This is a genomic window from Agrobacterium sp. fls2-241-TYG-188a (genome assembly GCF_030209845.1).
Window position 1 is genome coordinate 1,255,942 of sequence record NZ_JARVRD010000002.1, and the last position, 113,671, is coordinate 1,369,612.

The window sequence follows — 113,671 nt, forward strand, 5'->3', positions numbered from 1 at the left end:
AAATGGCAGACGATGGAAACGAAGAATGCGTTTCTGGCGGAAACGAAGGTGATATCCGGAAAGAGGATACCCACGAACACGAGCGCACTCAAAAATGCAGCAAACGCAATCGTGCCTGCCAACGCCTTTCTGACGGGAAGCGGCTCGATCAGCCTGTCGGTATAAACCGTGTAGGCAGCGGCAAAAAGCAGGGATGCAGCGGTAATCTGGAAGACGCAGGTTCTCACCTGCATGGATACATAGAGACCCGAGAAGAACAATCCCGCACACACCGAGACCGGTAGCAGCAGCACCAGCCACTCCCTGCGTTTGCGCGCCTGTGTGCTGATCCTGCACATGCCGATCCAGAATAGTGAATAGCCCACAAGCCCGGCGAAATTGCCGGCAAGCGCTAACACATATTCGAATCCCTGGAATGCCTTGCCCACGCTGACCAAGGTCGATGACATCGCAACGAGAAAGAAGCCGATGGCCAGAAAACCGAGGCCGACGCTTTCTCGCGATTGAGACCGAACATAGAGAAAGCACAGCGCAGCCACGAAAAAGGAAAGCTTGTGCAGGAGCAAAACTGTCGGCAAATCAAGGGGGTGCAGCATGTACGTCGGCTCATGAGAATTCGATCACATTATCACACGCCGACGATTACGGAACCCTAACAAGAAAGGGACAATTGATTGCATCTAACGCATAACTGATATGCAATAAAATGACACGAGGAGTGGCCTCACCTATAGCGCGGGTCTATAACCGTGCATATCAACGGCCCTCAAGGGCGCTACCGTTCCCAGTCCTCAACATCCGGCTTCTGATTCTTGCCAAGTCGCTGCTCGAGCTCAAGCGTCTGCGCTTCGGAAAGCCGCACATCAAGCGTGACGGACCCATCCTCATTGTCTTCGCGGGCGTCGACAACGGCGTTGTTGTAGACCCATGGCAGGAATTGCAGCTGATCGGCGGTCAGGACCACTGTCGTTTCCGTCAGCACACCTGAAAGCCTGCGCGAAATCTCCTCCATCAACGCATCGACGCCCTCGCCCGTGATGGCGGAGACGGCGCGCACGTTGGCGCGGCCCTCTGCCTTGTGCATGATGGCGTCATGGGTTTCAGCATCCAGCCTGTCGACCTTGTTCCACACTTCGACGATGCGCTCATCTGCCACTTTCTCGTCAATGCCGAGATCGCTGAGAATCCGCATGACATCGGCAGACTGTGCGCCGTTGTCAGGGTCGGCCATATCGCGGACATGGAGAATGAGATCGGCTTCCAGCACCTCTTCCAGCGTGGCACGGAACGCGGCAACAAGATGGGTCGGCAAATCAGAAATGAAGCCCACCGTATCCGACAGGATGACTGTGCGGCCATGTGGCAGCTTCATGCGTCGCAAGGTCGGGTCCAGCGTGGCAAACAGCATGTCTTCTGCCAATACGCCTGCACCGGTGATGCGGTTGAACAGCGTGGATTTGCCAGCGTTCGTATATCCTACCAGTGCCACGATGGGGTGCGGAACCTTACGGCGCTTGGCACGGTGAAGCTGGCGTGTCCGCACGACCTGCTCCAGCTCTCGTTCAAGCCGAACGATACGCTCCTGCAACAGCCGACGGTCGGCCTCGATCTGGGTTTCACCAGGACCACCCATGAAGCCCGCGCCACCGCGCTGACGCTCAAGGTGGGTCCAGCTTCTGACGAGGCGGCCCTTCTGGTAATTGAGGTGGGCGAGGTCCACCTGCAGCGTGCCTTCCTTGGTGGAAGCACGGCGACCGAATATCTCAAGGATGAGACCGGTGCGGTCGATAACCTTCGAGTTCCACTGCTTTTCGAGATTGCGCTGCTGGACCGGGGTCAGCGGGTGATCGATGATGACAAGGCCGGAATTGGTCTCTTCAAGAAGATGGCCGATTTCCTCGATCTTGCCCGTACCGAAAAGCGTTGCTGGCCGCGGCTGATTGACAGGCACGATCAAGCCTTCGGAAATATGCAGATCGATGGCAAGCGCCAGACCCTTGGCTTCCTCGAGCTTTGCCTCCATGGAGCGCGGCGGCGTGGTGGCGGAGGCATCTTTCGGGTTACGTCCCTGTTTCAAAACCGGGATGATGACCACCGCGCGCATATCGTCCCGGCGCTTTTCGAGCTCAGGAATAATGGATTCATTCGATGTGTCGCGCGTAGAAATGTGCCCGCACCTTTCCGATATTTGAGAAATTCATAGGCCGAACGGATGCCGCTACGATGAAAGCCTATTACGCAAAACAACGGACCCTCGCTAAGGTTCCGTTGCTCGCAAGTTCAATACTGTGCTGAACGACCTGTGGTTGAACGCGCTGTTACGCCGCGCCCTCTTCCGATTCGAACATCTGCATTGGCTGGCCCGGCATGATCGTGGAAATCGCGTGCTTGTAAACAAGCTGCGAGTGCCCGTCCCGGCGCAGCAGAACACAGAAGTTGTCGAAAGATGTAACAACACCGGTGAGCTTGACGCCGTTGATCAAGAAAATAGTCAACGAAATCTTCTGCTTGCGTACAGTGTTGAGAAAAAGATCTTGCAGGTTTTGAGAACGTTCCGCCATGGCGCCGATTCTTTCTTTTTTGCCCGGATGGGAGACCGGGAAATAAACAATCAATAATAGGACCGGTTGAACCTTGCCCCCCGTCAGCCGATCTGAAACTCTGGTATCAAATCACGATCTGTTCCGCAATGTCGAAAAACTTACCCGGATTTAGTGGGATAGGCTTTTTCCCTTTCAAACCCAATGTATTAGAAATATTGAATAGATACACGGAATAGCTGTTCCACTTCCCGCACGACATGGGCCGAGGCAAAAAGGATGACACGGTCTTTCGCCTTGATTTTCGTGTTTCCATCCGGACGAATGACTTTCTTGTCGCGGTAGATGACGCCGATGCGGATTCCCTCTGGCAGATCCAGATCACGCAGGGCCTGGCCCACGAGTGGTGACGTTTCTAAGGCTTCTGCCTCTATGATCTCGCCATTGCCCCGCTGCACCGCATAGACGGACCGGATGCGCCCTTTTCTGACGTGTTGTAGCACCCGCGAGATCGTCACGGCCCTGGGATTGATATAGGCATCGAGCGAAAGCGATTTTGCCACATCATGAAATGATGGTCCGTTGAGCAGCGCAAGGTTGGATTTGCAGCCCATCTGTTTTGCCATGACGGCACCCAGAATGTTGGTCTGATCATTGTTCGTCAACGTCACGATCAGATCGGCATCCTGGATATCGGCCTGATGAAGGATTTTCTGGTCGAGCACAGAGCCGTTCAGCACGATGGTCGTGTTCAACTTCTCGGATGCGGCGATTGCCCGCTCGCGGTCCGACTCAATGATCTTGACGCGCGTCTTTGGCTGGAGGCTTTCAATGGAACGGGCGACATATTGTCCGATGTTGCCACCGCCGGCGATAACGATGCGGCTCGCTTCCTTTTCCTCATGACCGAAGAGGCCAAGCGTTCTGCGCGCATGTTGCTGCTGGCAGATGACATAGGCGAGATCGCCGGTCCGCAACTGCTCCGATGAGTCGATCGCCTTCAGATGGCCGTTGCGATAGACGCCGACGACTGTCGCCACGAGGTCTGGAAACAGATGGCTGAGCTGCTGCAGCGGCGTGTTGACGACCGGGCAATCCTCCATGCATTCGATTGCCAGCATATAGACGTTGTCATCGGCAAAACGAACGACATCCGTTGCGCCAGGAAAGGCGATGCGCCGCAAGACCATCTTGCCGACCTCGATTTCTGGCGAAATCGTCACGTCGATGGACATGTTTTCACGGCTGAACAGGTCGCCATATTCAGGCGCCAGATAACTCTGGTCCCTGATACGCGCGACCTTCGTCGGCACGCTGAACAAGGCGTGAGCCACCTCGCAGGCAACGATGTTGATCTCGTCATAGAGCGTGACGGCGATGATCATGTCGGCCTGATCGGCCCCGGCCTTGGCCAGCATGTCGGGATGCGCGCCATGGCCGACATAGCCGCGCACATCGAGGGTTTCGGTGATCGCCGAAATCAACGCCGCCGAAGTATCGATGACCGACACGTCATTGTCTTCGCGCGACAATTGCTCCGCAATGCCGTAACCCACCTGGCCTGCGCCGCAAATGATGACTTTCATACGCTCTCTCTAGACCGTGAATCGCAACTGCGGATCGTTATACGCCGAGCGATTTCAATTTGCGATGCAGGGCCGAGCGTTCCATGCCGACAAATTCCGCCGTTCGCGAGATATTGCCGCCAAACCGGTTGATCTGCGCAACGAGATAGTCCCGCTCGAACATTTCCCGCGCTTCGCGCAGAGGAAGAGTCATGATGTGCTGGTCACCCTGCGCGGCAATCTTGGGCAACATGTCGCCGATATCGGCGGGCAACATATCGGCGGAAATCGGCGCATCGCCGCCTTCCGGACGTGCCAGAATCATCAGGCGCTCGATGTTGTTGCGCAGCTGTCTGATGTTGCCCGGCCAGTCATGGGTCTGCAGCACGGCCATGGCATCATCGCCAATCTTGCGCGGACGGATGCCCGCCTGCTCCGAGATCTGCCGCATGAACATATCCACGAGAAAGGGAATGTCCTCACGGCGCTCGGACAGGGCCGGCACCTTGACTGGAACGACGGCCAGCCGGTGATACAGATCTTCGCGAAACAGGCCGTCAGCGATCAGCCCTTCAAGGTTATGCGCGGTCGATGAGATGATGCGCACATCGACCTTCACGCGCTTGCCGCCGCCGACACGCTCGAATTGCTGGTCAACGAGCACCCGCAGGATCTTGTTTTGCGTCTCGCGCGGCATTTCACCGACCTCATCGAGGTAAAGAACACCCCGATGCGCCTCCTCGAGTGCACCAACCTTACGCGGCTGTCCCGGCAAGCCTTCGGTGCCGAAAAGGGCAATCTCCATGCGATCAGGCGTGATGGTTGCGGCGTTGAGTGCAACGAATGGTCCCGTCGCGCGCGAAGACTTCTTGTGGATCATCCGCGCCACAAGTTCCTTGCCAGAACCGGATGGACCCAAAATCATGATGCGGCTGTTGGTGGGCGAAACGCGGTCGATGGTCTGGCGCAGCTGAGATACAGCCAGCGATGCACCGATCAGCTCAACGGCGTCGCCGGTGCGTTTCTTCAACTCGGAAACCTCGCGTTTCAGCTTGGAATTTTCGAGTGCACGCTCTGCAATCAGAATGAGGCGGTCAGCCTTGAACGGCTTTTCGATGAAGTCGAAAGCGCCTCTTTTGATGGCATTGACCGCAGTTTCGATATTGCCGTGACCGGAAATCATCACCACAGGCAGTTCAGGGTGACGGCTCTTGATCTCGTCGAGCAGAGCCAGACCGTCCAGCTTGCTGCCCTGCATCCAGATGTCGAGAAATATCAGGCGCGGAACGCGCTCCGAAATGGCCGCAAGCGCACTGTCGCTATCGAACGCCATGCGTGTCTCATGGCCCTCGTCGGACAAGATGCCTGCGACGATCTCGCGAATATCCGCTTCGTCATCCACGACCAGAATATCAGACGCCATATGCAACTTCCTTGTCTAGTTCGCTGCTCGCCACTTCAATGCGCGGCAACAGCACTCTGATCATGGCGCCGTGGCCATGATCGAAATCGGCGGGTGCATCATGCAGCTCCAGATGACCGCCGTGTTCTTCAATAATCTTCTTGACGATGGCGAGACCGAGACCCGTGCCCTTTTCCCGCATCGTCATGTATGGTTCCAGAATGCGGTGACGGTTCTCGACGGGCAGGCCGCGACCATTATCGATCACCTCGGCCACGAAGCGGTTGTTCTCTTCGTCAAAGAACGCCTTCACAAGGATCTTGCCCGCGCGCGGGTCGTCGCCCGTTTCGACGGAATCGATGGCCTCGGTCGCATTCTTGATGAGGTTGCCGAAGGCCTGCCCCAGCATACGCGCATCGAACATGCCTTCCAGCGGCTCATCCCCAAGCTCGGTGCTGAAGCTGACATGCGCTGCACCCATTTCCCGCAGGAATGTGGCGTCCTTGAGAATGACGCGCAGATCGGACATTTCCTTCGTCGGCTTCGGCATTCGTGCGAAAGCCGAGAACTCGTCGACCATACGTCCGATATCGCCCACCTGCCGCACGATGGTATCCGTACATTGATCAAAGACGGTACGATCCGCTTCGTCAGTAATCTGCTTGCCGAAGCGGCGCTTGATGCGCTCTGCGGACAGCTGGATAGGCGTTAGCGGATTCTTGATTTCATGCGCGATGCGTCGCGCAACCTCAGACCATGCAGTCGAGCGCTGGGCGATCACGAGGTCGGTGATATCGTCAAGCGTGATGACGTAGGATTCGTGGCCATCACGCGCATCTTCGCGCGTTACCTGCACATTGAGCGTACGCTCCTTGCCACGCCTGATGATATTGATCTGGTGGCGGAAATCCATGCGCGCAGACGCAGCCGCTTCGGTCACGACATGTTCGATTTCCGGCGCGACCTCCACCAGCGGAGACCCTACCAGCCTCTCTGAAGACACGGCCAGGAACTCCTCGGCAGACGGGTTGGCAATGGTGATGTTTCGATGCTCGTCAACGCCGATGACGGCAGCCGTGACACCCGACAGCACCGCTTCGATGAAGCGGCGGCGATTGTCGATGTCATCCTTTGCCTCGATGATTTCGTCCTGCTGACTGCGGATTTCGGAGATCATCTTGTTGAATGTCCGGGCCAGACGACCAACGTCACCGTCCACGGCGCGCACGGGAACCAGCACGTGCATATTGCCCATGGCAACACTGTCTGCGGCGCTGATCAGCAGCCGGATCGGGCGCACGATGCGGTCGGCCACGGCAATCGCCGTCCAGATTGCGGCCAAAAGCACGATCAGTGCAAAGCCAAGGTAGAGAATGGCGAAGGCAATCTGCAGCGGCGCGCGCCCGGCTTCCATGGCGTTGTATTCGGCGCGGTTTTCCTCCATCAGCCGCATGGCAGACATGACCTTGGGGTCAACAGCGCGCACGGTATACAGAAACGTGCCGCCAATGCCCTCAAGCTTGATGATGGCCCCCACGAGATTGGTCACACCGGGAGGAATAAGGGTTGGCTGGCCTGCGCCCGCCTTTTCCAATGCATCCTGCGGGATAGCGGGAAGCGGCCGCTCGGTCTTGATATCGGCCTGCACCACGGCATCGCCATCTTCCTGCACGAGGAATGCACCCAGAAGCCCGCGCCCCTTGGCCTGCCGGGTCATCAACTCAACGAAGCCGGTGCGATCCAGATAGAAAAGCGCCCGATTGCGGTCGAGGTCGGTTGCCATGGAAAGCGTCTGCCCCTGCAGATAGCCCGCATTCTCAAGCATGTAGGCTTGCGCAATGTTGCTGGAGGAATCCACGATTGCCTGTGTGCGAAGCGCAAACCAGCGATCCAGCCCCACATTCAGCGTGATACTCGCAAAGATAGCCACCAGAACGGCTGGCGTGATGGCGACGATGGAGAAAAGAGCAACGATGCGAACGTGCAGTCTGGCCGCCGCCCTGCCCCGGCGTCTTGCCTTCATCAACCGGCTGATCTCACGCCCGATCAGATACATCAGGCCGATGACGAAGAGAGAGTTGATGACAACGGAGGCGATGACGACATTTGTCGTCGGCGCAATCGGGGTCAGGCCAAGCAGCACAAAAAGCGTGAGCATGGCGCAAACCAGCGCAACACCGGCAAGCACGAGCCCTGGGAAAGCAAACGACATGCGTCGGTCAGCAATGACTATATCGGCCGCCGCACGGTCCGAAACCCTATCGGTGACAGGTTTGCGCATCGATCATTTTCCCATGCCACTTTGTGCGGCATCATTTTCTTGAAGAGAGAGAACGCGATCCGCACCCTGACGAATCTACGCTCCCGTGATTTTCAAGCAACACTTTGTGGCGAAAATGCAACGACACCTATAACTTGTCAACACGCTCAGGCAGTTCTTGAACTGCGATACACAGATACGCCCAGCTCCCGGATCTTCTTGCGAAGCGTGTTGCGGTTCAGGCCAAGCAGATCAGCTGCCTTGATCTGATTCCCGCGTGTGGCCGTCAATGCAGCGAGAATGAGCGGATACTCCATTTCGCGCAAGACGCGATCATAGAGGCCCGGGGGCGGCAGGCTTTCCCCGAAACCGGAGAAATAATCCCGCATATTTTCTTCGACAGCCTGGGATATCGTCATCGATCCATTGCGCACGGCGGTGCGGTCAATCGGACTGTCAGGCACGTCCGACTGCAACTCCTGCTCGATGATTTCGCGGGTGATGACTTCCTGTGGATAAAGCGCCATCAGACGACGGATGAGGTTTTCCAGCTCGCGCACGTTGCCCGGCCAGGCATAGGCCTTCATCAGCTCCAGGGCTTCGGTCTCGAAACGCTTGCCCTCCAGCCCCTCCTTCTCGCCAGTCTGGATGAAATGGCGAACGAGGTCCGGAATGTCTTCCGCACGATCCCGCAAGGGCGGCAGACGAAGCGGTACCACATTGAGGCGGTAATAGAGATCTTCACGGAAGAGACCCTGATTGATGGATGTCTTCAGGTCCTTGTTGGTCGCGGCGACAATGCGGACATCGGTGCGGATCGGCGTGCGCCCGCCAACCGTCGTATATTCGCCCTGCTGCAGAACACGTAAGAGCCGCGTCTGCGCATCCATTGGCATGTCACCGATTTCATCGAGAAACAGCGTTCCGCCCTCAGCCTGCTCGAAGCGGCCCGTGGAACGGTTCTGTGCGCCTGTAAACGCGCCTTTCTCATGGCCGAAAAGTTCCGACTCGATCAGGTCACGCGGGATAGCGGCCATGTTGATCGCCACGAAGGGACCGTTGCGACGCTTGCCATAATCATGCAGCGCCCGAGCCACCAGTTCCTTACCGGTGCCGGACTCGCCGGTAATCATCAGCGTCAGGTCCGTCTGCATCAAGCGCGCCAGCACGCGGTAGATTTCCTGCATTGCGGCGGAACGGCCTACAAGCGGCATTCCGTCCTGCATGTCATCGTCAAGCTTGGCCGGTTTGCGCTTCGGCTCGGACAGGGCTCGACCAATGATGGCGATGAGCTCGGTCAGGTCAAAGGGCTTTGGCAGATAGTCATAGGCACCCTTTTCAGAGGCCTTGATGGCCGTCATGAACGTGTTTTGCGCACTCATGACAAGAACAGGCAGATCCGGGCGCGCTTTCTTGATGCGCGGCAGAAGATCGAACGCGTTTTCGTCCGGCATGACGACATCGGTAACAACCAGATCGCCCTCACCGGCAGACACCCAGCGCCACAGCGTTGCGGCGTTGGAGGTGATGCGCACGTCGTACCCGGCACGGCTGAGCGCCTGATTGAGGACGGTGCGGATTGCCGCATCATCATCGGCCACAAGAATCGTTGCTGTCATCGATTTGGTCCTGTCGGGTTCGGCAAAATGCTGTCGTCTGCCACGACCTCGGTCGAGACGGGCATCAATACGCGGAAGGTCGTGCGGTGGTTCTGGCTGTCGCATTCCACGATGCCGCCATGGGCACCGATGAGTTTGGCGACAAGTGCCAGGCCAAGGCCGGAGCCGTTGGTCTTTGTTGTAATGAACGGATCGAACAGATGTGGCAGCAGGTCTGCAGGCACACCTGGGCCATTATCGTGAACGCAGAATTCCAGCGGCAGCGAAATGCGCTCCCGCGTTCCCGCCACGGAAAGCCTTATTCCCGGACGGTAGGCCGTCGTCAGCATGACTTCGCCGTCTGGCTGATTACCCACGGCTTCGGCAGCATTCTTCACGAGGTTGAGGAAGACCTGCACCAACTGGTCCCTGTTGGCATAGACCGGCGGCAGGGACGGATCGTAATTCTCGCTGATCTTGATGTTGCGAGCAAAGCCGGCCTTCGCCACGGCTTTCACGTGATCAAGAACAGAGTGGATGTTGATGGGCATTCGGTCGACCGGTCGCTCGTCGGAGAATATCTCCATACGGTCAACCAGAGAGACGATGCGGTCTGTCTCGTCGCAGATCAGCCGGGTCAGTGCACGGTCTTCGTCCGGCACCGAGGTTTCCAGCAACTGGGCAGCACCGCGTATGCCGGAGAGCGGGTTCTTGATCTCATGCGCCAGCATCGAGGCAAGGCCGGTCACCGAACGGGCTGCCGCGCGATGCGTCAGCTGCCGGTCGATCTTGTCTGCCATGGAACGTTCCTGAAACACCACCACGACCGAACCCGGCTCGCTGACGACAGGCGCGACATAAAGATCCACCAGCTTGTCCTGCCCCAGACGTGGCGATGAAAGATCGACCCGGTATTCGTTGACGGGCGCGCGACGCTCCCGTACCTGATCGATCAGCGCCAGCAAAGGACTGCCAAAGGGAATGAAGGTGGAGATGCGGTAGCGGGCCAGATGCGTCGCGCTTGCACCGAAAAAAGCTTCCGCTTCCCAGTTGGCAAAGGCCACAAAACCTTCGCCATCCACGAGGATGACGGGGTTCTGAACCGCATTGAGAACGGCCATGGCAAGTGCGTTGCCGCCGGGCGCTGTGGGTTCGGCGCTCATGCGGCCTTCCTTGCGGACAGACGTTCCGCGCCCTGCTGCAGGGCGCTTCGCAGCAACGCGACAACCTGCCCCGTGTTTTTCGATGTCATGATAGCAACCTTGTCATCTGTCTTCATGTCCGGCGCAAAGCGATCCAGGTACCAGCCTAGGTGTTTGCGCGCGTGACGAAGCCCGGCTTCGATGCCGTAAAACTCCAGCATCATTTCGTAGTGTTCCACCGCGATGTCAGCGATCTCTCCGGGAGCAGGTGGCGCGTGACCGGCAAGTACGGCGGGCAACCAGGGCTGACCCTGCGCCCCTCGCCCCACCATCACGGCATCCGCACCGGAGCGGCGCAATATTTCCGATGCATCCGCCGATGTCTCGACGTCGCCATTGGCGATCAGCGGAACGGAAATGACGTCACGAACGGCCTTGATGGCGTCCCAGTCCGCACGCCCTTCGTAAAACTGCATTCGCGTGCGTCCGTGGATGGTGATGAGCTTTACGCCAGCCGCCTGCGCGCGCGCTGCAATTTCCGGAGCGTTGATAGAATCGCTATCCCAACCAAGCCGCATTTTCAGCGTAACCGGCACATCCACGGCCTTTACCGTCGCCTCGATGAGGCTGAGCGCGTGATCCGGCTCGCGCATCAGCGCCGATCCGGAATATCCGCCTGTCACCTTCTTTGCCGGACAACCCATATTGATATCGATGATGCCTGCGCCATTATCCGCCGAAATCTTGGCGGCTTCCGCCATCCAGTAGGCTTCTCGCCCGGCAAGCTGGACCATATGCGGAACCATGCCCGCGTTCTTCAGCCGCGCCCAGGACTCACCACGGTTGGCAACCAGCTCGCGGCTGGCAACCATTTCGGTTACCACCAGCCCTGCCCCAAACCGCCATGCCAGCCGGCGAAACGGCAGATCCGTCACCCCGGACATAGGCGCAAGCACAGACCGGTTACGAATGGTAACGGAACCAATATCGAAGGGATCTGAGAGCGCGGGCAAAGTCAAATGGTGATCTTTCATGCATTTTTGAATATTGCATTATTTTTAGACAGCGTTTGCGTCGTTGCCAAGCACTTTCGCACAGAATTTCCGTGTTTTTCGCAACTGCGTTTTACGGCGTCCAGAGCGTGAAAAAGGGCTGCATCAAAGCGGTGGGGAGCCTTTGGAATAGCGCATTCACGCTGGCTATTCGTTTTTTAAAGCGCTAGAGCAAAGCTGTAAACCTTTGAAGAAATGCATAGATAGCATGGGTCCAATGCAGGAAGTGGCTATGAAGATCGGTATTGTCATTGTTGCCGCCGGGCGTGGTGAACGCGCTGGCGCACCCGAAGAAGGGCCAAAACAATACCGGTCGATTGGCGGCAGAGCCGTCATTGAACACACGCTTGCCCGCTTTCTCGATTGGCCACATGCAGGCCTGATCACGGTCGTCATCCACGCGGATGACAAGGCGCTGTTCCAGCCTATCATCGAGCGCATGGGCGCAAAGGACCGCATACAGGTGGTCGAGGGTGGCGCAACGCGCCAGATTTCGGTTCTTACCGGCCTTGAAGATCTGGAAGATCAGGGTGTCACCCATGTCATGATCCATGATGCCGTACGCCCGTTCTTCGACTCAAGCCTGCTTGACCGCATTGCCCATTGCCTGCGCGAGGGTGAGAATGCTGTTCTGCCGGTGATGCCGGTGGCCGATACGTTGAAACGAGGCGCGCAGGGCTTCGTGACAGAAACGGTATCGCGCAGTGACCTCTATGCGGCACAGACACCGCAATCCTTCCACTACCCGTCCATTCTGAAGGCCCATCGTCAGGCCGCCTCCACGGGCCGCAGTGACTTCACCGACGATGCTTCGATTGCAGAGTGGGCAGGCTTGGCCGTAAAGCTTGTGGAAGGCATGGCCGACAACATGAAGCTGACCTTGAAGAGAGATATTGCCATGGCTGACGAAAAACTATCCTCCGCATTGCCGGACGTTCGCACCGGCAATGGTTATGACGTGCACCAGTTGGGTGAAGGCGACGGCGTAACACTGTGCGGCATCTTCATTCCCCACGACCAGAAGCTTATGGGCCATTCGGATGCGGATGTGGCGCTTCATGCCTTGACGGATGCTCTTCTGGCCACCTGCGGAGCGGGCGACATCGGTGACCATTTCCCGCCATCCGACCCGCAGTGGAAGGGTGCCGCATCGCGCATCTTTCTGGAACACGCAGCCAAACTCGTGCGCGACAATGGCGGCACGATCATGAATGCCGATGTCTCGCTGATAGCCGAAGCCCCACGTGTGGGCCCGCATCGGCAGGCCATGCGCGAAAATCTTGCAGCCATCCTCGATATCACGCTTGACCGTTGCTCGGTGAAGGCAACGACAAACGAAACGATTGGCTTCGTCGGGCGTCGCGAAGGCATCGCCGCCATCGCAACGGCAACAGTCGTCTATCGAAAGAGACCGCTGTGAGCGTCTTTCCCGCAGAGACAGCCCTTCTGGCGCAAAAGATCGTCACGGACTTCACGCAAAGGGGGCACATGCTCTCGACGGCGGAAAGCTGCACCGGTGGCTTGATCGCCGGAGCACTCACCGACATCTCCGGCTCGTCCGCCGTGGTCGACCGAGGTTTCGTGACCTATACGAATGACGCGAAGATGGAGATGCTCGGCGTCACGGCTGCAACGCTTGATGCTTATGGCGCGGTGTCACGGCAGACAGCGTTGCAGATGGCGCATGGGGCGCTGTTTCGCTCGAAGGCAGAGTTTTCCGTGGCTGTCACGGGCATTGCGGGGCCAGGCGGCGGCACGTCTGAAAAGCCGGTCGGCCTCGTGCACCTCGCGGCACAACGGCGCTCCGGTCGTATCATCCATCGTCAGATGCTTTATGGCGATATTGGTCGTGACAATGTCAGACTTGCCACTGTCAGAACGGCGCTGGAAATGCTGCTGGAACTGTCTCAGGCCGTGTAGATCTTGTCTGCCCGCGCCTCGAAGGCTTCGGCAAACATGCGGAATGCGCGGTCAAACATCGAGCCCATGACCGCACCGAGAATGCGGCTCTTGAATTCGTAATCGATGAAGAAATAGACCGAGCATCCGCCGTTGTCGGTCGGCTCGAAGCGCCAGCGATTATCGAGATATTTGAACGGCCCATCGAGATATTTGACGTCTATGGCGTGCTCTTCCGGCTTCAGCAGAACCTGGGTGGTGAAGGTCTCGCGGAAAGCCTTGTAGCCAACTGTCATGTCTGCCACCAGAAGCGTCTTGGTGTCACGCTCCTTGCGGGAACGGATGCTCAGCCCTTCGCAGAGCGGCAAAAATTCGGGATACTTCTCCACATCGGCAACGAGATTGAACATCTGTTCTGGAGAATGTCTGACGGGACGGCGGGTTTCAAATTGCGGCATGACGCGCAGTTAATGTGCTGCGCCAATAAGATCAAGAAGCGCACTGGCCTGCGCTCTGGATTTCACCTGAAATATCGGCACTTCGGGGCCGTAAAGATCAAAATTGCGGATGAAGACAGGGGCGTGGCGCTTCTCGAAATGCCAGATGTAGCCAAGGAACTCCATATCGGGAAGTTTTTCCCGGCAGCCATCGGCCATTTCAGGTCGCACCGTTCCGTAATGTCTGGCAACCCGCTTCGCGACACCCATCATGCAAGAAATGCGCGGAAGACGCATCCAGATGACCAGCTGCGTGCGTGGAAGCCGCATCTCGAAGGTAGATGGGTTGGATCCATCCAGCACCCAGCGATCACGAGACACAATATCTTGGAGAATGCGGCGCTGTTCATCCCTACCTCTTTGCGCCCAGCCTGAAATCCAGCGCACATCACGGTCGATTGAGAAGTAGTCGAGATCTCGGTGTGCTGCGATGTAACGCGAAAGTGTCGATTTCCCCGCGCCGGACGAGCCGACAACCATGATGCGCGATGCGCTTGCAACACGGGCCGCAGCTTCTTCGATGGTGTCGATTTCCAGCATCCCGCCTCCGTTGCATAGCAGTTTCTAGAAATTGACTATTGCAACCTTATTGGGGCGGTTGCTATCTAGACGCAAGATTGATTGCAGCCGCGCGATGCAACCGAACAACCAGGCCACAGCGCCATGCAGAGTGACAAGATGGACGACTTTTCCAATATCATCAACCTTCTCGAATCCGCAAAGCAGCTCGCATCCATGAACAGTATGCCGGTATTGGCATACCTCATAGACGTAGCAAAATGCGAGGCGCGTGAGAACAAGCCAGTTTTGCGCAAACGCAAGCGCGGCGAGTCGACGGTAAAGCAGGAAGCAGAAGCCTGAGATTTCGGCTGGCGCTTTTGGCGACGGCATGAAATCATTAAGGAAAGCGTGGCCGCATCGCGGCCATCTTTCATTCGGGCCTGGGAGGAATATCGAATGCACGATGCGTCCGTCCACCTGCGCTCCTATCGCGGCAATCCGCCGGATGAAAGCCACCCCTTTGTGCAGATCGTCCTGCCCGTTGCCGGCACATTCGAAATAGACGTCGGCGGCCGCCAGAGCGCCCTTTCGCGCTCCATTGGCACTCTCATTTACAGGCAGACATCACATGAGCTGAGTTCGAGCGGCTTCAACCGTTCGCTCATTCTCGATATCGATGAACGGACCATCTCAGCACAGCTTCTGGACAAATTCTCTTCAAGCCCTTTTTTCGAGATCGGGCAGCGCACTGCCATGCTTTCACGGCATATGGCTGATGTCCTTCAAAAAGGTGAGCAGGACAAGACATCCGGCAACGCCTGGGCGCCAATCCTTATCGAAAGCCTGGCGGACGGCAAAGTCGACACGCTCACGCGGCTTCGCTCGCTGAGGGCGATGATCGAAATCGATCCCTTCATGCCGTGGAGCATCGAACGCATGGCAGATCATGTCGGCGTCAGCCTTAGCCGCTTGCAGGCAGTTTTCCGCGAGCAATTCGATGAAACGCCGCATCTTTGGCTCGCCAATCTACGTATGGAAAATATCTGCCGACTTCTGTCCAACTCGCCTTTGCCCATCGCAGAGATTGCAGACAGGGCAGGCTTTTCCGATCAGACCGCGCTGACCCGTGCCATGAAAAATGCCATTGGCACCACGCCCGCCGCCTATCGTCGCGCGTTTTCGCAACGACCGCAGTAGTTTATGTCAAGACAGCCCATCGCCGCCATGGCAGATAACGCCGGGCAACGAATGGACATGACATGAACAAGACAGGACTGGGCGTATTTTACGGAATGCTGGCGGGCGCGCTCTGGGGCGGGATTTTTCTGGCTCCAAAGCTGATCCCAGACGGTTTTACGCCCTTGCAGCTCTCAACCGCGCGGTACCTGACTTACGGCCTCTTCGCGCTGATCCTGATCGGCCCGAAGATCCGGCGTGTCGCATCGCGTTTTGGCAAAGCCGAATGGATCGCTCTGGGGTGGCTTAGTCTCATCGGCAATCTCGTTTATTACGTCCTGATTTCGACAGCGGTGCAACTGAGCGGCGTCGCCTTCACCTCCATCATCATCGGATTTCTGCCCGTGGCCGTTACCATTATCGGCAGCCGCGACCATGGCGCAGTCTCGCTCAAACGGCTTTGGCCCTCTCTTCTATTCGGAGCCATCGGCATTTTTGGCATTTCCTGGCAGTCGCTCTCGCAGGGCCAAGGCGCGTTCGATCTGACGCGCATTGTCGGCCTCGCCTGCGCGCTTGGAGCGCTCGCCTCCTGGACAGCCTTTGCAGTCGGCAATGCCCGCTGGTTGACGCGGCTGCATGATGTAAGCGCCGACGAATGGAACCTGATGACCGGCGTCGTGACCGGTGGCCTCGCCCTGCTGCTCGCCATCCCCGCCTTCGGCTTCAGCACAGATACTCACAGCGGCGCGGACTGGCTGCAATTCACCTCTGTCGCCATCGGCCTCGGCATCACCGCATCCATCCTCGGCAATGCGCTCTGGAACCGCATGAGCCGTCTGCTGCCGTTGACCATGGTCGGGCAGATGATCCTGTTCGAAACGCTGTTCGCCCTGCTCTACGGTTTCATCTGGGAGCAGCGCGGGCCGACACTGATCGAGAGTGCAGCGATTGTATCTGTTGTGGTGAGTGTGTTGCTATGTATGCGGGCGCACCGGCCGGCGAAGGCAAATGGGTGATTTGCTTGGCTACGTCACCCCGCACTTGATGCGGGGTCCAGTGACCTGACGCCTGTCAGGTCAAAAGACTTACTCGCGCCGCAGACGTGGCGCGACTGGATACCGGCTCAAGGCCGGTATGACGGAGGAAAAAACCTTACTCAGCCGCAGCCAGAAGCTTTCTCTCGCGGTTGGCACGCAGCCGTTCGAAGTCATCGCCGGCATGGTGCGAAGAACGCGTCAGCGGGCTGGACGAAACCATCAGGAAGCCCTTGGTATAGGCAATCGTCTCGTAGGATTTGAATTCCTCAGGCGTGACGAATTTTTCGACCTTGTGGTGCTTGCGCGTCGGCTGCAGATACTGGCCGATGGTCAGGAAGTCGACATCTGCTGTGCGCAGGTCATCCATCAACTGCAACACTTCATTGCGCTCTTCACCGAGGCCAACCATGATGCCCGACTTGGTGAACATTGTCGGGTCCAGTTCCTTCACGCGCTGCAGCAGACGCACGGAATGGAAGTAGCGGGCGCCGGGGCGAACGGTCAGATAGTTGCCTGGAACGGTTTCCATATTGTGGTTGAACACGTCAGGCTTTGCAGCAACGACACGCTCCAGTGCGCCGGGCTTCTTCAGGAAATCAGGCGTCAGAATTTCAATCGTGGTGTTGGGTGAAGCGGCACGAATAGCCCAGATCACCTTCTCGAAATGCTCCGCACCGCCGTCTTCCAGGTCGTCGCGGTCAACCGAGGTAATAACAACATGGCTCAGGCCCATCTGCTTGACGGCCTTGGCGACGTTTTCAGGCTCCAGCATATCGAGCGCATTCGGCTTGCCGGTCGAGACATTGCAGAAGGCGCAGGCACGGGTGCAGATTTCGCCCATGATCATGAAGGTGGCGTGCTTCTTTTCCCAGCATTCGCCGATATTTGGACAGCCCGCTTCCTCGCACACCGTGACCAGCTTGTGGGAACGAACGAGCTCGCGCGTTTCATGGTAGCCCTTGGACGTCGGCGCCTTCACGCGAATCCATTCCGGCTTGCGCATGACTTCCGTGTCTGGACGATGCGCCTTCTCCGGGTGACGGATACGCTTTTCGTCCAGTGCTGTCCTGTCGAGAATAGTGACCATAGAAACCTGCTTCCACCGTAACGATACGGTCTAACGCCTTACCAGCTTTGCCAGAAATAACAGAAGGCTTGCGCCCAGGAAAGATGTGACGAAATAGCCGAGGCGGCTATCCTGAACGAACACGTCGAACGTCCGCAACACGGCAACTGCAACGACCGAACCGACGATACCCAGTACGATATTCATGAAAATGCCAAAGCGCATATCCATGAGCTTGCCTGCAAGCCAACCGGCCAGACCGCCGATGAATATTGCCGCTATCCAGCCTACACTTTCCATCTTCAAACTCCGTCAACCGACATTGGACGACATATGGTGTACCCGGCCTCGCAAGGCAATGCCGGGTACGGCCAGGCTGTTATGCGTTCAGCACGCGTCCATAGGCGTCCAGCACGCTTTCCTTCATCATTTCAGACAACGTCGGATGCGGGAAGATCGTGTGCATCAGCTCTTCTTCGGTCGTCTCAAGGTTCATGGCAACCACGAATCCCTGAATGAGTTCAGTGACTTCCGCACCCACCATATGCGCGCCGATCAGCTCGCCAGTCTTCTTGTCGAAGATGGTCTTGACCATGCCCTGATCTTCACCGAGCGCGATCGCCTTGCCGTTGGCCGCGAAGGAATAACGGCCAACGCGGATTTCGCGGCCCTGCTCCTTCGCCTTGGCTTCCGTCAGGCCGACCGAAGCGACCTGCGGGTTGCAGTAGGTGCAGCCGGGAATCTTCAGCTTGTCCATGGGGTGAACCTTCGGCAGACCGGCAATCTTTTCGATGCAGATCACGCCTTCATGCTCAGCCTTGTGCGCCAGCATCGGTGGGCCGGCGACATCGCCGATGGCGTAGAGGCCGGGAACATTGGTCTTGCCGTAGCCATCAATGACCACGCAGCCGCGGTCCGTTTTGACGCCCAGCGCTTCCAGACCGAGATTTTCGATGTTGCCCTGTACGCCGACAGCCGAGATCAGGCGATCTGCGGTAATCTTTTGAACCTTGCCGTCCTTGGTCTCGACATGGGCCGTGATCGAGTCCGAACCCTTCTCAACCTTGGAAACCTTGGCTTCGGTGATGATCTTCAGTCCACGCTTTTCCAGCTGCTTGCGGGCGAAGGCCGAGATTTCGGCATCTTCGACAGGCATGACATTGGCCATGAGTTCAACGACCGTCACATCCACGCCCATGGAGCGGTAGAAGGACGCGAATTCGATGCCGATTGCGCCAGAGCCCATGACGACGATGGACTTCGGCATGAAATCAGGCTTCATCGCTTCAAAGTAGGTCCAGATCAGTTTGCCATCCGGCTCGATGCCGGGCAGAGCACGTGGACGTGCGCCGGTCGCAACGATGATGTGCTTGGCCGTATAGGTGCCCTCGCCCAGAACGCCCTTCGGAACAGGGTTCTGCGGCTGAACGATTGGCTTGGAAATCTTGCCGACGACGATTTCGTTCGGCTTTGTCAGCTTGGCTTCGCCCCAGATGACGTCGATCTTGTTCTTCTTCATCAGGAAGGCGACGCCGCCATTGAGGCGCGCGGAAACGCCACGCGAACGGGCAACGACTTCCTTCACGTCAGGCGTGATGGTGCCTTCCAGCTTCAAGCCGTAATTCTTGGCATGATGAGCATTATCAAGCACTTCGGCAGAACGCAGCAGCGCCTTGGTGGGAATGCAGCCCCAGTTCAGGCAGATGCCGCCCAGATGCTCGCGCTCCACGATTGCCGTCTTGAGGCCCAGTTGGGCGGCGCGGATGGCAGTGACGTAACCGCCAGGACCCGAACCGATGATGATGACGTCATAAGACTGAGCCATGTCTGTTTCCTGCCTTTGTCTTCTTGAGGGCGAAACCATGCCGCCGCTTCAGTCGATTTGTCTTAATATCGTGACGCGTCGTGCTGTCCAGAAACCGCTTCCGGTTTCCGTGCCGACGCACTAAATTCCAAGCATCATGCGAACGACGGGCTCCAGCCCACGACCAATCGCACGTGTATTTTCGGCATCCAGATGGACGCCGTCGACGGGCGTCGTTACCGCAACGGAAGCGGCGTCGAAAAAGCCGCAACCCTTTTCATCCGCCAGATCGCGGTAAAGCGAACCCATCATCTGCGATTGCTCGATGGCGCCTGCGAACATGGCCGCAAACATCTCATTGCCGGTTTCGCAAATATGCGGTGCGGAGACGATCAGAATTTCCGGCTGTTCGCAGTCGAACGACCAGACGTGGCTGCGCACCAGATTGATGAGCCGCTCGACACCCTTCACCGCACCAATGGCATTGCCGCTGCCGATGCCGCGTTTCAGATCATTCGTGCCCAGCATGATGATGACGAGATCAAGAGGGCCGTGACTGTGCAGCAATGTTGGCAGAATGCGCGCACCATTGCGGTCGCTATCGGAAAGATGGTCGTCGTAAGCCGTGGTTCTACCGTTCAGCCCTTCGGCAATGACATTGACGTCAGCACCGAGCGCCTTTTGCAAAACGCTGGGCCAGCGATCTTCAAAGGCATGACGCCCAAGATTTTCGGCGTCGAAACCCCATGTCAGACTGTCACCATAGCACAGAACGGTTTTCGTCACGTCCAACTCCTCGATTGGAGCGAGCCGAAAACCGTCATCCGGCTTTCGGCTCCCCGGTTTTTAGACCAACATGCCCATCGGGTTTTCGATGTAGCGCTTGAAGGCAGACGCAAGTTCTGCACCCAGCGCACCGTCGATGACGCGGTGGTCGAAGGCGAAGGTCGCTGTCATGACCGTGCCCACTTCAATCTTGCCGCCACGGACAACCGGCTTCTCGACGCCAGCGCCGATGGAGACGATGGATGCCTGTGGCAGGTTGACGATGGAGGTGAAGGAAGAAACGCCGAACATGCCGAGGTTGGACACCGATGTCGTGCCGCCCTGATATTCTTCCGGCTTCAGCTTCTTGTCACGCGCACGCTTGGCAAGATCCTTGACCTCGTTGGAGATGGCGGAAAGCGTCTTCGTCTCGGCGTTGCGGACAATCGGCGTGATCAGACCGTCCGGGATCGACACGGCAACACCGACATCGGCGTGCTTGTGCAGAACACGGGCCGTAGATGTCCAGGAGGCGTTCGCCATTGGAACATCACGCAGCGCAAGCGCCATTGCCTTGATGATGAAGTCGTTGACGGAAAGTTTGAAGGCTGGAACCTCGCCCTTTTCGGTCTTCTTCACCGGCGCAGACGCATTGATCTCGGCGCGCAGCTTCAGCATCGCATCGAGTTCGCATTCCATCGAGACCGTGTAGGACGGAACGGTCTGGGTGGACTCCGTCAGGCGCGACGCGATCGTCTTGCGCATACCGTCATGCGGCAGAAGCTCGTAGGAACCTTCTGCAAACAGCTTGAGGATGTTTTCGTCGGATGCACCCTTGGCAGGAGCCGGAGCGGCAGCACCAGCGGACTGCGCAGCTGCAGGAGCAGCCTTTGCACCGCCGGAAGCAGCCGCCTTTTCGACGTCGGTCTTGACGATACGGCCATGCGGGCCGGAGCCAGACACGGCGGACAGATCAAGGCCGGCATCCTTTGCCAGACGGCGCGCCAGCGGAGACGCAAAGATGCGCTCGCCGGATTTAGAGACAGGCGCTGGCGTCGAAGGTGCTGGACCCTGGTCGGCGATGGGCTTGTCAGCCTTTGCCGGCGCAGCTTCCGCCTTGTCTTCCTTCGGCGCTTCGGCCTTGGCAGCTTCCTGCTTCGGAGCCTCTGCCTTGGCTTCTGCCTTTGCAGGCGCAGCATCGCCGCCCTTGGCGGCGTCAGCTACGTCTTCGCCTTCAGCGGCCAGAATGGCGATCAGGGCATTGACCTTGACCGCTTCCGTACCGGCTGGAACGACGAGCTTTGCGACAGTGCCTTCGTCCACGGCTTCCACTTCCATGGTCGCCTTGTCGGTCTCGATCTCGGCAATCACATCGCCGGGAGCAACCTTATCGCCTTCCTTGACCAGCCACTTGGCCAGATTGCCCTCTTCCATCGTCGGCGAAAGGGCAGGCATGGTAATGTTGATAGGCATCGAAACGCCCTCCCCTTATTTGTAGCAGACGGTTTTGACCGCCTGAACGACTTCGTCGACGTTCGGCAAAGCCAGCTTTTCGAGGTTCGCAGCATAGGGCATCGGAACGTCCTTGCCAGCAATCGTCAGGATCGGCGCATCGAGATAATCGAATGCAGCGCGCTGAACGCTGTTGGAAATGAAGTCACCGACCGATGACTGCGGGAAGCCTTCTTCCACGGTCACCAGACGACCGGTCTTCTTGACGGATTCGATAACCGTCGGAAGATCCATCGGACGGATGGTGCGCAGATCGATCAGTTCGACATCGATGCCGAGCTTTTCGAGTTCTGCAACAGCCTTGACGGCGTAGGTCATGCCGATACCGAAGGAAACGATTGTCGCATCCTTGCCCTTGCGGTGAATGCGCGCCTTGCCGATCGGCAGAACGAAATCGTCCATCTTCGGAACTTCGAAGCTCTGACCATACAGAATTTCGTTTTCGAGGAAGATGATCGGGTTCGGATCGCGGATGGCAGCCTTCAAGAGACCCTTCGCATCAGCAGCCGTGTACGGCATGATGACCTTGAGGCCCGGAATGTGGCTGTACCATGCGGCGTAGCACTGCGAGTGCTGGGCGGCCACGCGGGCAGCAGCGCCCGAAGGACCACGGAACACCATCGGCGCGCCCATCTGACCACCAGACATGTAGAGCGTCTTGGCAGCAGAGTTGACGATCTGGTCGATCGCCTGCATGGCGAAGTTGAATGTCATGAATTCAACAATCGGGCGCAGACCCGTCATCGCCGCACCGACGCCGATACCGGCAAAGCCATGTTCGGTGATAGGCGTATCGATAACGCGCTTGGCGCCGAATTCCTGCAGCAGGCCCTGAGTGATCTTGTAGGCGCCCTGGTATTCAGCAACTTCTTCACCCATGACGAAGACGTTTTCGTCAGAGCGCATTTCTTCGGCCATCGCATCGCGCAGCGCTTCACGCACTGTCTGCGTCACGAACTCGGTGCCCTCAGGAATATCAGGATCGGCAGCAACTTCGATCTTCGGCGCAGCCGGAACCTTGGCTGCTTCCTTGGAAGCGGAAGGTTCTTCGCTGGCTTCGCGGGTCTTGCCGCCAGCAGCGTCAGAACCGGAATTGGCAGCGTCCGCCTTCGGCGCTTCCTTGCTTGCGGAAGAGGACGACATGTCGTCAGCGCTTTCGCCTTCCTGAAGCAGCACGGCAATGGCAGTGTTGACCTTGACGCCTTCGGTGCCGGCTTCGATCAGCAGCTTGCCAATCGTGCCTTCATCGACGGCTTCGACTTCCATCGTTGCCTTGTCAGTTTCGATTTCAGCGATCACGTCGCCGGAGGTAACCTTGTCACCCTCTTTCTTCAGCCATTTGGAAAGCTTGCCTTCCTCCATGGTCGGGGAAAGGGCGGGCATGAGAATTTCTATAGGCATGATATCTCCCTTCCCAAATCAGAGCAGAATGTCGGTGTAGAGCTCGGATACATCCGGCTCCGGATCGTTCTGGGCGAACTCGGCGCTATCGGCCACGATGTCACGAACATCCTTGTCGATTGCCTTCAGCTCATCCTCAGTGGCCCAACCCTTTTCAAGGAGTCGTGCCTTCACCTGCTCGATTGGGTCATGTTCCGCGCGCATCTTCTGCACTTCGTCCTTGGAACGGTACTTGGCCGGGTCGGACATGGAGTGACCGCGGTAGCGATAGGTCAGCATTTCCAGAATGATCGGACCCTTGCCGGAACGGCAATGTTCCAGCGCCTCGTCGGCCGCAGCCTTGACGGCGCGAACGTCCATGCCATCCACCTGCATACCGGGAATGCCGAAGCCAGAACCGCGCAGCGAGTAGTTGGACTGCGCCGTGGCGCGGGCTGTCGACGTACCCATCGCATAATGGTTGTTTTCGACGATATAAACGATCGGAAGCTTCCAGAGAGCAGCCATGTTGAAGCTCTCATAAACCTGGCCCTGGTTGGCCGCACCGTCACCGAAGTAGGCGACGGACACATTGTCATTGCCGCGATACTTGTTGGCGAAGGCAAGACCGGTTCCGAGCGAAACCTGTGCGCCAACGATGCCATGGCCGCCGTAGAAATGCTTTTCCTTGGAGAACATGTGCATGGAGCCACCCTTGCCCTTGGACAAGCCGCCCTGGCGTCCGGTCAGCTCGGCCATGACGCCACGCGCGCTCATGCCAGCAGCCAGCATGTGGCCGTGGTCACGGTAAGCGGTGATGACCTGATCGCCTTCCTTCTGCGACATCTGCATGCCGACAACAACAGCTTCCTGGCCGATGTAGAGGTGACAGAAGCCGCCGATGAAGCCCATGCCGTAAAGCTGGCCGGCCTTTTCTTCGAATCGACGGATCAGCAGCATCTCGCGATATGCGTGCAGCTCCTCATCCTGGCCGAAGTCCGGCGTATTCTTGCCGGTAAATTCCTTGCCGGCAGTCTTTGCCGTGGTCTTGCGGCCGGATACGGTCGCGGTTTTTCGCGGCGCCATTCATCCCTCCCTGAGTTGCCATTAGAATGGTTGGATTGGGGGGCACCATATGCAAGAAAAGTGAAAGCAGCAATGCCATAAACGCATGGCTCGTATTCTGCCTAAGTTGCTGTGAATAAATTATAAAACTCGATTAACCAGAATCCGGTTAATCAGAAATAGGTGTTCATGATGACGATTTCATCGGCACGAGACATGTTCAGCTGGTAGCGGGATATCTCATCGATCATGTCACGCTCGAGCGATCCATCACTCATCAACTCGACCTGCCGCTCCAAGGCGACGCGGCCCTTTGTAAGCTTCGCAAGCTCGGCAGTTCTGGCAATGCGCTGGCGCTCCAGCCGCTCCGTGGCCTGAAGCCCGAAATCGCCATGGATGCAATGATAACCGAAATAGGAAAGAAAAGCGACGGTGATTGCCGGTACGACAAGACGGCCAAAACGTCTCTTCTTGTGATGCTTGGTCCACATACTCTTAAAACAGCCTTCAAACGCGTTACTGGGAATCACATTAGCCGCATTTGTTTAACCATCCGTTGACCTTAACCGCGCCTGTCGCCAAAGGCGCAGCTTTCGGAAAAGAAAAAGCCCCCGATGTCTTGCGGCATCGAGGGCTTCTTGTTTTCAGGTGACTTTCACTCAGGACTGGAAGATATCCAGACCACTGCCCCATGGGCCGTGCGGCTTGTCTACGCCGTCGGTCCGCTCGAAACCATGCGCGCCAAAGAAGTCACGCTGTGCCTGGATCAGGTTTGCGCTGCCACGTGCACGGCGATAGGCGTCGAAATAGCCGAGAGCCGATGCCAGCGCCGGAACCGGCAGACCCGATAGCACGGCGTGTGAAACAACGCGGCGCAGAGGCGCATCTGTATCCTTTACCATCTGCGCAAAGGCAGGCGTGACGATCAGGTTTGCGACATGCGGGTCCTTGGTAAAGGCGGAGGTGATTTCATCCAGGAACTGCGAACGGATGATGCAGCCTGCGCGCCAGATGCGCGCAATGGTCGGCATGGGAAGATCCCAGCCAAACTCCTTGGAAGCAGCCGACATAACGGCAAAGCCCTGCGCATAGGCGCCGATCTTTGCGGCCAGAAGCGCGTTTTCAAGATCGGCAATGAATGCCTTCTTGTCGGCAGGCGCGGGCAGCGTAGCAGGCAGACCCAGAATGGTCTCAGCGGAAACACGCTCTTCTTTCTGCGAGGACAGAATGCGGGCAGCGACAGCCGCTTCGATGGCCGTTGCGGCGACACCCATGTTCTGTGCTTCGATGACAGACCACTTACCGGTGCCCTTCTGGCCAGCCTTGTCCAGAATGAGATCCACCATCGGCTTGCCGGTGATGGGGTCTGCGGCGCGAAGAACCTTCTCGGTGATTTCGATGAGATAGGAGTTCAGACGACCCTTGTTCCACTCACCGAAGACATCGGCAATTTCTGCGGCGCTAAGCTTCAGACCGTCGCGCAGGATGCCGTAGATTTCGGCAATCATCTGCATGTCGGCATATTCGATGCCGTTGTGGATGGTCTTGACGAAGTGACCGGCACCGTCATTGCCCAGCCATGCAACGCAGGGCTCATTGTCGTACTTGGCCGAAATGGAGGTCAGCACCTTTTCAACGCGCTTCCAGCTCTCTTCGGTACCGCCGACCATGATGGATGGTCCGTGGCGCGCACCCTCTTCACCGCCGGATACGCCCATGCCGATGAAGGTCAGGTCGGTATCTTCAAGGGTTTCGAAGCGGCGAATCGTGTCACGGAAATTGGCATTGCCCGCATCGATCATGATGTCGCCGTTTTCGAGATGCGGCTTGAGCATTTCCATCTGCTGATCGACCGGATCGCCAGCCTTGATCATGATGATGATCGGGCGCGGAGGGCGAATGGCAGCAATGAATTCCTCGATGGTTTCGCAAGGAATGATCTGCCCCTGCAACGCGCCGGCATCGGCGTAGAATTTTTTCGTGACTTCCGGGGTTCGGTTGAAAACAGCAATTTTGTTGCCTTTTTCCGCGATGTTGAGCGCGAGGTTCGACCCCATTACGCCAAGACCGATCAAACCGATTTCTGCCTGTTCCACGGATGTGCCTCCATATTTCATATAACGGCGGATGTTGTGGCACTCTAATGTGAAAACGGCAAGGCTACAGCGATCTCAAACGATTAAATTTTGATGACGCAGGTCAGCTTTGCAATAAGACGTTCTCTCACAGTGCTGGCCTGTCATCTCCATCATCCAGTGCCCGCCAGGCAGAGCCATCCATGTCGTCATACTGGCCGCTCTTGAGTGACCACAGAAACGCGAACAACCCCAGCCCGCCAAGGAAAAGCGCAACGGGAATGAGATAGACCAGCATGTTCATGCGTAACGCGCCTCCGCATTTTGGCTTCCAGCGGCGTTGGTGGCCACCGCCTCTTCCGGAGCCGTCAGGTTTCTTGCACTGTTGAGGCGCAGCGCGTTGGCAACCACGATGATTGAAGACGTGGACATGGCAATGGCCGCGATCATGGGCGTGGCAAAGCCGGCAAGCGCGATCGGCACGGCCAGCACGTTGTAGCCGATGGCGAGCGCGAAGTTCTGACGGATGAGCTGTCCCGCTTTCTTAGACGTATCGATCGCCAGCGCCACAGCCCGCAAATCGTCGCGCATGAACACGAAATCCGCCGCCTGTCGGCCAATATCTGCGGCTGTCGCGGGCGCCATCGACACATGCGCAGCGGCAAGGGCCGGAGCGTCATTGATGCCATCTCCTACCATCAAGACCTTGCGCCCTGCTCTTGCTAGCTCGGCGCAGCGATTGGCCTTGTCTGCGGGCGACAGCGCGCCCTGCCCGGCATCGACCCCGACGCGCGACGCAAGTGCCGCGACGGCTGCGGGCCTGTCTCCAGATACGATCTGCGTTGCGAACCCGTCCTGATGGAGTTGCGCGATGGCCGCTGCCGCACCCGGCCTGATACTGTCTTCAAACAGGAATTGCGCCATCTCCTGCCCGTCGCGTGACAGCACCACCTCTGATGTCGAAGCCCGGTCATCTTCCTTCACGGGAACGTCGGGACATGCAAAGCGGCGATTGCCAAGGCGGTAGAGGCCGGATGGCGTCTTTACTTCGACGCCCGACCCCGGAATTTCGCTGACATCGTCAAACACTGCATAGGTGCCGGTGACTTCACGGCAAAGGCTCTGCGAAAGCGGATGGCGCGAATGAATGGCAATGCCAGCAGCAAGCCGCATCGTCTCCGGAGAAATCCGGCCACCATTCACCAGTTGTGGTTGGCCAAGCGTCAACGTGCCGGTCTTGTCAAACAGAACGGTATCGGCCTCGGCCAGTCGCTCCATGGCGGAACCGTCCTTCACCATGATGCCATTCTTGAACAGGTGCCCGGCGGCAACCACCTGCACCACGGGCACCGCAATACCAAGCGCGCAGGGGCAGGTAATGATCAGCACCGAAATCGCAATCAGCATTGCCTGCTTCCAGTCTCCACCGAGAACGCCCCAGGCGATGAAGGAAACGATGGCCAGCAGATGCACCACCGGTGAATAATATTGCGCGGCCCGGTCCGCCAGACGGCGATATCGCGCGCGTCCACCCTCTGCCGCTTCCATGAGGCCGATGATTTCGGAAAGAAACGAATCGCGGGCAAGCGCCGTCGCTTCCATGATGAGCGGTCCGGTCAGGTTCATCGTTCCAGCCTGAACGATATCCCCCGGCCGCACGATGCGCGGTGCGCTCTCACCATTGGCGATGGACACATCGAGATCGCTGCTGCCGCTGACAATCTTCCCGTCAACCGGTATCCGGTCACCGACGGAGATTGCGACCCGGTCACCCGGCATAATATCGCTGACGGGGCGGTATTCCCTGCTGTCATCGGGCAGAAGCACCGTGGCACCACGCGGCGACAACCTCGCCAGCCCGGCAATGGCCGAGCGCGCCCTGTCTCTCATGACGTGGTCCAGCGTGCGCCCGATCAGGAGGAAAAACAACAGGGATACCGTCGCATCAAACCAGGCATGGGCACCGCTGTGCATCGTTTCCCAGATCGAAACGCTGTAGGACAGCGTAATCGCCAGCGCAATCGGCACATCCATGTTGGTGCGACCGTGTTTCAAGGCATTATAGGCGGAGCTGTAAAAGAAACGGCCACCGTAAATCAGGGCGGGCGCAGCAATAAGTGCCGATATCCAGTGAAACATGTCCCGCGTTGCCGCATCCGCGCCGGACCAGACAGAGATCGACAGAAGCATGATGTTGACGGCAGCAAAGCCGGTAAGTCCGACAGCGCGGATCAACTGATTGCGCAATTCATCCGAGGCTTCCTCAGCGGAACTGAAAAGATGCGTCTCATATCCCGTCGATGCAACGGCGCGGGCAATATCGGCGGGGTCGGTACTGAGACCGTCCACCTTTTCCTTCCAGACCACGGAAACCCGCTTTGACGAAAGATTGACCCTGGCGCGCTCCACCTGCGGCAAGCGGACAAGCGCGCTCTCAAGCGTGGTGATACAGGCACCGCAATAGACCGCCGGGACGGAAAGATCAGTCTGTCGCAACCCCTGCCCCAGATCGCGGCTTGCCAGCATCAGTTCTTCTGAGGAAGGCAGGGCCCGCTTCAGTCCCGCCTGTTCGAGAGCCATCTCTGTGCCGGGCGCGCAGCAGCTCATCTCACACCTCCGGCAATGTCGATGCGCGTTCCTTCGTGGACGATGATGGCGCCGTTCTTGACGGCTGTCGCCTCGACAATCCAGTCCCCGGCGGCAAGCTCATGTTGCGCAATGAAAGTGTTGGAGGATTTCTTTTCCATGTTGAGCGAAAAATCCTGCCTTTCACCCACAGGCCGCCGAAAGTTCAATGTCACGGCGTCCGTATCGATTGCCCCGCGCTGCGGATGCGAAACGATGTATTGGATTGTTGTTCCGTCTATCTGCAATTTTCCGACGATGCCGCTTGCAGCACGCGCTTTTGCGGCTTCTGCCTTGCCGTTGAATTGCTGGCTGGCGACATAGGTGTTCTGCACCACAAGGCCGCTCCAGCTTGTCACCGCATTCCAGGCCATGGTTACATTCACAGAAATCACGGTGCCGAAGAACAGCAGCATGATGATCAGCATGTGCCAGCCGGTGAAAACGAAATGTTGCTTTTCGCTTGGCTTAGCGCTCATTTCTTTGCTCCCGGACCGTTGAATACGGCCTTGTAATGGGCGGTTTCGGAGTATTCCCCGTCAACCGCTATGAAGTTGAAATCCTCTGTCGGCTTCACGGAAGCACCGCTCGGCAGCGTCACGAAAACCCGCAGATTGGTGACTTCGTCTGGCTTGACGTCGATCGTGAAGGACCGCGAAGGCGTGTTGGAAAGCCCGTTGATCTTCATCACAGCCTCCGGCAATCCATCCAGCGAAAACGTGATGGTGCGTGGCTGGGCAATCATGTTCAGCAGCCGAACGGTATAGCCGTTGCGGATAGAGCCATCGGATTCCATGACATATTGCGGATTGCGATCATGCAGAACGTTGACGGACAGGCGTTCGCGCGTTGCCAATGTCACCAGCATGACAACGCCGACCAGACACCACACGGTCATGTAAAATACCGTGCGTGGGCGGAAGATGATGCGCCAGTCGAAATGCCTGATGGTATCGACAAAGCTGCCATCGGCGTTGCGCACATTGGAAGGGCGGATTTCGTGGGCGCCGCCACCGGTCGCCAGCGCCATGTTCGATTCGTATTCGTTGAGCGTCGCATAGGCGATAAGCCCGCGCGGCTTGGAAAGCTTGTCCATCACACCGTCACAGGCATCGATACACAAGGCGCAGGTGATGCATTCCAGCTGCTGCCCGTCCCTGATGTCGATGCCCATGGGACAGACCGCAACACAGGCGTTACAGTCCACGCAATCGCCCACCGGTTCGCCAGCGGCAATCGCCTTTTTCGCATGGCGCGAGCGATTTTCGCCACGCCAGTCATTGTAGGTCACGACAAGCGAATGCTCATCCAGCATCGCCGCCTGGATACGCGGCCAGGGGCACATATAGGTGCATACCTGTTCCCGCATCAGCCCACCGAGCACATAGGTCGAAGCGGTCAGCGTGGCGACGGTGTAATAGGCGATCATAGCCGCCTGCCCCGTCATGAACTGCATGGCAAGCGTCGGTGCATCCGCAAAATAGAAAATCCACGCGCCGCCAGTCAAAACGCCGATGACGAGCCATATCGAATGCTTGAGCACGCGCTTCTTGATCTTGTCGAATGTCCACGGCCCGGCATCCAGCTTCATGCGGGCGTTTCTGTCACCCTCCACCGCGCGCTCGACCACCAGAAACAGATCGACCCACACCGTCTGCGGACAGGTGTAGCCGCACCATGCGCGCCCGACGGCCGATGTCAGCAGAAACAGCCCGAACCCCGCCATCACAAGCAATCCGGCGACGTAATAGAATTCCTGAGGCCAAATTTCGATGAAGAAGAAATAGAACCGGCGGTTGGCAATATCGACAAGCACTGCCTGGTCCGGCGCGTAAGGTCCACGATCCCAGCGGATCCAGGGCGTCAGATAGTAGATGCCGAGCGTGATCAGCATCACGATCCATTTGAACCGCCGGAACCGGCCTTCCGCCCGCTTCGGAAATATCTTTCGCCGCGCCTCGTAAAGCGGTTGCCTGATCTTTGCAGAGTTCACAGGCTGGGCATTCAATCTTTCGACTGTGCCTGCGGTGATTTCGTCCTGTCCGGCGCTATATATATTCATTGTCTCGGGGGTCCGGTTTTGTACCCTTGCGTTCTGACACTTCGCCGGGCAACCATCCTTGACTTAGGTCAAATCGAGACAAAGTAGCGCAGGCCGCCAGGTCGCCGGAGGAACAGGCATGTCCGTCATGGAATCGAAAATCATTCACCTCTCGATAGAGCGTCCGTGGAAGGAGGTTTACGCCTTCGCATCCGACCCTGTCAGGATGCCGGAATGGGCAGGCGGTCTTGCCAATGGCTTGAGAAAGGACGGCGAGGAATGGATAGCGACGGGTCCGCTCGGTGCGGCGCGCATCGCCTTTGCGCCACTTAATGATTACGGCGTGATCGACCACATCGTCACGCTGCCGAATGGATCGAAGGTCTTCAATGCACTGCGTGTCATGCCGAATGGGGATGGTGCGGAGATCGCCTTCACGCTGCTGAGGCAACCCCAGATGACGCAGGCCGATTTCGAGCAGGATGCGGCGGCAGTACTGGCGGACCTCAACACGTTAAAGGCAATGCTTGAGCGCCCATAAGAGCAAATATGGAAAGGGCCGCACGTGGCGGCCCTTTCTGTTCCGGGTGGTCCTCGTTATTCTCCACCACCCAGAGAATGTACGAACAATGTCAACTGCTTGACTGTCGTATCGCCAAGTCTTGCGCCCCAGGCGGGCATCACGCCGTGCTTTGGCAAGCGCACCTGTGCAGCAACGCCATCTTCACCATGAGATTTCAGCCAGATCGAGTCCGCAAGATTGGGCGCACCCATGTCGCGGTTACCCTTGGCATCTTCACCATGGCAGGACGCACAGTTGTCAGCGAAAATCTGGGCACCAGGCGCAACCAGAGAAGCATCGTGCGGCGTTCCGTTCAGGCTCACCACATAGGCTGCAACCTCACGGATTTCGTCATTTTTCAGCATTTCTCCAAAGGCCGGCATTTCAGAAAGCCGCGTATCGCTATCCTCGGTAAAACGAATGCCGTGGGTGATGGTGGTCTGGATGTCGCCAACCTTTCCGCCCCAGAGCCAATCATCGTCGTTGAGGTTGGGATAACCGTTGCCACCTTCAGCACCAGAGCCATGGCACTGGATGCAGTTGATCTTGAAGGCAGCGGCACCGCCCGCAACGGCAAACTGCATGAGTTCGCTGTTGGCCTGGATTTCTTCGAGCGAAGACGACGCGATCTTGTCCAGATAGACATTCTGCGCAGCTTTCGCATCGGCGCTTTCCGCAACGAACTCCGCCCGGCTGTGCCAGCCAAGAAGCCCTTGGGTGCTGCCGCTGATCAAAGGCCATGCCGGAAAGGCGATGGTATAGGCAATACCCCACAGGATCGTGGCGTAGAAGGTCCACACCCACCAGCGTGGCATGGGATTGTTGAGCTCGCGGATGCCATCCCACTCGTGACCGGTGGTTTCGACGCCGCTGATATCGTCAATGTGTTTTTCGGACATGATCAGTCCTCCTTGAGCGGGATGCTGGCGGCATCGTCAGCGAATTTTTTCGATCCGGGTCGCAGCGTGAAGACCACGACACCGGCAAAGAACAGGGTCATGACGAGCAGGCCCCAGCTATCGGCGAAGTGCCGCATGGCGGTATAGGTTTCCATGATGCTTCCCCTTACCGATAACCGGCGGCATCGTCATAGGTCGAGAAATCGACCAGCGTGCCGAGCATTTGCAGATAGGCCACCAGCGCATCCATCTCCGTGACCTTTGACGGGTCGCCATCGAAGTCACCGACTTTCGCCTTGGGGTATCGCGCCTCAAGTCCCGATGCATCGGCGTTGGGATCAGCCTGCGCCTTAAGGTCGGCAGATGCGTTTTCAATCATCTCGTCGCTGTAGGGCACGCCGACGGCACGGTTGGATTTCAACTCCATCGCAACATCGGTGATCTGCAGCGGTGTCGACTTCAGGAACGAATAGCTTGGCATGACCGACTCAGGCACGACGGCCCGAGGCTCCACCAGATGCTGAACATGCCACTCGTTCGAATAGCGACCGCCAACGCGCGCAAGGTCTGGCCCCGTGCGCTTGGAACCCCACTGGAACGGGTGGTCGTACATGCTTTCCGCTGCAAGGCTGTAGTGACCATAGCGTTCGACCTCGTCACGGAAGGGACGGATCATCTGGCTATGGCAGACATAACAGCCTTCGCGGATGTAAATGTTGCGACCGGCCAGTTCCAGCGGTGCGTAAGGACGCATCCCTTCCACTTTCTCGATGGTGTTTTCGAGGTAGAAGAGTGGAGCGATTTCCACGATACCGCCGATGGCAACCACAGCCAGTGAACCAACAAGCAGCAAGGTCGCGTTTCGTTCGATGACACCGTGTTTTTCAAGAATAGACATCGTTGAAACTCCTTATTCCGCAGGCTGCAGCTTGGGCGTTGCCGCCTTGAAGCCCGCTTCGTCGCGCTGGTAGCCGAGAATTGTCATCGTGACGTTGTAGGCCATGATCAGTGCGCCAGAGAGGAACAGGGCACCGCCCACCGCACGCAACACGTAGTATGGGAAGAGTGCAGCCACGGTTTCGGCGAACGAGTAGACCAGGAAGCCCTGAGCATCATATTCGCGCCACATCAGCCCCTGCTGGATGCCGGCAACCCACATGACGGCGGCGTAGACGACGATGCCGAGTGTCGCCAGCCAGAAGTGCCAGTTGACCATCGCCATGCTGTAGAGACGCTCGCGTCCCCAGAGCTTTGGTGTGAGATAGTAGATGGCACCGAATGTGATCATGCCGTTCCAGCCAAGTGCGCCGGAATGAACGTGTCCAATGGTCCAGTCGGTATAGTGGCTGAGCGAATTGACCGCCTTGATCGACATCATCGGACCTTCGAAGGTCGCCATGCCGTAGAAGGCAACAGCCATCACCATCATGCGAACGATCGGGTCGGTGCGGATCTTGTCCCATGCGCCCGAAAGCGTCATCAGACCGTTGATCATGCCGCCCCAGGAAGGCATCCACAACATGATCGAGAACACCATGCCCAGCGTCTGCGCCCAGTCAGGCAAAGCCGTGTAGTGGAGGTGGTGAGGACCTGCCCAGATATACATGAAGATCAGGGCCCAGAAGTGGATGATCGACAGACGGTAGGAAAAGACCGGACGGTTCACCTGCTTGGGAATGAAGTAGTACATCATTCCAAGGAAGCCAGCGGTCAGGAAGAAGCCGACGGCGTTGTGGCCGTACCACCATTGCGTCAACGCATCCTGCACGCCGGAGAAGGCCGAATAGCTCTTGACGCCGAGGAAGGAGACCGGAACCGCCAGATTGTTGACGATATGCAGCATGGCGATGGTAACGATGAAGCCCAGATAGAACCAGTTCGCCACGTAGATATGGGGTTCCTTGCGCTTCAAAATCGTGCCGAGGAAGGTCAGCAGATACGCCACCCAGACGATGGTGAGCCAGATATCGACATACCACTCGGGTTCGGCATATTCCTTGCCCTGGGTGATGCCCAGCAGATAGCCGGTTGCGGCCATCACGATGAAAAGATTGTATCCCCAGAACACAAACCAGCCCAGATCGCCACCGAAGAGACGTGCGCGGGACGTGCGCTGAACGACGTAAAAGGAAGTCGCGATGAGCGCATTTCCGCCGAAGGCGAAGATAACGGCAGAGGTATGGAGCGGGCGGACACGACCGAAATTGAGCCAGGGCTCGATATTGAGGTCGGGAAAGGCCAGCTGCAGCGCAACGACAACGCCGACCAGGAAGCCCACGACTCCCCAGAACACCGTGGCGATGACGCCGTAACGCACCACTTCGTCGAAATATTCAGATTGCAGCTGCTCCTTCGAAACGGCCTTGGCGGGAGCGAAGGACACGCGGCGCAGCATCAGGACCGTGCCCACAAGAAGCACGAAAAACAGCACCCACATATGGGCGGCGAAAAGATTGTCGTGAGCGAAGGCCGCCCCGAGCAAGGCGAGGAAGGCCCCCACGGCCACCATCGCTATTCCTAAAACAGAGTTCATTGTTGGTTTCCCCCAACGTCATCGCAGATACGACGCGGCTGGACGAACCACTCTGAAGGCGGCAAACGTGCTTTCGCGTCGTTTGCAGCTTTGCCACCGCAAGGGGCAAGCAGCCTTGATCCATATCAAGTCAGGCGGGAGGCGCTTCCGAAGCTGAATCCCGGGACGGGAAGACCCGGATTACCCCTTCATTTTGAGGGGTAGACCTGCAGCGATAAAATATACCTGCGCAGACATGGCGGCGATGTCCTGGTGAAGCCTCCCGGCAAGATCGCGGAACTGCCGCGCCATCCGGTTGTCCGGCACGATGCCGAGACCGACCTCATTGGAAACAAACACGATTTTCGCACGGGCAGAGGCCGCGTGTTGCGCAAGCGCTGAGAAAGCCGCATCGATATCGGCACCCTCTTCCATCATGAGGTTGGTGACCCATAATGTCAGGCAATCGACAAGAATGACGTTTTCGGGCGAGTCGAGCTGGCTCAGAAGCGCGGTCAGTGCCAGCGGCTCTTCATGCGTCGTCCAGAGTTCGCCACGCCTTTCGCGATGCTGCGAGATTCGCTCCCGCATTTCGTCGTCCCAGGCGCGACCGGTGGCGATGTAATGCGCCAGCCCCTCGCCCGAAAGAACAAGGCGTTCGGCAAAGGCCGACTTGCCGGAGCGTGCTCCGCCCAGCACAAGAACGGTGCGAGAAACATCAGACATGAGGATGATCACAAAGGTAAGGTAAGAACGATCCGGCCGCCAATGCGATATACGTCGCAAGCCTTGCAGAACCCAGCATGAAAAGAGAACGATTCGTAGATATGGAGGCGTTCTCCCGGTCAATCATGCCGTTCTGGTTCGGTTGTCTATCGGCCTCGTTTACCCGCCCGCACCATGCAGGCATGTCGACAAACGCATTCGATAGAAAAGCGCCGGATCGTATGACTGAAGGTAGATACGGACAGGCCGATTGTCAATTTCCGACAAGCAAAAACCGCGCTGCACTAGGTACAAACGCGGCTTTGGTAGCCTTTTCAACTTGAAAAAGGCAATGGCAACACCGGTACGCAAAACCAATCCGGCGTGCAGGCATAGTCATAGCGGTACATTGTTACCGGATCGTTAGCACACATAATAAATTTGCCTGAGAGATGGAATTTTTCGCCAAGATTGCCATAGATCGAAATCGCATCAATATTGGCAGGCACCGAGATTCGAAATGCATGTGACCAAAGGTAATCTGACACCATGACGACCATCGATTATGTAGCACTTGTCGTGTTCGTGGTGCTCTGGTCATCCTACACGCACATCACCACCAAGCGCCGGCCCTTCTCTCGCACCAGTCTCAATCAGGCCATGGCTGAACGCCGTCGCAAATGGATCTATAATTCGCTGACGCGCGATCTGAAGATGATCGACACGCAGATCATGGCGGGACTTCAGAACGGCACGGCATTCTTTGCCTCAACCTCAATTTTCGCCATTGGCGGATGCTTTGCCTTGCTGGGTGCCACCGATCAGGTCGAATCGGTGTTCCGCGACATGCCCTTCGTGCATTATGCTGGCCGCACCGCCTTCGAGATGAAGGTCATCGGCCTGACCTGCCTGTTCGGTTATGCCTTTTTCAAGTTCGGCTGGTCCTACCGGCTGTTCAACTATTGCACCATCCTCTTCGGTGCGATGCCGATGCTGCATGAGACAAATGCAGACAGGGAGGCAGCGGAACGCGCGGCAGAAAACGTCATCCGCATGAACATCATCGCCGCCAAAAACTTCAATGATGGCCTGCGCACCATATTTCTATCGATCGGTTATCTCGGCTGGTTCATAAGCCCCTATGTCTTCATTGCCTCCACGGTCATCATAACCGTTGCCCTGCTGCGCAGGCAGTTTTTCTCCGAAGCCCGCCGTGCCATCATGGACAACCAGTAACGGCCATGAAATCGCCGCAGTTGAAGGGCGAAGCGCTGGCAGCGAAAAGTAACCGTTGCAAAGGACGGACTAATGAGTGACGTGTCTGCAAACGCGACGATGACACAGCCAAAAGGCCGGATCGGCGCACTGGACACGCTGCGGGGCATCGCCCTTCTGGCCATGGCCAGCTATCATTTCACCTGGGATCTGGAGATGTTCGCCTATCTCGAACCGGGTACGGCCACGCAGGGCTGGTGGCGCATCTACGCCCGTGCCATCGCCAGCTCATTCCTGTTTCTTGCCGGTTTCAGCCTCTACCTCGCCCATCGCCGCGGCATCAACTGGCCGTCTTTCGGCAAGCGTTTCGCAATGGTCGCGGGCGCTGCGCTTCTGATATCGGTCGCCACCTATTTTGCCGTGCCGGATGGCTGGATCTTCTTCGGGATTCTCCACAACATCGCCGCCGCAAGCCTGATCGGGCTTCTGTTCCTGCGTCTGCCCTTTTTCATCACGCTGGGCTGCGCGGCCCTTGCCCTCATAGCCCCGCAATATCTTAGTTCGGGCGCCTTCAACCCCGTCTGGCTGTCGTGGATCGGGCTCTCGACGGTGCCGCCGCGCTCCAATGATTATGTTCCGGTGCTGCCGTTTCTAGCGCCCTTCCTGCTTGGACTGGCAACATCGCAATTCGTCACGCCTCGCGGCTGGCTCGACCGGTTCCGCAAGCCAAGCGGCAGGGGCAATGTGCTCGCACTTTTCGGTCGTCATAGCCTGTTGTTCTATCTGGTGCACCAGCCGATCCTGATCGGCATCGTCTATCTGGCAACGCTCATCGCGCCGCCTCCACCGATAGATCAGGTGGAAGCCTACAAGAAGAGCTGTGAGGCAAGCTGCATTCAACAGCAGAACGGTGTCGAGTTATGCCAGGCATTCTGTGGCTGCACGCTGGAAACGCTGCAGGCCGAAAACCTGTTCGACCCCATGATGGCAAACGCACTTGCGGCGCAACAGCAGTCACGGATCGGCGAGATCGCCGCCCAATGCTCGGCTTCGCTTCAGTAAGGCTTACGTCCCGACGCCGATTTCGGCCAGACGCGTCAGGCAGGCTTCCTCGACATTGTCGAGTTCGGCAAGGGTCTCCTCGATATCCTTGCGCTTCTGGCGCAGATCGGCGCGCTTTTCGTCCACCTTTTTCATCAGGAGCTCCAGCTGCCCGGACTCGCCCGGCGGCTCCTTGTAGACCTGAATGATCTCGCGGATTTCAGCAATGGTGAAGCCGATGCGGCGTCCGCGCAGGATTTCCTGAATAAGCCTGCGGTCAGCCATACGGAACAGTCTGGTCCGCCCGCGCCGCTCCGGGTGGATCAACCCCTCGTCCTCGTAAAAGCGAAGAGTGCGAGTGGAGACCCCGAATTCACGCGTCAGTTCCGTTATGCTATAATACTTATTCAAGGCTTCATCCGATTCTGGAGCATTGAACCGGAAACGACAGACAGGTTCCGGAACATTCGCAGCTCAAACAACAGGATAGAATGAGAAGCGAAGGCCGCCTCAAAACTCTCCCTCATTGATCTCACTATGATTGACCTTCACGTAAAAGTCAATTTTGCCGAGATCAGATGGGAACGCCGAACCACCATGTCGCAAGGCCAAGGAAGGAAAAGAAGCCGACAATGTCGGTAACGGCGGTCACGAAGACGGCGGAGGAAACCGCCGGGTCCGCTCCAAACTTGTCCAGCAGCAGCGGAATGATGATACCGGCGATGGCAGCGGCGAACATGTTGATCAGCATGGCGGTGGCAATGATCCCGCCCAGATTGACATCCTTGAACCACAGGCCCGCAATGATACCGATGGCACAGCCGAACAGGGCACCATTGAGCAAACCGACGCCCGCCTCACGGCGAATGATTCTGGCCGCGTTGTGAATGTCCAGATTTTTGGTCGCAAGCGCCCGCACCGAAACGGTCATGGTCTGAGACCCCGCATTGCCGCCCATGCCCGCGACGATGGGCATGAGAACGGCCAGCGCCACGATCTGCTCGATCGTCGCATCGAAGAGACCGATGACCGAGGCTGCCATGAAGGCAGTGATCAGATTGACCGCCAGCCAGGGCACGCGTGAACGCGACGTTACAGCGATGGTGTCAGAAAGTTCTTCGTCGCCCACGCCGCCAAGGCGCAGAAGGTCTTCCTCCGCCTCTTCCTGAATGACGTCAACGACGTCGTCGATGGTCAGCACGCCGACAAGCCGGCCATTATCGTCCACCACGGCAGCGGACAGAAGGTCGTACTGCTCGAACAGCTGCGCCGCCTCTTCCTGGTCCATCTCGGCGGCAATCGGATGGTTGGTTTCGTGCATGATCGATTCGACCTTCACCTGCCGCTTGGAGCGCAGCAGCCGGTCGAGATCCATGGCACCCACCAGCTTGAAGGTGGGGTCAACGACGAAAATCTGCGAAAATGATTCCGGCAGTTCCTCCTCTTCGCGCATGTAGTCGATTGTCTGGCCCACCGTCCAGAACGGCGGGACGGCGACAAACTCCGTCTGCATACGGCGTCCTGCCGAGCTTTCCGGATAATCCAGCGCGCGCAACAGCCGCACCCGCTCCGTAAACGGCATTTGCGAGAGAATGTCTTCGCGGTCTTCCCGGTCGAGATCTTCAAGAATGTAGACGGCGTCATCCGAATCCATTTCGCCGATACCGGCGGCAATCTGGTCATTCGGCATCTGCTCGACGATATCGAGGCGGATCGCTTCATCCACCTCGGTCAGCGCGGTCATGTCGAAGTCTGAGCCCAGCAGCCGCACCATGGAGTGGCGCTGTTCCGGCAGGATCGATTCAAGCAGATCGCCCAGCTCCGATTCGTGCAGCCTTGCCACGTTCTGGCGCAGGAAAAGCACATCCCGATCGGCGATTGCAGCACCGACCATCGCCAGGAAATCAGACCTGATCGAACCGTCCTCGGCATAGATGTCGGCCATGATTTCCGGCCTTTTGGCATCTTCGCGCACGGAATGATGGTCGTCGGTCTGTGTCAACTTGCGTCCCTTTTCCGGCTGAGTGCGGTGCTATGCGAAAGCGCAGGAGAATGGCTTTTAAAAGCACAATGTCAACAACAGGATAGGACAAAAGAAGTTGCAAATTCCTATCTCTGCTTCGCTTTCTGGCTGAGCCTGACGTTAACCTGTCATGAAACAGTCTCAGCGAATTGAACGCGATGCGGATGCCATCGTAAAGTTACAAGTTGACATATGGCAGTTATACAGGAATCTGAAGCAAAGAGCTGCGCCAACAATCGCTGCGGATGGCACCGCAAGCGAGCAGCACGACAAGAACAAGATCAGAAAGAGACCTGTCAAATGGGCAAGATGGATTTCATCGGCAAGGCCTCCTCCGCAGCGGGCGGTTGGGGCGCACTCAAGAGCGTGGGAAAGCGCCTTCTGGAATCGGGCGCGCCGATTTCCGGCGCACGGACCCTGCTTAAGGCAAATCAACCCGATGGTTTCGATTGCCCCGGTTGCGCCTGGGGTGACCCGGAGCACGGCTCGTCCTTCGAATTCTGCGAAAACGGCGTGAAGGCAGTTGCCTGGGAAGCGACGGAAGCGCGCGTGCCACCGGATTTCTTCGCCAGCCATAAAGTCTCGCAACTGCGGACATGGTCGGATTACGATCTCGAAAAGCAGGGTCGCCTGACCGATCCGCTGCGCTACGACCGTGCGACCGATAAATATCTGCCCGTATCCTGGGACGATGCCTTCAATGAAATCGGTCGCGTTTTGAGGAGCCTCGACAGCCCTGATCGTGCCGAGTTCTACACGTCCGGCCGCGCCTCCAATGAGGCTGCGTTCCTCTATCAATTGATGGTGCGTCTCTACGGCACCAACAATTTCCCCGACTGTTCCAACATGTGCCATGAAGCCAGCGGCGTTGGCCTGAAAGCCTCCGTCGGCGTCGGCAAGGGCACGGTTCTGCTCGAAGACTTCGAAAAGGCGGATGCGATTTTCGTCATCGGCCAGAACCCCGGCACCAACCACCCGCGCATGTTGGGCGATCTTCGCCGCGCCGCCATTCGCGGTGCGCGCATCGCTGTCTTCAACCCGATCCGCGAAAAGGGCCTGGAGCGTTTCACCGACCCGCAGGACAAGCTGGAAATGATCACCGGCGGCAACACCAAGATTGCCACCAATTATTACCAGCCGCGCCAGGGCGGCGACATGGCCGCCGTGCGCGGAATGAGCAAGGCAGTCTTTGCGGCTGACGATGCCGCGCGTGCCGCTGGCAAGCCTGCCATTATCGATTACGACTTCCTGGCCGAACATGCGGTGGAGTTCGAGGCCTATCGCGCCGCCGTGGAGGCAACCAGCTGGGAAACCATTCTCGATCAGTCCGGTCTGACCCGCGAGCAGATCGAGGAAGCCGCTGGCATCTACATGGCATCTGACGCCGTCATCACCACCTGGGCGATGGGCGTTACGCAGCACAAGCACTCGGTCATCACGATCCGTGAAATCACCAACTTCATGCTGCTGCGCGGCAATATCGGACGTCCCGGCGCTGGCCTCTGCCCCGTGCGCGGACATTCCAACGTGCAGGGTGACCGCACGGTCGGCATCGATGAAAAGGCCCCGCCTGCCCTGCTCGATGCGCTGGAGAAGGAACTCGGCGTGCCGATGCCCCGCAACCGGGGCCACAACACCGTGGAAGCCATTAGCGCCATGCTGGATGGCAAGGCTCAGGCATTCATCGCGCTCGGCGGCAATTTCCTGCGCGCCACGCCTGATAGCCCGCTCATCATCAAGGCGTTTGAGAAGCAGAAGCTGACGGTTAACATCGCCACCAAGCTCAACCACTCGCATCTGGTGCCGGGTGAAGTCTCCTTCATCCTGCCCTGCCTTGGCCGCACGGAAATCGATCGTAACTCGCAGGGCAAGTCGCAGATCGTAACGGTCGAGGACTCCATGAGCATGGTTCACGGCTCCGGTGGTATCAACGAACCCGCCTCGCCGGAACTGCGCTCCGAAGTCGCCATTATCGCCGGCATGGCCGAAGCGACGCTTGGCAATGAGCGAGTCCAGTGGGCCAAGCTCGCCGACGATTACGACCTCATCCGCGATATGATCTCGCGTGTTCTCCCCGGCTTCCAGGACTTCAACGAGCGTGTGCGCGTGCCGCGCGGCTTCCACCTGCGCAATGCCGCAGCCGAGCGTGAGTGGAACACGCCAGCCAAGAAGGCAACCTTCTTCACCGGCCCGCTGCCGGAGAAGACGGAACATCAGGAAGCACTCGGCAAGGAAGGCGTTTTCGTTCTGCAAACTTTCCGCAGCCACGACCAGTACAACACCACCATTTACGGCATGGATGACCGCTACCGCGGTGTCTATGGCGAGCGGCAGGTCATCTTCATGAACCCCAAGGACATGGAAGCGCTGGGCGCCCACGCCAAGCAGCGCGTAGATGTCATCGGTGAATATGGTGATGGCGTAGAGCGCATTGCCGAGAACTTCCGTCTCGTGCCCTATAACATTCCGGAAGGAAGCGTCGGCGGCTACTATCCGGAACTCAACGTTCTGGTTCCGCTGCACAGCTATGGCGAAGGCAGCTTCACCCCGACATCGAAGTCCGTTCTCGTGTCGGTTCGCCTGCGCAAAGACGCAGAGGCTGCCTAATGCGTGACGACGATCCCGCCGCGCGCTTTCTGGCCGTGGCGGACCGGATCAGCCAGACGGCCCCGGTTGCTCTCGATGCAACCGGGGCCGCATTGATTGCGGCCGTGCATCTGGGCATCGGCAGCGACAGTCGCAGCCTCGCCAACAAACTCGGCATCGCCCACGCCCTTGTCCTGCGGGAAATCAATGCTCTTGACGGTCGGATGATGACAACAGAGAAACGGGATGCCCGCACGCAGCGCACATGGGTCAAACTAACCGATGAAGCGTCGGCGCTGGCGCTCGCAGCCTCGGACGTTCTCCTCAAACCGTCGCTCGAAGATACTGCCCGTAGCCAAATGGAATAAATGGAACGCCCCATGGCACTTCGTTATATCGTGACATATCCGCATCCGGCGCTTGCATCTCACTGCGAGCCAGTCACGGAATTCGACGCTGCCCTCGCGCAGCTTGCCGATGATATCCTGGAAACGATGCGGGCCGCGCCCGGCGTCGGCATCACCGCCGCCCATATTGGTATCCTCAAGCGCATTTTCGTGCTGGAACTGACACCGGGCGATGTCAGAACCTATGTCAATCCGCAGCTTCTCGATGTGTCGGCGCAGACCATGCGGCATGTGGAAGGCAGCGTATCCATGCCGGGCTTCACCGAAGAGGTGGAGCGTCCCGCCTCGGTGCGCCTGCGCTTTCAGGATGTCACCGGCCAGTGGCACGAGGAGGACGCCAGCGGCTTCCACGCCATATGCATCCAGCACGAGGTCGATCAGTTGGACGGCATCTTCTGGCTGAAGCGTCTGTCCAGACTGAGGCGCGACCGTCTCATCCGCAAATGGGATAAGGCGCGGGCCTGACTATTTGACGGTGAGATTGAAATCCGCATTGCCGCGCAATGTGTTGCTGACCGTGCAGATTTCCTCGGCCCTATCGGCGATCTCCTGTCGGACCCCATCATCGAAATCGCCCGATATCGTCAGCTGCATCTCAAAGCGCCTGATACGTGCGGGCTCACCTTCCGATTTGTCGCCCGACACCCGCGCCTCGACACTGTGAAACCGGTCGAGCACACCCATCTGGCTTGCGGCAATCCGGGCGCTGAGCACGAGACAGGCGGCCAGTGAGGAGTAGAGAAGATCGAGCGGGTTGAAGCCCGGCTCGGACGCAGCAGTGACGACGGCAAGAGACCCGCCGGTTGGCGTCTCGATGGTCGGATGCCCATTGCGCCCCAGTATCGCGGTTGCGCCCGTGGCGCGCTTTTTTACCCTTGCCTCGACCACATCAACTCCCAAATTTAGAAATTGCAAAAATTACATTTTGCACAATGGAACCAAATTCCCGGCTTTCGGTTTTACTCACGGAACGGTGATCAACCGTTATAGATTTGAAATAGGAGCTGGGACATATGGTTACTGGGACACTCGTTAGCATTCTGATTACATTTCTGGTCATCGTACTTATTCTGTGGCTGATCAACCGCCTGCCCGTCGGCGGCAGCGCCAAGCAGATCGCACAGGTCATCGTGATCATCATCGGTATCATTTCGCTGCTGAAATATCTCGCTGTATTCTAGGATTTACAAAATCCTCATGTGGCTCGAAACGAAAGTTTCGGGCCATTTTTTATGGCGGATACACCATGTGGTGACATGGCCTTCGCCTAAGCGGCTTTTCCGCCCGCTCATATGCGTCTTTCACACAATGCCTCGGTAACAACATGTCGCCACTGCCTTGATTTTTTGCCAATCATGGCTGGAAATCACGCGCCACCATGTTATCTAAGGACAAACGAAGCAGCGGCCTTGAACCGCATGTGAAAGGAAATGGCCATGAGCGGCATTCACGATATGATCGACGGCGAAGTGAAGGGCAACGATATCGTTCTCTTCATGAAGGGTACCCCCCAATTCCCACAATGTGGTTTCTCCGGTCAGGTCGTCCAGATTCTTGATTATCTTGGCGTCGAATACAAGGGCGTAAACGTTCTTGCGGATGCTGATCTGCGCCAGGGTATCAAGGACTACTCCAACTGGCCCACTATTCCACAGCTCTACATCAAGGGTGAATTTCTCGGCGGCTGCGACATCATCAGAGAGATGTTCCAGTCCGGCGAACTTCAGGAACAACTTCAGGAACAGGGTATCAGCGTCCGCGGCGCGGCATGATTTCGGCCGGGAAACCGGCCCCCCTACTTTTCTAAAACTTGTACAGGCGTTGCCCCAAGCAACGCCTTTGCCGTTCTTTCAGGACCAAGCCTGTGACAAATCCTTCACAATCAGAGTCGACCCCAAAAGTTGCCATGGGGCGTACGGAATTTATTGGCCTTGCGGCAGCGCTGATGGCGTTGAACGCTCTGGCAATCGACATCATGCTTCCCGGCCTGCAGGAGATCGGGGCGGCGCTCGGCGTTGATAATGAAAATCACCGCCAATATGTGGTTTCGGCCTATCTTATCGGCTTTGGCGTAGCGCAGCTCTTCTACGGACCCATCGCTGACCGGTTCGGTCGCCGCAAGCCAATGCTGTTCGGCCTCGCCATCTACATTCTCTCTTCAATCGCCGTGGTTTTCGTTCCGTCCTTCGCGGGGCTGCTCGTCCTGCGCTTCATTCAGGGCATCGGGTCGGCTGCGACGCGCGTCATCACGATTTCGATCGTTCGTGACATTTACGGCGGCAGGCAGATGGCCGAAGTCATGTCGTTGATCATGATGGTCTTCATGGTCGTCCCGGTAATCGCGCCCGGTACAGGACAGATTGTGCTCTTCTTCGGGGACTGGCACCTGATTTTCGGTTTCATGGCAGCAATCGCCGCTGTCGTTACGGTCTGGATGTATGTGCGCCTGCCGGAAACCCTGCACGAAAAAGACGTTCGTCCGCTCACGCTGGCCTCCGTCCTCCAGGGCTTCAAGATCGTTCTGACCAACCGGGTGGCGCTGTGCTATACCATCGCCAGCACCATCATCTTCGGCGCCCTGTTCGGCTTCATCAATTCTGCCGAACAGGTCTATAAGGGCATCTACGATCTCGGCGCATGGTTTGCCGCGGCCTTCGCCGGCGTGGCAATCTTCATGGCCGCATCGTCCTTCCTCAACTCCCGGCTTGTCGGTCGCTTCGGCATGAGAAAGCTGTCCCACGGCTCGCTCCTGCTGTTCATCGCGATCACCTTCATATGGCTCATGGCGCAAATCTTCGGCCCGCAGCCCATGCCATTCGTGCTGTTCATCGCCATGTTTGCGCTGTCGATGTTCCAGTTCGGCCTGATTGGCTCCAACTTCAACTCGCTGGCCATGGAGCCACTTGGCCACGTTGCCGGTACGGCGTCCTCCGTCATCGGCTTCATGAGCACTATTGGCGGCTCGTTGATCGGCGCGGTCATCGGCCAGGCTTTCAACGGGACGGCCCTGCCCATGGTGGCAGGCTTCTGCGTCGTGTCTGTCCTTGGCCTTATCTTCGTGCTGATCGGTGAAAAGGGCGTGCTTTTCCAGCCGCAGAACAAGCCGACTCATTGATCGTCGTCACAAACAGGAAGGGCGCGGATGATAGCATCCGCGCCCTTTTTTAATGCCTGCAAGGCGGTCGCTCAGACCGTGAAAATCTTCTCGCGCAACAGTTCCCAGGTTTCCTGATCCGGCGTCAGCAGAAGACCGCCGCTCGTATGGTGCGGAAGATAAGGCGAGCCGTCGAAACGGGCGGCATAGGCACCCGCTTCCTGCGAAATCAGCGTTCCCGCAAGGTGATCCCAAGGCATCAGCTTGTTGTACATCAGGAAGTGCATGTGGCCGCCGCAGAAGATGCGGTATTCATGCGCAGCACATCGATAGCTGGTAAACAGACGCACATCGGCCAGATTGTTAAGCAGACGGCGACGTATATCGCCCTCGAAATAGCCGGTATTGGCGATGCCGACCATCTGTGAAAGTTCTGGCGCTGGCACGACATTCATCTGCGTCTGGGAGCCATCGGCGCTGCACATCCATGCGCCGGAGCCCTTTTCAGCGATCACCCAGTCATTGCCCATGGGATCGTAGATCAGCCCGGCAATGGTCTGGCCCTTGGAGACCACGCTCAGCATCACGCCGAACAGCGGCAGGCCGGAGGCAAAATTGAAGGTGCCGTCGATGGGATCCACGATGACAGCGAGATCGGCATCACCGATCTTTTCCAGAAGCGAAGGGTCTGCGGCGACCGCTTCCTCCCCCACAAACAGGGCGTCCGGCATAAATTCTGCAACGCGGGCGCGGATCAACCGCTCCGCCGCTTCGTCTGCCTCGGTGACGAGATCGATCGCCTCGGTCTTCACGCGCACATCGCCCTCGCCGAGATTGCGAAATCTCGGAAGGATCTCCACGGCTGCTGCCTCCTGCAGGGCATTGGCAAGAGATGCGATGTCGATTTCCACGCTCATGGGTATTCCTTCCTGTATGTCAAAATCAAAGGCCGACGATTTCGCGGCGGAGCATTTTCCAGCTCTCCTTGTCGGGAGCGGACAGAATTCCGCCGGTCAGGTCGCCGGGACGGTAGGGCGTACCATCGAATTTTGCCGTAAATCCGCCCGCTTCCTGATGGGTCAGCACGCCAGCCAGATGATCCCACGGCATGAGCTTCTCATGGCCGATGAAATGCAGCTTGCCCGCTGAGACCAGCCAGTATTCATGTGCCGAGCAATTCAGCGACAGCGCCATCTTGGCCTTGGTCATATTTGCGGCAATGACAGGGCGGCGCTCCTCGAAACTGTGCCCCCAGGAAAAGACGCCCACCATCTGCGAGAGATTAACGGCATCTGCCACACGCAGCTTCGCTTCGCTTCCGCTCTTGCGCTTCAACACTGCGCCCGCGCCCTTGCCGGAAAGAATGGTGTCGCCCATGACCGGATCATGAATGATGCCCGCGACTGTCTCACCCTTAACCGTTACCGCAAGCAGCGTGCCGAAGGCAGGAAAACCGGAGGCATAGTTGAATGTCCCATCGATGGGGTCGATCACAAAGGCCAGTTCCGCGGTGGCCAGAGCGGGAATGACCGACTTGTCGGCGTCATAGCTCTCTTCGCCAACAATATGTGCCTTTGGAAAACGCGAGAGCAAAGCAGCCGTGATCCGCTTTTCCGCCTGGATATCCGCCTCTGTCACAAGATCCACGACGGAGGTCTTTTCGGCGATGTCGGATGCGCTGAGGTTTCTGAAACGCGGAAGAATTTCGGTTTCGCCAGCCTCGGCAACCGTTGCAACGAGGAAATCAAGATCGGTATCGGAAAGGGTCATGAAGGGGTTCTTTGAAAAGGTGGGACATGAGCTTCACGACCTAATCCCCTAGCGTGACGGATCGGTGACAGTCAGGCCTGAGAAATCGAAAAGCTTGGTGTCGAGCAAATGCGACGGATTGACATGCGCCATGGCGCGCAACATCACGTCCTTGCGACCCGGCATCCGGCGCTCGATATCAGCCAGCATGTCTTTCATCGCGTTACGCTGCAGCCCGTCCTGCGAGCCGCAGAGATCGCAGGGTATGATCGGGAACTCCATGGAAGCAGCAAATTTCGCCATGTCGTCTTCTGCGCAATAGGCCAGCGGACGCAGCAGCATCAAGTCGCCCTCGTCATTCAGCAGCTTTGGCGGCATTGCGGCGAGCCTGCCCCCGTGGAAGAAGTTCATGAAGAATGTTTCGAGAATATCCTCGCGGTGATGGCCGAGAACCAGCGCATCGCAGCCCTCTTCGCGGGCGATGCGGTAGAGATTGCCCCGCCTAAGCCGCGAACAGAGCGAACAATAGGTCCCGCCCTGCGGCACCTTTTCCTTCACGATGGAATAGGTATCGCGATACTCGATCCGGTGCGGCACACCGATCTTGGTCAGATAATCCGGCAGGATATGCTTGGGAAAGTTCGGCTGGCCCTGGTCAAGATTGCAGGCAATGAGTTCGACAGGCAGCAGCCCGCGCCATTTGAGGTCCAGCAGCAGCGCCAGAAGCCCGTAGCTGTCCTTGCCGCCCGAAAGTCCCACAAGCCAGCGCTTCTGGCCCTTCAACATGTCGAAATCGTCGAATGCCTGACGCACATTGCGCAGCAGCCGTTTGCGCAGCTTGTTGAACGACACGGAACGCGGCGCGTTGGCAAACAGCGGATGCGCGCCACCCTGCTCCTCGGGCTCGACGCCCTCAGGCATGTCATCGATATCTGCGGCAATGTTCATGGGTGATCTCGCTCGTTCCAGAACGCGTATCGGCGTTTCAGCCTGAGGGAATGCCCTCATATGCCCTCAAGATCAAGCCCCGAATACCGACCAGCCCATTTCGTTGGCCAGCATTTCCAGCGCTTCGGACCCCAGCGCCGAGTTGCCCACCTCGTTCAACCCCGGAGACCAGACGGCGATGGAAGCCTTGCCGGGCGCTACCACCAGAATGCCGCCGCCCACGCCGCTCTTGCCCGGCAGACCGACGTGATAGGCGAAATCGCCGGAGCCATCGTAATGGCCGCAGGTCAGCATCAGCGCGTTGATGCGTCGTGCCCGCCGTTCGGAAACGACCGAATGTCCGGTTATGGGATTGCGCCCGCGACTGGCGAGAAACAGCCCTGCCCGCGCCAGCTGGACGCAGTTCATGGATATGGCGCATTGGTGGAAATAGACACCCAGCGTGTGTTCCACCGGATGGTGCAGATTGCCGAAGCTGCGCATGAAGTTTGCCAGCGCAAGATTTCTGTAGCCCGTCGCCTGCTCGGACTTGGCCACCGTGTCGTCGATTGAAATGGTTTCATCATCGGCAAGATAACGGATGAAGCGGAGCAGCTCACCAATCGCCTCGCGCGGCTGGTGCCCCGCCAGAACCATATCCGTGACCACGATGGCGCCTGCATTAACGAAAGGGTTTCGCGGGATACCGGATTCGCGCTCAAGCTGGACGATGGAGTTGAAGGCAGAACCGGAAGGCTCGCGCCCAACGCGCTTCCAGACATTTTCGCCGGTCTTGCCAAGCGCCAGCGTCAGCATGAAAACCTTGGAAATACTCTGGATGGAAAAAGGTGTCTGCGCGTTTCCAGCCACGAAGGTGTCACCCTCCACGGTGGTAACGGCAATGCCGAACTGTTTTGGATCGACCTTGGCAAGCTCGGGAATATAGTCGGCAACCTTGCCCTCACCCAGCCTGGGCTGCATCACCTCATAGATGGAATCGATGACCGCCTGAATGTCCTGCATTGCCCGCCCCTGATAAAGAAAAAGCGCCCGTGAAGGCGCTTTTGAGATGTGTTGACGTGCCTCAGATAGAGGAGGCCCGCGCCTTCGTCGTTGCGTCGAAGGCCTTTACGACATAGCTGTCGCGGTCATAGACGTCATCGAAATACTGGACGTTCCCGTCCTTGTCCGGCCAGGCGGTGAAGTAGGCCACATAGACCGGAATCTTGGCTGGCACCTGCACGGCGCGGTTCTCGCCAGCGGCAATCTGCTTGTTGACGTTATCAAGGCTTGTGCCAAGCACCGCGGCCGCCATGCGCCGTGGATCGACCAGACGAATGCAGCCATGGCTCAACGCGCGCATGTCGCGGTTGAAGAAGCTCTTGGCAGGCGTATCGTGCATGTAGATCGCGTGGGCATTCGGGAACAGGATTTTCAGGTCACCGAGCGCATTGTCACTGCTTGGTGGCTGACGTACCGATACCGACTGCGTGGAACCGTACCAGTTGACGCTGGACGATGAAACCGGACGGCCATTGACCGAAACCTCATATCCAAGACGATCCAGATAGGAAGGATCGTTGCGCAGCTTCGGCAGCATCTCGTTGATGATGATGGACTGCGGCACGCCCCAGTAAGGATTGAATTCAACGGTCTGGATTTCATCCTGGAAGAAGTATGTCTGGTTGGCCTTGGAGCCGATGACAACCTTCATGCCGAAGTCTTCTTTGCCCTCATTGTGGTAGTAGGCCATGAAAGCGGGCTGATTGATGAAGACGAAACGGTCGCCCAGATCGGCTGGCAGCCACCGCACCTGCTCCATTGCCACTTCCAGCTTGGCAATCTTGGCTTCGTTGCTGTCGCCGGTCATTGCCCGCACGGTTGCCCGGCCGATAACGCCGTCAGCCTTCAGGCCATTTTCGCTCTGGAACGCTTTCACAAGATCGACCAGCTCAGGCGTGTATTCCGATGTCTGCTGATATCCAGCAAGCGTCGCCGCATGGTCAGTCTTCAATCCTGTGGAAGAGCGGTGCTCGATCGCCTTGACGACCGTTGCCATCTCCACATTGTTCTCACCCGGCTTCAGTACCAGATCGCCGGGAACGACAGGCTTGTTGCCGGTATCCTTGTTCTCGTTGCGCAGCTTCGCCAGTTCGGCCTTGAGCGCCTGATATTCTGGGTTGGAAGGCTCACGGCTGCGCAGGTAGGCGGCAACATCCGGGCTCATGCTGGCGAGTTTGAGCACCGGCGCGAGATTGACGGTCTTGCGCTTGAAATCGTGGTAGCCGGAAAGCTTGTTCGGGTCGACACGGCCACGGGCGGTATCCTGCACATAGGCAAGCACCTTGGCCGAAAGAGCCAGTTCGAACTGCATCATGGCTGGCGGAATGTTCTGCTCTTGCGCAAGTGCTGCATTTTGCACCTTGGCCTGCGGCTCGGACGAAATGCTGGCAGTCACATCCTGAGACGGTGCCGAAATGCTGTAATCGGCAGGATTTAGCCCGCTATCACCAACGGTCTCGAAGAAGGCGAGAACAGCGCTGGCGCGCTCGTTCAGATCACCATTCGAAACCCAGATCGGCTGGCCACCGGCATTGTAATAAGCCTCCAGCGCCTTGGCGACGTCAGGCGTGGCGGACATCTTCACGCCGGAAAGACCGGAGGAGAATTTGGAGGTATCGACAGCGCGGGTAGCGTCCGTCTTGTAGGTGTAATAGCGAGGGCCGGAAACGCGCGGCAGCGGCTCCGGATCGACATCACGCGCAGCGGCGGCGGCATTGCCCTGCTGGGTTACCCCCGGGAAGCCCCGGTCCTGACGCTCACGCTCGACCTTGCCTGGTCCGCCACGCAGAAGGTCCATAAGCGTCACCGCGCCAGCCGTGCCCGGCGCACCAACAGAGACGGAAAGACCGAGAGCCAGTATCCATGCTGCCGACGTTTTTCCTGATGTAATATGCAATTTGGTCCTCGCCGCGTCCGCGCCATCATTCATCGAGGCGCATATAAAGTGTCTGTGTCTGTCTAGCTGATTGGTCTTCTTTTGGGAAGAAACGCACGAAGTCCAATAGGGTGCCAGACATGGGTTTCCATCACGACAGAAATCGTTTTGGCATGAGCTCCACGTTTGGCGAGAATAGTTAAATTTCTCTTTAAATTCCTAATATTGACAGAACAAGTTTTTGACAACGATCACGTAAAGGCCCGCTTTTCACAGCCATTTTCGCGCGTGGCGCAAAAGCCACTAGGATCGTTTTTCGAAAACGGGCATCGACGCTCCGAAACTGTTGCGAAATATGGCGATAGCCCGCTCGACAGGCTTTCCATGGCTGCGGGATGGCTTTATATGTCGGCGCGCGCAAGGCTGGCGGGGACGCCGGCTTGCCGGAGGACACACAGGAGAGGCAGGACTGATGACAGCCACACGCACCGAAACCGATACATTTGGCCCGATTGAAGTTGCAAGCGACCGTTACTGGGGCGCTCAGGCACAACGCTCGCTCGGAAACTTCAAGATCGGCTGGGAAAAACAGCCCGCATCAGTCGTCCGTGCGTTGGGCATCGTCAAGCAGGCAGCCGCCCGCACCAACATGGCGCTGGCCGGGCTCGACAGCCAGATCGGTGAAACCATCATCAAGGCTGCACAGGAAGTCATCGACGGCAAGCTCGACGATCACTTCCCCCTCGTCGTCTGGCAGACGGGTTCCGGCACCCAGTCCAACATGAACGCCAACGAAGTGATCTCCAACCGCGCAATCGAAATGCTCGGCGGCGAGATGGGCTCCAAGAAGCCCGTCCACCCGAATGATCACGTCAATATGAGCCAGTCGTCCAACGACACCTACCCGACGGCCATGCACATCGCCTGCGCCGAACAGATCGTCCACCACCTTCTCCCCGGCCTCAAGCATCTGCACCAGGCGCTGGATGCCAAGGCGAAGTCCTTTGCGCATATCATCAAGATCGGCCGCACCCACACGCAGGATGCAACACCGCTGACGCTCGGCCAGGAATTCTCAGGTTACGCCGCTCAGGTTGCCTCTTCCATCAAGCGCATCGAGATGACGTTGCCGGGTCTGTGTGAACTGGCGCAGGGCGGCACCGCAGTCGGTACCGGCCTCAACGCGCCGATCGGCTTTGCAGAACAGGTGGCAGAAGAGATCGCCAAGATCACCGGCCTGCCCTTCGTCACCGCGCCAAACAAGTTCGAAGCGCTGGCTGCACATGACTCCATGGTGTTTGCGCATGGCGCCATCAACGCCGCGGCTGCAGCCCTCTTCAAGATCGCCAACGACATCCGCTTCCTGGGCTCTGGCCCGCGCGCTGGCCTCGGTGAACTTGCCCTGCCGGAAAATGAACCCGGTTCGTCCATCATGCCGGGCAAGGTCAACCCCACGCAGTCGGAAGCACTGACGCAGGTTTGCGCCCATATTTTCGGAAACCAGGCAGCGATCACTTTCGCCGGCAGCCAGGGTCATTTCGAACTGAACGTCTACAACCCGATGATGGCGTATAACTTCCTCCAGTCCGTGCAACTTCTGGGTGATGCAGCCGTGTCCTTCACAGACAACTGCGTGGTCGGCATCGAAGCGCGTGAAGACAATATCAAGAAGGGCGTCGAAAACTCGCTCATGCTGGTTACCGCGCTCAACAGCAAGCTGGGCTACGACGCCTGCGCAAAGATCGCAAAGACGGCGCACAAGAACGGCACGACCCTGCGCGACGAAGCTGTTGGCGGTGGATACCTGACCAATGAAGAGTTCGATCAGTATGTCCGCCCGGAAAATATGATCGGCCCTAAATAACTAATGGTTGCGGAGATGGCATGAATGTGCCATCTCCCGCCACGGCTTGAAATCAGAACCGGCCGGCATGATCTTTCTCGTAAAAAGGGAAAGAAATACTACGGAATTTTTTTTAAATATAAGAATTTACCTCTACAAACTTACCCACGAAGTGCTATGGAAGCGCAGTTTCCTGCTTTAGTCGATTCTAAATAAAAACAGCACTAAAGCACGGGGGGAAATGTACTGGGCTATCTCTTTTACAAAATAAAAAAATTATTCCGTCAGGTAAGATTTTTACTGAATTTGTAGGATCAGGTAGCAAGATACCAAATCTGTTTTTTCGGGAGTGACTTGATGAGTCCGACATCAATGCCCAAGGCGCCGGGTACGGATATTGCGGCGCAGATATTGTTTGCGATGCGCAATATGGGGGTCGTGCCCATTCCCCGAAACTACAATCTCTTTTACGAGGCCTATATCGGCTCCAATCCTGCGCTTACGCGTGATCTGGCCGCACTTGGCGGTAGAGCAACGCAGGAGGAGCTGGACGAGCTGAGCGCTCGCTACTTCGACTACACGCATATCCAGTTGATCGAGGCTGCGCGGGACCGGCTCCATTCGGAATTGAGCACGGTGCTCATGGTTCTGCAGAACGAGCAGACATGTCTGGAAAACTACAACCGTATTCTGGATGAGACCCGGGCCGGTATCGCCGACAAGAACCACACGAGCACCCATTTGCTTCGTACCGCTATCTCGATGCTGGTGGAGGCGACGACCAACAAGATCGCCGAAAACGAAAGCGCCTCCAAAGACTTCGACCGCCACGCGGAAGAAATGCAACAGGTCCGCCTCGAACTCGACGAATACAAGCGCATCGCCAACACCGATTCACTCACCAGACTTTCCAACCGCAGGGCCTTCGACGACAAGCTGTCCTCCATCTATGACGTCAGCATAGGACTTCACATGACGTCTCTGGTGTTGTTGGACGTCGACAACTTCAAGCGCATCAATGATACGTTCGGCCATCCTGTCGGCGACAAGATCCTTGCGAGTGTGGCGTCGGTCATCAAATCAAACGTGCGCAAGGATGTCTTCGTCGCCCGCAGCGGCGGCGAGGAATTCGCCATCGTTCTCGAAAACAATACCCAGGACGAGATTCACGTCATGTGCGAGCGCATCCGTACATCGCTCGAAAGGACGCCTTTCCGCAATTCCAAGTCTGGCGTTGATTACGGTCAGGTGACGATATCCATCGGCTACGCGCTTGCATCACAGGCACAGAACGCCGGAGAGCTGTACGCGCTTGCAGATACGGCCATGTACCACGCAAAGGAAACGGGACGTAACCGAACCGTATTCTTCGAAGACGGTATGCAAAAGAACTACACCGGAAAAAGCTGGCTGATCTACAAGCAGTGATGACGTCGGCAGGGTACCGGGCGATTGCTCACCACAAGGTACTCACCGCACGTGCGGGCCATTCGCGGTCATAGGTGTCCTTGTCGAAATCCTGCTTTGCGGCTTTGAGCATCGCCCCCGGGGTGGGCAGCGAAGCCGGATCCACGAAATTATCAGGGTTCCAGAGTTCTGAGCGCATCAATGCCCGCGCGCATTGGAAGTATACCTCGTCAACAGTAATGACGATGACCGTGCGCGGATGCTTTCCATCCATCTCGAAGCTTTGCAAAAGCTCGGGAGCGATGGAAACGACCGCCTTTCCATTGATCCTCATCGTCGTGTTCGATCCGGGCACCAGAAACATCAGGGCAACACGCGGGTCGCGCACGATGTTGATCAGGGAATCGACCCGGTTATTGCCGCGCCAGTCCGGCAGCAAAATTGTCTTTTCATCCTCAACCCGCACAACGCCACCCTTGTCACCGCGCGGTGAACAATCGGCACCTTCCGGCCCAACGGTTGCCAGCGCCACGAAAGGCGCTGCTTCGATCATCCTGCGATATTCGTGCGTCAGGAAAGGCGTGACCTTGAGGTTGGAGGCCTCCGAGCCAGAGCCGTAAATCGCCTTCAGATCATCAACCGAACGGATAATTGTCACCAGAGCCTCCTTGCTCTTCAGTTCAATATCAGACCGGCATGGCGGCCTAACTTTCCTGTGCCGCCTCTTCCCGAGCTTCCCGTTCGGCACGTTCACGCGCGGTGCGGGCAGCGACGATATCGGCGGGCTGGGCGTTGCCGCGAATGAGAGAGCGACCGGCATAGACGCCGCCGACAACCTCAAGCGCAAAACGCTCCTTGTCCACGTCCCGGAATTCTTCCACCAGCCGTTCTGCCAGCTCGATTTCCTCGCCAACCGCAGTCAGCACCTTTTCGCTGAAATTGAGGGCAGACTCATATGTCTCACGGATCTGGTAGTCCACGCCGGCCTTCAAAAGGTCGAGCGCATGGCCGCGATCATAGGCACGAGCAAGAACGGGCACCAGAGGAAACTCGTGCTTGACGATCTCGGCGATGCGAATTGCCGCTTCCTTGTCATCGACGCAGATCAGCACAGCGCGGGCTGATCCGGCGCCTGCAGCGTGCAGGATTTCCGCGCGCGACCCGTCGCCGTAGTAGACCTTGAAGCCGAAGCTCGACGCATCGCGAACGAAGTCGGCATCCTTGTCGACCAGTGAAAGCGTGTAGCCTCGCGCCAGAAGCGGCTGGCTGACAATCTGGCCGAAGCGGCCAAAGCCGATCATCAAGATGCTGCCTTCGACATTTTCCGGCAGGTCCAGGTCGCCCGTCTCAGGTAGCTTCTTCGGCATGATGCGGTCATGCGCAATGACCATCAACGGTGTGAGAATCATCGAGATGATGATTGTTGCCGTCAGCACGGCATTGGCTTCGGCATCGAGAATACCGGCGGCAGCAGCCGCAGAATAGAGCACGAAGGCGAATTCGCCGCCCTGCGCCATCAGCACGGCGCGTTCGATGCTTTCACGCTGGCAGGTGCCCAGAACGCGCGCGACACAATAGATCAGCAGCGCCTTGACCAGCATATAGGCAACAACGCTCATCATCACCAGCTGCCAGTTTGCGGCAATCACCGTCAGGTCGATGGCCATGCCGACGCCGAGGAAGAACAGGCCAAGCAGGATGCCGCGAAAAGGCTCGATATCCGCTTCCAGCTGATGCCGGAACGACGATTCCGACAAAAGCACACCCGCCAGAAACGCGCCCATGGCCATGGAAAGCCCGCTGACCTGCATCAAGAGTGCCGATCCGAGAACGACCAGCAACGCTGCCGCCGTCATGACTTCTCGCGCACCGGACGCAGCCAGAAGTCGGAAGAATGGATTAAGCAGGTAGCGGCCCGCAACGATGAGCGCAACGATTGCGGCCAGTGCGATACCAATCGAAAAAAGTCGCTCACTCAGCGTGACTGCTTCACCACCAGCGCCCAGGAAGGCGACCAGCACAAGAAGCGGCACGATGGCCAGATCCTCGAACAGGAGAATGGCAATGATACGCTGACCTTTCAGCGTCGACATGCTGTTGCGCTCCTGCAGCATCTGCATGACGATGGCCGTTGAGGTGAGCACGAAACCGGTGCCAGCAACAAAAGACGGTATCAGCGAAAAGCCCAGCGCAAGGCCGATCAACGTCAACCCCGCCATGCAGGTGACGACCTGAAGCGCGCCAAGGCCAAAGATATCCTTTCGCATCGACCACAGACGCGAAGGCTGCATTTCAAGCCCGATGATGAAAAGAAACATCACCACGCCCAGTTCGGCAATGTGGATGATGGCCTGCGGATCGGAGAATGCGCCAAGACCGAATGGGCCAATCACCAGACCGGCAGCCAGATAGCCCAGAACCGACCCCAAGCCTATTCTTTTGAACAATGGGGCCGCAACGACGCCCGCCGCCAACAGCACGACAACTTGCGCCAGATCATTCGCATTTCCCTCGACCGCCAAGTGCCACCCCTGTCTTTGCCTGAATATGCATTTCTGCTAACGGATTTTAGGCTCTCGGCTCAAGCCTTTTTCGGCGAGTTCCTGCTCGTAAGCTGTGAACAGTGCGTCACCACGCTCGCCCAGCTCGAACAAATACCTCCAGGTGAAGATGCCGCTGTCGTGGCCATCGTCGAAGGCTATGCGGACGGCGTAGTTTCCGGTCGCAACAACGGCCTTGATGCAGACATTCCGTTTGCCAGGAACCGTGATCTTCTGGCCGGGTCCGTGCCCCTGCACTTCGGCTGACGGTGAAAGAACTCTCATCATTTCGGCGGGCAGATCGAACGAAACACCGGTGTCGAACGTTACCACCATGTTCTTCCTGTCTTTCGATATGCGCAGTTCCGTTGGCCAGGGCTCACTCATTTTTCATTTCCGCAACATGATAATATACTGCACACTTATGACCTTGCCCGCCCCCGGGCAAGCCACTACATGAAGACATCAGCGCGCACGCACCCCAAGAATGCACTGGAGATTACAGCTTGAACAGCTTCCTCGGATCGCTTCCCAAGGCGGATACCCTGACGGAAAGCAAGGCGCCGATGGTGGACCCCTTCGGTCGCGCTGTCACCTACCTGCGCGTCTCGGTAACGGATCGCTGCGATTTTCGCTGCACCTACTGCATGTCCGAGCATATGACGTTCCTTCCAAAGAAGGACTTGCTTACCCTTGAAGAGCTCAACCGGCTCTGTTCCGCCTTCATTGAAAAGGGCGTGCGCAAGATCCGTCTGACGGGCGGTGAGCCCTTGGTTCGCAAAAACATCATGCATCTGGTGCGTGATCTCGGTCGCCATGTTCGAGCGGGTAAGCTGGATGAACTGACGCTGACGACCAACGGGTCGCAACTGGCAAACTACGCAGCCGAGCTGCATGACTGCGGCGTGCGCCGCATCAATGTCTCGCTCGACACACTGGACCCGGACAAGTTCAAGCAGATCACCCGCTGGGGCGACTTTTCCAAGGTCATGGCCGGCATCGACGCCGCATTGGCTGCGGGCATCAAGATCAAGCTCAACGCGGTGGCGCTCAAGGATTTCAACGAGCACGAAATCCCTGAACTCATGCGTTTCGCCCATGCGCGTGGCATGGACCTGACGGTCATCGAAACCATGCCCATGGGCGAGATCGAGGAAGATCGCACCGACAGATATCTGCCTCTGTCGCAGGTCCGGGCCTCGCTGGCGCAGCAATTCACACTCGATGATATCGGCTATCAGACCGGCGGCCCTGCCCGCTATGTCCACGTCAAGGAAACCGGCGGAAGGCTGGGCTTCATCACGCCGATGACCCATAATTTCTGCGAGAGCTGCAACCGCGTGCGCCTGACCTGCACGGGAACGCTCTACATGTGCCTGGGGCAGGACGATGCTGCAGACCTTCGCACTGCCTTGCGGGCATCCGAGGACAATGCGCTCCTGTCACAGGCGATCGATGAAGCGATCCTGCGAAAGCCGAAGGGGCACGACTTCATCATCGACCGCACCCACAAGCGCCCGGCCGTCGCACGCCACATGAGCGTGACGGGCGGGTGAGCCTGCTTTATTCGATGTTGCTGAAATTATTCGATTGAAATCCCGGTAGCCACGTGCGACCCATTCACTGTAAGAGGAGTGGGCGGAGTCGTCATATGTGCATTTAGCGCGTCTTGGCAGCCCCGTTTGGGATCTGGGATTTGGAATAATGGCATTGACGGAGAATATGCGCGGCGCTTTGCTCATGGCGCTCGCGATGGCTTGCTTTACGATCAACGACGCATTCACCAAGTCCGTCACGCCCTACATCAACACCGGCCAGATCCTTTTTGTGCGTGGCGTCATGACCTGTGTTCTGGTCTATTTCATCGCACGCCACATGGGCGCGCTGCGTCCGCTAAAGACGATCCTGCGCCCCATCATCCTGCTTCGCTGCCTCTGTGAAGTCGTGGCATCCATCCTTTATCTCAGTGCACTTGCATCCATGGGCTTTGCCAATGTGTCGGCCATCATGCAATCGCTGCCGCTGGCGGTTACGCTGGGCGCCGCCATCTTCCTCAAGGAACCGGTCGGCTGGCGGCGCTGGACGGCCATCCTCGTCGGATTTATCGGCGTACTGATCATTCTGCGGCCTGGCCCGGATGGCTTTACGACGGCAGCCCTTCTGGTCGTGGGCGCCGTCTTCGTCACCGCCGGGCGCGATCTCCTGACGCGGCGCATGTATACCGATGTGCCGTCACTGACGGTGACAATGACGACAGCTGTGGTCAACACCTTGTTCGGCGCAGCCCTCATTCTTCCCTTTGGTGGATGGCAGCCGATGGACAGCTATGTGTGGTCTCATCTTTTCATGGCCGCCATTCTGGTCGTCATCGGCTATCAGGCCGTCATTCTTTCCATGCGCAGCGGCGATATCGCTTTCGTCGCGCCCTTCCGCTACACCAGCATGATATGGGCATTTTCCATCGGCTATTTCGTGTTTGGAGAAAAGATGACGGCGTGGATCCTGCTTGGCACGGCCATCATTGTTGCGTCTGGCCTTTACACCTTCTATCGCGAGAGCCGCCGCAAGCAGCCACCACTGGCAAAGACAGCGACGAGAATTCAATGACCGGCGTCAAGTTTCTCGATCGCACCACGCCGCCGCACATCGCAACGCTGGTGCTCGTCTCGGGCGTCGCCGCCCTGTGCGTGAACATCTTCCTGCCTTCGCTGGCAGCAATGGCCGTCTATTTCGAGACGGATTACGCCGTCATGCAATTTGCCGTTTCCGGATATCTGGCAGCGACGGCCATTCTGCAGCTCGTCATCGGCCCGCTCTCGGACCTGTTTGGTCGTCGCCCGGTGCTGTTGGCCGCACTGGTCATCATGATTGCGGCCACCATTGTCTGTGCGCTGGCTCCCAGTGTCACCGTCTTCATCATTGGCCGCGTTTCCCAGGCGGTCATTGCATCCGGCTTCGTGCTTTCGCGCGCCATCGTCCGCGATATGGTGCCTGCGGATCGTGCGGCCTCGATGATAGGCTATGTCACCATGGGCATGTCCGTCGTGCCGATGATCGGTCCTACCATTGGCGGCTTTCTCAATGATTTCTCCGGCTGGCAATCCAGTTTCCTGCTTGTCGCCTGTTGCGGGCTGGCCATCCTCTTTCTTGTCTTCTTCGACCTTGGGGAAACCAACCGCCAGAAATCCGCAAGCTTTTCGGAACAGTTTCAGGCATGGCCACAATTGCTGCGCTCTGCCCGCTTCTGGGGCTATGCCATGACCTCGACCTTCACGTCAGGGCTGTTCTTCTCCTTTCTCGGTGGCGCGCCCTTTGTCGGCTCGGTCCTGTATGAGCTGACGCCTGCCATTCTTGGAATGCAGTTCTTCTTCATGGCCGGTGGTTACATGCTCGGAAACTTCCTGTCGGGGCGTTATGCGCGGCAGATCGGCATTCCCGTCATGATGCTGGCCGGAAACGTCATCTCCACAATCGGCATCATGGGGGCCATCGCCCTGCCCTTTCTCGGCCTGAACACCCATTATGAGTTCTTCCTGCCGCTTGCGCTGATTGGCGTCGGCAATGGCGTCACATTGCCCAGCGCCAATGCAGGCATGGTCAATGTCCAGCCGCATCTGGCGGGCTCCGCGTCTGGCCTTGGCGGTGCGCTTACCATCGGCGGTGGCGCGGCACTGTCTGTCCTTGCCTCCTCGTTGCTGTCGAAAGAGGCGGGCACCATGCCGCTCCTCGTGGTGATGTTGCTCAATGCTGTTCTTGCCCTTATGGCAAGTGCCTATACCGGCATTCAGGAACGCCGACACCAGGAAGCCATGCAGCAAGGCAAAGCATGATGACATCAAGAGCAGAAACGCCCGGCCTCATTCTGGCCGGCGGCCTTTCCAGACGCATGGGAACAAACAAGGCGCTGAGCGTGCTTGGCGACAGACCGCTCCTTTCGCATGTCATTGAACGCATGGCGCCGCAGGTCTCCCGGCTCGCCCTCAACGCGCCCTCGGGCTGGGCTGAAACCTTCAACCTGCCCTTGGTGCCAGACACCAAGACCGGTCATGCCGGTCCGCTGGCGGGCATTCTGGCAGGTATGCGCCACTTTGCGGCCAATGCGGCGCAGGCAACGCATTTTCTCACCGTTCCGGCAGACAGCCCGTTTTTCCCGGAGGATCTGGCATCACGCCTTGGCGAGCATGTTACCGGGCAAGACGCCATCGTCATCGCGGCATCCAGCGGCCATGTCCACCCGGTCATCGGCCTTTGGCCCGTCTCCATTGCCGATGATCTGGAGCTTTGGCTGACGGATGACAACAACCGCCGCATCCGCAGCTTTCTGGCCCGGCACGTGACGCTTGGCGTCTCCTTCTCTCCGCTTGAAAGCGCAACCGCCAGCATCGACCCGTTCTACAACATCAATACGCCGGACGAACTTGCGACAGCCGAAACATTCCTCAAGAGCATGACCGCATGACACAGAAAGTATTCGGAATTTCCGGTTGGAAGAACTCGGGCAAAACAGGCCTTGCCGTCCGCATCGTTACCGAACTGACGGCGCGCGGCTATCGCGTCTCCACCATCAAACACGCCCACCACGACTTCGATATCGACAAGGTGGGCGCCGATAGCTGGCGTCACAGGCAGGCGGGCGCCCATGAGGTGACAATCGTATCTGGCACGCGCTTTGCCATCATGCATGAGCTTCGCGGCGGCCCGGAACCCTCGTTCGAGGATATTCTCGCGCGCATCGCACCCTGCGACCTTGTCCTCATCGAAGGATATAAATACGAGCCGGTGCCCAAGATCGAGGCGCGGCGGCTGGAGGCCGCCAAGACCGAGCCGCTTGCACCAACCGATCCGCACATTGTCGCAATTGCCGCCGATCATGCCATACCGGACGCGACGCTTCCGGTTTTCGATCTGGACGACACATCCTCCATTGCTGATTTCATCGAGAAGACCGTCGGCCTTTCGCGCGGCTGAACGCAAAAAAGCCGGGCAATTACCCGGCTTTTTCGACCCTTGAGACGCAAAACCTATTCAAGGAAAGAGGAAGGGTTCACCGGTGTCGCATCCTTGCGGACTTCGAAGTGAACCTGTGGACGCTTGGCGCTGCCGGTCATGCCTGATGTGGCGATGGTCTGGCCGCGCTGAACCTTCTGGCCACGCTGGACATCAAGGTTGGCGGCATTGCCGTAAACCGTGACGCGGCCGTCGTCGTGGCGGATCAGAACCGTGTTGCCAAGCTGCTTCAGACCGTTGCCGGAGTAGATGACGACACCATTTTCCGCAGCCTTGATCGGCGTACCCTCGGGCACGGAAATATTGATACCGTCGTTGCGGCTGCCATCGACATTCTCGCCGAAGCCGGAGATTACAGCGCCGCGCACTGGCCAGCGATATTTGCCGATGCCGGTGGATTCAGGTGCAAGAGACGCCATGTCGGACTTCTTTTCGACATCGCTGACGCTTGCTTCGGCCGCAGGTGCCTTCGGCACTTCTGCCTTTGCAACGGCTGGAGCTTCAGCAGCCTTTGGTGCTGCAGGCTGGGCTGCCGGCTGCTGCTGCACGGATGCCGTCTTGATGCCATCTGTCGCAGCACCAGGAATTTTCAGCGTCTGGCCGATGCGGATGCTGCCATCCGTAATGCCGTTGGCCGCCTTCAGGTCTGCAACGGATACGCCATTTGCACGTGCAATCTTCGCAAGGCTGTCACCGGTCTGGACCTTGTAGCCGCCCGTTGGTGGAAGTGGCTTGCCGCCGGGAGGCGTCAACTTGCCCGCTTCTGCCGAAGCCTTGTCACGCGCAGCACCCTGTGAAGGCAGTACGGCCACGTTCTGCTCCGGACCGCGCGTTGGCGTCGGGCCGTTGTTGTTCTTGCTCAGATCGATATTGCCCGATGCAGCGCGGGCTGCGTTGCGGGACTGACCGAACTTAGGAATGATGATCGACTGGCCGGGTGCCGCTGCAGACGCGCTGGAAAGACCATTGGCCTCTACGAGCGCCTTTTCAGGAACGCCGTAACGCTTCGACAGCGTGGCAATCGTTTCGCCGGACTTCAAGGTAACAGACGACGCACCATCGGTATGCCAGCCGTTTCCATCGGCCTTGATCGATCCGGTGGACAGCTTGTCTGCCACTGGAGCCGCGCTGCGTGCCGAAGCCATAGATGGGCTTGCGCTTGCTGTTGCCGAAGGCAGCGGCTGCGACATGGCCTGGCTGCGAGACGAGGAATCGCGGCTGGAAGAAGGAGAAGGCGGTGAAAGTTCCGCACGCTGCACAGGCGCCGAAGAAGAAGCTGCCCGCGCCGATGATGGCTGCACCGAACCGTAGCCGCCCGAAGAGGCAGGATATTGCTGGTTGCCAGCCATATTCTGGTTCGCGTAGCCGCCCTGCGGGCCAGACGCCGCATAGCCGCCGCTATTGACATCACCCTGCGGCACAGGGGCCTGACCGTACGCGCCACCGGCTGTACGGTTGGGTATGGAAGCCGTCGTCATCTGGTCCGGTCCACTGGAGAAGAGGCCGCCAAATCGCGTGGCGTCCGAGCTACAACCTGTTGCGACGCTTGCCAGCAATGCCGCTGCGAGCATCTTTGCGATTGATTTTCCGATTTTGGGCGAATTACTCATACGCATGACTCGATCTACACTGACGCCAACCGCCGCATCGGGATCGATCCGGCTCTAACCACACTCTGCAAGGCCCCTCTCCCAGATCGGGAAAACCATGCGTCGATGGATATGATTAAAGCGCGTTAGTGTTACCACGCCGTTAAAGCGTTAAGCAGTTTGCGATTTTTTTGACACTTCGATAACCATGAAACGCCCATGAAACGAGCCTTCGGCGCACGTAAATCTGCTAAAACAGTTATAAATCAAATAGTTGGAAAAAACCGACCTTCGTTCCACATCATGGTGGGGAATTGCGATTTATCATAAATAGCGCGCGATGTGGCTTTCGATGGGCAGATAGGGCGTTTCGAACATTTCCTCGCGCTCGAAACGGCTGCCGGTCTTGGAAAAGCGGGTCATCACGCAGCGTCCGTCTTCCAGAATGATGGGCGCTATCATCATTCCGCCGGAGACGATCTGCTCGGTAAAGAAGCGGGGCATGGCGGTGAACGCCGCCGTAGAGATGATTCGGTCAAAGGTGCCCTCGCCGACAAGGCCGTTGGTGCCGTCCGCCTGACGAATGACAACATTGCGGATACCCAGATCGTCCATCCGGTTCTGGGCCAGCAGCACGAGTGTCTTGTAGCGGTCGATCGAAACCACGCGTTCCGCGCGTCTTCCCAGAACGGCCGTCATGAAACCGCTGCCGGTACCGATTTCCAGCACGCGCTGGCCCGGCTTGACCTGAAGCCGGTGGACCGCCTTCACCGCCATGTCGGCGCTTTCCATGAAGGCACCGCAGTCTATGGGAATGGTGCGGCTGGAATAGGCATCGGCGGCGAACTGTGCTGGCACGAATTGCGAGCGTGGCGTCTGCTCCACCGCCGTCAACAGGTCGATATCGGAGATGCCTTCGGCTCTCAACCGCAGCACGAGGGACGCAAACCCCTCCTTCTCCACCATCGCCGATTTCACTGTTTCACTCCCAGACCAAGCGCTGCCGCAACGCGATCCTTGACCGTGTAATCGGTCAGATCAAGCTTGAGCGGGGTAACGGAAATCTTGCCATCCTTGACCGCGTGAATATCGGTGCCATCACGGAAATTGCCGAGACGTTCGCCAAAGCGTAGCCAGTAATAGGGAATGCCACGGCCATCCTGCCGTTGGTCGACAGTCAGGCCAAAATCCAGCTTGCCCTGCTCGGTGACGCTCACGCCCTTCACATCGGCGGGCGCGCAATTGGGGAAGTTGAGATTGAGGAAGGTTTCGCTGGGAAGATCGACATCGATCAGTTTGCGAATGAGATCGGGCGCATGGGTCTCTGCCACTTCCCAGGGGACGACTCGTTCCGCGTGGCCGGTATAGGCAAAGGCCTGGCTCAGCGCAAAGGAGCGCACACCCTGCAATGTGCCCTCGATGGCACCGGCAATGGTGCCGGAATAGGTCACGTCATCGGCCATGTTCGCACCGGCATTGACACCGGACAGGATCAAATCCGGCTTGCCCGGCAGCACTTCCCGCACACCCATGATGACACAGTCCGTCGGCGTGCCGCGCAAGGCGAAGTGCTTGTCGGAAATCTTGCGAAGACGTAGTGGCTCGGACAGCGTCAGCGAATGCGCAAGACCGCTCTGGTCCGTTTCCGGCGCCACGATCCAGACATCGTCGGAAATCGTGCGGGCGATACGCTCCAGCACCGCCAGACCTTCGGCATGAATACCATCGTCGTTCGTCAGCAATATCCGCATGGTGTTCTCCGCTCCAGTTCTTTCAGCAGCATTCCCAACCTTCCGTCATTCCGGCCTTGAGCCGGAATCCAGCCGCTGCGCGTCTGCGCAGCGAGAAGGTTCTTACCAGACCAAAGACTTGGTCTGACTGGATCCCGCATCAAGTGCGGGATGACGAGACTGGGTTCGCTACGCAGCCTTCTCGATGCGCTTAAGTCCGCCCATATAAGGCAGCAGCACGTCAGGGATCGTTACCGATCCGTCCTCATTCAAATAGTTCTCGAGAACCGCGATCAGGCAGCGACCGACAGCCGTTCCGGAGCCATTGAGCGTGTGGACGAACTTCGTCGCCTTCTCGCCCTTGGCGCGGTAACGGGCATCCATGCGGCGTGCCTGGAAGTCACCGCAGACCGAGCAGGACGAAATCTCCCGGTAGGTATTCTGACCGGGCAGCCACACTTCGAGATCGTAGGTCTTGCGTGCGCTAAAGCCCATGTCGCCGGTGCACAGTGTTATGGTGCGGAAATGCAGGCCCAGACGCTTCAGCACTTCTTCAGCGCAAGCCGTCATACGTTCCAGTTCCTCGATCGAGCTTTCGGCGTCCGTGATCGATACGAGTTCGCATTTCCAGAACTGGTGCTGGCGCAACATGCCGCGCGTGTCGCGACCCGCCGATCCGGCCTCGGAACGGAAGGACGGCGACAAGGCGGTAAAGCGCAGAGGCAGCTTTTCGCCTTCCAGAATTTCGCCGGCAACGAGGTTGGTCAGCGTCACCTCTGCCGTCGGGATCAGCCAGCGACCATCCGTCGTCTTGAACAGGTCTTCGGCAAATTTTGGCAACTGGCCGGTTCCATACATCACCTCGTCGCGCACCATCAGCGGCGACGACACTTCCGTATAACCGTGCTCGCCTGTGTGCAGGTCGATCATGAACTGGCCCAGCGCGCGCTCCAGGCGTGCAATCTGGCTGGTCAGAACGGTAAAGCGCGAACCGGAAAGCTTGGCGGCACGGTCGAAGTCCATGTAGCCGAGTGCTTCACCGATTTCGAAATGCTCCTTGGCTGCATGGTTCCAGCCGGGCTTCTGGCCGACAACGCGGGCAACGACATTGTCATGCTCGTCCTTGCCCACGGGAACATCATCAAGGGGAATGTTTGGAATGCGCGACAGGGCATCGGTCAGCTCAGCCGAAACCTGGCGGTCCTCCTCCTCAAGCCGGGGCATGGTCTCCTTGATATCGGAAACCTCTGCCTTCAGCTTTTCAGCCAGCTCGGCATTCTTCTGCGCCATGGCAGCGCCAATTTCCTTGGAGGCAAGGTTGCGGCGCGATTGCATGTCCTGGAGGGTCTGAATGACGGAACGGCGCTTTTCATCGAGCGCAATCAGGCTTGCGGATTGCGGCTCGGCATTGCGGCGAGCAAGGCCTGCATCGAAAGCTTCTGGGTTTTCGCGTATCCATTTAATGTCGTGCATTGTGGTTCCAGACCGTAATTTGCATCATGCTTTAAAAACAAAACGCCGGGGCAATGGACCCGGCGTCTGGAGAAAAGCTGGCGGATGGTTGACCGTCAGACGTCAGCGGGACTTTCAAGCTCCCGGCCTGCGATCTCCTCAGCGCGCTTTTTCTCCACGAGTCGAGCCAAATAGATGGAAATCTCGTAGAGAAGGATCGCTGGCAAAGCAAGACCGATCTGGGACATCGGATCCGGCGGCGTCAGCACAGCGGCAACGACGAAAGCTGCAACAATCGCGAATTTCCGCTTTTCACGCAGCCACTGGCTGGTCAAAAGGCCAACACGCGCAAGAAGCGTCGTTACCACAGGCAACTGGAATACCAGACCGAAGGACAGAACCAGCGTCATGATGAGGCTGAGATATTCAGATACTTTCGGCATCAGCGAAATGGCAACTTCGCCGTCCTCAGGCAGCTGCTGCATGGCGAGGAAGAACCACATGACCATGGGCGTGAAGAAGAAGTAGACCAGCGCGCCGCCCAGCAGAAACAGAAGTGGCGATGCGATGAGAAACGGCAGAAATGCCGCCCGCTCATTCTTGTAAAGACCCGGCGCCACGAATTTATAGAGCTGCGAGGCGATGACGGGAAATGAAATCACCAAAGCGCCGAACATGGCGACCTTGATCTGCGTGAAGAAGAATTCCTGCGGCGCGGTATAGATCAGCGAAGACTTCGCAACATCCAGCCCGGCCCATATCACGGCCCATTTGTAGGGAATGACAAGCAGGTTGAAGAGATGCTTGGCTACCGCGAAGCAGGCGATGAAGGCGACAAAGAAAGCGCCGAGCGACCAGATCAGTCGCGTGCGCAATTCCATGAGGTGCTCGATAAGCGGCTGTGGCTTATCTTCGGTGTCCTCACTCATGCTTCACCCTTCTTGGCCTTCGCCGTCTTTGCTGTTTTCGCAGGCGTCGAGCCAGCTATTGTCTCCGCACTGCCTTGATCGACAATGGCCTTGGCCAACTCAACCATCGGCTTGCCAGCTGCGACGGTAGCCTTGGCGGCCTTGGCCTTGCCAATCTTCGCACCGGCCTCAGTCAGCGTCTTCGGTTTGCTGCTTTTGGGAACGACCGTCTTTGCACTTGTCGTGTCCAGAGCATCGGCCTTGGCGGAAACGGTTTTCGCCACCCGCTTCGGCTTTGCTGCCACCTTTTCAGCCTCGACTTCCTGCACGGATTTGGCGGGAGCGCGCTTGCGCACAGCCTTTGGCTTTTCCGCAACACTGGGCTGCGCCTGGGCCGTTGCGGCGGCGACGGCTGCGGGCGCAACGGTCGCCGGGACCGTGGCAGGAGCGGCCGTGGCCGGACCCGTTGCAGGTGTTGCGCTTGCGGTCGAAGCCTCTGTCGCAATCACCGGGGGACCATCCGGCAGCTTCATTTCGGGCTCGGAGAGGCTGACAGCGGATAGATCCGCTGGAGCACTGGTTGCTGGCGAGCTTGGCGGTGTCGTTGCACCCTGCAGATCGGAGCGGATTTCATTTCCCAGCTGGCGAAGCGGGTTCATGGCATCGCGCAGCGAGTTCGTAGGGTTGAGATTGCGAACGTCCGAGATCGTCTGGCGCACATCGTCCATGTCGGCCTCTTTCAAGGCTTCGTCGAACTGGGAGCGAAAATCGCCCGCCATCTTGCGCAGCCCGGCCATCGTCTTGCCGAAGGCGCGTATCATGGGCGGCAGGTCTTTTGGGCCCACGACCACGATCAGCACGACCGCGATCACAAGCAGCTCGCTCCAGCCGATATCTAACATCACAAAGCTCCTGACACGCCTGAGGGTGCGGCCTGCTGATCAGGCCGCGCCGAAAGATCCATCACTTGATCTCGTCAGCCTTGTGGTCGACCGTTCTGGAATTGACGTTGCTGTTAGGGTCTGCCGGCGGAGGCGTCGTGTCTTCGTCGGCCATGCCCTTTTTGAAGCTCTTGATGCCCTTTGCAACATCGCCCATCAGTTCGGGAATCTTGCCGCGACCGAAAAGGACCAGCACGATGACCAGAACGATCAGCCAATGCCACACACTAAAAGAACCCATAACGCAAACTCCCTGAATTTTGCTTTGAACCGATGTAAGACGTTTGCGGAGGTTTTTCAAACACCAAAATGGCTATTCAACAAACGATGGCGCACTATAAATCGGCAGATTGTCAAATGTTGGCAACTCTTTGTGATCACGCTGCAATCGGGGCGAGATCATCTGTCCGGCTCATCACCACGTGGTGCAAGCAGACCCAGCTCCTCCAGATCGAGCTGGGTGATGGGATCCTCGTCTTCTGTCAGTTCGTCGCTCATCGACGGCAGGGGAATCCCGAAATTGGAAGGGATACGGCCGGACAGAAGCCCTGCCCCCTTCAATTCGTCCAGACCCGGCAGATCGCGCAATTCCTCAAGGCCGAAATGGTCCAGAAATTCCACGGTCGTTCCCATCGTCACAGGCCGTCCCGGCGTCCTGCGGCGTCCGCGGAATCTCACCCAGCCAGCCTCCATCAGCACATCCAGCGTTCCTCGTGACGTCTGGACACCCCTGATATCCTCGATTTCGGCACGCGTCACCGGCTGGTGATAGGCAATGATCGCCAGAACTTCCAAGGCTGCGCGAGAGAGCTTCTTCGGCTCCTTTTCGTCCGCCCGGATGACGAAGGAGAGATCCCCCGCCGTTCGGAACGCCCAGCTTCCACCCACCTGCACAAGGTTGACGCCACGGTCGCTGTAGAGCGCTTTGAGCCTCGCCATAATCGCTGCGACATCCACGCCCTTCGGCATTCGCTCAGCAAGAAATGCTTCGGTCACGGGCTGTGCGGAGGCAAACACAAGCGCTTCCGCAATGCGCTCTGCTTCGCGCATCTGCCGCTCGCCGATGCCTGATGCCCTTGCGTTTTCCTCGTTCGGTGCGGCGGGGTGGTCCGCTTCCGTCTCAATCGACATCCTGTGTCCTTTTCGTCATGCGCTCGCCCGCGCGCGTTCCCTTGCGCATATAGATGGGCTGGAAGGCGCCGTCCTGGCGAATCTCGAGCGAGCCTTCCCGCACCAGCTCCAGCGATGCGGCAAAGGCGCTGGCCATGGCCGTGGCACGCATGGCTGGTTCCGGCACATATTGCAGAAGGTAGCGATCAAGCTCCGTCCAGTCCCCGATGTCGCCAAGCATGGAGGTCAGCAATTCGCGCGCATCAACCAGCGACCAGACCTGTCGCTTTTCAATCGTGACCTGAGTAATGGCTTGCCTTTGGCGCAGCGTCGCATAGGCGCTGAGCATGTCATAAAGACTGGCCTCGAAGGAGGAGCGGCTCTTGTGGGGGATATGCTCCGGTGCACCGCGCGCAAACACGTCCCGGCCCAGCTGGTGGCGGTTGACGAGCCTTTCGGCGGCTTCGCGCATGGCTTCCAGCCGCTTCAGCCGGAAGGCCAGTGTCGCGGCCATTTCCTCGCCGCTCGGTCCATCATCCTTGCTTTGCTGCGGGATGAGCAGCTTGGATTTGAGAAAAGCCAGCCATGCGGCCATGACGAGGTAATCGGCAGCAAGCTCAATGCGTACCCGCCGCGCCCGCTCCACGAAAATGAGATATTGTTCAGCCAGCGCCAGCACGGAAATACGCGAAAGGTCCACCTTCTGCGTGCGGGCGAGATGCAGCAACAGATCGAGCGGGCCTTCAAAGCCCGCAACATCGATCATCAGGGCAGATTCGCCGGTGGCACGCTCAGGTTTGATATCTTCCCAGAGCTTTTCCATCGGCGCGCCGCCGCGCGATTTATCTGCTGCCATTCATCTGTCCACCGGGCCTGAAATCTTGGATACCGCCCGGCTGGATTGCGGATCAGGCAACCGCCAGCATGGCGTTGAATTCGTCCCTGAGCGCCGCTTCATCGGAACCGTCAACCGCCGGGAAACCGGTCTCGACAGCCCGAACACGCTCCAGAGCCTTGCCGGAAAGAACAGGCACTTCCTTCACGACCTCAAGCATTTCACTCATCACGCCATTGCAATGCAAGACTATATCGCAACCACCCGCAACAATATTGGCGGCGCGTTCACCCAGCGTGCCCTTGAGGGCATTCATCGAGCTGTCGTCCGATATGAGAAGGCCGTCAAAGCCAATCCTTCCACGGATGATCTCATCGATGACCGTTGGCGAGGTCGTTGCCGGGCGTTCCGCATCAATGGCGGTGAACACCAGATGCGCGCTCATGGCCATCAATTCCCGGTTCAGTGCCCGGAACGGCACGAAGTCGTGGGCGTCCAGATCGTCGATGCTCACATCCACTACCGGCAGTTCATGGTGCGAATCGACAAGGCCCCGGCCATGGCCGGGCATGTGCTTCATCACGGGCAACATGCCGCCCGCCTTCAACCCGTCCGCTGCCGCCTGCCCCATGGCGGCAACAAGCGCCGGATCGAAACCATAGGCTCGGTTGCCGATGACATTGCTTGCCCCCTCCACCGGCACATCAAGAACCGGCAGGCAATCGACGTTGATGCCGAACTTCATCAGATCGAAAGCGTGAAGGCGCGACATCAGCCATGCGGCGCGCAGTCCCTGAGCCTTGTCACGCAGATAGATTTCTCCCAGCGCCTGGGCGTTGGGATAGGATTGCAGCAGAGGTGGCCGAATGCGCTGAACGCGCCCGCCCTCCTGATCGATCAGCACCGGCGCGTCGGGGCGACCGACAGCATCACGCATCGAAGCCACGAGGTCTGTGATCTGCTGCGCATCGCCGATGTTGCGCCCGAACAGAATGAAGCCCCACGGACGTTCTGCCTTGTACAGCGCAATTTCGTCCTGCGTCAGTGTCAGGCCGCTACAGCCAAGGATCATAGCTTTCGTGTCGGTCATGGATGTGTCCTGCTGGTTCTGGGGCGTAAGTGTCGAGAGCGATAGCGATCCGGGCCCAAGGCCTTTCCGTTTGTCCCGTCATCCCTCGGGCTTGTCCCGAGGATCTAACGAACCACAACATTCAACGCGGTCGGATCCTCGGGATAAGCCCGAGGATGACGTCGCAGTTGGGGAGAAGCGGCGAGACCTGCCATCAATAAAGCCGGGATAGCAGAACTATCCCGGCTCCAATTCTTCTAAGGCCTACAAATCAACGGGCAATCAGGCAGCTGCCGCCCGCAGAGCGAAGGCGCTCGCACAATGCGGCGGCTTCGTTCTTGTCGCCTGCCGGAATACGAACGCGGTAGAACGTACCCTTGCCGGCAATTTCCGCTGCCTTGATGTCGACGCCGCGTCCGCCAATCACGGAGCCGAACTTCGCGGACAGGTTCACATAGGACTTCTGCGCTTCAGCCTGGCTTGGCAGCGATGCGACCTGCACGAAGTAGCCTCCGGTAGACGAGCTGTTCGTCGCAGCCGTCGGAGCGGCTGCAGTTTCCTGCGCTGGCTGCGATGCTGGCGCCGGGCGAACATTACCCTGGTTGGTCACAGTCGCCACTACATTGGCAGGCTGCGAAGCCGGGCGCGATGCAGGCATCGGTGCCGCTGTCTGGGTTGGCTTTGGCGCGGCGGCTACAGGTGCAGCCGGGGTGGCAGCAGCAGGCGCAGGTGCCTGCGCCGCTGGCTGTTCCGGGGCAACCGGCACACGCGATGCGGCGATGACAGCCGGAGCATTTTCTGCTGGCGTATTTGCCTGCGGTGCCGCCAGTTCCTCGACCTTTTCGGCCTGCGGGGCAGAAGCTGCCGGTGCAGGCACTTCCTGCGCCACCAGCGTGCCGTCAGGCTTGACGATCATGGTGCGGACCTTGCGAGGCGAAACATTGACGGGCGATCCGCCGTTGTTCTGTGCTTCCTGGGCCTTTTCTTCCGGCGAGAGCAGACGTGGATCTTCCGTTTCACCGACAGGAGTAGACGTCGCTGCTTCCATATCTTCGTTTTCGCCTTCAAGCGGCAACTGCTCCGGAATGAGCGTGCGCTGGACGACATCCACAGGCTGCTCATTAGTGGAAATCAGCGAAGGCTGCTTGGGGTCTGCGGGCGCGCCACCGGCAACACGGTCATAAACCGCCTTGTCCTGGTTAGGCACAACACGACCGCCGGGATTTTCAGGCACGACCTTGGTTGGTTCGCTATCGGCAGAAATGATGACAGGCGCTCCGCTGGAACCCTGGCTTCCCGCACCGCCGAACATCAGAGCGTATGTACCGCCGCCGACAAGGACAACGCCGATAACGGCGGCCATTGGAACGAACCAGCGGCGCATACCGCCACGATCTTCATCCGTGTAACGCACCTGGCTTGCCAGATCGGTTGGCGCCATTCTTTTGCCGGACGCGCGCGTTTCTGCGGCTTCCTGCATGCTGCGGCGGAAATCCTGCTCCAGAGCGCGCTCGAATTCGTCGACCTCTTCCTGGCTTGGCTGAGGCTGGCGCGGCGCGGTATTTCGGTTGCGATCAAGCCCGCCAGAAACGACCGGCGCAAACAGGGTCGCAAGCTCGGTGTCGAGATCGAGATCCTCTTCCTGACGGCGCGGCGCAGGCTTCGGTTCGAAAACGCCGACTGGCAGTTCCGGAACTTCCATCTCCGTGATGGTCTCGGGCTGGTCTTCCGTTTCGCCGATCTGCGAAGGATCGAATGGTAGGCTTTCCAGTGTGGCTGGCGGTGCAGCGACAACCGGCGCGGCGGGCCGTGGTGCTTCCTGACGCATGACAGGTGCTGCCGCAACAGGCTGCGGACGGGCCGGAGCCGCCGCAACGGGTGCAGGAGCAACGACAGGCTTTGGTGCCACGACAGGAGCCTGCGCTACCGGTGCAGGCTGAGGCTTGGCAACGGGTGCCGGTGCTGGCGCCACGGGCACGTCGATATTGGCAATTTCGGAAAGATCGATATCAAAGTCGATATCATCGAGAGCAAGCTCGAAGTCATCATCCTTGAAGCCGTCGAAGTCGCCCAGATCGAGATCAGGCTCTTGCTTTACGGCTGCAGGCTGGAACTCGGGCTCGGCACGCTTGGCAACGACCGGCTGCGGAGCGACAGGCGCGGGAGCAGCAGCGACGACCGGTGCAGCAACCATTGGCGTTGCAGCAGCGACGGGCGGCGCAACAGGCACTGTGGGCTCGAAACGAGCTGCCGGAGCAGTCACTGTCCCGATTTCATACTTGGACACATCGTAGATCAGCTCGTCCATGGCCGACAGCTTCTGACCGACAGGAGCTGCAGGTTCGGCATGGTTGACGGGCGCTTCGATGGGCTGCGTGAACTGCGCGGCCACGGGCGCGGGAGCAGCCATTGCAGGCTCGACTTTCGGCGCAACCGGCGTCGCACGTGGCGCACCGAAATTGGCAAGCGGAAGGCGAAGGCTGGAGTAATCCAGCGAAGACCGTCGTGCGATGGGCGGCGATGACTGGAGCGGCGCTGGAGCTTCGTCAGCAACTGACATTTCCAGTTCGCTGGCAAGATCTATGGCCACTTCGCCGGAGGTCTCAGCCATATGTTCCCAGTTTGGCTGGTAGGATGCCGCTGGCTCCACGTAGACCTCGGCAGGAACCTCCACAGCAGCCGCATCGATGCGCTGCTCATAGGCTGCTACTGGCTCTGGAACGTCGGCGTAGCTGACCGGCTCAATATAGGCCTCAGGCTCGATGTGAGCTGGTGCCTCGACATGCACGGGAGCATGTGAAGCAACGCTCTCAACATCTTCATGCGACGGAGCATTGCGATGCGCGACATCAAACAGGGCCGCAACCGATTCGGGATCGTCACTGAAATCGTCGCGAAGATTGGAAGCCGGAACTGCGGCATGGTCTGCGACGAGGTAATCTTCTGTCTCAGCCGGTGCATAGTGCTCGGCGGGCGCAGCAGCAGGTGCCGCAACCTCGGGCTCTCTGCGAGCGAAAACCGATTCGACCCGCTGCATGAACTCACCGGCAGGAACCGGCGAACGAATATCGTTGGCGGCATCCAGCACGACTGGCTCATGACGGGGCGAATCATAGATCGCGAATTCGCGAAGCAACTCGTCTTCCAGATTGAACTCCGGCTCCCGACGTGCGCCCGGTTGTGGCGCAGCCGGGGAAGCGACATGGGAAGGACGATCCTCTTGAGCGACTAGGCGCGCAAGCTGCGCCAAGGGATCGTTGTCAGCGAATTCATCTGCCCGGTTATCCCGGTTATACGCGACATTTTTTTCGACCATTACGTGTTCCACCATCTACGCATCACAGCACTTGCCAGCGTATTGTGAGCAAATAATGGTGAGATGTCATCGCATTTCGTCAGGTGCGTTTGCCCCAAGGAGCGTCAGTCCAGACTTCAGTACATTAGCGACAGCATTCACCAGCCCGAGTCTGGCAACACTTAATTCTCGGTTTTTATCGTTAACAAAACGTAATTCTGGCTGATCTTTACCTTTATTCCAATGGCCATGGAAAGAACTGGCCAGATCGTACAGGTAAAATGCCAGGCGGTGCGGCTCATGATTGAGGGCCGCGGACTCGATCAGACGAGGGTACTCAGCCAGTTTAGCAATCAGCTGCAACTCATTGACATCGCTAATCAAAGCAGTGCTGGACGCCATGTTGATTTGCGATACGTCAAGATCTGGAAATGCTTCATTAGCCTGGCGGAAAACAGACTTGCAGCGCGCATGTGCATACTGCACATAAAATACGGGATTGTCCTTGGATTGCTCCGTAACCTTGGCAAAATCGAAGTCCAGAGGCTCGGAATTCTTCCGGTAGAGCATCATGAATCGCACCGGGTCGCGGCCGACCTCGTCCACGACATCGCGCAATGTCACGAAATCGCCGGAGCGCTTCGACATTTTTACCGGCTCGCCATCACGGAAAAGTTTGACCATCTGGCACAAAAGCACGGTCAGTTTCGACTTGCCCTCGGAGACCGCGCGCGCAACCGCTTCCAGACGCTTCACGTAACCGCCGTGGTCGGCACCCAGAACATAGATCATTTCGCCGAAGCCACGATCATACTTATCCTTGAAGTAGGCAACGTCTGCGGCAAAATAGGTATAGGAACCGTCTGACTTGATCAGCGCGCGATCCATATCGTCACCGACCTCGGTGGAGCGGAACAATGTCTGCTCGCGGTCTTCCCAATCATCCGGCAATTCGCCCTTTGGTGGCGGCAGGGTGCCCTTGTAGACGTGGCCCTTGAAGGTCAGATCGTTGATGGCAGACAGGATGGGCCCGGCATTGCCAGCGTGCAGCGTCCGCTCGGAGTAGAACACGTCGTGTTTCACGTTCAAGGCGGCCAGATCCTCGCGAATCATCACCATCATCGCGTCGATGGCCTTATCCTTGACGATTGGCAGCCACTGCTCTTCCGGCATGGCGCGCAGCTTGATACCGAATTCCTCGGCAAGCGACTTGCCAAGGGGCACCAGATAGTCACCCGGATAAAGACCCGGCGGAATGGCGCCCACATCTTCGCCGAGCGCCTCGCGGTAACGCAGGAATACGGAGCGTGCCAGCACGTCAATCTGCGAGCCCGCATCATTGATGTAATATTCCTTCGTCACCTCATAGCCGGTGAAGGCCAGAACATTGGCCAGCGTATCGCCCACGACCGCGCCGCGGCAATGGCCGACATGCATGGGTCCGGTCGGGTTCGCAGAGACATATTCGACATTGATCTTCTTGCCGGTTCCAACGGTGGAGCGACCGTAATCGACGCCCTGCTCTATCATGCCCGCCAGAAGACGCTGCCAATAGGCAACCGAGACACGGATATTGATGAAGCCGGGGCCCGCAACATTGACGCTGTCCACATCCGCATCCTGCTCAAGTGCAGGAACGATCAGTTCGGCCAGCGCCCGGGGGTTGGTACCAAGCGACTTCGCCAGCACCATGGCGGCATTGGTGGCAACATCGCCGTGGCTGGGATCGCGTGGAGATTCCACCGTAATGCGCCCGAAATCGACAGTATCGCGATGGGCTTTGACGAGGTCTATCGTCTCGAGCGCGTTTTTGATTCTGGTGTCGAAATCGGCAAAAAGGTTCATGATCATATACCTGCGCGAAAGGCTTGCATCTCATTCCGGGCAATCCGGATAGTCGGTTCGCGGTTGGCGCTGCCTATCGCAAATCGGGTGTGTGGTCAAACAGGCGCTGATGGGCTTTCAGTGCATAACTGTCTGTCATGCCGGCAAGGTAATCGCCTACATGCCGGGCTTTTGCGGGCGAACTCATGCCCGGAATGCTGTCTACCCAGTAGTGACTTTGCATTTCGGCTGGCGTTTCCATGTAGCGGTGGAAAAGGTCGGTCACAATCTGTGTCGCGCCTGCGCGGATGCGCATGATTTCGGCATGGCGATAAATATGTGCAAACAGCAACTTCTTGATCTGCCTGTCCGTTTCCGCCATCGCCGGGGAAAATGTCGCGATCGTGTGGTCGGCTGCGCGAATGTCTGCCGCGCATGTCGGCTTCAGCAGGGAAAGATTGTGCTGGGCGACGCCAATCACATCCTCCACCATGCGGGTAATCTGCCTGCGCATGATTTCGTGGGCAAACCGGTCATCATCGAGTTTGGGGTATTTCGCGCGCACTTCCGCCATCAGCCCGCTGAGGAAAGGCACTTCCTCAAGCATGTCGAAGGTCAGATATCCCGCCCGCAGGCCGTCATCGATGTCATGGGTGTTGTAGGCGATGTCGTCGGCAATGGCCGCCACCTGCGCTTCCAGGCTCGCGAAGGTGCCAATCTCGAGGTCCTGCATCTCGCAATATTCAAGGATGGGCAGCGGCACGGCCCCATGCGTGCCCTGCCCGCTTCTGCTTACCAGCGGACCGTTATGCTTGACCAAGCCTTCCAGCGTTTCCCATGTCAGGTTGATACCGTCATATTCCGCGTAACGCCGCTCAAGCTTCGTGACGATGCGAAGCGACTGGGCGTTATGGTCGAACCCGCCATAGGGCTTCAGCACGGCATCAAGCGCGTCCTCGCCCGTATGGCCGAAGGGGGTGTGGCCGAAGTCGTGGACCAGCGCCACGCCTTCGGCAAGATCCTCGTCCAGCCGCAAAGCGCGGGCGAGAGCGCGGGCAATCTGCGCAACCTCGATCGTGTGCGTCAGCCGGGTGCGATAATGGTCGCCATCGGGGCTGATGAAAACCTGCGTTTTGTGCTTCAGGCGACGGAAAGCCGTCGTGTGAACGATACGGTCGCGGTCGCGCTGAAATTCAGACCGTGTCAGGCTGGAGGCTTCCGGGAACAGGCGGCCGCGCGTGGTCCATGGATCGGTGGCATAGACCGCCCTCTCTCCGCTTCCGAACCCCAATGCACGCTGATCGATTATCATTCCATATCCTGCTGACTTTTATCACGCGGTCTTGCCATTGACCTTTTCATCTACCCTTCATACCTATCTCGAAGGTTGCCGCAAAGCGTCATCGCAGCGCAACAAGGCTATAGACCGTTAATTTGACTGGTTTATAATCGACTTTATACAAAACACAGCTCTCCGGTTCTTGACCCCGGTTGGAGAAACGACATGACCACTGCCATTACACTTTCAGAATCCGCCGCAAAGCGAATCGCCCAGATTGTCGCCGCAGAAGAGGGCAAGCAGTCCCTGCGGGTCTCCGTCGAGGGCGGCGGCTGCTCCGGTTTTTCCTACAAGTTCGACCTGGACGGAGAACCGACACAGGACGACCTCGTCATCGCGCGCGATAACGCCAAGGTCCTGATCGACAGCATGTCCGTGATCTACATGGAAGGTTCCGAAATCGATTTCGTCGACAATCTTCTCGGCCAGTCCTTCCAGATCAAGAACCCAAACGCCGTTGCAAGCTGTGGCTGCGGAACCAGCTTTTCCATCTGAGCCAAATACACATCGCGCCTGTTGATACCGTGAAAACGGGTGGCATTCGGCTGCGCATCGGTTAAAACGGTTTCCATCTGAGAATGGAACATCCGATGAAGATTGCCACCTGGAACATCAACGGCGTCAAGGCGCGCATCGAAAACCTTTGCCAATGGCTGAAGGATTCCGACCCCGATATCGCCTGCCTTCAGGAAATCAAATCCGTCGATGAGAATTTTCCGCGTCAGGAAATCGAGGCGCTCGGCTACCATGTGGAAACGCATGGCCAGAAGGGCTTCAACGGCGTGGCGCTGCTTTCCAAGATGACGCCGGACGAGGTCAATCGCGGCTTGCCGGGTGACGAGAGCGATGAACAGGCCCGCTTCATCGAAGGTGTGTTCTCTGTGTCCGGTGGCGTCATCCGTGTGTGCTCGCTCTACCTTCCCAACGGCAATCCGCCGGATGATCCCGTCAAATACCCCTACAAGCTGGCGTGGATGGAACGGTTGAGACGATTTGCCGAGAACCGGCTGCTGCTCGAGGAACCGCTGATCCTCGCCGGAGACTACAACGTCATCCCAGAACCCTTCGATTGCTACGATCCGCGCGCATGGGAGGGAGACGCACTCTTCCTGCCGCAAACCCGCGCCGCTTTCCGCAAGCTTGAAAATCTGGGCTTTACCGATGCTGCCCGCGCCACAACCGATGAGGCCGGTCTTTATACGTTCTGGGATTATCAGGCCGGCGCCTGGCCGAAGAACAACGGCATCCGCATCGATCACCTGATGCTGTCATCGGAGGCTGCGGACAGATTGCAATCCGTTTCGGTCGAGAAGCATGTCCGCGCATGGGAAAAGCCATCAGACCATGTTCCCGTCTGTGGCTATTTTGATTTCAAGCCCGTCTGAGGAACACAGCCAGCGGCACACGGTGCCAGTGCTGGCCAACCTCGCCCAGGATCAGTCCGCATCACCCAGCGCGATATTCTGCGCTAGCGAAATCGCCACGCGGCGATCGTCTTCGGCTGCAACAGAGAAGGCCTGTTCCTGCAGGTTCTGTATCCACTTGCAATTGACGGCGGAACACTTGTCCAGCGCAGCTGTCATGAAAGCGAGCCCGCGCACGGTCTGGCCTTCCTGAAACAGCAGATTGCCGAAGATAGACATGGCGCCGGCATGGCCGTGCTTGCGCGCCTGGTTGAGCCATTTCTTGGCCTGCTGCGCGTCTGCGCGCCCACCCTCGCCCGCCAGAATCATCTGTGCGAGTTCGAACTGGGCCTCAGCAACACCGAAGGTGGAAGCAACCTGGAAATAGAGCTGGCGGGCCTGCGACAGGTCGGTTTTGACCGGGCTGCCGGGAATGCCATGGCGATAGTAGTCGGCCAGCGAAAGCAGCGCGTTGACGAAAAAGCCGGTATCCTCGGAACCTGGCTCCACGCCTTGGCTGGCAATTTCGCTGTAAATCTTGAAGGCTTCGAAATCATTCTTGGGCACGCCGTCGCCGAAGGCATACATATTGGCAAGCGCCCAGCGAGAGCCGGTATGACCCTTTTCCGCCGCATAACGATAGGCCTCGACAGCATCTTCCTTCTTGCCGCTCTTGTAGGACTTGAAGCCGAACTTGAACAGGTCGAAAGGGCCGGATTCCTTCGTCACGCCGGAATTGATATCGAAAGCCGCAGCGGGCATTGCAAGCACCGCCAGCAACATGCCCGTACACAGTGGCCTAAAAACGTTGATGTCACATTTCAGCATTTCAACGGACTTCTCTCACTCTTCCCGGCGTATAGCGAATACTTGCGCGATACTGCAAAGCCAATTCGAGGCCGGGCTGCGAATTTAGAACACACTGCGTCTTTCCAGCCGCACTTTTCATCGTGCTGCCAGTGATCATTTGCGGCGGTCGATCAGTATTTGCATGAGAACGAATGTAAGCGCCGTTTCCGGCAACATAACGGCGTTTGGCAGCCGTTTGAATCGATCCAAGCAATAGAGGGAGAACTTTTCCCGTTTCTACTTGCTTAGATACTGAATCTACACCAGTTTTCACATTAACCACTTCCGCAGAACCACTTTCGAAGCCTGCATATTCTTCCCATTCCCGCGATCTCAAAAACAAGCAAGCAACTTGTTTGTGGCGGGAAATGGACAAATAAGCCCGCATTCTTACGCTACGTGAAGGTTGCAGAAATATGTTGCCAAATCGTCACAATATTGCGAGCGGGCAACAAAAAACCCGGTCTCGAAAGACCGGGTCCAATTTGTCCTCAACAAGCCTTAGAATTTGACTTTGAGCGACGTGGAGACGGCGGTGACGATATCGTTGCCGAAGTCGTAGGAAACGTCGTCGCCGTAGGTGAAGCCACCACGGGTGACCGCACCGGAGCTTCCGCTCGTCAGAAGGCCGATAGCGCCGGCAAGACGCAGTTCCACATTCTCGTTGACGGCATATGACACGCCCGTACCGAGGGTCCAGCTATCGGTCTGCGTACCAACGCCCGTGCTTGTGCCTCTGTCCCATGTCAGGCTGACAGCGCCAGACCACTGATCGTTGAACTTGTGCCCGATACCGCCAGACACAGTCCAGCCATCACGATAGAGAAGGTCGAGCGATGTGACGCCGCCTGGAGGGCAAGGCAGTCCGGTGGATGCGACCGGGCAGAAGCCGATGGACTGGATGAGGCTCCAGTTGGTCCACTTTACAGAACCGAAAGCAAGCCAGTCTGGCGCGATACCGCTTTGAACCTTCAGTTCCAGAGAGTCCGGCGCTTCAGCAGAGCCAACGACGCCGAAACGGCGACCGAGGAAAGGGTTCAGCGGGTTAACGGCAGTCGGCACCTGTGTCAGGTCGAGCGTGCCGGATAGGTTGTCGTATTTTACCCGGCTGTTATAGACGAGGCTCGCACGCAGGGCATATTCCGGAATTTCGTAGGCAACACCGGCTCTCCAGCCCGGTGCTTCGTCGCTCATCTCAAGACGACCGACGCCAGTGTAGAGAGCGGATGCTGGTCCCGTGATCGGCGCAACGAGGCGTGTCTTGGAACCTTCAATTTCCTGATAGAAACCACCGCCGATGACGCGGAATTGTCCCGGACCGACGTCAAACTTGTAGGAGCATGTCAGGCCGTAATTGTCAGTACGAACTTTCGTTTCGATATTGCTTTGCGCACCCACCCAACCGGCGCCGGGTTCCAGATGCGCACCGAAGGGCTGCGAATAGTCCACCAGACAGTCGATGGCGTCATAGCCGCCCTTTATCCCTACATAGGGAATCGCATAATTCTCGGAGTCATCAGCATAGGTGGTGCCTGCACCCAATCCGTTCGTTCCAGATCCGTCTGACAGATCGGTGTCCCGCGCGTTCTTCAGCTTCCGCTGCGGCATTACATAAGTAACGCCGGAGGAAAATGTGAAAGGCGATGCATCGAACAATTGGTCGATATTGTATCCGCCTCTGTCCAGACCGCCCGCGAAAGCAGGTGTGATCGACGTGATACCGATAGCAAGGCTCAATGCGCCTTTTATGATATGATTTTGTGTTGCCATCTCTCTCCCCAATCAAGGCAATGTCGTGGCAGTGAAACTGAAGGGCTTTGAAAAAAAAGACAATCTGTCGCAGGACAGTGCATTGATTTTGCAGTGCAAAAAGAATTTACGTAAAATGCTGATGAACATGGGGACATCTGTCTAATATAGGCGATTTTTCTAATTCCTACGGATTAATCCTTATTTCGGAGAAAGATATATCAATCCCGCGAATTAGTGTGACCATCTCACAACATCCACAATTTTCACACGCAAAAACACCGCATTCGCCTTTTTGGAACGGAACGGTCGGAGATACCTGACCATCTCCCAGTCTTGCATCTTCGAATCCATCCCATTTCACACGGATCGAACGGTCGTGGAGACACAAAAAAGCCGCCCCTGAAACAAGGGCGGCTCCAATTCTGGTCTGGCGATGAATTCAGCCCGCTTCGTTGACGCGCTCAAGCGCCACTCTCAGGCTCTTGATCTGGACCTCAAGCTCGGCCTTGCGCTCGCGGTCTGCAGCCACGACTTCCGGATCGGCATTGGCCACGAACTTCTCGTTCGACAGCTTCTTGTCGATCCGCTCCAGTTCGGCGTCTGCTTTGCCAATCGCCTTTTCAAGGCGCGACTTTTCAGCAGCGATATCGATGAGATTGCCGAGCGGAATGCACACGGTCGCCTCACCCAGCACCAGCTGTGCCGAACCCTTGGGAGCCACGTCGGCCGCCAGAATTTCGTCGGCTCTCGCCAACCGGCGGATAGCAGCTGAATGACGATCCAGACGCATTTCTGTCGTCGGGTTTGCAGCTACGATGACCAGCGGCGCTGTCGCACCCGGAGGTACGTTCATTTCCGAGCGCGTCGAGCGAATGCCCGAGACGAGATCCACAAGCCAGTTGATTTCCGCCGCAGCCGCATCATCGCGGAACTGCGGAGCTGGCCAGTCGGTGTGGCACAGCAGGTCCGCACGGCTTTCGCCCTCGCCTGCCGAATGCGCCCACAGCTCTTCCGTCATGAACGGCATGAAGGGATGAAGCAGCTTGTAGATCTCTTCCAGAACATAGGCCACGCAGGCCTGCGCCTCTGCCTTGGCAACTTCGTCGTCGCCGCTGAAAACAGGCTTCAGCAGTTCCAGATACCAATCGCAGACCTGGTTCCAGACGAAGCGGTACAGAGAACTTGCGGCATCGTTGAAGCGATAGTTCTCGATTGCGGTCGTGACATCCTTTGCCGTATTGGCGAGTTCCGTCAAAATCCAGCGGTTGATTGTCAGCGTTGCCGCTTCCGGAAGGAAATGCGGATCGCGCTTGACGCCGTTCATCTCGGCAAAACGCGTTGCGTTCCACAGCTTGGTGCCGAAGTTGCGGTAACCGGCGATGCGAGCCGGGTCCAGCTTCACGTCGCGGCCCTGCGCGGCCATCACAGCCAGCGTAAAGCGCAGCGCATCGGCACCATACTCATCGATCAGCTCCAGCGGGTCGATGACGTTGCCCTTGGACTTCGACATCTTCTGGCCGTTCTTATCGCGAACCAGCGCATGAACATAGACCGTGTTGAACGGCTCTACAGCGTGGCCTGCATCGTCCTTCATGAAGTGAAGGCCCATCATCATCATGCGGGCAACCCAGAAGAAGATGATGTCGAAGCCGGTAACGAGAACATTGGTCGGATAATAGCGCGCCAGTTCCGGCGTCTTGTCCGGCCAGCCAAGCGTCGAAAACGGCCATAGCGCAGACGAGAACCACGTATCCAGCACGTCTTCATCACGGGTCAGGATTTCATCCGGCTTGAAGTTTTCAAGCTTCTCCTCGACCCAGGCCTTCCATGGGCCTTCGTGGGAAATATAGTGCTGGATTGCTGCGTTCAGCGCCTCTTCTTCCGTTTTCTCAACGAAAACCTGACCATCGGGACCATACCATGCGGGAATCTGGTGCCCCCACCACAGTTGGCGGGAAACGCACCACGGCTGGATGTTTTCCATCCACTCGTAATAGGTCTTGTCCCAGTTCTTCGGCACGAAATTGGTGCGGCCTTCGCGCACGCTTTCAATCGCAGGCTTTGCCAGCGTCTTGGCGTCGACATACCACTGCTCCGTCAGGCGCGGCTCGATCGGCACGCCGCCACGGTCGCCATGCGGCACCATGTGCTTGTGCGGTTCGATCTTGTCGAGAAGACCTGCCTCTTCGAAGATTTCCACGATGATCTTGCGAGCAACAAAACGGTCCTGCCCTTCCAGACGGTCCCATGCGCCATGCAGCGCGGCGGGATGATCCAGCCCTTCGAGGAAATCCTCGTTTTCCTTGATGCAGATCGTGCCATCGATATTCATGATGTTGATGGCGCGAAGACCCGTGCGCTTGCCGACCTCAAAGTCGTTGAAGTCATGCGCAGGCGTGATCTTTACCGCACCGGTTCCGGCAGCCGGATCGGCGTAGTCATCCGCGACAATCGGGATCTTGCGACCGACGATTGGCAGAATGACATGCTTGCCGACGATACCCATGTAACGCCGGTCTTCCGGATTGACAGCAATGCCGGTATCGCCCAGCATCGTCTCGGGCCGTGTGGTCGCAACGACGATATAGTCGCGGGTCTCGTATTCCGTCGGCTCTCCACGGTCATCCCAAGCACACGGGTATTGGTAGGTTACGCCCTTCTCCAGCGGATAGCGGAAGTGCCAGAGATTGCCCTTGATCTCCTGCGGCTCGACTTCCAGATCGGAAATAGCCGTCAGCAGCTTGGGGTCCCAGTTCACTAGGCGCTTGTCCTTGTAGATCAGGCCCTGCTTGTAAAGCGTGACGAAGACCTCGAGAACGGCTTGCGAAAGCCCCTCGTCCATGGTGAAGCGTTCACGTGACCAGTCGCAGGATGCGCCCAGACGCTTCAGCTGATTGAAGATCAATCCGCCGGATTCGTCCTTCCACTCCCAGATTTTCTCGACAAAGGCTTCACGTCCCATCGTGCGACGGTCTGGAAGCTGGTTTTCCATCAGCTTGCGCTCGACAACCATCTGCGTTGCGATGCCGGCATGGTCCATGCCCGGCTGCCAAAGCACATCCTTCCCGCGCATACGCTCGAACCGGACCATGATGTCCTGAAGCGTGTTGTTGAGCGCGTGGCCCATATGCAGGGAGCCCGTCACGTTTGGCGGCGGAATGACGATCGTGAAGGTTTCCGCGCCCGGCTTGGCATTTGCGCCAGCGCGAAACGCGTTGGCATCATCCCAGGCTTTGGCGATTTTCGGTTCTACAGATGCGGAATCGTAGGTCTTTTCGAGCATTTACTGACCTGAATTTTAGAGTTCTGGAGCATATCGCGCAAAATGTGCAGCGGTTTTGCGAAAACGACATGCGACAATAGGATCTGTTCACGGCGCGCCCCGACCGCTGGAGATCGCGATGCGCCGTAATCTTGATTTTTTAAATAAGGATGGGCGGGGGAGAGTCAACAGAAACCGGATATTTCAACGGTAAAGCCCGCCAAACGCCGCACGGTGCGGATGCGATATAGTGTCCCCACCCCGATTCGCGGGCTCGAGACACCAGACGTGGCGCAAAAAGCGAACCCGTGTTTGCTCAACATCGGCCATAAAGAGAATCGGCGTGGAGGTTGACAGTCGCCTCTGGCAAAGCTCAGCGGGAATGTTGAAAAACATCCAGCAGATCACTGACCCATCGGAAAGTGTCCATCTGCAAGAAGGGCATATATTGGCGGCACGAACCGCCAATATGTCTGCGATTGGCTTAACGCCGTGGACCGCGCGCCACGCGTTCGATTTCTTCACGCACAAGGCGCTCGACCAGTGTCGGAAGGTTATCTTCCAGCCAGTCTTTCAGCATCGGACGCAACATGTCCTGCGCCATTTCCTCGACGGTTGGACGCTCCACACCATCGAAAAGATCAGCCAGCTCACCAAAGGACTGTGCGATCTGGGCGCCAGCGGCGGCCGAGATGAGGTTGAGCGAAAGGCCGCCCTCTTCCGACTGGCGGCGCGGCTCTTCCGTGATCATCGGCTGCGACATCCGTTCTTCGGCGACCGGCTCTCTCTGCACAGCAGCTGGAATCGGCGCAGCCACCGGCTGCTCGGGCTCGACGGCACCGCGAAGCGCCATGTTTTCCCACAAGGGCGCTTGCTGTTGGGGCTCTGGTGCAACCGCGACAGGACGTGCAAAATTCGAAGCCGGCACAGGCGCAGCCGGCAACTCCTGCTGTGGGCGCGAAGGTGCCTGCGCAGCATTCAAAAGCGGGCGCATGTCCGTTGGCCGGATGGGCGTGGCAGCCGCTGCAGCCGCGCGTTCCTGCTGGAACGGGGGGTGCGAAACAGGCGCAGGCTCCACCAGCCTTTGGGCTGCATAGCCCTGGGGTCCAAGGGCAGCATTTCTATCGGCGGCGGCGCGCACACGGGCCGCGACATCCGCAAGCGACATGGACTTGTCCGCGCCGTCCGATACGGATGCTGCATCCTGGCGCTCAGAATAGGAGAACTCAGGCTGGCGGGCACCATAACCCTGATTGGCAGCCGGAGGCACATGCGCCGGAGGGCTTGCAAGCTCGGCAGAGAAGGGCGACCCCTCTTCTTCTTCCTCGTCGTAAACCGGCGGCAACTGCGCTGAAAAGGCATCGGGAGACGCAGGTTCATTGCTTTCAATGATCCTGCGAATGGACGCCAGAATTTCTTCCATGGATGGTTCGCGCGCTACACTTGGCTGAGCCATTTTTATCCCCGGTTTCACGTTCAAGAGGGCACGGAGCAAAATACGCACTCCGAATCACCACGAGTGTAGGGCAGTCGGGAACGGAATTGAATCGGGGGAAGCGCACTAAGTGGCTTGTTACACAGCTTTATTCGCGTGTCACAAAACAAAAATGCCGGGCTGAGCGGCCCGGCATCGCATCGACCTCTGTGAGGTAGCTCGATCAGAATACGAAATCGCGCGCCTTGGCAAAGCCTGGAACCGGCTTGACGGAAGCGTTGAAGAACGACGTGGAGGATGTGCCCTTCCCGTCCCGGCGATAAACAGTCGCCTTGGCCGAATTGCCATAGCCGACGACAGCAATCAGGCGTCCGCCATCATGCAACTGGTCCAGCAGCGCTGCAGGAACTTCCTCGACAGAACCATTGATGAAAATGAGATCATATGGCGCTTCCGCCGCATGTCCCTTGTTCAGCGGGCCCGTGACGGTCGCGACATTGTCATAGCCCAGCGACGACAAGGTGGCCGTGGCAGCAGCGCTCAATTCCTCGTCCGACTCGAGCGAAACGACGGAACCGGCGAGCTGCGAAAGGATCGCCGTGACATAGCCCAGTCCGCCACCGATTTCGAGTACGACATCATCCTTGGTAATGGCGGCCAGCTGAAGCAGCTTGGCCAGTGGCGATGCCTTCATGACGTAACGGGCACCAAGCCCGTCCTTTGCAGGACAGATCTGCAGGTCCTCGTCCGCATAGGCAATCTGCTTGACGTTGGCGGGCAGGAACTCTTCCCGCGGCACGGCCAGAAATGCCTTCAGCACGGAATGTGACGTCACATCGGTGGTGCGCAACTGGCTGTCCACCATCTTGCCGCGTGCGGTCTCGAAATCCATCATGTCGTTTTCGCCTCAAATACAAGCTCGAGAGCAGCCCGGAACTCCGGGTGCCGTGGGCTACCGTCTTAATTGCGTCAGCGTTGGCTTTCAAGCGCAAGCAAGCCGCAGATCGTGGAAAAAGACGCACTGCGGCATTCCCCACCCGGCTTTTTGCGCTTCACACCTGCGAAACGTCTTCGATCAGGAACTTTTTATCCGCCTAATCATTTATAAGCGACTGGAAACGCTCAACAACATCAGGAGGCCAGAATGCTCGGCACAATCCTCATCATCCTGCTCGTACTCTTCCTCATCGGCGCCCTGCCAAACTGGGGCTACCACAATTACGGGTATGGTCTCTCGGGCGGCCTTGGCCTCGTCCTCGTCATCGTGCTGATCCTGGTCCTTCTCGGCCGAATTTGACGCATCTGGAAAAGCCGCGCGCAGCATTGCTGAAGCGCGGCTTTTCTACAAAACTTCTTCCGCTTTTTCAAACCTACCCTATTGCGTGGAAAATGGATTCGTTCTAAATCCCCGCCACGGTTCGAGACATCGGGCCAGTGAGGCCTCGTGGCGGAGTGGTGACGCAGAGGACTGCAAATCCTTGTACCCCGGTTCAATTCCGGGCGAGGCCTCCAAACTTAAATCCACTCCCCTAGATTTTCAAACTGCCAATACTTCCGCCAGCTAGCGGTTGTCTCGGTGTGACCGCAATTGCACCCAGGAACTGGGCTTCGGCGTGACAAAAGATGCCTTTCTTCACAGCCTGTATTCCTACCCGTATTGACTCCCTTCATGAGAAGAACATAATAAGAACATAGCAGGTGCCGGGGCGGGTACCTTCTTCACATCATGCGGCATTTATGGCTCTGGAATATGGAGAATGAGAAAGTGCGCCCGAAAACAGGACAGACACTGGTAGATGTTGCAGACTATATTTTGCTTTGCCACGACGGCAACGCAAAGTCCGCCATTCAGGCGATGCAGGATGAGATCCAGCATCTTCAGCACCAGCTGAATCTCGCGGTGGTGGCTATGGGACGAGGATATACAAGAGGATGGGTGCCGGATGCAGAGCGCGCCGTTACCGGAGACGAGGCTTGACTGCGAGGCGCGAGCAGTCTCATCATCAAGCCGGTGAGATCATGCGCTTTTGAGACATCGTCCCCCGGAGCGCAGGCTTCCCCATGCGGAACATCGGAGATATCGAGGAGTTAAAGCCTCAGAGAATCGATTTGCCGCAAAGGCACTATATCTGGAGAGCATCATGAAATTGATCGTTGCAGCCTTGAGTGCAGGTCTGGCACTGGGCCTGGCGGGATGTACAGCGAGTGGGTTTGCCGAAAGATCCATCTCGTCCTACAGCCTGGAGCCTATTCCCGGCAGCATCACCTATCGCGGCCAGCCGCGCACCAAACTCACCAAATCGCCCATCGGCAGCACATTCACGCATAATTTTCGTCGTTTCGACGATCGCGTCATCGAAACCTATCAGATCCAGCCGGACCGCTCGCTCAAGATTATCGACCGCCGCATCATCAGAGACTGGTCGTTCTTCGGACGGGACGATTGAGATTTTCGCCAGCCAGGCGGACAGGGCACAGATTGGCATTGAACAGCGGTCCGTAACCTTTTAAACCGCGCTGATTGTCCACTGTCACGGGAAAAGCCATTGCAAACGCCTTGGAAGAAGCCAGTCCTTATCGCTCTGGAAGAGCCGGGCGTCTATGTCAGCATCGAGTCGACCCAGGCGGCATCCTGGGCGCTCATTGAGGATTGGCCCGAGGAAGACGGCGAGATGCTGGACCGCGCCCTTCTCGTGTTTGCGGCTGTCGGTGCTGGCAAGAAGACACCGGAAGAGGCGCGCAAAGCCTTTGTCGATGCAGCGATCGAAGCAGGCCTTGACGTCAAGTCATAGTGACGCAGGTGAAGTTGTCGGCTTATCCTCCGCTGTGAACAGCTATAGGATATGACGAAAATCAAGATTGCTGAGGCCCATTCCCGAATGAAGAAGTTTGTTTTCATCCTGCTCGTTGCCTGCCTGCTGCTGAGCATCGTCGGCCACTGGATCTTTGCCCTTCTTGTGACGTGAGATTCGGATTGCCGGGATTGATGAGGACTGAAAGCCAAATTTGGCGACGCGCGCCTCTTTTCCTGACAATTCACGCTCACGTCACGGAACCCCGTTAAGATTTGCACGTTCTTCTTCCACAAACATGGAGGGTAAAGCGATGCGCGACGGTCTCAACAGTATTCTTGAAGTTTCATTGCTAGGTTTTGTTGTCATTACCTGCTTGATGATGGTTAATCCAATCATCTGAAGTTCCTCAAAGAACCAGATTTGCTGCCAATGTAAAACGGCAGAATCAAAAATGCGGCTTTTCAGCCGCATTTTGCTTTTTCGGCATACGCAACTCCCACCGTAAATTCTCGCTGGCCCCCTTAATCTGAAGGGTGACGGCTCACCAGCAAGGTCCGATAACGGGTGCTTTAAAGTCTCGCGGCGGGGTGAGCATGAGGCAACTGGATGGCGCAACGGTTCTCATCACCGGAGGGGCATCGGGAATCGGGCGTCTCATGGGGCGCAAATTCCTGGAGGATGGCGCAGCCCACATCGTCATCTGGGATGTCAACCAACAGGCCATGAACGACACCATAGCCGAGTGGAGTGCCGCCGGTCATGTCGCGAGCGGTTATGTGGTTAACCTCGCAGACCCGGAAGCCATCGCAAAGACCGCAGCGGAAATGAAGGCTGAGGCAATTACCGTCGATATACTGGTGAACAATGCCGGTGTCATCGTCGGCAAAACATTTGTCGACCATACCGATGCCGATATTGCATTGACCATCGACGTGAACGTCCTCGCTCCGATCTACATGACAAAGCAATTCCTGCCAGACATGATCGCCCGCAAGCGAGGGCACATCGTCAACATTGCATCGGCAGCAGCACTCGTTTCCAATCCGAAAATGTCCGTTTACTGCGGCAGCAAATGGGCGGTCACGGGCTGGTCGGACTCGCTGCGGATAGAAATGGAGCAGGCCAAAACCGGCGTGAAGGTCACCACCGTCAACCCGTTTTACATCAACACCGGCATGTTCGACGGGGTCCGCTCGCCCTTCATCCCCATACTCGACGCCGATTACGTTGCGCGCCGCATCATTGCGGCGGTGAAGTCTGATCGCATTTTCCTTCGGCTGCCTTCCATCATCAATTTCGTGCCCCTGCTCCGCGGCATCTTGCCCGTGCGATGGTTCGACAGGATCGGTGGCGAGTGGCTCGGGATTTATCACTCGATGGACAGGTTTAAAGGTCGCAGATAGCGCAGGGCGCTGGCTATTCCTCGCAACCATGCTGCGGAAACGAAACGCGTGTCGCATGGATTTTTTCCCGCGCTGGCTTCTTGCATTCGGCGCTGCGGGCGCTAACTTCAGCAGATATCCCCTTGTGAGTGACCTTCATGTCCGCACCTACCTCCCCCGCATCCGTCGTTACCGCTGCCATGCTCGCCATTGGCGATGAGCTTCTGTCAGGACGGACGAAAGACAAGAATATCGGGCATCTGGCCGATGTGATGACCATGTCCGGCATTGATCTCAAGGAAGTCCGTATTGTCGCGGATGAAGAGGAAGACATCGTTGAAGCGCTCAATGCGCTGCGCAAGCGATATGATTATGTCTTCACCTCCGGCGGCATAGGCCCCACCCATGATGACATCACGGCAGATGCCGTTTCAGCAGCCTTTGGTCTGCCCTGCGAACACGATGCCGAGGCCATGCGTCTGCTTGGCGATATGTACCGCACGCGTGAGATGGAGTTTACCGATGCGCGCAAACGCATGGCACGGATGCCACGCGGCGCGGCCCATATCGCAAACCCCGTTTCAGTCGCGCCGGGTTTCATCGTGGACAATGTCTATGTCATGGCGGGCGTGCCACAGGTGTTCCAGGCCATGCTGGACAATGTCATTCCGACTTTGAAGACGGGTTCTAAAATCCTCTCGCACGCAGTGTCGTCGCCCTATGGTGAGGGCGATATCGGCACCCTGCTAGCAAATGTGCAGAAGGCGCATCCGGAAACCAGCATAGGATCATACCCGCGATATGACGGGAAGAAATTCTCGACGGAAATCGTGGTGCGTGCGCGCGATATTGCGGCTGTAGACGCAGCCGCGCAAGACGTGGCGGCCATGATAGAGAGCATCGGCCGTGAGAAGGCAGCACAGGCCAATTGAACGCTTGTATCGCTCGGGCGTTGATTCTCACGCAGGCAGCTTTCGCACCGGCATTTGATCACAATCAAGGTGACGTCTTGCCAAGGAAAGCACTCTGCAGGCGTAAACAATAGCGGAAGGCGGCCATGCCTTCTCGCTTTGCCACAACGAGGAGCCCGACCATGGGTTACAGAACGATACTTGCCGTCATGGACACCGCCGAAAATGCGAGGACGCTGGGCGAATTTACCACGTCTCTTGCGAATAGTTTTTCTGCTCACGTCATCGGGCTGCACATGGAGGCATTCGCCGCCGTTCCGCTTGTCGCGCCCATGGAAATGCCGGATCCGGCAACAGTTCAGGCCATGCAGGAAGTCGCGCAGAAGGAAACCTCCGATATCGGCGCCATCTTCGAGCGGAAGATGGCGAGTGAGGGCGTTTCGCACGAGTGGCGCAGCTTCGTTTCGTCGATCGGCTACTCATCCAACAGCGCCGTTCAAAGCGCTCGCTGCGCAGATATTGTCGTCGTGCGTCAGACCAAAGCCGCCGCCATGTCCGACAGCCGCGCAGAATTCGACAACTTTCTCTACGAAAGCGGCCGTCCCGTCCTTCTCGTGCCCCACGTCCTGCAGCAGCCAAAGCCCATTGAACGCGTGCTCGTTGCCTGGAACGGCTCCCGGGAAGCGACTCGCGCCGTCTTCGATGCCCTGCCATTCATGATTGCCGCCAAAAGCGTGGAGATTTTCACGGTTGGCAAGGAAGAGGGCGACGACCAGTCGGACACACTTGCAGGCACGGAAATCGCATCCACCCTCGCCCGCCACGGCATCAACGTGTCTGTGACGTCACAGGAAAAGGCCCACGGCATGTCCGCAGAAAAGGCCATCGAGCAACGCCTCTTCGACAACAGCATCGACCTGCTGGTCATGGGGGCTTACGGGCACTCGCGGTGGTGGGAAATGCTGTTTGGCGGCGTCACCCGCTCGGTTCTCGACAAGACAACCGCCCTCACCCTGCTCTCCAGGTAAAGAAACCCGGAACCGCCACGAAAAAGACCCGCCAGAGCACTGACGGGTCTTAAATCTTTTTCATTTCGCATCGGCGAATATGGCAGTGAAACAAATCTTCAAGTCGTCCGTCATCCCGCACTTGATGCGGGATCCAGTGCGATCAAGTCCTTGATCGCGACAGATTTGCGAACTTCAAAAGCGCCGCCGATGGTCTCTGACCCGGGGCCAGATATCGGCGATGGAGCATCTCGACAGTGCTTTCTCGGCATTCTCAGGCCCGACACATAAGTGAGGCGCCGTTTCGAAAAAAGCCGACCACGCGACCCTGTCCACTCTCGTCACGCGCATCACCCGAGACAAATGCTGTGCCTGTCGGCGCAGCTCCGCTCAAGCGGTCGGCCACCCCGGTTCTTAACGGAATGGCCGTCTGCAATCCTAGTGAAGGATCTGGCTGAGGAACAGCTTGGTGCGCTCATGCTGCGGGTTGTCGAAGAACTCGGCAGGCGAATTCTGCTCGACTATCTGGCCCTGATCCATGAAGATCACGCGGTTGGCGACCTGGCGGGCAAAGCCCATTTCATGCGTCACGCACAGCATGGTCATGCCGTCTTCGGCAAGGCTCACCATGGTGTCGAGCACTTCCTTGACCATTTCCGGGTCGAGCGCCGATGTCGGCTCATCGAACAGCATGATCTTTGGCTTCATGCAGAGCGAACGGGCAATTGCCACGCGCTGCTGCTGACCGCCCGAAAGCTGGCCCGGATATTTGTGAGCCTGCTCGGGAATCTTGACGCGCTTGAGGTAATGCATCGCGATTTCTTCGGCTTCCTTCTTGGGCGTCTTGCGAACCCAGATCGGCGCCAGCGTGCAGTTTTCAAGAATGGTCAGATGCGGGAAGAGGTTGAAGTGCTGGAACACCATGCCGACTTCGCGGCGCACTTCATCGATCTTCTTCAGGTCGTTCGTCAGCTCGATGCCATCGACTTCGATCCTGCCGGACTGGTGCTCTTCCAGACGGTTGATGCAGCGGATCATCGTGGATTTGCCCGAACCCGAAGGACCGGCGATAACGATGCGCTCGCCCTTCATGACCTTCAGATTGATGTCGCGCAGCACGTGGAAATCGCCGTACCACTTGTTCATGCCGGTGATTTCGATTGCAACGTCGGTCGTGGAAACGGCCAGTTTCTTTGCTTGGGTTTCTGCCATGAGTTTTTCCCTTATTTTTTATGTCCGGTGTCGAGGTGCCGTTCCATGAACAGCGAGTAACGCGACATGCCGAAGCAGAAGATCCAGAATACGAAGCCGGCGAAGATGTAGCCGGTGACGGGCGTCACGGGGGTGGCCCAGTTCGCATCAGACTGGTTGAGGTTGACGATGCCCAAGAGGTCGAACATGCCGATGATCGACACGAGCGATGTATCCTTGAACAGACCGATAAAGGTGTTGACGATGCCGGGGATCACGAGCTTCAGCGCCTGCGGAAGAACGATCAGACGCGTCTTCTGCCAGTAGTTCAGGCCGAGCGAATCCGCACCCTCATACTGTCCCTTCGGAATGGCCTGCAAGCCGCCGCGAATGACTTCCGCCATATAGGCAGATGCAAACAGCGACACACCCACAAGCGCGCGCAGGAACTTGTCGAAGGTCCAGCCATCGGGCAGGAACAGCGGCAGCATGATGCTGGCGAAGAACAGCACCGTAATCAACGGAATACCGCGGATGACTTCGATGAAGGTCACGCAAAGCGTCTTGATGACCGGCATGGTCGAACGACGACCGAGCGCTAGAAGAATGCCGAGAGGCAGAGACACGGTAATCCCGAAAAACGACAGGATCAGCGTTACCATCAAGCCGCCCCAGAGCTGCGTTTCCACCTGTGGCAGGCCGAAATAGCCGCCGACCAGCAGGAAGAACGAGACGAAGGGCAGAACGATGAACAGAAGGATGCCGTTCAGAGACTTGTGCGGCGCCTTGGGTATCAGCATCGGAATGAGCAGAACGACGAAGGCTGCAAGAACCAGCAGCGGACGCCAGCGCTCTTCGAGCGGGTAACGGCCGAACATGAACTGTTCGAACTTGGCATTGACGAAGGCCCAGCACGCCCCGGACTGTCCGTCCGGCAAGGCTCCGCCCTGCGCAACCGTCAGGCAGGCAGTGCGGTCCGTGCCGGTCCATGTGGCATGAAGAAACAGCCACTGGATCATGGGCGGGATGATGTAGACCAGAAACGCAATCGCCAGCAACGTGAAGATCACGTCCTTGGGCGTAGCGAACAGCTTGGTACGCAGCCAGTGCACGACGCCGACCTGACTGGACGGAGCGGGCTCTGGCTGAACCATGGTCGGGCGAACATAGGAGATTTGATTGGTTGTCATGCTTATCTCTCCACCAGCGCCATCTTCGCGTTGAACCAGTTCATGATCAGCGCAGTCGTAAGCGACAATGAAAGGTAGACCAGCAACCATATGGCCACGACCTCGACGGCCTGCCCAGTCTGGTTGAGGATGGTACCACCAACCGCGACCAGGTCCGAAAAGCCGACGGCAACCGCCAGCGACGAGTTCTTGGTCAGGTTGAGATACTGGCTGGTCAGCGGCGGAATGATGATACGCATGGCCTGGGGTACGATGATCAGGCGCGTCGTGGTGTTGCCGCGCAGACCAAGCGCATTGGCAGCTTCTGTCTGTCCCTTTGGCACAGCCTTGATGCCACCGCGCACGATTTCGGCGATGAAGGAAGCCGTGTAGAAGGAAAGAGCCAGGTAGAGCGACAGGAATTCAGGTGCGACAACCGCACCGCCCGTCAGGTTGAAACGGCCAGCGACGGGATAGTCGAAGGTCAGCGGTGCGCCGAGCGCCAGAAATGTCAGCACCGGCAGGCCGATGATGATCGCCGTTCCGACCAGTCCAGTGCGAAATGGCTGGCCTGTCCGCATCTGCCGCGCCTTTGCCCAGCGATAGACGAAGTAAGTGATGACGATACCGACAAGGAATGCCACCGGAATGAGCCACGCGCCTTCGCCCCACACGGACTTCGGGTAAAACAGGCCGCGATTGTTGACGAATGTTCCAAGCGGCATGGCCACCGAGTCCCTCGCCTGAGGCAGGATGGTGATGACGCCCTTGTACCAGAAGAAGATGACAAGCAGCGGCGGCAGGTTACGGAAGATTTCGACATAGGCCTGCGCCAGTTTCGAGATCAGCCAGTTGTGCGACAGTCTGGCGATACCAACGATGAAACCGATAATCGATGCCGTTATGATACCGAGAATAGCGACCTGCAACGTGTTCAGCAGGCCAACGAGAAAGGCCCGGCCAAAGGTGTTGTCATTGTTGTAGTCAATCAACGACTGACCGATATCAAAGCCCGCTCTGCCGTTGAGGAAGCCGAAGCCCGAAGAAATATTGGACCGCTGAAGATTATGAATGGTGTTGCTCGTGATTATCCAGACAAAGAAAGCCAGAATAGCCAGGGTCACAACTTGATAGAATATCCCGCGCATACGCGGATCATTGATAATGGATGTCGCGCTTTTTGAGCTGGACTCCGGGTGGAGCGCTTTGCCTGCCATCGGCACCTTTCCCTCTGTGTGCTCTTTGCGAGCTTCTTTTAACTTTTTTGCATTGCGGGTCGAGCGGTACGGAAACAGCTCTCGACCATCATGCCAATGCTATTCGGGAGGCAAGACATTCGTCCCGCCTCCCGCATAAATCTGCCGTGAAGCGGCTATTAGCGGATTGGCGGAGCGTACTGCAGGCCGCCCTTCGTCCACAGAGCGTTCTGGCCGCGTTCGATCTTCAGCGGCGAACCGGCGCCAACGTTGCGATCGAAGACTTCGCCGTAGTTACCAACCTTCTTGATGATGTTGTAAGCCCACTCGTTGGTCAGGCCGAGATCGGTACCGATCTTGGTGCCTTCTTCCGTGCCGAGCAGACGCTTCAGGTCGGGGTTGTTGGCGCTCTTCTGTTCGTCAACGTTCTTGGATGTCACGCCAAGTTCTTCAGCGTTGATCATCGCGTAGTGAACCCAGCTGACGATGTCGAACCACTGCTCATCACCCTGGCGAACGGCTGGTCCAAGCGGCTCCTTGGAGATGACTTCAGGCAGAACGACGTTCTCGTCAGGAGCCTTCATCTTCAGACGGATGGCATAGAGGCCGGACTGGTCGGTGGTGTAAACGTCGCAACGGCCGCTGTCATAAGCGGAAGTGGCGTCGGATTCCTTTTCGAACACGACCGGGTTGTACTGAAGGTTGTTGGTCTTGAAGTAGTCGGCAAGGTTGAGCTCGGTCGTCGTGCCCTGCTGAACGCAGACGGCAGCACCGGACAGTTCAAGCGCAGACTTCACGTTCAGGCTCTTCTTTACGATGAAGCCCTGGCCGTCATAGTAGTTGACGGTGCGGAAGTTGAAGCCGAGCGACGTATCGCGGCTGATCGTCCAGGTGGTGTTACGTGTGAGAACGTCGACTTCACCGGACTGAAGCGCAGGGAAACGGTCCTTGGAAGACAGGGCGACGAATTTCGCCTTGGATGGGTCACCGAAGACGGCGGAAGCGATACCGCGGCAGTAATCAACATCGATACCGGACCATTCACCCTTGTCGTCAGGGTTCGAGAAGCCTGGAATACCAGAGCTCACGCCGCATGTGACGAAACCCTTTGCCTTGACGTCTGCGAGCGTGGCGGCAGATGCAGCCGATGCAGCCGCGAAAACCGCTGCGCCAATGGCGGCTGTCAGAAGTGCCTTTTTCATTTTTTCCCAACCTTTGTTTCTTATTCGTAATAGAAGATGCCGCATATCTTGTCGCATACGACCGGCTCCCCGCTTCACCTCCCGGTGCGCGTTTCTATCACAATCGCAATTGCCGTCACGGTCAAGTCTCGCCCACAAGAATTGTGTCCAAAAAACGGATTTTTTCAAAAAACGACCTTTTTATGGGCAAATGTCCAATATTTACGCTTAAAAGGGCTAAAATCTGCTCAGGCTGTCAGGCAGGTAGACTGAAATATCCTCTCCCGACTCCTCCTGAAGTAGCAAACGGGAGCGAAATTTGGAGCCGGTGCAATGTTGAGTATCAATTCCGGCCTCTGTGTGCACATCAAACGCTCGAAATAACGAAGTCTTGACCGCAGGCGGTTTTGAAGACCATCTTCCGTTGCATCGATGAGTGAAAGATGAAGTGAGCATGAAACATAAAGACGCGATCCTGAACGCCGCTGGCACCAATACCCGCCTGGCTCATCTTGGCAACGATCCGGCCAGCTACCACGGCTTTGTAAACCCGCCCATCGCGCGCGGTTCCACCGTGTTGTTTCCCGATGCCCGAACCCTGGTTGCGGAGGATCAGGCCTATACCTATGGCACACATGGCACGCCGACAACGGATGCGCTGTGCGACATGGTCAACAGCCTGGAAGGTTCAGCCGGCACCATTCTTCTGCCATCCGGGCTCGCTGCCGTCACCGTGCCGTTCCTTGCCTATCTGTCGGCGGGCGACCACGCATTGATCGTTGATTCCGTCTATTTTCCCACACGCCGCTTCTGCAACACGATGCTGAAACGGCTCGGTGTCGAGGTGGAATATTACGATCCTGCCATCGGTGCGGACATCGAAACCCTGATCCGGCCCAACACGCGTCTGATCCATCTGGAAGCACCCGGCTCCAACACATTCGAGATGCAGGATGTGTCGCTCATGACCTCGATCGCCCACGCCCATGATTGCGTGGTAACCATGGACAATACCTGGGCAACACCGCTCTATTTCAAACCTCTGGATCACGGTGTCGATGTATCCATCCACGCCGCCACGAAATATCCGGCTGGCCATTCGGATGTCCTCATGGGCTTCGTCTCATCCAATGAAAAGCACTGGCAGAAGCTTCACGATGCCAACCGCGACCTCGGCCTGTGCGTGACGTCCGACGATGCCTACCAGGTGCTGCGCGGTATGCGTACCATGGGCGTGCGGCTGGAACACCACCGCAAGAGCGCACTCGATATCGCGCAATGGCTGGAAGGGCGCGAAGACGTGGCGCAGGTTCTGCACCCTGCGCTGGAAAGCTTTGCCAGCCACGATCTCTGGAAGCGCGATTTCAAGGGTTCGAGCGGCGTATTCTCCTTCGTGCTGAAGGCACCAGAAGGTCGCTTTAGGGAAAAATCGCACGCCTTTCTCGACGCTCTGTCGATCTTTGGACTTGGCTTTTCCTGGGGCGGTTACGAATCGCTTGCGGTGCCGGTTTCATTGCGCGACCGCACAGTTGCGAAAGGACCGACGGACGGTCCGCTTATCCGCCTGCAAATCGGCCTTGAAGATGTTGCAGACATCAAGCGCGATCTGGAGGCGGGTTTTGCCGCTGCAGCGCTGGCCTGAAGGAAGCGCTCTTTAAAGCCCTTCCGCGCGATACCCGTAAAGCCAGTCGAGGTCCGCCAGAAACGCTTCTGGCGGTCTTATCGACAGCAGAATATCGCGGCCCAGACGCAATGGGCCGCTGGCATGGTAGGCAAATTTGTTGAGTTCCGCCCGTTTGCGCGCTTTTTCGATGCGTGGCAGGCGGTGCGCCTCGAAGCGTTGCAGCGCTTCGCCAAGCGAGGCGTGGCGATGGACAAAAGCCGCAAGCTCGAAGGCATCTTCCATGGCCATGGCAGCACCCTGCGCAGCAAAGGGCATCATTGCGTGGGCGGCATCGCCGATGATCACCGTATCGCTACCATTATGCCACCTGCCCTGCCCCGCGTGGAACAGCGGCCAGAAGGTGGGCCTTGAAATGGTCTTCAACATTTCGGCAAAAGCCGGGTTCCAGCGCCGGAACTGGTTGAGAAGAAGCGTGTGCTGCTTGCCCTGGGCTTCGGCCTTCCAGGTGTCTCCAGGATTGGTCCCTGCGGCGATTGCCACAATATTGAAGCCGCTCTTTTCCGCCAGTGGATAAGCCACCAGATGCGCGGAGGGCCCGAGGAAACCCTTGACCGATTGACTTAACAGAAAGTCAGGCACATCGCTCTGGGCAACCGTGAAGCGCCACGCGATGTTGCCAGAGAAAGTGGCCACCGGACTTGCGGGCACGGCAAAACGTGCGCCGGACCAGACCCCGTCTGCTCCCACAATCAGGTCGTGCTCCTGAAAGGTGATGGCGGCAACGATTGATTTGTTGACGGCATCCAGGCGCTTGCCCAGATGCAGGGTGCACAGTGGATTGCCTTGCACGGCGCGAAGAAGTGCCGCCTGCAGCGTTGCCCTGTGCAGCACGCCGTAGGGCGCGCCCCACCGGCTGCGTGCAACCTCCCGCATCGGCAAGGATACAAGACGCTTCAGCGAACGTCCGGATTGCAGATCGACCGTTTCCGGCTCGAGCCACTGGGCTTCGAGCGTGGGCAGCACGTCCAGCGCAGAAAGGATGCGCGCTGCGTTGGGAGAGACCTGCAGGCCCGCCCCAACCTCTTCCAGGCTTTCCGCCTGCTCTATGATATCGCAGCGCACGCCATAGCGGGCAAAAGAAAGAGCGGCGGTCAATCCGGCAACGCCGGCACCGATGATCGCAACCGATTTCACGGGCATGGAAAGCCCCAAGTCTTGAATGTGAGTTAAGCTGCCTTAACGTGGAAGACGCAGCCGGGCGGGTTTGTCTGCGTTGCCTTCAGCGACGGATTGTAGCGGTACAATGTCGAGCAGTAGGAACAGACCTTTTCGTTGTCATCGCCCATATCGATGAAGATATGCGGATGATCGAAAGGAACGGACGCGCCCGTGCACATGAATTCCTTGACCCCGATTTCGATTGCGCTGTGTCCGCCATCGTTCTGGAAGTGGGGAATGGTATGACCGGCCATGTTCGTCTCCAAATGCAAAATCGTGATTGAGCCATGCTCTGCTTTTGCGGATATGTAGCGCCAAATGCGCGCCACCTCCACAGAAAACATTGCAGAATCTGTTCAACCTTGCGATTTCCTGACATATGCTGCGCCAAAAAGGATGTCCTTGATGAATCTCAATGTTCCGCACTATTCTCACTTCCTTCGCGATGGCGTTCAGCTTTCCTATTTCGATGAGGGCGACCCTTCCGGTGCGCCGGTGCTGCTGATTCACGGCTTTGCCTCCAGCGCAGCCGTCAACTGGGTGCATCCCGGCTGGGTAAAGACTTTGGGAGAAGCCGGTTACCGGGTCATCGGCATCGATAATCGCGGACATGGCAACAGCGACAAGCCGCATGATCCAGACGCTTATTACCCCGCCATCATGGCGGATGATGCGGTTGGCCTGTTGAACCATCTCGGCATTCCTCAGGCGCATGTCATGGGTTACTCCATGGGCGCGCGCATATCCGCCTTCGTCGCCATGGCGCATCCTGAGCGCGTTCAGTCGCTGGTCTTCGGTGGTCTTGGCATCGGCATGGTGGATGGCGTGGGCGATTGGGACCCGATTGCCGAAGCCCTGCGCGCCCCCTCGCTCGATGTCGTCACCCATGAACGTGGCCGCATGTTCCGCGCCTTTGCCGACCAGACCAGGAGCGACCGTATTGCGCTTGCCGCCTGCATCGAAACGTCCCGCGTACTCGTCACCCGCGAAGAGGCGGCAAAAATCGATGTCCCGACATTGATTGCCGTCGGCACGAAGGATGATATTGCCGGTTCCGGCCAGGAGCTTGCCGATCTGATGCCACATGCCAGGGCCATTGATATTCCCGGACGCGACCATATGCTGGCCGTGGGTGATCGTGTGTTCAAGGCGGCGGTTCTGGAGTTTTACCGGGGTATTGCTGAATAATTGCCTGGCAGGCGAATCATTTTCCAAAAAGCTTTCAGAAAAACTGATGCTTTCGCGTCTTTAACCGCGTTGTTAAATCACCATTTCAAGGTGACGAATTTTTCTGTATAAAAGAACGGCACCAATCAAGGGAGACCAGTCATGGTCGCACGCACAGAGGCACGCCAGCAGGATCAGCTTTCCGTTGTCGATCCCATCTGGGGAAGTTTGCAGAATGAGGCAAGGGCAGCGGCAGCGCAGGATACCCTCCTCTCCGCTTTCTTCTACTCGACCATTCTGAACCATCACTCCCTGGAAGAATGCGTCATCTACCGTATCTGTGAGCTTCTCGACCATCCCGACATGCAGTCGGTCCTGTTGCGACAGACTTTCGAGGAGATGCTCGAAGATTGGCCGGAATGGGGCGCTATCCTGCGCGTCGATATTCAGGCTGTCTACGACCGCGACCCCGCCTGCACCCGCTTTATCGAGCCGGTCCTCTACTTCAAGGGTTTCCACGCCATCCAGACACACCGCCTGGCCCACTGGCTGTGGAACAAGGGGCGACGCGATTTTGCGCTTTACCTGCAAAGCCGGTCCTCAAGCGTTTTCCAGACCGACATCAATCCGGCTGCGCAACTTGGCAAGGGCATGTTCCTTGATCACGCTACCGGTCTGGTGGTAGGCGAAACGGCGGTCATCGGCGACAACGTCTCCATCCTCCATGGTGTCACGCTGGGCGGCACCGGCAAGGAAGGCTCGGATCGCCATCCAAAAATCCGCAGCGGCGTTCTCATCGGCGCTGGCGCCAAAATTCTCGGCAACATCGAGATCGGCCATTGCTCGCGCATTGCCGCAGGCTCCGTCGTGCTCAAGCCCGTACCGCCCAATGCCACGGTCGCAGGCGTACCGGCCAAGGTGGTTGGTGAGGCTGGCTGCAGGGAGCCTTCCCGCATCATGGACCAGATCGTCGGCGCAGACATCTAGGCCTGCGGACAATCGCTTCGCGTCGGTGTGGATCACAGCGACGTTTTTTCGCCTAGACTTTACTTTCGCCTTTAAGCCATGCCAAAAGCGGCGCAACGTGAACCGCACAGGAGAACAGTGGTGAAAGCCGAAGAAATCAAAAAGCTCGACGCCTATTTCAAGCGCACCTTCAGCGACAAAATGGTTGTGAAGGCTCGTCCGCGCAAGGACGATTCGGCGGAAGTGTATATCGGCGAAGAATTCCTCGGCGTCGTATATCTCGATGACGAAGACGGTGACCGCTCCTACAATTTCTCCATGGCGATCCTCGACGTCGACCTCTAGGCACCATTCGGTGACATTAGAATTTGAAAGCCGCTCGCCAGCAATATTGGCGGGCGGCTTTTTTGTTTGGAATGCTGAAAGCCTGCTCCGAAATTTTCCTGCAAACGCTCTGGAACAATTCCTGCGTTGTCCCGTTATTCGCTCGTCCCCCGACGAAGCGTGGGATTTAAGAGCACTGGGACACCCCCCTGATTCCCGTCTTAAATCCCACGCTTTCCCCCTTCCCCCGATTTTTCTCGTCAGACAAACGCCAGGCTTTCCACAGCCAGCGGCTCCGTTTTTAAAAAAATGTCATCGAAATGCAAAAAAGTGGAAATAGGCGCTTGCGGAGAATCCGGTGCCTGACTATAAGGGCGCCACACAGCGTACGCGCCCTTCGTCTATCGGTTAGGACGTCAGATTTTCATTCTGAAAAGAGGGGTTCGACTCCCCTAGGGCGTACCACTCTCCCAATAAAATCATTGCAATACAGACGTTTCTTAAAGTGAAACGTAAACGCCGACGCATCATGAGTTGGCGGGGCTAAGCGTTACAGTTTACGACGCGATAGCGGCATCAAGGATGCGCAGTTGAACCCGGCGTTGCCCCTGCCATTGTTCCGCACCCAGCGTTCCCGCAACATGGATCTGGCGACCGCGCGATGACATCAGCATCTGTCCGAGCGGCGCATCGGCTGCACGGAAGGCGATCCCATCAAGCCGGGAGCCATCCAGAGCTTCAAGAGTAATCTTTACATGCGACGTGCCGACAATGCGGACATCACGCAGACGATGGGCAGGAACGGCGAAAATAGGCTGGGAGTGGCCGGAGCCGTAGGGACCTGCCTGCTCCATCTGCTCGACAAGCGCAAGCGTCGCACCTGAGGCACCAATCGCTCCGTCGATCTTCAGAACACTGTTCTCAACCAGCTGAGAGACCGTCTTCTGGGCGGCCTCCTCAAAAAATGTACGCAGGCGCCCAAGATTGGCGCGTTCTACCGTCAGTCCCGCCGCCATGGCGTGCCCGCCACCCTTGACCAGCAGCCCGGCATCGACAGCGTTGCGCACCATGCGACCCATGTCGAAACCGTTTATGGAGCGCCCTGACCCCGTGCCCTTGCCCTGCGAATCCAGTGCTATGGCGAATGCCGGACGGCGGAAGCGATCCTTGAGACGCGACGCCAGCAAACCCACGATGCCCGGATGCCAGTTCTCCCGCGCCGTGACGATGACGCCAGCGCCGGAACCGTCTCCATATTCATAGAGGGCCTCTGCCTCCGCCTCCGCCAGCATGGCGGCTTCCATGGCCTGACGTTCGCGGTTCAGCTCATCCAACTGCTCGGCAATAACCTCAGCCTGGGCTTCATCATCAAGCGTCAGCAGACGGCTACCGAGTGCGGCATCACCGATGCGGCCACCGGCGTTGATGCGCGGGCCGACAAGGAAGCCGAAATGGTATGGCGTGACCGGTCCGCCCAGACCCGCCTTCTTGAACAGAGCGGCAAGCCCCGCATTCTTCATGTGGCGCGCGGCGATCAGACCCTTCACCACATAGGCGCGGTTGAGGCCCTTGAGCGGCACCACGTCGCACACCGTCGCCAGGGCAACGATATCCAGATAGGACAGGAGATCGAGCATATAGGCGCGGCTGTCCCGCTGGTCTTTCAACAGGCGCAGCGTGGCAACGAGAACGAGAAACACGACGCCAGCGGCGCACAGGTGCCCCTGCCCGGACAGATCGTCCTCGCGGTTGGGATTGACCAGCGCCACCGCAGGCGGCAACTCTGTCCCCACCTGGTGATGATCGATCACGACAACATCCGTTCCGGCATCGCGCGCAGCGATGAGCGACTCGCGACTGGTGGAGCCGCAGTCCACGGTTATGATGAGCGTTGCCCCATTGGCTGCAAGCTGCTGCATGGCGGCGGGGTTGGGACCATAACCTTCGAAGATGCGATCTGGAATGTAGATCGTCGGCTCCAGACCGAAATGGTGCAGAAACCGATACATCAGCGCCGAAGACGATGCGCCATCGACGTCGTAATCCCCGAAGATCGCGACCTTCTCCTGACGCTGGATGGCGGCTGCAATACGCGCCGCAGCCTTTTCGCAATCCGTCAGAGAATGCGGATCGGGCATCAGCGAACGGATCGTGGGATCAAGAAAAGCAAGTGCGTCATCAACGCCGACACCGCGCCCGGCAAGAACGCGCGCGACGAGTTCCGGTATGCCGTGAACCTGTGACATGGCCAGAGCGCGGTTTTGCCCGGCCTGATCAAGCCGTGACATCCACTTCTGCTCCGTCGCCGACCGCTCCACACCGAGAAATGCTCTCGGCACGGCATCGACCGCTTCAATCATCACCATGCTTCAGCTTATCCATTCAGCCCGCTTGTCCCCATACGGGCTAAAGGCCGAAACCGGCTTTTTCAAGTGTTAATCTCAGCCCGAGCTGACTTACCACAGAGGTGCGAAGATGATGACGGCAAATCCGCAAACGACAGAGGCGACAAGACACAGTGCTCGCCAGTCTCTCTCCTGCGCCTCGATCTCGAATTCCAGACTGCGCAGATTGTCGTTTGCACCGACACGGCGCGGTTTTCGGCTGGTTTCGGGACGCACCAAATGGTCGTCCTTGAACATGATCGTTGATTTCACGGTCGCGCCTCCCTTCGCTTGGTGAACTGTTTCGAATATACCATCAACGCCTGGGTTTTTCAAAAGTTTCGATGTCAAAAATCGCGCCAGAATGCGCGCACAACAACGAATTCACGCGGCAGAAAACCACCCGTGTTAGAGCTGTTGATCTGAGAGCACACGCGGATGGCGGTTGGTCTCTTGGTGTCTTTGGTCTGTAGCTGCGCATCCGCGTGGCTTCAGTTCCGTCATTCCTTCGCTGCCCCGCCAAACCAGCCTTCGCGTGCCTGTTGGGGTGACGAGCCTGCCGCGTCGTGAATGATCGCGGCTTGCCCGTCCCTTTCGTTCATTACAGAGCCTCCGCCTGCATCCGAGCCGTGAATGGTCTCGCATACCGGTGTCCGCACTCCTGCCTTGACGCGTCCTGTCTCCGGCCAAAAACCGAACCCGTCTACTTCCTGTCCGCAAGCGGCTCGCGATCCGCTGCTTCAAGAAAGCCGGTGAATTTTAAGCCGGCCCGGCGGGGTGTGAATGAAATGCAGAAAATAATTTTTGAAGGTCTGAGAAACACCGCCAGAAGCACATGGAAATGGCAAATCGGCGGTGCGCTACAGCACCTTTTCCAGCCGCACTTTCGGCAGCTCGATCTGCATGTGTTCCGACCAGCTGGTGCCACTCCAGACGATCTCAAATCCGCATCGCTCATAGAGCTTGATGGCATTCTCGTTTCTGGCATGGGTCGCGATCTTTGCGATGGGGATATCCGCCCCGCGCATTCGGTCGAGGAAGTGCTCGACCAGATGTCGCCCGATCCCACGGCCCTGCCATTGGGGATGCACCCATATGTCGGAGATATAGTCGGGCGCACCTTCGCGGGCACCCCAACCAACGACCACGCCGTCCAGCTTGACAATGGCAACATCGCTTGAGGCTTCAAGGGCGAAACTCTCAAACGCCTTGCGCACGCGCTCGATCACCGCCGGATCGAGGTGGGTATCCCTAAAGGCACCGCTGGATTGCCAGGCCGCAAAACCCACAAGGGCGACCGCTTCGCGATCGCCCTCGTTCAAATCGGTAATGTAAGCTTCGGTTACCACCACTTCGCGGGGGTGAACTTGCCCGCTGCCTGCTCGATTGCGTGAGCCGTCTTGAAGAGGGTCTCTTCTTCAAATGGCTTGCCAATGAGCTGGAGGCCAAGCGGCAGGCCCTTGCCGTCCAGACCTGCTGGAACCGAAAGGCCTGGAAGCCCCGCCATGTTGACGGTGATGGTGAAGACGTCCTGCAGGTACATCTTGACCGGATCTGCAGCCAGTTCCTTGTCGCCAATCTCGAACGCAGACGATGGCGTGATCGGGGCCAGGACGGCATCGACGCCTTCGTGGAAAACATTCTCGAAGTCGCGCTTGATCAGCGTGCGGACCTTCTGCGCTCTGAGATAATAGGCGTCATAATAACCGGCCGAGAGAACATAGGTGCCGACCATGATACGGCGCTTGACTTCCGAGCCGAAGCCGGCGGCCCGGGTCTGCTCGTACATGTCGGCAATGTCCTTGCCGTCGACGCGAAGGCCGTAGCGAACGCCATCGTAGCGGGCCAGGTTGGACGAGGCCTCGGCGGGCGCAACGATGTAATAGGCTGGCAGAGCGTATTTCGTGTGCGGCAGCGAGATATCGACAATCTCGGCACCAGCATCCTTCAGCCATGCAATGCCCTGCTGCCAAAGTTTTTCGATTTCTTCCGGCATGTTGTCGACGCGGTACTCCCTGGGAATACCGATCTTGAGGCCCTTCAGGGACTGGCCGATAGCCTGTTCGTAATCGGGCACGGGCATATCGACGGATGTCGTGTCCTTGGCGTCGACGCTTGCCATGGACTTCAGGAGAATAGCGGCATCGCGCACGTCACGCGCAATTGGACCAGCCTGATCGAGCGAGGAAGCAAAGGCGACAATGCCCCAACGCGAGCAGCGGCCATAGGTTGGCTTGATACCGACCGTGCCTGTAAAGGCCGCGGGCTGACGGATGGAACCGCCGGTATCGGTAGCGGTGGCACCGGCGCAAAGATGCGCTGCAACCGCAGCAGCCGACCCGCCGGAGGAGCCGCCGGGCACGAGACCCTTGTCCGAACCATTGGCGCGCCACGGATTGACGACCGGGCCGTAATAGGAGCTTTCATTGGACGAGCCCATGGCGAATTCGTCCATGTTGAGCTTGCCGAGCATGACCGCGCCCGCATCCCACAGGTTCTGGGTTACGGTCGATTCATAGGTGGGCTTGAAGCCGTCAAGAACATGCGAGCAAGCCTGGGTATGGATATCGCGAACCGCGAAAAGATCCTTGACGCCGAGGGGAATGCCTTCCAGAGCGCCCGCTGTTCCACCCGCACGTCTTTCATCGGAGGCCCTGGCCATGTCGCGCGCCTTTTCAGGCGTGGTTGCCACATAGGCATTCAGCTTTTCATTGGCGGAATCGATGGCAGACAGATAGGCATTCGTCAGTTCAACAGACGTAAATTCCTTGGCATCAAGCTTATCGCGCGCTTCGGCAATGGTCAGGCTGGTCAGGTCGGTCATATCGGCACGGCTTTCGAAATATTTTAAGATCGGACGGGCGGGAGAAACCTTCGATAAGGCTTACTCAACCACCTTCGGGACGAGGAAGAAGTTGCGGTCTGTCGAGGGAGCATTGGCAACGATGGTATCGGCCTTGTTGCCGTCATTCACCTCGTCGGTGCGCTTCTTCATTGCCACTGGCGTGACTGACGTCATCGGCTCCACGCCATCGACATTCACTTCCGAAAGCTGCTCCACAAAACCGAGAATGCCATTCAACTGACCAAGCATGATGTTGGCCTCTTCTTCGTTGACGGCAATACGGGCAAGATGCGCAACGCGCTTCACGGTGGCTAGATCAACGGACATGGTGCGACTCCGGACAAGAATTTTCCTACCCGCTATAATCACCATGTCCGTTCTTCGCAACGGTAGAATGTCAGAACGACAGTGTCTGCCCTACGCTCGGCGTATCGACGCGCGTTTCAGAGCCTTCCATTCCATTCACGAATTTTTCCGGCGTCTGTTCGATGATCGGGAACGAGCCATAGTGACACGGGATGACATTGCGGAACTTGAAGAAACGCTGGCAGGCCAGTGCCGCAACAGCGCCGCCCATGGTGAAGCGATCACCAACGGGCACAAGGCCGATATCGGGCTCGTGCAGCTCATTGATGAGAGCCATGTCCGAGAAGATATCCGTATCGCCCATATGGAAAACGGTCGGGCCATCCTCGAAATGCAGCATCAGGCCATTGGCATTACCAAGCGCGTGGGAAACGCCGTCTTCGGTAATCTGGGCGGAGGAATGAAGTGCGTTGGTGAAGGTGGCCGAAAAGCCATCAAAGGTGACTGTGCCGCCGGTATTGCCCATTTCCAGCTTCGAAACGCCCTTGGAGCCGAGCCATGCCGCGAGATCGGCATTGGCCAGAACTGTTGCGCCAGTGTCTTTTGCCAGCTGGATGGTATCGCCCACATGGTCGCCGTGACCATGGGTTAGAAGAATATGGGTAATGCCGCTGGCGGCGTCCTTGGCATCCTGACCGGCAAAGCCGGGATTTCCGGTGAAAAACGGGTCGATGAGGATTTTTGCCTTGCCGGTTTCAAGCCGAAACGCGGAATGGCCAAGCCAGGTAAGTTTCATGAAGTTCTCCTTTGTATTGAAGATATATTATGACATAGGACGGGCCAGACAACCGGCAGCCTCAAATATTTGGACACAGCACCGTGGCAACAGATGACGACGAATATGTGTATGACGAAGCCACGGGTGAATGGCGCCCCGCATCGGAAGTTGCAGCCCAGGCCGCAAAGGCAAATGAAGTGCGCGACGCCAGCGGCACGCTGCTTGTGGACGGCGATTCGGTAACGCTGATCAAGGACTTGAAGGTCAAGGGCGCTGGAACGACCCTGAAGCAGGGCACCGTCATAAAATCCATTCGCCTGACAGACAATCCCGAAGAAATCGATTGCCGCCACGATGCCATCAAGGGCCTCGTGCTGCGCACGGAATTTGTTCGCAAACGCTGAGACGAGACCCATGGCGACGCTGACGATCGAAGAACTTCCAGCTTTTCTTCAGGCCGGACAGGCCATTGCAGGGCTGGACCTCGGCACCAAGACGATCGGCCTTGCCATGTCCGATCTATCGAGACGCTTCGCGACCCCTCGCCCCGTCATCAAGCGTATAAAATTCACGCAGGATGCGCAGGTTCTGCTGGAATTTGCCCAGAAGGAAAAAGTAGCGGCCTTCATCATCGGTCTGCCCATGAATATGGACGGCTCCTCCGGGCCGCGCGTGCAGGCAACACGCGCCTTCGTGCGCGCCATGAGCGAAAAGACCGAGCTGCCGTTCGTCTACTGGGACGAGCGGCTTTCGACTGTTGCCGCCGAACGCGCGCTTCTGGAAATGGATGTGTCTCGTGCCAAGCGCGCAGAGCGGATCGATTCCGCCGCCGCCAGCTTCATTCTTCAGGGAGCCCTGGACAGGCTTTCCGCACTTGGCAGAGTACCTGATGTCTTCGAAGACTGATTGCCGCGCCACCAGGCGACAAGCGACTTGCGCTTGCGAAAGCCGATGAGTGCGAACACGATGAGGCTATCCACCACAATGGCACGGGCAACCAGCGGCGGGATAGTCTCTGGCGGAATGCCAAGCACGTTTCCGTAAATCTGGAAAACGAGGTCATGCGCCTGCCGGGTGAGCATGAAAATGCCGAAGCTCATGTCATTGTAGGAAAGGCTGTACCAGCTGCCGAGAAGAACAATCGGGCCTGCCCAGAGGATGAGAAACCACTTCATGCGACCTGCTCCCGTTGAAAGCCGGCAGCGGGAACGGCAGCCAGAACAGCCCAGCGCAGGCAGGCCATGAGGCACAGATTGACCGTTGGCGCATCAATGTCCAACGGCAGCATTGCGAAGAACGTCATCATGACGATCAAGGATATCCAGCGGGTCACGGCGGTTCCTTTTCACACGTCCACGGACGCATGGTTAACAATCTCTTAACACAATGATCCCGGCCGTCATCCTGGGCAAACGGAACTTGCTGTTATGGTTAACGAATGCCCGAAGGCTGTGGAAAAGTCATTGTGTAAGGCGCAGAACGCCACGGGGTGCCGGTTGGCTCCCTTAATATTCGTATTTTCTAATATTAATTGATCAGCCGTAAACGCCGCGCACGATTCGCTTCACCGCCGTTCCAATCTTGTCCCAATCCTTCTCGTTTTTCAGCGCAACGCCGGCAAACTGGCCGTTGGTGGCTCCCGCTATGACAAGGTGCTGGATGGCGGCAAAGATGACGGCATTGACGGCGGCGGTATCGACGTTTTTCGGGGCTTGTAGCGATCCGCGCATTCGATCCAGCCATTTGGCAAGCGCCTTTGCCCTGGCATCGGCCAGTTGCTTGACCTGCGGCGTGTTCTCCGACACTTCCCACGCAATGATCTTGCACACCAGCGGATCGCTGCGCAGCGCCTCGATGTAATAGATCGCGAGACGCTCCATCAGATCGCCGTAGGTGAGCAGAAACATGCCGCCCGTATCCTCGGGAATGCGCTCCTTGACCCACGAACCGAGATCCGCGCCGATGGCTGCGACCAGACCCTCCAGACCGCCGAAATAGCGATAGATCAGTTGCTTGTCGCACCCGGCCCTGCGCGCCACGGCATTGATGCCGAAGCCCTGAAACCCCTCTTCCGCCAACAGGCTTTTGGCGGCTGCGAAGATGGCCTTTTCGGTGGCGGCGCGATCCTTGACGCGCTTTTCCGGCGTCGATGACGCAGTCAGGGCAACATTGCCATCGATGGCCAGCATATCAGGCGATTCTCCAAGTGGTGACGTGACCAAAGGAGTTAGCAAAGGGTTAATTTCCGAGCAATGCGCGGCACCGCGATGACGCGAAGGTAGCTGTGGATGAAGCCTGCAACTCTTCCTAAATCGGCACTGTCAGAGTATCGTTTCAACTTTCTGGCGAAACATGATTTCAATAAATGTCTGTTATCCACAATGAACGCACAAAGCTGCTTGCAAACTCTCTCGATAGAACATCGACCGCCTGCGTTGTAGCTGGGCTTATCGCTCCTGCGGCAAGTATTGCCAATCCCACCTCCGGGGCTGCGACACTGTCCGTCGGTGCAGCAGTCGGAACAGTGATTTGGCTTTTTGCGGCAGTTGCACTACATTTATTGGCGAGACGCACCCTTGGAGGGCTGAGATGATGACTGGTATGGAAATCTTCTTTTACGTTGCCTTGCCGGTAAGTATCGTAACAGCGGGCTGGATCGCCGTTCGGCTCAACGAACGCAGCGACAAGAAAACCCGTCTCCACCCTGGCGAATAAACTAGCTAGACTGTTTTTTTGATACGCCCGTGTTACGCCACAGGCGGATACAGCAAGTCTATGATGTAGGTCGGGTCGAAGCGGCTATCGAGCATACCATAGGTGTGGCGCCAGCCGCCTGCCAGGCGGGTTTCGAGAAAGGCGTCTGCGATGCGGCCCGCACCGATGCGGCAGAGTTCGGCGGCGGCGGCGGCGAGAGCGAACTGTTCGACAAGCAGACGGGCAGCCCCTTCATCGCGTTCGCACAATGCGATTGCCGCGCGCAGCACTTCGGTGGTCTTTTTGCCGGATGGACCGAGATCACGTTCCAGCGTTTCGAAAACCAGATCGAACAGATCCTTGCCGCGCTGAAGCACGCGCAGCACATCCAGCGCCATGACGTTGCCGGAGCCCTCCCAGATGGCGTTGACAGGGGCTTCGCGGTAATGGCGCGCAATCGGGCGGTCTTCGACATATCCGTTGCCGCCAAGGCTTTCCATGGCTTCATAGATCAGTGCCGGCGCAATCTTGCAGCACCAGTATTTGACGATGGGTGTCATGACCCGTGCATAGGCCGCTTCCGCCGGATTGTTGCGAGCAGCGTCGAATGCAGCCGCAAGGCGGAACGAGAGCGCGGTCGATGCGGCGACATCCAGCGCCATATCGCCCAGAACGCGCGTCATCACCGGCTGGCTGACCAGCGGTTTGCCGAAGACGTTGCGGCCACGGGCAAAGTGTACAGCTTCCGCCAAGGAAGCGCGCATCATGCCGGACGAAGCCAGCGCGCAATCCAGCCGCGTCAACGTCACCATGTCGAGGATGGTGCGGATACCGGCACCGGGATCCCCCAGGAGATAGCCGAATGCGTCGGAGAATTCGACTTCGGCAGAGGCATTGGAGCGGTTGCCGAGCTTGTCTTTCAGGCGCTGGAAATGCAGGCCGTTGGCAGAGCCATCTTCCAGAAAACGCGGAACGAGGAAGCAACCCATGCCTTCGCCCATCTGGGCCAGCATGACGAAGCCATCGCTCATCGGCGCAGACAGGAACCATTTGTGGCCTGAGAGGCGATAAATGCCCTCGCCCACGCGTTCCGCCGTGGTGCGGTTTGCGCGCACATCCGTGCCGCCCTGCTTTTCCGTCATGCCCATGCCGATGGTAACGGCGGTCTTCTGCATGGCGGGCTTTTGCGACGAATCATATTTGCGCGAGAGGATCTTCGGCGCCCATTCCTTCTGCACCCGTGGCGAAGCCATCATCGCAGCGACCGACGCATGGGTCATGGT

General features: G+C 57.8%; 114 protein-coding genes and 2 tRNA genes (2 of these 116 running past the window's edge). 40 read left to right on the forward strand and 76 right to left on the reverse strand.

What is annotated here, in order from left to right; all coding sequences use genetic code 11:
• From QRN85_RS12820 to dusB, 9 genes are all read right to left on the reverse strand, one after another.
• Window positions 1–596: the 5' portion of a GGDEF domain-containing protein gene (locus QRN85_RS12820; protein ID WP_284758380.1), read on the reverse strand. It extends 592 nt beyond the left edge of the window; only the first 596 of its 1,188 coding nucleotides appear in the window; its start codon is at window positions 594–596; the stop codon falls past the left edge of the window.
• Window positions 597–775: 179 nt separating this feature from the next.
• Entirely contained in the window at window positions 776–2,104 is a 1,329-nt protein-coding gene (gene hflX, locus QRN85_RS12825; RefSeq protein WP_284758383.1) for a GTPase HflX, read from the reverse strand.
• A 214-nt stretch (window positions 2,105–2,318) separates the two neighbouring features.
• Complete coding sequence (gene hfq, locus QRN85_RS12830) at window positions 2,319–2,561, reverse strand: RNA chaperone Hfq (RefSeq protein WP_003496145.1); 243 nt, start codon at window positions 2,559–2,561, stop codon at window positions 2,319–2,321.
• A 188-nt stretch (window positions 2,562–2,749) separates the two neighbouring features.
• The gene (gene trkA, locus QRN85_RS12835; RefSeq protein WP_062589605.1) at window positions 2,750–4,126 is read right to left on the reverse strand and encodes a Trk system potassium transporter TrkA; all 1,377 of its coding nucleotides are present in this window, start codon (window positions 4,124–4,126) and stop codon (window positions 2,750–2,752) included.
• 37 nt (window positions 4,127–4,163) lie between these two features.
• A complete protein-coding gene (gene ntrX, locus QRN85_RS12840) occupies window positions 4,164–5,528 on the reverse strand; it encodes a nitrogen assimilation response regulator NtrX (RefSeq protein ID WP_062589604.1) in 1,365 nt (454 codons plus the stop codon).
• On the reverse strand, window positions 5,518–7,788 hold the full coding sequence (locus tag QRN85_RS12845; protein ID WP_284758385.1) for a sensor histidine kinase NtrY-like: 2,271 nt from the start codon (window positions 7,786–7,788) through the stop codon (window positions 5,518–5,520). The genes ntrX and QRN85_RS12845 overlap by 11 nt, the downstream gene beginning before the upstream one ends.
• A 146-nt stretch (window positions 7,789–7,934) precedes the next feature.
• On the reverse strand, window positions 7,935–9,386 hold the full coding sequence (gene ntrC / locus QRN85_RS12850) for a nitrogen regulation protein NR(I) (RefSeq protein WP_062589602.1): 1,452 nt from the start codon (window positions 9,384–9,386) through the stop codon (window positions 7,935–7,937).
• Entirely contained in the window at window positions 9,383–10,528 is a 1,146-nt protein-coding gene (locus QRN85_RS12855; RefSeq protein WP_062589601.1) for a two-component system sensor histidine kinase NtrB, read from the reverse strand. The genes ntrC and QRN85_RS12855 overlap by 4 nt, the downstream gene beginning before the upstream one ends.
• Window positions 10,525–11,541, reverse strand: a complete 1,017-nt coding sequence (gene dusB, locus QRN85_RS12860; protein ID WP_284758387.1) for a tRNA dihydrouridine synthase DusB — start codon at window positions 11,539–11,541, stop codon at window positions 10,525–10,527. Before dusB ends, QRN85_RS12855 begins: the two co-directional genes overlap by 4 nt.
• 250 nt (window positions 11,542–11,791) lie before the next feature.
• Between dusB and QRN85_RS12865 the strand changes: the two genes are divergently transcribed.
• On the forward strand, window positions 11,792–12,979 hold the full coding sequence (locus QRN85_RS12865) for a bifunctional 2-C-methyl-D-erythritol 4-phosphate cytidylyltransferase/2-C-methyl-D-erythritol 2,4-cyclodiphosphate synthase (RefSeq protein ID WP_284758389.1): 1,188 nt from the start codon (window positions 11,792–11,794) through the stop codon (window positions 12,977–12,979).
• Window positions 12,976–13,479: a CinA family protein gene (locus QRN85_RS12870; protein WP_284758390.1), complete on the forward strand. Its 504-nt coding sequence runs from the start codon at window positions 12,976–12,978 to the stop codon at window positions 13,477–13,479. Before QRN85_RS12865 ends, QRN85_RS12870 begins: the two co-directional genes overlap by 4 nt.
• Here the strand turns inward: QRN85_RS12870 and QRN85_RS12875 are convergent.
• Together QRN85_RS12875 and QRN85_RS12880 are read right to left on the reverse strand one after the other, a co-directional pair.
• Entirely contained in the window at window positions 13,467–13,916 is a 450-nt protein-coding gene (locus tag QRN85_RS12875; protein ID WP_062589597.1) for a type II toxin-antitoxin system RatA family toxin, read from the reverse strand. The genes QRN85_RS12870 and QRN85_RS12875 overlap by 13 nt on opposite strands.
• 9 nt (window positions 13,917–13,925) lie before the next feature.
• Complete coding sequence (locus QRN85_RS12880) at window positions 13,926–14,495, reverse strand: P-loop NTPase family protein (RefSeq protein WP_284758393.1); 570 nt, start codon at window positions 14,493–14,495, stop codon at window positions 13,926–13,928.
• Window positions 14,496–14,633: 138 nt separating this feature from the next.
• Here QRN85_RS12880 and QRN85_RS12885 point away from each other — a divergent pair, with 138 nt between their 5' ends.
• The 3 genes from QRN85_RS12885 (at window position 14,634) to QRN85_RS12895 (ending at window position 16,648) form a co-directional block, all read left to right on the forward strand.
• Entirely contained in the window at window positions 14,634–14,816 is a 183-nt protein-coding gene (locus QRN85_RS12885) for a hypothetical protein (RefSeq protein WP_062589891.1), read from the forward strand.
• A 96-nt stretch (window positions 14,817–14,912) separates the two neighbouring features.
• Complete coding sequence (locus tag QRN85_RS12890; protein WP_284758395.1) at window positions 14,913–15,653, forward strand: helix-turn-helix transcriptional regulator; 741 nt, start codon at window positions 14,913–14,915, stop codon at window positions 15,651–15,653.
• 62 nt (window positions 15,654–15,715) lie between these two features.
• The gene (locus QRN85_RS12895) at window positions 15,716–16,648 is read left to right on the forward strand and encodes a DMT family transporter (RefSeq protein ID WP_284758397.1); all 933 of its coding nucleotides are present in this window, start codon (window positions 15,716–15,718) and stop codon (window positions 16,646–16,648) included.
• Between the two features lie 136 nt (window positions 16,649–16,784).
• On the opposite strand, the gene lipA is transcribed toward QRN85_RS12895, so the two are convergent.
• The 13 genes from lipA to ccoG all read right to left on the reverse strand — a co-directional run bounded on the left by lipA (window position 16,785) and on the right by ccoG (window position 31,023).
• A complete protein-coding gene (gene lipA / locus QRN85_RS12900) occupies window positions 16,785–17,756 on the reverse strand; it encodes a lipoyl synthase (protein ID WP_062589593.1) in 972 nt (323 codons plus the stop codon).
• Window positions 17,757–17,786: 30 nt separating this feature from the next.
• On the reverse strand, window positions 17,787–18,035 hold the full coding sequence (locus QRN85_RS12905; RefSeq protein WP_062589592.1) for a GlsB/YeaQ/YmgE family stress response membrane protein: 249 nt from the start codon (window positions 18,033–18,035) through the stop codon (window positions 17,787–17,789).
• A 79-nt stretch (window positions 18,036–18,114) separates the two neighbouring features.
• Window positions 18,115–19,560, reverse strand: coding sequence for a dihydrolipoyl dehydrogenase (lpdA, locus tag QRN85_RS12910; protein ID WP_284758399.1), 1,446 nt, complete (start codon window positions 19,558–19,560; stop codon window positions 18,115–18,117).
• A 120-nt stretch (window positions 19,561–19,680) separates the two neighbouring features.
• On the reverse strand, window positions 19,681–20,325 hold the full coding sequence (locus QRN85_RS12915; RefSeq protein ID WP_062589590.1) for an SGNH/GDSL hydrolase family protein: 645 nt from the start codon (window positions 20,323–20,325) through the stop codon (window positions 19,681–19,683).
• Window positions 20,326–20,385: 60 nt separating this feature from the next.
• Window positions 20,386–21,777, reverse strand: coding sequence for a pyruvate dehydrogenase complex dihydrolipoamide acetyltransferase (locus QRN85_RS12920; RefSeq protein WP_284758401.1), 1,392 nt, complete (start codon window positions 21,775–21,777; stop codon window positions 20,386–20,388).
• Window positions 21,778–21,792: 15 nt separating this feature from the next.
• The gene (locus QRN85_RS12925) at window positions 21,793–23,217 is read right to left on the reverse strand and encodes a pyruvate dehydrogenase complex E1 component subunit beta (protein WP_062589588.1); all 1,425 of its coding nucleotides are present in this window, start codon (window positions 23,215–23,217) and stop codon (window positions 21,793–21,795) included.
• 18 nt (window positions 23,218–23,235) lie between these two features.
• On the reverse strand, window positions 23,236–24,282 hold the full coding sequence (pdhA, locus tag QRN85_RS12930) for a pyruvate dehydrogenase (acetyl-transferring) E1 component subunit alpha (RefSeq protein WP_112963590.1): 1,047 nt from the start codon (window positions 24,280–24,282) through the stop codon (window positions 23,236–23,238).
• A 152-nt stretch (window positions 24,283–24,434) separates the two neighbouring features.
• The gene (locus tag QRN85_RS12935; RefSeq protein ID WP_284758403.1) at window positions 24,435–24,752 is read right to left on the reverse strand and encodes an FtsB family cell division protein; all 318 of its coding nucleotides are present in this window, start codon (window positions 24,750–24,752) and stop codon (window positions 24,435–24,437) included.
• A gap of 168 nt (window positions 24,753–24,920) precedes the next feature.
• Window positions 24,921–26,357 (reverse strand): NADP-dependent phosphogluconate dehydrogenase, encoded by a 1,437-nt coding sequence (gene gnd / locus QRN85_RS12940; RefSeq protein ID WP_284758404.1) that lies wholly within the window; start codon window positions 26,355–26,357, stop codon window positions 24,921–24,923.
• Window positions 26,358–26,484: 127 nt separating this feature from the next.
• Window positions 26,485–26,640 carry a cbb3-type cytochrome oxidase assembly protein CcoS gene (gene ccoS, locus QRN85_RS12945; RefSeq protein ID WP_062589585.1) on the reverse strand — a complete coding sequence of 52 codons (156 nt, stop codon included), beginning with the start codon at window positions 26,638–26,640 and terminating at the stop codon, window positions 26,485–26,487.
• Window positions 26,637–28,943: a cation-translocating P-type ATPase gene (locus QRN85_RS12950; protein WP_284758406.1), complete on the reverse strand. Its 2,307-nt coding sequence runs from the start codon at window positions 28,941–28,943 to the stop codon at window positions 26,637–26,639. The genes ccoS and QRN85_RS12950 overlap by 4 nt, the downstream gene beginning before the upstream one ends.
• Entirely contained in the window at window positions 28,940–29,440 is a 501-nt protein-coding gene (locus QRN85_RS12955; protein ID WP_112963592.1) for a FixH family protein, read from the reverse strand. Before QRN85_RS12955 ends, QRN85_RS12950 begins: the two co-directional genes overlap by 4 nt.
• Window positions 29,437–31,023: a cytochrome c oxidase accessory protein CcoG gene (gene ccoG / locus QRN85_RS12960; protein WP_284758408.1), complete on the reverse strand. Its 1,587-nt coding sequence runs from the start codon at window positions 31,021–31,023 to the stop codon at window positions 29,437–29,439. Before ccoG ends, QRN85_RS12955 begins: the two co-directional genes overlap by 4 nt.
• A gap of 118 nt (window positions 31,024–31,141) precedes the next feature.
• Here ccoG and QRN85_RS12965 point away from each other — a divergent pair, with 118 nt between their 5' ends.
• Window positions 31,142–31,543 (forward strand): SRPBCC family protein, encoded by a 402-nt coding sequence (locus QRN85_RS12965; RefSeq protein ID WP_113219469.1) that lies wholly within the window; start codon window positions 31,142–31,144, stop codon window positions 31,541–31,543.
• A gap of 56 nt (window positions 31,544–31,599) precedes the next feature.
• On the opposite strand, the gene ccoP is transcribed toward QRN85_RS12965, so the two are convergent.
• The 5 genes from ccoP to cobU form a co-directional block, all read right to left on the reverse strand.
• Window positions 31,600–32,463 carry a cytochrome-c oxidase, cbb3-type subunit III gene (ccoP, locus tag QRN85_RS12970; protein WP_284758409.1) on the reverse strand — a complete coding sequence of 288 codons (864 nt, stop codon included), beginning with the start codon at window positions 32,461–32,463 and terminating at the stop codon, window positions 31,600–31,602.
• A 2-nt stretch (window positions 32,464–32,465) separates the two neighbouring features.
• A complete protein-coding gene (locus tag QRN85_RS12975; protein ID WP_062589580.1) occupies window positions 32,466–32,618 on the reverse strand; it encodes a CcoQ/FixQ family Cbb3-type cytochrome c oxidase assembly chaperone in 153 nt (50 codons plus the stop codon).
• 11 nt (window positions 32,619–32,629) lie between these two features.
• Complete coding sequence (gene ccoO, locus QRN85_RS12980; RefSeq protein WP_112963596.1) at window positions 32,630–33,361, reverse strand: cytochrome-c oxidase, cbb3-type subunit II; 732 nt, start codon at window positions 33,359–33,361, stop codon at window positions 32,630–32,632.
• Window positions 33,362–33,373: 12 nt separating this feature from the next.
• Entirely contained in the window at window positions 33,374–34,996 is a 1,623-nt protein-coding gene (gene ccoN, locus QRN85_RS12985; RefSeq protein WP_062589578.1) for a cytochrome-c oxidase, cbb3-type subunit I, read from the reverse strand.
• Window positions 34,997–35,176: 180 nt separating this feature from the next.
• Entirely contained in the window at window positions 35,177–35,701 is a 525-nt protein-coding gene (gene cobU / locus QRN85_RS12990) for a bifunctional adenosylcobinamide kinase/adenosylcobinamide-phosphate guanylyltransferase (RefSeq protein ID WP_284758412.1), read from the reverse strand.
• 528 nt (window positions 35,702–36,229) lie between these two features.
• Here cobU and QRN85_RS12995 point away from each other — a divergent pair.
• Entirely contained in the window at window positions 36,230–36,916 is a 687-nt protein-coding gene (locus QRN85_RS12995; protein ID WP_062589575.1) for a DUF599 domain-containing protein, read from the forward strand.
• Window positions 36,917–36,988: 72 nt separating this feature from the next.
• Entirely contained in the window at window positions 36,989–37,957 is a 969-nt protein-coding gene (locus tag QRN85_RS13000) for an acetyltransferase domain-containing protein (protein ID WP_284758414.1), read from the forward strand.
• Window positions 37,958–37,960: 3 nt separating this feature from the next.
• Here QRN85_RS13000 and QRN85_RS13005 read toward each other — a convergent pair whose 3' ends face one another.
• Window positions 37,961–38,347, reverse strand: a complete 387-nt coding sequence (locus QRN85_RS13005; protein WP_062589573.1) for a MerR family transcriptional regulator — start codon at window positions 38,345–38,347, stop codon at window positions 37,961–37,963.
• Window positions 38,348–38,510: 163 nt separating this feature from the next.
• The gene (gene mgtE / locus QRN85_RS13010) at window positions 38,511–39,881 is read right to left on the reverse strand and encodes a magnesium transporter (RefSeq protein WP_062589888.1); all 1,371 of its coding nucleotides are present in this window, start codon (window positions 39,879–39,881) and stop codon (window positions 38,511–38,513) included.
• 378 nt (window positions 39,882–40,259) lie between these two features.
• Here mgtE and QRN85_RS13015 point away from each other — a divergent pair, with 378 nt between their 5' ends.
• The 3 genes from QRN85_RS13015 to QRN85_RS13025 are packed head-to-tail and all read left to right on the forward strand — an operon-like array spanning window position 40,260 to window position 43,417.
• Entirely contained in the window at window positions 40,260–42,566 is a 2,307-nt protein-coding gene (locus QRN85_RS13015) for an FdhF/YdeP family oxidoreductase (protein ID WP_284758416.1), read from the forward strand.
• Window positions 42,566–42,913 carry a hypothetical protein gene (locus tag QRN85_RS13020; protein WP_284758417.1) on the forward strand — a complete coding sequence of 116 codons (348 nt, stop codon included), beginning with the start codon at window positions 42,566–42,568 and terminating at the stop codon, window positions 42,911–42,913. The genes QRN85_RS13015 and QRN85_RS13020 overlap by 1 nt, the downstream gene beginning before the upstream one ends.
• 12 nt (window positions 42,914–42,925) lie before the next feature.
• Window positions 42,926–43,417 carry a peptide deformylase gene (locus QRN85_RS13025; protein WP_284758419.1) on the forward strand — a complete coding sequence of 164 codons (492 nt, stop codon included), beginning with the start codon at window positions 42,926–42,928 and terminating at the stop codon, window positions 43,415–43,417.
• Here the strand turns inward: QRN85_RS13025 and QRN85_RS13030 are convergent, their stop codons facing one another.
• The gene (locus QRN85_RS13030) at window positions 43,418–43,840 is read right to left on the reverse strand and encodes an OsmC family protein (protein WP_284758421.1); all 423 of its coding nucleotides are present in this window, start codon (window positions 43,838–43,840) and stop codon (window positions 43,418–43,420) included.
• 125 nt (window positions 43,841–43,965) lie between these two features.
• On the opposite strand from QRN85_RS13030, the gene QRN85_RS13035 reads away from it, so the two are divergent.
• The 3 genes from QRN85_RS13035 to QRN85_RS13045 all read left to right on the forward strand — a co-directional run bounded on the left by QRN85_RS13035 (window position 43,966) and on the right by QRN85_RS13045 (window position 46,067).
• Complete coding sequence (locus QRN85_RS13035) at window positions 43,966–44,133, forward strand: Thivi_2564 family membrane protein (RefSeq protein WP_042619558.1); 168 nt, start codon at window positions 43,966–43,968, stop codon at window positions 44,131–44,133.
• Window positions 44,134–44,388: 255 nt separating this feature from the next.
• Window positions 44,389–44,724: a Grx4 family monothiol glutaredoxin gene (gene grxD / locus QRN85_RS13040; RefSeq protein WP_062589886.1), complete on the forward strand. Its 336-nt coding sequence runs from the start codon at window positions 44,389–44,391 to the stop codon at window positions 44,722–44,724.
• 134 nt (window positions 44,725–44,858) lie between these two features.
• Window positions 44,859–46,067, forward strand: a complete 1,209-nt coding sequence (locus tag QRN85_RS13045) for a multidrug effflux MFS transporter (protein ID WP_112963603.1) — start codon at window positions 44,859–44,861, stop codon at window positions 46,065–46,067.
• A 71-nt stretch (window positions 46,068–46,138) separates the two neighbouring features.
• Here QRN85_RS13045 and QRN85_RS13050 read toward each other — a convergent pair whose 3' ends face one another.
• The 5 genes from QRN85_RS13050 to QRN85_RS13070 form a co-directional block, all read right to left on the reverse strand.
• Window positions 46,139–46,963, reverse strand: coding sequence for an inositol monophosphatase family protein (locus tag QRN85_RS13050; protein WP_284758422.1), 825 nt, complete (start codon window positions 46,961–46,963; stop codon window positions 46,139–46,141).
• Window positions 46,964–46,988: 25 nt separating this feature from the next.
• Window positions 46,989–47,816: an inositol monophosphatase family protein gene (locus QRN85_RS13055; RefSeq protein ID WP_113219463.1), complete on the reverse strand. Its 828-nt coding sequence runs from the start codon at window positions 47,814–47,816 to the stop codon at window positions 46,989–46,991.
• A 48-nt stretch (window positions 47,817–47,864) separates the two neighbouring features.
• Entirely contained in the window at window positions 47,865–48,743 is an 879-nt protein-coding gene (ttcA, locus tag QRN85_RS13060) for a tRNA 2-thiocytidine(32) synthetase TtcA (RefSeq protein WP_284758424.1), read from the reverse strand.
• 72 nt (window positions 48,744–48,815) lie between these two features.
• Window positions 48,816–49,745: a glutaminase gene (locus QRN85_RS13065; protein ID WP_062589565.1), complete on the reverse strand. Its 930-nt coding sequence runs from the start codon at window positions 49,743–49,745 to the stop codon at window positions 48,816–48,818.
• Window positions 49,746–49,806: 61 nt separating this feature from the next.
• Complete coding sequence (locus QRN85_RS13070) at window positions 49,807–51,675, reverse strand: L,D-transpeptidase family protein (protein WP_502870782.1); 1,869 nt, start codon at window positions 51,673–51,675, stop codon at window positions 49,807–49,809.
• A 457-nt stretch (window positions 51,676–52,132) separates the two neighbouring features.
• Here QRN85_RS13070 and fumC point away from each other — a divergent pair, with 457 nt between their 5' ends.
• Entirely contained in the window at window positions 52,133–53,524 is a 1,392-nt protein-coding gene (gene fumC / locus QRN85_RS13075; RefSeq protein WP_112963607.1) for a class II fumarate hydratase, read from the forward strand.
• Window positions 53,525–53,860: 336 nt separating this feature from the next.
• Window positions 53,861–54,931, forward strand: a complete 1,071-nt coding sequence (locus QRN85_RS13080; RefSeq protein WP_113092495.1) for a GGDEF domain-containing protein — start codon at window positions 53,861–53,863, stop codon at window positions 54,929–54,931.
• Between the two features lie 28 nt (window positions 54,932–54,959).
• Here the strand turns inward: QRN85_RS13080 and QRN85_RS13085 are convergent, their stop codons facing one another.
• From QRN85_RS13085 to QRN85_RS13095, 3 genes are read right to left on the reverse strand one after another with little or no spacing between them, the layout of a single operon-like run.
• Window positions 54,960–55,568: a pyridoxamine 5'-phosphate oxidase family protein gene (locus tag QRN85_RS13085; RefSeq protein WP_284758439.1), complete on the reverse strand. Its 609-nt coding sequence runs from the start codon at window positions 55,566–55,568 to the stop codon at window positions 54,960–54,962.
• A gap of 46 nt (window positions 55,569–55,614) precedes the next feature.
• A complete protein-coding gene (locus QRN85_RS13090; RefSeq protein ID WP_284758441.1) occupies window positions 55,615–57,432 on the reverse strand; it encodes a monovalent cation:proton antiporter-2 (CPA2) family protein in 1,818 nt (605 codons plus the stop codon).
• A gap of 36 nt (window positions 57,433–57,468) precedes the next feature.
• Entirely contained in the window at window positions 57,469–57,837 is a 369-nt protein-coding gene (locus QRN85_RS13095; protein WP_284758444.1) for a gamma-butyrobetaine hydroxylase family protein, read from the reverse strand.
• 179 nt (window positions 57,838–58,016) lie between these two features.
• Between QRN85_RS13095 and moaA the strand changes: the two genes are divergently transcribed.
• The 5 genes from moaA (at window position 58,017) to mobB (ending at window position 62,418) form a co-directional block, all read left to right on the forward strand.
• The gene (gene moaA / locus QRN85_RS13100) at window positions 58,017–59,006 is read left to right on the forward strand and encodes a GTP 3',8-cyclase MoaA (protein WP_284758871.1); all 990 of its coding nucleotides are present in this window, start codon (window positions 58,017–58,019) and stop codon (window positions 59,004–59,006) included.
• A gap of 148 nt (window positions 59,007–59,154) precedes the next feature.
• Window positions 59,155–60,057 (forward strand): DMT family transporter, encoded by a 903-nt coding sequence (locus tag QRN85_RS13105; RefSeq protein ID WP_112963613.1) that lies wholly within the window; start codon window positions 59,155–59,157, stop codon window positions 60,055–60,057.
• Window positions 60,054–61,280, forward strand: coding sequence for a multidrug effflux MFS transporter (locus QRN85_RS13110; protein ID WP_284758447.1), 1,227 nt, complete (start codon window positions 60,054–60,056; stop codon window positions 61,278–61,280). Before QRN85_RS13105 ends, QRN85_RS13110 begins: the two co-directional genes overlap by 4 nt.
• Window positions 61,280–61,909 carry a molybdenum cofactor guanylyltransferase MobA gene (gene mobA, locus QRN85_RS13115; RefSeq protein WP_284758449.1) on the forward strand — a complete coding sequence of 210 codons (630 nt, stop codon included), beginning with the start codon at window positions 61,280–61,282 and terminating at the stop codon, window positions 61,907–61,909. The genes QRN85_RS13110 and mobA overlap by 1 nt, the downstream gene beginning before the upstream one ends.
• Window positions 61,906–62,418 (forward strand): molybdopterin-guanine dinucleotide biosynthesis protein B, encoded by a 513-nt coding sequence (mobB, locus tag QRN85_RS13120; protein WP_112963616.1) that lies wholly within the window; start codon window positions 61,906–61,908, stop codon window positions 62,416–62,418. The genes mobA and mobB overlap by 4 nt, the downstream gene beginning before the upstream one ends.
• A 53-nt stretch (window positions 62,419–62,471) precedes the next feature.
• Here the strand turns inward: mobB and QRN85_RS13125 are convergent, their stop codons facing one another.
• The 13 genes from QRN85_RS13125 to QRN85_RS13185 form a co-directional block, all read right to left on the reverse strand.
• Window positions 62,472–64,028, reverse strand: coding sequence for a peptidoglycan DD-metalloendopeptidase family protein (locus QRN85_RS13125; protein WP_284758873.1), 1,557 nt, complete (start codon window positions 64,026–64,028; stop codon window positions 62,472–62,474).
• A gap of 342 nt (window positions 64,029–64,370) precedes the next feature.
• Complete coding sequence (locus tag QRN85_RS13130) at window positions 64,371–65,024, reverse strand: protein-L-isoaspartate(D-aspartate) O-methyltransferase (protein WP_062589552.1); 654 nt, start codon at window positions 65,022–65,024, stop codon at window positions 64,371–64,373.
• Window positions 65,021–65,797, reverse strand: a complete 777-nt coding sequence (surE, locus tag QRN85_RS13135; RefSeq protein WP_112963799.1) for a 5'/3'-nucleotidase SurE — start codon at window positions 65,795–65,797, stop codon at window positions 65,021–65,023. The genes QRN85_RS13130 and surE overlap by 4 nt, the downstream gene beginning before the upstream one ends.
• A 168-nt stretch (window positions 65,798–65,965) precedes the next feature.
• Complete coding sequence (serS, locus tag QRN85_RS13140) at window positions 65,966–67,249, reverse strand: serine--tRNA ligase (RefSeq protein ID WP_062589551.1); 1,284 nt, start codon at window positions 67,247–67,249, stop codon at window positions 65,966–65,968.
• A 95-nt stretch (window positions 67,250–67,344) separates the two neighbouring features.
• Window positions 67,345–68,157, reverse strand: coding sequence for a twin-arginine translocase subunit TatC (gene tatC, locus QRN85_RS13145; protein WP_062589550.1), 813 nt, complete (start codon window positions 68,155–68,157; stop codon window positions 67,345–67,347).
• On the reverse strand, window positions 68,154–69,038 hold the full coding sequence (gene tatB, locus QRN85_RS13150; protein WP_284758454.1) for a Sec-independent protein translocase protein TatB: 885 nt from the start codon (window positions 69,036–69,038) through the stop codon (window positions 68,154–68,156). Before tatB ends, tatC begins: the two co-directional genes overlap by 4 nt.
• 61 nt (window positions 69,039–69,099) lie before the next feature.
• Window positions 69,100–69,318, reverse strand: coding sequence for a twin-arginine translocase TatA/TatE family subunit (locus QRN85_RS13155; RefSeq protein WP_062589548.1), 219 nt, complete (start codon window positions 69,316–69,318; stop codon window positions 69,100–69,102).
• A gap of 158 nt (window positions 69,319–69,476) precedes the next feature.
• Entirely contained in the window at window positions 69,477–70,127 is a 651-nt protein-coding gene (gene scpB / locus QRN85_RS13160; protein ID WP_284758875.1) for an SMC-Scp complex subunit ScpB, read from the reverse strand.
• A 70-nt stretch (window positions 70,128–70,197) separates the two neighbouring features.
• The gene (locus QRN85_RS13165) at window positions 70,198–71,043 is read right to left on the reverse strand and encodes a segregation and condensation protein A (RefSeq protein ID WP_112963621.1); all 846 of its coding nucleotides are present in this window, start codon (window positions 71,041–71,043) and stop codon (window positions 70,198–70,200) included.
• Window positions 71,044–71,095: 52 nt separating this feature from the next.
• A complete protein-coding gene (gene nagZ / locus QRN85_RS13170) occupies window positions 71,096–72,112 on the reverse strand; it encodes a beta-N-acetylhexosaminidase (RefSeq protein WP_284758459.1) in 1,017 nt (338 codons plus the stop codon).
• A 250-nt stretch (window positions 72,113–72,362) separates the two neighbouring features.
• On the reverse strand, window positions 72,363–75,407 hold the full coding sequence (locus QRN85_RS13175) for an SPOR domain-containing protein (protein WP_284758461.1): 3,045 nt from the start codon (window positions 75,405–75,407) through the stop codon (window positions 72,363–72,365).
• Window positions 75,408–75,473: 66 nt separating this feature from the next.
• A complete protein-coding gene (gene argS, locus QRN85_RS13180) occupies window positions 75,474–77,231 on the reverse strand; it encodes an arginine--tRNA ligase (protein ID WP_113099564.1) in 1,758 nt (585 codons plus the stop codon).
• A gap of 73 nt (window positions 77,232–77,304) precedes the next feature.
• Complete coding sequence (locus QRN85_RS13185) at window positions 77,305–78,522, reverse strand: deoxyguanosinetriphosphate triphosphohydrolase (RefSeq protein ID WP_113099525.1); 1,218 nt, start codon at window positions 78,520–78,522, stop codon at window positions 77,305–77,307.
• A 192-nt stretch (window positions 78,523–78,714) separates the two neighbouring features.
• Between QRN85_RS13185 and erpA the strand changes: the two genes are divergently transcribed.
• Together erpA and xth are read left to right on the forward strand one after the other, a co-directional pair.
• Entirely contained in the window at window positions 78,715–79,044 is a 330-nt protein-coding gene (gene erpA / locus QRN85_RS13190) for an iron-sulfur cluster insertion protein ErpA (RefSeq protein WP_112963625.1), read from the forward strand.
• Between the two features lie 95 nt (window positions 79,045–79,139).
• Entirely contained in the window at window positions 79,140–79,934 is a 795-nt protein-coding gene (gene xth, locus QRN85_RS13195) for an exodeoxyribonuclease III (protein ID WP_062589541.1), read from the forward strand.
• A 51-nt stretch (window positions 79,935–79,985) separates the two neighbouring features.
• Here xth and exoR read toward each other — a convergent pair whose 3' ends face one another.
• From exoR to QRN85_RS13225, 6 genes are all read right to left on the reverse strand, one after another.
• Window positions 79,986–80,780 (reverse strand): exopolysaccharide production regulator ExoR, encoded by a 795-nt coding sequence (exoR, locus tag QRN85_RS13200; protein WP_062589540.1) that lies wholly within the window; start codon window positions 80,778–80,780, stop codon window positions 79,986–79,988.
• Between the two features lies 1 nt (window position 80,781).
• Window positions 80,782–81,177 (reverse strand): hypothetical protein, encoded by a 396-nt coding sequence (locus QRN85_RS13205; protein WP_284758469.1) that lies wholly within the window; start codon window positions 81,175–81,177, stop codon window positions 80,782–80,784.
• Window positions 81,178–81,302: 125 nt separating this feature from the next.
• Window positions 81,303–82,571 carry an OmpP1/FadL family transporter gene (locus tag QRN85_RS13210; protein WP_284758471.1) on the reverse strand — a complete coding sequence of 423 codons (1,269 nt, stop codon included), beginning with the start codon at window positions 82,569–82,571 and terminating at the stop codon, window positions 81,303–81,305.
• Window positions 82,572–82,992: 421 nt separating this feature from the next.
• On the reverse strand, window positions 82,993–85,836 hold the full coding sequence (locus QRN85_RS13215; RefSeq protein WP_284758473.1) for a valine--tRNA ligase: 2,844 nt from the start codon (window positions 85,834–85,836) through the stop codon (window positions 82,993–82,995).
• Window positions 85,837–86,299: 463 nt separating this feature from the next.
• Complete coding sequence (locus tag QRN85_RS13220; protein WP_284758474.1) at window positions 86,300–87,271, reverse strand: DUF2497 domain-containing protein; 972 nt, start codon at window positions 87,269–87,271, stop codon at window positions 86,300–86,302.
• Window positions 87,272–87,473: 202 nt separating this feature from the next.
• Window positions 87,474–88,145, reverse strand: a complete 672-nt coding sequence (locus QRN85_RS13225; RefSeq protein ID WP_284758475.1) for a protein-L-isoaspartate O-methyltransferase family protein — start codon at window positions 88,143–88,145, stop codon at window positions 87,474–87,476.
• A gap of 249 nt (window positions 88,146–88,394) precedes the next feature.
• On the opposite strand from QRN85_RS13225, the gene QRN85_RS13230 reads away from it, so the two are divergent.
• The 6 genes from QRN85_RS13230 to QRN85_RS13255 all read left to right on the forward strand — a co-directional run bounded on the left by QRN85_RS13230 (window position 88,395) and on the right by QRN85_RS13255 (window position 90,216).
• Entirely contained in the window at window positions 88,395–88,547 is a 153-nt protein-coding gene (locus QRN85_RS13230) for a DUF3309 family protein (protein ID WP_082469772.1), read from the forward strand.
• A gap of 141 nt (window positions 88,548–88,688) precedes the next feature.
• Window positions 88,689–88,762 (forward strand) — tRNA-Cys (locus QRN85_RS13235).
• Window positions 88,763–89,015: 253 nt separating this feature from the next.
• Entirely contained in the window at window positions 89,016–89,228 is a 213-nt protein-coding gene (locus QRN85_RS13240; RefSeq protein WP_284758477.1) for a hypothetical protein, read from the forward strand.
• 163 nt (window positions 89,229–89,391) lie between these two features.
• The gene (locus QRN85_RS13245; RefSeq protein ID WP_062589534.1) at window positions 89,392–89,697 is read left to right on the forward strand and encodes a hypothetical protein; all 306 of its coding nucleotides are present in this window, start codon (window positions 89,392–89,394) and stop codon (window positions 89,695–89,697) included.
• Window positions 89,698–89,796: 99 nt separating this feature from the next.
• Window positions 89,797–90,042: a DUF982 domain-containing protein gene (locus QRN85_RS13250; RefSeq protein ID WP_062589533.1), complete on the forward strand. Its 246-nt coding sequence runs from the start codon at window positions 89,797–89,799 to the stop codon at window positions 90,040–90,042.
• Between the two features lie 51 nt (window positions 90,043–90,093).
• A complete protein-coding gene (locus QRN85_RS13255) occupies window positions 90,094–90,216 on the forward strand; it encodes a hypothetical protein (RefSeq protein WP_284758480.1) in 123 nt (40 codons plus the stop codon).
• A gap of 81 nt (window positions 90,217–90,297) precedes the next feature.
• Here QRN85_RS13255 and QRN85_RS13260 read toward each other — a convergent pair whose 3' ends face one another.
• Complete coding sequence (locus QRN85_RS13260) at window positions 90,298–90,516, reverse strand: hypothetical protein (RefSeq protein ID WP_113092947.1); 219 nt, start codon at window positions 90,514–90,516, stop codon at window positions 90,298–90,300.
• Window positions 90,517–90,638: 122 nt separating this feature from the next.
• Here QRN85_RS13260 and QRN85_RS13265 point away from each other — a divergent pair, with 122 nt between their 5' ends.
• The 3 genes from QRN85_RS13265 (at window position 90,639) to QRN85_RS13275 (ending at window position 93,366) form a co-directional block, all read left to right on the forward strand.
• Window positions 90,639–91,448, forward strand: coding sequence for an SDR family oxidoreductase (locus QRN85_RS13265; protein ID WP_284758481.1), 810 nt, complete (start codon window positions 90,639–90,641; stop codon window positions 91,446–91,448).
• Window positions 91,449–91,585: 137 nt separating this feature from the next.
• Window positions 91,586–92,359: a competence/damage-inducible protein A gene (locus tag QRN85_RS13270; RefSeq protein ID WP_113219449.1), complete on the forward strand. Its 774-nt coding sequence runs from the start codon at window positions 91,586–91,588 to the stop codon at window positions 92,357–92,359.
• Between the two features lie 161 nt (window positions 92,360–92,520).
• Window positions 92,521–93,366, forward strand: coding sequence for a universal stress protein (locus QRN85_RS13275; RefSeq protein ID WP_113092945.1), 846 nt, complete (start codon window positions 92,521–92,523; stop codon window positions 93,364–93,366).
• 417 nt (window positions 93,367–93,783) lie between these two features.
• Here QRN85_RS13275 and QRN85_RS13280 read toward each other — a convergent pair whose 3' ends face one another.
• From QRN85_RS13280 to QRN85_RS13295, 4 genes are all read right to left on the reverse strand, one after another.
• Window positions 93,784–94,557 carry an amino acid ABC transporter ATP-binding protein gene (locus tag QRN85_RS13280; RefSeq protein WP_062589529.1) on the reverse strand — a complete coding sequence of 258 codons (774 nt, stop codon included), beginning with the start codon at window positions 94,555–94,557 and terminating at the stop codon, window positions 93,784–93,786.
• Window positions 94,558–94,568: 11 nt separating this feature from the next.
• Entirely contained in the window at window positions 94,569–95,726 is a 1,158-nt protein-coding gene (locus QRN85_RS13285) for an amino acid ABC transporter permease (RefSeq protein ID WP_062589528.1), read from the reverse strand.
• A gap of 2 nt (window positions 95,727–95,728) precedes the next feature.
• Window positions 95,729–96,922 (reverse strand): amino acid ABC transporter permease, encoded by a 1,194-nt coding sequence (locus QRN85_RS13290; protein ID WP_062589527.1) that lies wholly within the window; start codon window positions 96,920–96,922, stop codon window positions 95,729–95,731.
• Window positions 96,923–97,080: 158 nt separating this feature from the next.
• Complete coding sequence (locus QRN85_RS13295; RefSeq protein WP_112963634.1) at window positions 97,081–98,103, reverse strand: amino acid ABC transporter substrate-binding protein; 1,023 nt, start codon at window positions 98,101–98,103, stop codon at window positions 97,081–97,083.
• Between the two features lie 433 nt (window positions 98,104–98,536).
• On the opposite strand from QRN85_RS13295, the gene QRN85_RS13300 reads away from it, so the two are divergent.
• Window positions 98,537–99,724, forward strand: a complete 1,188-nt coding sequence (locus QRN85_RS13300; RefSeq protein WP_284758486.1) for a cystathionine beta-lyase — start codon at window positions 98,537–98,539, stop codon at window positions 99,722–99,724.
• A gap of 12 nt (window positions 99,725–99,736) precedes the next feature.
• Here the strand turns inward: QRN85_RS13300 and QRN85_RS13305 are convergent, their stop codons facing one another.
• Window positions 99,737–100,906, reverse strand: a complete 1,170-nt coding sequence (locus tag QRN85_RS13305; protein WP_284758487.1) for an FAD-dependent monooxygenase — start codon at window positions 100,904–100,906, stop codon at window positions 99,737–99,739.
• A gap of 26 nt (window positions 100,907–100,932) precedes the next feature.
• A complete protein-coding gene (locus QRN85_RS13310; protein WP_062589881.1) occupies window positions 100,933–101,178 on the reverse strand; it encodes a zinc-finger domain-containing protein in 246 nt (81 codons plus the stop codon).
• 151 nt (window positions 101,179–101,329) lie between these two features.
• Between QRN85_RS13310 and QRN85_RS13315 the strand changes: the two genes are divergently transcribed.
• The 4 genes from QRN85_RS13315 (at window position 101,330) to QRN85_RS13330 (ending at window position 103,846) form a co-directional block, all read left to right on the forward strand.
• Window positions 101,330–102,112: an alpha/beta fold hydrolase gene (locus QRN85_RS13315; protein ID WP_284758489.1), complete on the forward strand. Its 783-nt coding sequence runs from the start codon at window positions 101,330–101,332 to the stop codon at window positions 102,110–102,112.
• A gap of 141 nt (window positions 102,113–102,253) precedes the next feature.
• Window positions 102,254–103,078, forward strand: a complete 825-nt coding sequence (cysE, locus tag QRN85_RS13320; protein WP_062589523.1) for a serine O-acetyltransferase — start codon at window positions 102,254–102,256, stop codon at window positions 103,076–103,078.
• 120 nt (window positions 103,079–103,198) lie between these two features.
• Entirely contained in the window at window positions 103,199–103,402 is a 204-nt protein-coding gene (locus QRN85_RS13325) for a DUF3126 family protein (protein ID WP_062589522.1), read from the forward strand.
• A 369-nt stretch (window positions 103,403–103,771) separates the two neighbouring features.
• A tRNA-Glu gene (locus tag QRN85_RS13330) sits at window positions 103,772–103,846 on the forward strand.
• A gap of 92 nt (window positions 103,847–103,938) precedes the next feature.
• Here the strand turns inward: QRN85_RS13330 and recJ are convergent.
• The 6 genes from recJ to QRN85_RS13360 form a co-directional block, all read right to left on the reverse strand.
• Window positions 103,939–105,741 (reverse strand): single-stranded-DNA-specific exonuclease RecJ, encoded by a 1,803-nt coding sequence (gene recJ, locus QRN85_RS13335; RefSeq protein ID WP_284758877.1) that lies wholly within the window; start codon window positions 105,739–105,741, stop codon window positions 103,939–103,941.
• Between the two features lie 96 nt (window positions 105,742–105,837).
• The gene (locus QRN85_RS13340) at window positions 105,838–106,038 is read right to left on the reverse strand and encodes a hypothetical protein (RefSeq protein WP_156462106.1); all 201 of its coding nucleotides are present in this window, start codon (window positions 106,036–106,038) and stop codon (window positions 105,838–105,840) included.
• Window positions 106,039–106,625: 587 nt separating this feature from the next.
• Window positions 106,626–107,114 carry a GNAT family N-acetyltransferase gene (locus QRN85_RS13345; RefSeq protein ID WP_350225070.1) on the reverse strand — a complete coding sequence of 163 codons (489 nt, stop codon included), beginning with the start codon at window positions 107,112–107,114 and terminating at the stop codon, window positions 106,626–106,628.
• Window positions 107,108–108,589 carry an Asp-tRNA(Asn)/Glu-tRNA(Gln) amidotransferase subunit GatA gene (gatA, locus tag QRN85_RS13350; protein ID WP_284758496.1) on the reverse strand — a complete coding sequence of 494 codons (1,482 nt, stop codon included), beginning with the start codon at window positions 108,587–108,589 and terminating at the stop codon, window positions 107,108–107,110. Before gatA ends, QRN85_RS13345 begins: the two co-directional genes overlap by 7 nt.
• 60 nt (window positions 108,590–108,649) lie before the next feature.
• On the reverse strand, window positions 108,650–108,937 hold the full coding sequence (gatC, locus tag QRN85_RS13355) for an Asp-tRNA(Asn)/Glu-tRNA(Gln) amidotransferase subunit GatC (protein WP_062589519.1): 288 nt from the start codon (window positions 108,935–108,937) through the stop codon (window positions 108,650–108,652).
• Between the two features lie 70 nt (window positions 108,938–109,007).
• Window positions 109,008–109,712, reverse strand: coding sequence for a metal-dependent hydrolase (locus tag QRN85_RS13360; RefSeq protein ID WP_062589518.1), 705 nt, complete (start codon window positions 109,710–109,712; stop codon window positions 109,008–109,010).
• Between the two features lie 83 nt (window positions 109,713–109,795).
• Between QRN85_RS13360 and QRN85_RS13365 the strand changes: the two genes are divergently transcribed.
• A complete protein-coding gene (locus QRN85_RS13365; protein ID WP_062589517.1) occupies window positions 109,796–110,098 on the forward strand; it encodes an alkylphosphonate utilization protein in 303 nt (100 codons plus the stop codon).
• Between the two features lie 10 nt (window positions 110,099–110,108).
• Window positions 110,109–110,600: a Holliday junction resolvase RuvX gene (ruvX, locus tag QRN85_RS13370; RefSeq protein ID WP_284758498.1), complete on the forward strand. Its 492-nt coding sequence runs from the start codon at window positions 110,109–110,111 to the stop codon at window positions 110,598–110,600.
• Here the strand turns inward: ruvX and QRN85_RS13375 are convergent.
• The 3 genes from QRN85_RS13375 to QRN85_RS13385 form a co-directional block, all read right to left on the reverse strand.
• The gene (locus QRN85_RS13375; protein ID WP_062589515.1) at window positions 110,540–110,869 is read right to left on the reverse strand and encodes a DUF6105 family protein; all 330 of its coding nucleotides are present in this window, start codon (window positions 110,867–110,869) and stop codon (window positions 110,540–110,542) included. The genes ruvX and QRN85_RS13375 overlap by 61 nt on opposite strands.
• Window positions 110,866–111,027: a hypothetical protein gene (locus QRN85_RS13380; protein WP_162726695.1), complete on the reverse strand. Its 162-nt coding sequence runs from the start codon at window positions 111,025–111,027 to the stop codon at window positions 110,866–110,868. The genes QRN85_RS13375 and QRN85_RS13380 overlap by 4 nt, the downstream gene beginning before the upstream one ends.
• A 202-nt stretch (window positions 111,028–111,229) precedes the next feature.
• Window positions 111,230–111,883, reverse strand: a complete 654-nt coding sequence (locus tag QRN85_RS13385; RefSeq protein ID WP_112963643.1) for a TetR/AcrR family transcriptional regulator — start codon at window positions 111,881–111,883, stop codon at window positions 111,230–111,232.
• Between the two features lie 400 nt (window positions 111,884–112,283).
• Between QRN85_RS13385 and QRN85_RS13390 the strand changes: the two genes are divergently transcribed.
• Window positions 112,284–112,409: a hypothetical protein gene (locus QRN85_RS13390; RefSeq protein WP_284758501.1), complete on the forward strand. Its 126-nt coding sequence runs from the start codon at window positions 112,284–112,286 to the stop codon at window positions 112,407–112,409.
• A 32-nt stretch (window positions 112,410–112,441) separates the two neighbouring features.
• Here the strand turns inward: QRN85_RS13390 and QRN85_RS13395 are convergent, their stop codons facing one another.
• Window positions 112,442–113,671, reverse strand: partial view of an acyl-CoA dehydrogenase family protein gene (locus QRN85_RS13395; RefSeq protein WP_062589511.1) — the 3' portion only. It continues 423 nt past the right edge of the window; the window shows 1,230 of its 1,653 coding nt (coding positions 424–1,653); its start codon lies off the right edge, out of view — the gene reads right to left on this strand; it ends in the stop codon at window positions 112,442–112,444.

Excerpts from the sequence above, each read along its gene's own strand:
- hflX (WP_284758383.1), bottom strand. The coding sequence starts at position 2,104 with ATGCGCGCGGTGGTCATCATCCCGGTTTTGAAACAGGGACGTAACCCG.
- hfq (WP_003496145.1), bottom strand. The coding sequence starts at position 2,561 with ATGGCGGAACGTTCTCAAAACCTGCAAGATCTTTTTCTCAACACTGTA.
- trkA (WP_062589605.1), bottom strand. The coding sequence starts at position 4,126 with ATGAAAGTCATCATTTGCGGCGCAGGCCAGGTGGGTTACGGCATTGCG.
- ntrX (WP_062589604.1), bottom strand. The coding sequence starts at position 5,528 with ATGGCGTCTGATATTCTGGTCGTGGATGACGAAGCGGATATTCGCGAG.
- QRN85_RS12845 (WP_284758385.1), bottom strand. The coding sequence starts at position 7,788 with ATGCGCAAACCTGTCACCGATAGGGTTTCGGACCGTGCGGCGGCCGAT.
- ntrC (WP_062589602.1), bottom strand. The coding sequence starts at position 9,386 with ATGACAGCAACGATTCTTGTGGCCGATGATGATGCGGCAATCCGCACC.
- QRN85_RS12855 (WP_062589601.1), bottom strand. The coding sequence starts at position 10,528 with ATGAGCGCCGAACCCACAGCGCCCGGCGGCAACGCACTTGCCATGGCC.
- dusB (WP_284758387.1), bottom strand. The coding sequence starts at position 11,541 with ATGAAAGATCACCATTTGACTTTGCCCGCGCTCTCAGATCCCTTCGAT.
- QRN85_RS12865 (WP_284758389.1), top strand. The coding sequence starts at position 11,792 with ATGAAGATCGGTATTGTCATTGTTGCCGCCGGGCGTGGTGAACGCGCT.
- QRN85_RS12875 (WP_062589597.1), bottom strand. The coding sequence starts at position 13,916 with ATGCCGCAATTTGAAACCCGCCGTCCCGTCAGACATTCTCCAGAACAG.
- QRN85_RS12880 (WP_284758393.1), bottom strand. The coding sequence starts at position 14,495 with ATGCTGGAAATCGACACCATCGAAGAAGCTGCGGCCCGTGTTGCAAGC.
- QRN85_RS12885 (WP_062589891.1), top strand. The coding sequence starts at position 14,634 with ATGGACGACTTTTCCAATATCATCAACCTTCTCGAATCCGCAAAGCAG.
- QRN85_RS12890 (WP_284758395.1), top strand. The coding sequence starts at position 14,913 with ATGCACGATGCGTCCGTCCACCTGCGCTCCTATCGCGGCAATCCGCCG.
- QRN85_RS12895 (WP_284758397.1), top strand. The coding sequence starts at position 15,716 with ATGAACAAGACAGGACTGGGCGTATTTTACGGAATGCTGGCGGGCGCG.
- lipA (WP_062589593.1), bottom strand. The coding sequence starts at position 17,756 with ATGGTCACTATTCTCGACAGGACAGCACTGGACGAAAAGCGTATCCGT.
- QRN85_RS12905 (WP_062589592.1), bottom strand. The coding sequence starts at position 18,035 with ATGGAAAGTGTAGGCTGGATAGCGGCAATATTCATCGGCGGTCTGGCC.
- lpdA (WP_284758399.1), bottom strand. The coding sequence starts at position 19,560 with ATGGCTCAGTCTTATGACGTCATCATCATCGGTTCGGGTCCTGGCGGT.
- QRN85_RS12920 (WP_284758401.1), bottom strand. The coding sequence starts at position 21,777 with ATGCCTATCAACATTACCATGCCTGCCCTTTCGCCGACGATGGAAGAG.
- QRN85_RS12925 (WP_062589588.1), bottom strand. The coding sequence starts at position 23,217 with ATGCCTATAGAAATTCTCATGCCCGCCCTTTCCCCGACCATGGAGGAA.
- pdhA (WP_112963590.1), bottom strand. The coding sequence starts at position 24,282 with ATGGCGCCGCGAAAAACCGCGACCGTATCCGGCCGCAAGACCACGGCA.
- QRN85_RS12935 (WP_284758403.1), bottom strand. The coding sequence starts at position 24,752 with ATGTGGACCAAGCATCACAAGAAGAGACGTTTTGGCCGTCTTGTCGTA.
- ccoS (WP_062589585.1), bottom strand. The coding sequence starts at position 26,640 with ATGAACATGCTGGTCTATCTCATTCCCGTTGCGCTTTTCCTTGGCGGG.
- QRN85_RS12950 (WP_284758406.1), bottom strand. The coding sequence starts at position 28,943 with ATGAGCTGCTGCGCGCCCGGCACAGAGATGGCTCTCGAACAGGCGGGA.
- QRN85_RS12955 (WP_112963592.1), bottom strand. The coding sequence starts at position 29,440 with ATGAGCGCTAAGCCAAGCGAAAAGCAACATTTCGTTTTCACCGGCTGG.
- ccoG (WP_284758408.1), bottom strand. The coding sequence starts at position 31,023 with ATGAATATATATAGCGCCGGACAGGACGAAATCACCGCAGGCACAGTC.
- QRN85_RS12965 (WP_113219469.1), top strand. The coding sequence starts at position 31,142 with ATGTCCGTCATGGAATCGAAAATCATTCACCTCTCGATAGAGCGTCCG.
- ccoP (WP_284758409.1), bottom strand. The coding sequence starts at position 32,463 with ATGTCCGAAAAACACATTGACGATATCAGCGGCGTCGAAACCACCGGT.
- QRN85_RS12975 (WP_062589580.1), bottom strand. The coding sequence starts at position 32,618 with ATGGAAACCTATACCGCCATGCGGCACTTCGCCGATAGCTGGGGCCTG.
- ccoO (WP_112963596.1), bottom strand. The coding sequence starts at position 33,361 with ATGTCTATTCTTGAAAAACACGGTGTCATCGAACGAAACGCGACCTTG.
- ccoN (WP_062589578.1), bottom strand. The coding sequence starts at position 34,996 with ATGAACTCTGTTTTAGGAATAGCGATGGTGGCCGTGGGGGCCTTCCTC.
- cobU (WP_284758412.1), bottom strand. The coding sequence starts at position 35,701 with ATGTCTGATGTTTCTCGCACCGTTCTTGTGCTGGGCGGAGCACGCTCC.
- QRN85_RS12995 (WP_062589575.1), top strand. The coding sequence starts at position 36,230 with ATGACGACCATCGATTATGTAGCACTTGTCGTGTTCGTGGTGCTCTGG.
- QRN85_RS13000 (WP_284758414.1), top strand. The coding sequence starts at position 36,989 with ATGAGTGACGTGTCTGCAAACGCGACGATGACACAGCCAAAAGGCCGG.
- mgtE (WP_062589888.1), bottom strand. The coding sequence starts at position 39,881 with ATGGCCGACATCTATGCCGAGGACGGTTCGATCAGGTCTGATTTCCTG.
- QRN85_RS13015 (WP_284758416.1), top strand. The coding sequence starts at position 40,260 with ATGGGCAAGATGGATTTCATCGGCAAGGCCTCCTCCGCAGCGGGCGGT.
- QRN85_RS13020 (WP_284758417.1), top strand. The coding sequence starts at position 42,566 with ATGCGTGACGACGATCCCGCCGCGCGCTTTCTGGCCGTGGCGGACCGG.
- QRN85_RS13025 (WP_284758419.1), top strand. The coding sequence starts at position 42,926 with ATGGCACTTCGTTATATCGTGACATATCCGCATCCGGCGCTTGCATCT.
- QRN85_RS13035 (WP_042619558.1), top strand. The coding sequence starts at position 43,966 with ATGGTTACTGGGACACTCGTTAGCATTCTGATTACATTTCTGGTCATC.
- grxD (WP_062589886.1), top strand. The coding sequence starts at position 44,389 with ATGAGCGGCATTCACGATATGATCGACGGCGAAGTGAAGGGCAACGAT.
- QRN85_RS13045 (WP_112963603.1), top strand. The coding sequence starts at position 44,859 with ATGGGGCGTACGGAATTTATTGGCCTTGCGGCAGCGCTGATGGCGTTG.
- QRN85_RS13050 (WP_284758422.1), bottom strand. The coding sequence starts at position 46,963 with ATGAGCGTGGAAATCGACATCGCATCTCTTGCCAATGCCCTGCAGGAG.
- QRN85_RS13055 (WP_113219463.1), bottom strand. The coding sequence starts at position 47,816 with ATGACCCTTTCCGATACCGATCTTGATTTCCTCGTTGCAACGGTTGCC.
- ttcA (WP_284758424.1), bottom strand. The coding sequence starts at position 48,743 with ATGAACATTGCCGCAGATATCGATGACATGCCTGAGGGCGTCGAGCCC.
- QRN85_RS13065 (WP_062589565.1), bottom strand. The coding sequence starts at position 49,745 with ATGCAGGACATTCAGGCGGTCATCGATTCCATCTATGAGGTGATGCAG.
- fumC (WP_112963607.1), top strand. The coding sequence starts at position 52,133 with ATGACAGCCACACGCACCGAAACCGATACATTTGGCCCGATTGAAGTT.
- QRN85_RS13080 (WP_113092495.1), top strand. The coding sequence starts at position 53,861 with ATGAGTCCGACATCAATGCCCAAGGCGCCGGGTACGGATATTGCGGCG.
- QRN85_RS13095 (WP_284758444.1), bottom strand. The coding sequence starts at position 57,837 with ATGAGTGAGCCCTGGCCAACGGAACTGCGCATATCGAAAGACAGGAAG.
- moaA (WP_284758871.1), top strand. The coding sequence starts at position 58,017 with ATGGTGGACCCCTTCGGTCGCGCTGTCACCTACCTGCGCGTCTCGGTA.
- QRN85_RS13105 (WP_112963613.1), top strand. The coding sequence starts at position 59,155 with ATGGCATTGACGGAGAATATGCGCGGCGCTTTGCTCATGGCGCTCGCG.
- QRN85_RS13110 (WP_284758447.1), top strand. The coding sequence starts at position 60,054 with ATGACCGGCGTCAAGTTTCTCGATCGCACCACGCCGCCGCACATCGCA.
- mobA (WP_284758449.1), top strand. The coding sequence starts at position 61,280 with ATGACATCAAGAGCAGAAACGCCCGGCCTCATTCTGGCCGGCGGCCTT.
- mobB (WP_112963616.1), top strand. The coding sequence starts at position 61,906 with ATGACACAGAAAGTATTCGGAATTTCCGGTTGGAAGAACTCGGGCAAA.
- QRN85_RS13125 (WP_284758873.1), bottom strand. The coding sequence starts at position 64,028 with ATGCTCGCAGCGGCATTGCTGGCAAGCGTCGCAACAGGTTGTAGCTCG.
- surE (WP_112963799.1), bottom strand. The coding sequence starts at position 65,797 with ATGCGGATATTGCTGACGAACGACGATGGTATTCATGCCGAAGGTCTG.
- serS (WP_062589551.1), bottom strand. The coding sequence starts at position 67,249 with ATGCACGACATTAAATGGATACGCGAAAACCCAGAAGCTTTCGATGCA.
- tatC (WP_062589550.1), bottom strand. The coding sequence starts at position 68,157 with ATGAGTGAGGACACCGAAGATAAGCCACAGCCGCTTATCGAGCACCTC.
- tatB (WP_284758454.1), bottom strand. The coding sequence starts at position 69,038 with ATGTTAGATATCGGCTGGAGCGAGCTGCTTGTGATCGCGGTCGTGCTG.
- QRN85_RS13155 (WP_062589548.1), bottom strand. The coding sequence starts at position 69,318 with ATGGGTTCTTTTAGTGTGTGGCATTGGCTGATCGTTCTGGTCATCGTG.
- scpB (WP_284758875.1), bottom strand. The coding sequence starts at position 70,127 with ATGCGCGAAGCAGAGCGCATTGCGGAAGCGCTTGTGTTTGCCTCCGCA.
- QRN85_RS13165 (WP_112963621.1), bottom strand. The coding sequence starts at position 71,043 with ATGGCAGCAGATAAATCGCGCGGCGGCGCGCCGATGGAAAAGCTCTGG.
- nagZ (WP_284758459.1), bottom strand. The coding sequence starts at position 72,112 with ATGACCGACACGAAAGCTATGATCCTTGGCTGTAGCGGCCTGACACTG.
- QRN85_RS13175 (WP_284758461.1), bottom strand. The coding sequence starts at position 75,407 with ATGGTCGAAAAAAATGTCGCGTATAACCGGGATAACCGGGCAGATGAA.
- argS (WP_113099564.1), bottom strand. The coding sequence starts at position 77,231 with ATGAACCTTTTTGCCGATTTCGACACCAGAATCAAAAACGCGCTCGAG.
- QRN85_RS13185 (WP_113099525.1), bottom strand. The coding sequence starts at position 78,522 with ATGATAATCGATCAGCGTGCATTGGGGTTCGGAAGCGGAGAGAGGGCG.
- erpA (WP_112963625.1), top strand. The coding sequence starts at position 78,715 with ATGACCACTGCCATTACACTTTCAGAATCCGCCGCAAAGCGAATCGCC.
- xth (WP_062589541.1), top strand. The coding sequence starts at position 79,140 with ATGAAGATTGCCACCTGGAACATCAACGGCGTCAAGGCGCGCATCGAA.
- exoR (WP_062589540.1), bottom strand. The coding sequence starts at position 80,780 with ATGCTGAAATGTGACATCAACGTTTTTAGGCCACTGTGTACGGGCATG.
- QRN85_RS13210 (WP_284758471.1), bottom strand. The coding sequence starts at position 82,571 with ATGGCAACACAAAATCATATCATAAAAGGCGCATTGAGCCTTGCTATC.
- QRN85_RS13215 (WP_284758473.1), bottom strand. The coding sequence starts at position 85,836 with ATGCTCGAAAAGACCTACGATTCCGCATCTGTAGAACCGAAAATCGCC.
- QRN85_RS13220 (WP_284758474.1), bottom strand. The coding sequence starts at position 87,271 with ATGGCTCAGCCAAGTGTAGCGCGCGAACCATCCATGGAAGAAATTCTG.
- QRN85_RS13225 (WP_284758475.1), bottom strand. The coding sequence starts at position 88,145 with ATGATGGATTTCGAGACCGCACGCGGCAAGATGGTGGACAGCCAGTTG.
- QRN85_RS13230 (WP_082469772.1), top strand. The coding sequence starts at position 88,395 with ATGCTCGGCACAATCCTCATCATCCTGCTCGTACTCTTCCTCATCGGC.
- QRN85_RS13245 (WP_062589534.1), top strand. The coding sequence starts at position 89,392 with ATGAAATTGATCGTTGCAGCCTTGAGTGCAGGTCTGGCACTGGGCCTG.
- QRN85_RS13255 (WP_284758480.1), top strand. The coding sequence starts at position 90,094 with ATGACGAAAATCAAGATTGCTGAGGCCCATTCCCGAATGAAGAAGTTT.
- QRN85_RS13260 (WP_113092947.1), bottom strand. The coding sequence starts at position 90,516 with ATGCGGCTGAAAAGCCGCATTTTTGATTCTGCCGTTTTACATTGGCAG.
- QRN85_RS13265 (WP_284758481.1), top strand. The coding sequence starts at position 90,639 with ATGAGGCAACTGGATGGCGCAACGGTTCTCATCACCGGAGGGGCATCG.
- QRN85_RS13270 (WP_113219449.1), top strand. The coding sequence starts at position 91,586 with ATGTCCGCACCTACCTCCCCCGCATCCGTCGTTACCGCTGCCATGCTC.
- QRN85_RS13275 (WP_113092945.1), top strand. The coding sequence starts at position 92,521 with ATGGGTTACAGAACGATACTTGCCGTCATGGACACCGCCGAAAATGCG.
- QRN85_RS13280 (WP_062589529.1), bottom strand. The coding sequence starts at position 94,557 with ATGGCAGAAACCCAAGCAAAGAAACTGGCCGTTTCCACGACCGACGTT.
- QRN85_RS13285 (WP_062589528.1), bottom strand. The coding sequence starts at position 95,726 with ATGACAACCAATCAAATCTCCTATGTTCGCCCGACCATGGTTCAGCCA.
- QRN85_RS13290 (WP_062589527.1), bottom strand. The coding sequence starts at position 96,922 with ATGGCAGGCAAAGCGCTCCACCCGGAGTCCAGCTCAAAAAGCGCGACA.
- QRN85_RS13295 (WP_112963634.1), bottom strand. The coding sequence starts at position 98,103 with ATGAAAAAGGCACTTCTGACAGCCGCCATTGGCGCAGCGGTTTTCGCG.
- QRN85_RS13300 (WP_284758486.1), top strand. The coding sequence starts at position 98,537 with ATGAAACATAAAGACGCGATCCTGAACGCCGCTGGCACCAATACCCGC.
- QRN85_RS13305 (WP_284758487.1), bottom strand. The coding sequence starts at position 100,906 with ATGCCCGTGAAATCGGTTGCGATCATCGGTGCCGGCGTTGCCGGATTG.
- QRN85_RS13310 (WP_062589881.1), bottom strand. The coding sequence starts at position 101,178 with ATGGCCGGTCATACCATTCCCCACTTCCAGAACGATGGCGGACACAGC.
- QRN85_RS13315 (WP_284758489.1), top strand. The coding sequence starts at position 101,330 with ATGAATCTCAATGTTCCGCACTATTCTCACTTCCTTCGCGATGGCGTT.
- cysE (WP_062589523.1), top strand. The coding sequence starts at position 102,254 with ATGGTCGCACGCACAGAGGCACGCCAGCAGGATCAGCTTTCCGTTGTC.
- recJ (WP_284758877.1), bottom strand. The coding sequence starts at position 105,741 with ATGATTGAAGCGGTCGATGCCGTGCCGAGAGCATTTCTCGGTGTGGAG.
- gatA (WP_284758496.1), bottom strand. The coding sequence starts at position 108,589 with ATGACCGACCTGACCAGCCTGACCATTGCCGAAGCGCGCGATAAGCTT.
- gatC (WP_062589519.1), bottom strand. The coding sequence starts at position 108,937 with ATGTCCGTTGATCTAGCCACCGTGAAGCGCGTTGCGCATCTTGCCCGT.
- QRN85_RS13360 (WP_062589518.1), bottom strand. The coding sequence starts at position 109,712 with ATGAAACTTACCTGGCTTGGCCATTCCGCGTTTCGGCTTGAAACCGGC.
- ruvX (WP_284758498.1), top strand. The coding sequence starts at position 110,109 with ATGGCGACGCTGACGATCGAAGAACTTCCAGCTTTTCTTCAGGCCGGA.
- QRN85_RS13375 (WP_062589515.1), bottom strand. The coding sequence starts at position 110,869 with ATGAAGTGGTTTCTCATCCTCTGGGCAGGCCCGATTGTTCTTCTCGGC.
- QRN85_RS13385 (WP_112963643.1), bottom strand. The coding sequence starts at position 111,883 with ATGCTGGCCATCGATGGCAATGTTGCCCTGACTGCGTCATCGACGCCG.
- QRN85_RS13390 (WP_284758501.1), top strand. The coding sequence starts at position 112,284 with ATGATGACTGGTATGGAAATCTTCTTTTACGTTGCCTTGCCGGTAAGT.